Origin of the sequence: Nocardia sp. NPDC050710, from assembly GCF_040654375.1 — a bacterium.
Lineage (GTDB): Bacteria > Actinomycetota > Actinomycetes > Mycobacteriales > Mycobacteriaceae > Nocardia.
On sequence record NZ_JBFAHV010000002.1, the window covers coordinates 173,015 to 288,357 of the forward strand.

Annotated in this window: 85 protein-coding genes and 1 pseudogene (2 of these 86 running past the window's edge); 57 read left to right on the forward strand and 29 right to left on the reverse strand. The window is 67.7% G+C overall.

Annotated elements, in window-relative coordinates:
* The 13 genes from AB0H61_RS06580 to AB0H61_RS06640 form a co-directional block, all read left to right on the forward strand.
* On the forward strand, nt 1-19,986 hold the 3' portion of the coding sequence (locus tag AB0H61_RS06580; protein ID WP_357300164.1) for an alpha/beta hydrolase. Its footprint begins 5,124 nt before the window's first position; 19,986 of the gene's 25,110 nt are visible here — the last part of the coding sequence; the start codon falls outside the window, past its left edge; the stop codon is at nt 19,984-19,986.
* Nucleotides 19,983-20,453 carry a hypothetical protein gene (locus tag AB0H61_RS06585; RefSeq protein ID WP_357300167.1) on the forward strand — a complete coding sequence of 157 codons (471 nt, stop codon included), beginning with the start codon at nt 19,983-19,985 and terminating at the stop codon, nt 20,451-20,453. Before AB0H61_RS06580 ends, AB0H61_RS06585 begins: the two co-directional genes overlap by 4 nt.
* A 211-nt stretch (nt 20,454-20,664) precedes the next feature.
* Nucleotides 20,665-22,449 (forward strand): hypothetical protein, encoded by a 1,785-nt coding sequence (locus tag AB0H61_RS06590; RefSeq protein WP_357300169.1) that lies wholly within the window; start codon nt 20,665-20,667, stop codon nt 22,447-22,449.
* On the forward strand, nt 22,446-23,231 hold the full coding sequence (locus AB0H61_RS06595; protein ID WP_357300172.1) for an ESX secretion-associated protein EspG: 786 nt from the start codon (nt 22,446-22,448) through the stop codon (nt 23,229-23,231). Before AB0H61_RS06590 ends, AB0H61_RS06595 begins: the two co-directional genes overlap by 4 nt.
* Nucleotides 23,232-23,242: 11 nt before the next feature.
* The gene (locus tag AB0H61_RS06600; RefSeq protein ID WP_357300175.1) at nt 23,243-23,584 is read left to right on the forward strand and encodes a hypothetical protein; all 342 of its coding nucleotides are present in this window, start codon (nt 23,243-23,245) and stop codon (nt 23,582-23,584) included.
* A 31-nt stretch (nt 23,585-23,615) separates the two neighbouring features.
* A complete protein-coding gene (locus AB0H61_RS06605) occupies nt 23,616-23,915 on the forward strand; it encodes a YbaB/EbfC family nucleoid-associated protein (protein WP_357300177.1) in 300 nt (99 codons plus the stop codon).
* Nucleotides 23,916-24,030: 115 nt separating this feature from the next.
* A complete protein-coding gene (locus AB0H61_RS06610) occupies nt 24,031-24,348 on the forward strand; it encodes a type VII secretion target (RefSeq protein ID WP_357300179.1) in 318 nt (105 codons plus the stop codon).
* Nucleotides 24,345-25,607, forward strand: a complete 1,263-nt coding sequence (locus AB0H61_RS06615) for a hypothetical protein (protein ID WP_357300181.1) — start codon at nt 24,345-24,347, stop codon at nt 25,605-25,607. Before AB0H61_RS06610 ends, AB0H61_RS06615 begins: the two co-directional genes overlap by 4 nt.
* A 9-nt stretch (nt 25,608-25,616) precedes the next feature.
* Nucleotides 25,617-25,952 (forward strand): PE family protein, encoded by a 336-nt coding sequence (locus AB0H61_RS06620; protein ID WP_357300184.1) that lies wholly within the window; start codon nt 25,617-25,619, stop codon nt 25,950-25,952.
* 31 nt (nt 25,953-25,983) lie between these two features.
* Nucleotides 25,984-26,961: a PPE domain-containing protein gene (locus AB0H61_RS06625; protein WP_357300186.1), complete on the forward strand. Its 978-nt coding sequence runs from the start codon at nt 25,984-25,986 to the stop codon at nt 26,959-26,961.
* Nucleotides 26,958-27,776, forward strand: coding sequence for an ESX secretion-associated protein EspG (locus AB0H61_RS06630; protein ID WP_357300188.1), 819 nt, complete (start codon nt 26,958-26,960; stop codon nt 27,774-27,776). The genes AB0H61_RS06625 and AB0H61_RS06630 overlap by 4 nt, the downstream gene beginning before the upstream one ends.
* A gap of 90 nt (nt 27,777-27,866) precedes the next feature.
* Nucleotides 27,867-28,160, forward strand: coding sequence for a WXG100 family type VII secretion target (locus AB0H61_RS06635; protein ID WP_357300190.1), 294 nt, complete (start codon nt 27,867-27,869; stop codon nt 28,158-28,160).
* Between the two features lie 49 nt (nt 28,161-28,209).
* Entirely contained in the window at nt 28,210-28,512 is a 303-nt protein-coding gene (locus tag AB0H61_RS06640) for a type VII secretion protein EsxR (protein WP_357300193.1), read from the forward strand.
* An 87-nt stretch (nt 28,513-28,599) separates the two neighbouring features.
* Here the strand turns inward: AB0H61_RS06640 and eccE (AB0H61_RS06645) are convergent, their stop codons facing one another.
* Nucleotides 28,600-30,345 carry a type VII secretion protein EccE gene (gene eccE / locus AB0H61_RS06645; RefSeq protein WP_357300196.1) on the reverse strand — a complete coding sequence of 582 codons (1,746 nt, stop codon included), beginning with the start codon at nt 30,343-30,345 and terminating at the stop codon, nt 28,600-28,602.
* A gap of 270 nt (nt 30,346-30,615) precedes the next feature.
* On the opposite strand from eccE (AB0H61_RS06645), the gene eccB (AB0H61_RS06650) reads away from it, so the two are divergent.
* Complete coding sequence (gene eccB, locus AB0H61_RS06650) at nt 30,616-32,112, forward strand: type VII secretion protein EccB (protein ID WP_357300198.1); 1,497 nt, start codon at nt 30,616-30,618, stop codon at nt 32,110-32,112.
* Between the two features lie 67 nt (nt 32,113-32,179).
* On the opposite strand, the gene eccA is transcribed toward eccB (AB0H61_RS06650), so the two are convergent.
* Complete coding sequence (gene eccA / locus AB0H61_RS06655; protein ID WP_357300200.1) at nt 32,180-34,003, reverse strand: type VII secretion AAA-ATPase EccA; 1,824 nt, start codon at nt 34,001-34,003, stop codon at nt 32,180-32,182.
* A 308-nt stretch (nt 34,004-34,311) separates the two neighbouring features.
* Between eccA and eccD (AB0H61_RS06660) the strand changes: the two genes are divergently transcribed.
* From eccD (AB0H61_RS06660) to eccCa (AB0H61_RS06670), 3 genes are read left to right on the forward strand one after another with little or no spacing between them, the layout of a single operon-like run.
* Nucleotides 34,312-35,775 carry a type VII secretion integral membrane protein EccD gene (eccD, locus tag AB0H61_RS06660; protein WP_357300573.1) on the forward strand — a complete coding sequence of 488 codons (1,464 nt, stop codon included), beginning with the start codon at nt 34,312-34,314 and terminating at the stop codon, nt 35,773-35,775.
* A complete protein-coding gene (gene mycP, locus AB0H61_RS06665; protein WP_357300201.1) occupies nt 35,772-37,181 on the forward strand; it encodes a type VII secretion-associated serine protease mycosin in 1,410 nt (469 codons plus the stop codon). The genes eccD (AB0H61_RS06660) and mycP (AB0H61_RS06665) overlap by 4 nt, the downstream gene beginning before the upstream one ends.
* A 6-nt stretch (nt 37,182-37,187) precedes the next feature.
* A complete protein-coding gene (gene eccCa, locus AB0H61_RS06670) occupies nt 37,188-41,240 on the forward strand; it encodes a type VII secretion protein EccCa (RefSeq protein ID WP_357300202.1) in 4,053 nt (1,350 codons plus the stop codon).
* Between the two features lie 9 nt (nt 41,241-41,249).
* On the opposite strand, the gene AB0H61_RS06675 is transcribed toward eccCa (AB0H61_RS06670), so the two are convergent.
* A complete protein-coding gene (locus AB0H61_RS06675; protein WP_357300204.1) occupies nt 41,250-41,852 on the reverse strand; it encodes a GNAT family N-acetyltransferase in 603 nt (200 codons plus the stop codon).
* Between the two features lie 8 nt (nt 41,853-41,860).
* Nucleotides 41,861-42,670 (reverse strand): GntR family transcriptional regulator, encoded by an 810-nt coding sequence (locus AB0H61_RS06680; RefSeq protein ID WP_357300206.1) that lies wholly within the window; start codon nt 42,668-42,670, stop codon nt 41,861-41,863.
* Nucleotides 42,671-43,033: 363 nt separating this feature from the next.
* Between AB0H61_RS06680 and AB0H61_RS06685 the strand changes: the two genes are divergently transcribed.
* Both AB0H61_RS06685 and AB0H61_RS06690 read left to right on the forward strand, forming a co-directional pair.
* Entirely contained in the window at nt 43,034-43,345 is a 312-nt protein-coding gene (locus AB0H61_RS06685; RefSeq protein ID WP_357300208.1) for a DUF4254 domain-containing protein, read from the forward strand.
* 144 nt (nt 43,346-43,489) lie between these two features.
* Nucleotides 43,490-43,963 carry a hypothetical protein gene (locus AB0H61_RS06690; protein WP_357300210.1) on the forward strand — a complete coding sequence of 158 codons (474 nt, stop codon included), beginning with the start codon at nt 43,490-43,492 and terminating at the stop codon, nt 43,961-43,963.
* A gap of 122 nt (nt 43,964-44,085) precedes the next feature.
* Here AB0H61_RS06690 and AB0H61_RS06695 read toward each other — a convergent pair whose 3' ends face one another.
* Nucleotides 44,086-48,864 (reverse strand): AAA family ATPase, encoded by a 4,779-nt coding sequence (locus tag AB0H61_RS06695; protein ID WP_357300212.1) that lies wholly within the window; start codon nt 48,862-48,864, stop codon nt 44,086-44,088.
* Between the two features lie 397 nt (nt 48,865-49,261).
* Between AB0H61_RS06695 and infA the strand changes: the two genes are divergently transcribed.
* The 8 genes from infA (at nt 49,262) to truA (ending at nt 54,151) form a co-directional block, all read left to right on the forward strand.
* Complete coding sequence (gene infA / locus AB0H61_RS06700) at nt 49,262-49,483, forward strand: translation initiation factor IF-1 (protein WP_003418601.1); 222 nt, start codon at nt 49,262-49,264, stop codon at nt 49,481-49,483.
* 118 nt (nt 49,484-49,601) lie between these two features.
* Nucleotides 49,602-49,715 carry a 50S ribosomal protein L36 gene (rpmJ, locus tag AB0H61_RS06705; RefSeq protein WP_011207363.1) on the forward strand — a complete coding sequence of 38 codons (114 nt, stop codon included), beginning with the start codon at nt 49,602-49,604 and terminating at the stop codon, nt 49,713-49,715.
* A gap of 214 nt (nt 49,716-49,929) precedes the next feature.
* A complete protein-coding gene (gene rpsM, locus AB0H61_RS06710; RefSeq protein WP_357300214.1) occupies nt 49,930-50,301 on the forward strand; it encodes a 30S ribosomal protein S13 in 372 nt (123 codons plus the stop codon).
* Between the two features lie 9 nt (nt 50,302-50,310).
* Entirely contained in the window at nt 50,311-50,724 is a 414-nt protein-coding gene (gene rpsK, locus AB0H61_RS06715) for a 30S ribosomal protein S11 (protein WP_011207365.1), read from the forward strand.
* Between the two features lie 20 nt (nt 50,725-50,744).
* Nucleotides 50,745-51,350: a 30S ribosomal protein S4 gene (gene rpsD, locus AB0H61_RS06720; RefSeq protein WP_357300216.1), complete on the forward strand. Its 606-nt coding sequence runs from the start codon at nt 50,745-50,747 to the stop codon at nt 51,348-51,350.
* Nucleotides 51,351-51,458: 108 nt separating this feature from the next.
* Nucleotides 51,459-52,517, forward strand: coding sequence for a DNA-directed RNA polymerase subunit alpha (locus tag AB0H61_RS06725; RefSeq protein ID WP_357300218.1), 1,059 nt, complete (start codon nt 51,459-51,461; stop codon nt 52,515-52,517).
* Between the two features lie 49 nt (nt 52,518-52,566).
* On the forward strand, nt 52,567-53,094 hold the full coding sequence (rplQ, locus tag AB0H61_RS06730; protein WP_357300220.1) for a 50S ribosomal protein L17: 528 nt from the start codon (nt 52,567-52,569) through the stop codon (nt 53,092-53,094).
* Nucleotides 53,095-53,338: 244 nt separating this feature from the next.
* On the forward strand, nt 53,339-54,151 hold the full coding sequence (truA, locus tag AB0H61_RS06735) for a tRNA pseudouridine(38-40) synthase TruA (protein WP_357300575.1): 813 nt from the start codon (nt 53,339-53,341) through the stop codon (nt 54,149-54,151).
* A gap of 105 nt (nt 54,152-54,256) precedes the next feature.
* On the opposite strand, the gene AB0H61_RS06740 is transcribed toward truA, so the two are convergent.
* A complete protein-coding gene (locus AB0H61_RS06740; RefSeq protein WP_357300576.1) occupies nt 54,257-54,706 on the reverse strand; it encodes an Hsp20/alpha crystallin family protein in 450 nt (149 codons plus the stop codon).
* A gap of 175 nt (nt 54,707-54,881) precedes the next feature.
* On the opposite strand from AB0H61_RS06740, the gene AB0H61_RS06745 reads away from it, so the two are divergent.
* The 5 genes from AB0H61_RS06745 to AB0H61_RS06765 all read left to right on the forward strand — a co-directional run bounded on the left by AB0H61_RS06745 (nt 54,882) and on the right by AB0H61_RS06765 (nt 60,831).
* Nucleotides 54,882-55,715, forward strand: a complete 834-nt coding sequence (locus AB0H61_RS06745) for an LLM class F420-dependent oxidoreductase (protein WP_357300221.1) — start codon at nt 54,882-54,884, stop codon at nt 55,713-55,715.
* Nucleotides 55,716-55,956: 241 nt separating this feature from the next.
* The gene (locus AB0H61_RS06750; RefSeq protein WP_357300222.1) at nt 55,957-57,321 is read left to right on the forward strand and encodes an MFS transporter; all 1,365 of its coding nucleotides are present in this window, start codon (nt 55,957-55,959) and stop codon (nt 57,319-57,321) included.
* 46 nt (nt 57,322-57,367) lie between these two features.
* Nucleotides 57,368-58,027, forward strand: coding sequence for a response regulator transcription factor (locus AB0H61_RS06755; RefSeq protein ID WP_357300224.1), 660 nt, complete (start codon nt 57,368-57,370; stop codon nt 58,025-58,027).
* A gap of 31 nt (nt 58,028-58,058) precedes the next feature.
* A complete protein-coding gene (locus tag AB0H61_RS06760; protein WP_357300226.1) occupies nt 58,059-59,708 on the forward strand; it encodes a HAMP domain-containing sensor histidine kinase in 1,650 nt (549 codons plus the stop codon).
* Between the two features lie 238 nt (nt 59,709-59,946).
* Complete coding sequence (locus tag AB0H61_RS06765; protein WP_357300228.1) at nt 59,947-60,831, forward strand: TAXI family TRAP transporter solute-binding subunit; 885 nt, start codon at nt 59,947-59,949, stop codon at nt 60,829-60,831.
* Between the two features lie 140 nt (nt 60,832-60,971).
* Here AB0H61_RS06765 and AB0H61_RS06770 read toward each other — a convergent pair whose 3' ends face one another.
* On the reverse strand, nt 60,972-61,298 hold the full coding sequence (locus tag AB0H61_RS06770; protein WP_357300231.1) for a hypothetical protein: 327 nt from the start codon (nt 61,296-61,298) through the stop codon (nt 60,972-60,974).
* Nucleotides 61,299-61,812: 514 nt separating this feature from the next.
* Here AB0H61_RS06770 and AB0H61_RS06775 point away from each other — a divergent pair.
* On the forward strand, nt 61,813-62,751 hold the full coding sequence (locus AB0H61_RS06775) for a transcriptional regulator (protein ID WP_357300233.1): 939 nt from the start codon (nt 61,813-61,815) through the stop codon (nt 62,749-62,751).
* Between the two features lie 31 nt (nt 62,752-62,782).
* Here AB0H61_RS06775 and AB0H61_RS06780 read toward each other — a convergent pair whose 3' ends face one another.
* The gene (locus AB0H61_RS06780) at nt 62,783-63,706 is read right to left on the reverse strand and encodes a LysR substrate-binding domain-containing protein (protein ID WP_357300235.1); all 924 of its coding nucleotides are present in this window, start codon (nt 63,704-63,706) and stop codon (nt 62,783-62,785) included.
* A gap of 228 nt (nt 63,707-63,934) precedes the next feature.
* Between AB0H61_RS06780 and AB0H61_RS06785 the strand changes: the two genes are divergently transcribed.
* On the forward strand, nt 63,935-64,768 hold the full coding sequence (locus tag AB0H61_RS06785; RefSeq protein WP_357300237.1) for an NAD(P)H-binding protein: 834 nt from the start codon (nt 63,935-63,937) through the stop codon (nt 64,766-64,768).
* A complete protein-coding gene (locus AB0H61_RS06790) occupies nt 64,765-65,268 on the forward strand; it encodes an anthrone oxygenase family protein (protein ID WP_357300240.1) in 504 nt (167 codons plus the stop codon). Before AB0H61_RS06785 ends, AB0H61_RS06790 begins: the two co-directional genes overlap by 4 nt.
* 4 nt (nt 65,269-65,272) lie before the next feature.
* Here the strand turns inward: AB0H61_RS06790 and AB0H61_RS06795 are convergent, their stop codons facing one another.
* Nucleotides 65,273-65,611: a metal-sensitive transcriptional regulator gene (locus AB0H61_RS06795; protein ID WP_357300242.1), complete on the reverse strand. Its 339-nt coding sequence runs from the start codon at nt 65,609-65,611 to the stop codon at nt 65,273-65,275.
* Between the two features lie 412 nt (nt 65,612-66,023).
* Here AB0H61_RS06795 and AB0H61_RS06800 point away from each other — a divergent pair, with 412 nt between their 5' ends.
* Together AB0H61_RS06800 and AB0H61_RS06805 are read left to right on the forward strand one after the other, a co-directional pair.
* Entirely contained in the window at nt 66,024-66,833 is an 810-nt protein-coding gene (locus AB0H61_RS06800; RefSeq protein ID WP_357300244.1) for an S-methyl-5'-thioadenosine phosphorylase, read from the forward strand.
* Nucleotides 66,834-66,896: 63 nt separating this feature from the next.
* On the forward strand, nt 66,897-67,997 hold the full coding sequence (locus AB0H61_RS06805; protein ID WP_357300578.1) for an NAD-dependent epimerase/dehydratase family protein: 1,101 nt from the start codon (nt 66,897-66,899) through the stop codon (nt 67,995-67,997).
* Between the two features lie 16 nt (nt 67,998-68,013).
* Here the strand turns inward: AB0H61_RS06805 and AB0H61_RS06810 are convergent, their stop codons facing one another.
* Complete coding sequence (locus AB0H61_RS06810) at nt 68,014-69,018, reverse strand: GAF domain-containing protein (RefSeq protein WP_357300246.1); 1,005 nt, start codon at nt 69,016-69,018, stop codon at nt 68,014-68,016.
* Nucleotides 69,019-69,149: 131 nt separating this feature from the next.
* Nucleotides 69,150-69,983 carry an NAD(P)H-binding protein gene (locus tag AB0H61_RS06815; RefSeq protein WP_357300248.1) on the reverse strand — a complete coding sequence of 278 codons (834 nt, stop codon included), beginning with the start codon at nt 69,981-69,983 and terminating at the stop codon, nt 69,150-69,152.
* A 198-nt stretch (nt 69,984-70,181) separates the two neighbouring features.
* Between AB0H61_RS06815 and AB0H61_RS06820 the strand changes: the two genes are divergently transcribed.
* Complete coding sequence (locus AB0H61_RS06820; RefSeq protein ID WP_357300250.1) at nt 70,182-70,742, forward strand: NAD(P)H-dependent oxidoreductase; 561 nt, start codon at nt 70,182-70,184, stop codon at nt 70,740-70,742.
* A gap of 35 nt (nt 70,743-70,777) precedes the next feature.
* Here the strand turns inward: AB0H61_RS06820 and eccE (AB0H61_RS06825) are convergent, their stop codons facing one another.
* Nucleotides 70,778-72,421 (reverse strand): type VII secretion protein EccE, encoded by a 1,644-nt coding sequence (gene eccE / locus AB0H61_RS06825; RefSeq protein WP_357300580.1) that lies wholly within the window; start codon nt 72,419-72,421, stop codon nt 70,778-70,780.
* Between the two features lie 112 nt (nt 72,422-72,533).
* On the opposite strand from eccE (AB0H61_RS06825), the gene eccB (AB0H61_RS06830) reads away from it, so the two are divergent.
* A complete protein-coding gene (gene eccB / locus AB0H61_RS06830; protein ID WP_357300251.1) occupies nt 72,534-74,027 on the forward strand; it encodes a type VII secretion protein EccB in 1,494 nt (497 codons plus the stop codon).
* Between the two features lie 13 nt (nt 74,028-74,040).
* Here the strand turns inward: eccB (AB0H61_RS06830) and AB0H61_RS06835 are convergent, their stop codons facing one another.
* Complete coding sequence (locus AB0H61_RS06835; RefSeq protein WP_357300254.1) at nt 74,041-75,261, reverse strand: RNA-guided endonuclease TnpB family protein; 1,221 nt, start codon at nt 75,259-75,261, stop codon at nt 74,041-74,043.
* 11 nt (nt 75,262-75,272) lie between these two features.
* Here AB0H61_RS06835 and tnpA point away from each other — a divergent pair.
* A pseudogene (gene tnpA, locus AB0H61_RS06840) lies at nt 75,273-75,702 on the forward strand (IS200/IS605 family transposase).
* Nucleotides 75,703-75,742: 40 nt separating this feature from the next.
* Here tnpA and AB0H61_RS06845 read toward each other — a convergent pair.
* Entirely contained in the window at nt 75,743-76,507 is a 765-nt protein-coding gene (locus AB0H61_RS06845; RefSeq protein ID WP_357300257.1) for an ion channel, read from the reverse strand.
* Between the two features lie 124 nt (nt 76,508-76,631).
* Here AB0H61_RS06845 and AB0H61_RS06850 point away from each other — a divergent pair, with 124 nt between their 5' ends.
* Both AB0H61_RS06850 and AB0H61_RS06855 read left to right on the forward strand, forming a co-directional pair.
* Nucleotides 76,632-77,132 carry a hypothetical protein gene (locus tag AB0H61_RS06850; protein ID WP_357300260.1) on the forward strand — a complete coding sequence of 167 codons (501 nt, stop codon included), beginning with the start codon at nt 76,632-76,634 and terminating at the stop codon, nt 77,130-77,132.
* A 270-nt stretch (nt 77,133-77,402) separates the two neighbouring features.
* The gene (locus AB0H61_RS06855; protein ID WP_357300263.1) at nt 77,403-77,678 is read left to right on the forward strand and encodes a hypothetical protein; all 276 of its coding nucleotides are present in this window, start codon (nt 77,403-77,405) and stop codon (nt 77,676-77,678) included.
* Nucleotides 77,679-77,758: 80 nt separating this feature from the next.
* Here the strand turns inward: AB0H61_RS06855 and mycP (AB0H61_RS06860) are convergent, their stop codons facing one another.
* Entirely contained in the window at nt 77,759-79,165 is a 1,407-nt protein-coding gene (gene mycP, locus AB0H61_RS06860; protein WP_357300266.1) for a type VII secretion-associated serine protease mycosin, read from the reverse strand.
* The gene (gene eccD, locus AB0H61_RS06865) at nt 79,162-80,628 is read right to left on the reverse strand and encodes a type VII secretion integral membrane protein EccD (RefSeq protein WP_357300267.1); all 1,467 of its coding nucleotides are present in this window, start codon (nt 80,626-80,628) and stop codon (nt 79,162-79,164) included. The genes mycP (AB0H61_RS06860) and eccD (AB0H61_RS06865) overlap by 4 nt, the downstream gene beginning before the upstream one ends.
* Before the next feature lie 176 nt (nt 80,629-80,804).
* Here eccD (AB0H61_RS06865) and eccCa (AB0H61_RS06870) point away from each other — a divergent pair, with 176 nt between their 5' ends.
* Entirely contained in the window at nt 80,805-84,848 is a 4,044-nt protein-coding gene (eccCa, locus tag AB0H61_RS06870; protein WP_357300270.1) for a type VII secretion protein EccCa, read from the forward strand.
* On the forward strand, nt 84,848-86,296 hold the full coding sequence (locus AB0H61_RS06875; RefSeq protein ID WP_357300272.1) for a type VII secretion-associated protein: 1,449 nt from the start codon (nt 84,848-84,850) through the stop codon (nt 86,294-86,296). The genes eccCa (AB0H61_RS06870) and AB0H61_RS06875 overlap by 1 nt, the downstream gene beginning before the upstream one ends.
* A 116-nt stretch (nt 86,297-86,412) precedes the next feature.
* Here the strand turns inward: AB0H61_RS06875 and AB0H61_RS06880 are convergent, their stop codons facing one another.
* From AB0H61_RS06880 to AB0H61_RS06910, 7 genes are all read right to left on the reverse strand, one after another.
* Entirely contained in the window at nt 86,413-86,706 is a 294-nt protein-coding gene (locus tag AB0H61_RS06880) for a WXG100 family type VII secretion target (protein WP_357300274.1), read from the reverse strand.
* Between the two features lie 39 nt (nt 86,707-86,745).
* The gene (locus tag AB0H61_RS06885; protein ID WP_357300277.1) at nt 86,746-87,075 is read right to left on the reverse strand and encodes a WXG100 family type VII secretion target; all 330 of its coding nucleotides are present in this window, start codon (nt 87,073-87,075) and stop codon (nt 86,746-86,748) included.
* A gap of 397 nt (nt 87,076-87,472) precedes the next feature.
* A complete protein-coding gene (locus AB0H61_RS06890; RefSeq protein ID WP_357300279.1) occupies nt 87,473-89,095 on the reverse strand; it encodes a serine/threonine-protein kinase in 1,623 nt (540 codons plus the stop codon).
* Between the two features lie 119 nt (nt 89,096-89,214).
* Nucleotides 89,215-90,435: a hypothetical protein gene (locus AB0H61_RS06895; protein WP_357300282.1), complete on the reverse strand. Its 1,221-nt coding sequence runs from the start codon at nt 90,433-90,435 to the stop codon at nt 89,215-89,217.
* Nucleotides 90,436-90,439: 4 nt separating this feature from the next.
* Complete coding sequence (locus AB0H61_RS06900) at nt 90,440-91,651, reverse strand: hypothetical protein (RefSeq protein ID WP_357300285.1); 1,212 nt, start codon at nt 91,649-91,651, stop codon at nt 90,440-90,442.
* Between the two features lie 13 nt (nt 91,652-91,664).
* The gene (locus AB0H61_RS06905) at nt 91,665-92,876 is read right to left on the reverse strand and encodes a hypothetical protein (RefSeq protein WP_357300287.1); all 1,212 of its coding nucleotides are present in this window, start codon (nt 92,874-92,876) and stop codon (nt 91,665-91,667) included.
* A 90-nt stretch (nt 92,877-92,966) separates the two neighbouring features.
* Nucleotides 92,967-94,172, reverse strand: a complete 1,206-nt coding sequence (locus tag AB0H61_RS06910) for a hypothetical protein (RefSeq protein ID WP_357300290.1) — start codon at nt 94,170-94,172, stop codon at nt 92,967-92,969.
* Nucleotides 94,173-94,383: 211 nt separating this feature from the next.
* Here AB0H61_RS06910 and AB0H61_RS06915 point away from each other — a divergent pair, with 211 nt between their 5' ends.
* Nucleotides 94,384-95,694 (forward strand): FHA domain-containing protein, encoded by a 1,311-nt coding sequence (locus AB0H61_RS06915; protein ID WP_357300293.1) that lies wholly within the window; start codon nt 94,384-94,386, stop codon nt 95,692-95,694.
* A gap of 20 nt (nt 95,695-95,714) precedes the next feature.
* On the opposite strand, the gene AB0H61_RS06920 is transcribed toward AB0H61_RS06915, so the two are convergent.
* The gene (locus AB0H61_RS06920) at nt 95,715-97,154 is read right to left on the reverse strand and encodes a metallopeptidase (RefSeq protein WP_357300296.1); all 1,440 of its coding nucleotides are present in this window, start codon (nt 97,152-97,154) and stop codon (nt 95,715-95,717) included.
* A 107-nt stretch (nt 97,155-97,261) separates the two neighbouring features.
* On the opposite strand from AB0H61_RS06920, the gene AB0H61_RS06925 reads away from it, so the two are divergent.
* From AB0H61_RS06925 to glmM, 5 genes are all read left to right on the forward strand, one after another.
* Nucleotides 97,262-99,853, forward strand: coding sequence for an FHA domain-containing protein (locus AB0H61_RS06925; RefSeq protein ID WP_357300299.1), 2,592 nt, complete (start codon nt 97,262-97,264; stop codon nt 99,851-99,853).
* 73 nt (nt 99,854-99,926) lie between these two features.
* Nucleotides 99,927-101,588: a hypothetical protein gene (locus tag AB0H61_RS06930; protein ID WP_357300301.1), complete on the forward strand. Its 1,662-nt coding sequence runs from the start codon at nt 99,927-99,929 to the stop codon at nt 101,586-101,588.
* Nucleotides 101,589-101,733: 145 nt separating this feature from the next.
* Complete coding sequence (gene rplM / locus AB0H61_RS06935) at nt 101,734-102,177, forward strand: 50S ribosomal protein L13 (RefSeq protein ID WP_040686710.1); 444 nt, start codon at nt 101,734-101,736, stop codon at nt 102,175-102,177.
* The gene (gene rpsI, locus AB0H61_RS06940) at nt 102,174-102,689 is read left to right on the forward strand and encodes a 30S ribosomal protein S9 (RefSeq protein WP_357300304.1); all 516 of its coding nucleotides are present in this window, start codon (nt 102,174-102,176) and stop codon (nt 102,687-102,689) included. Before rplM ends, rpsI begins: the two co-directional genes overlap by 4 nt.
* Before the next feature lie 215 nt (nt 102,690-102,904).
* On the forward strand, nt 102,905-104,281 hold the full coding sequence (gene glmM, locus AB0H61_RS06945) for a phosphoglucosamine mutase (protein WP_357300306.1): 1,377 nt from the start codon (nt 102,905-102,907) through the stop codon (nt 104,279-104,281).
* Between the two features lie 757 nt (nt 104,282-105,038).
* Here the strand turns inward: glmM and AB0H61_RS06950 are convergent.
* Together AB0H61_RS06950 and AB0H61_RS06955 are read right to left on the reverse strand one after the other, a co-directional pair.
* Entirely contained in the window at nt 105,039-105,500 is a 462-nt protein-coding gene (locus tag AB0H61_RS06950; protein WP_357300308.1) for a hypothetical protein, read from the reverse strand.
* 124 nt (nt 105,501-105,624) lie between these two features.
* On the reverse strand, nt 105,625-107,265 hold the full coding sequence (locus AB0H61_RS06955) for an ABC-F family ATP-binding cassette domain-containing protein (RefSeq protein ID WP_357300310.1): 1,641 nt from the start codon (nt 107,263-107,265) through the stop codon (nt 105,625-105,627).
* Between the two features lie 211 nt (nt 107,266-107,476).
* Here AB0H61_RS06955 and AB0H61_RS06960 point away from each other — a divergent pair, with 211 nt between their 5' ends.
* Entirely contained in the window at nt 107,477-107,668 is a 192-nt protein-coding gene (locus AB0H61_RS06960) for a PspC domain-containing protein (protein WP_357300312.1), read from the forward strand.
* Nucleotides 107,669-107,708: 40 nt separating this feature from the next.
* Nucleotides 107,709-108,092, forward strand: a complete 384-nt coding sequence (locus AB0H61_RS06965; protein WP_357300314.1) for a DUF6802 family protein — start codon at nt 107,709-107,711, stop codon at nt 108,090-108,092.
* Between the two features lie 36 nt (nt 108,093-108,128).
* On the opposite strand, the gene AB0H61_RS06970 is transcribed toward AB0H61_RS06965, so the two are convergent.
* Together AB0H61_RS06970 and AB0H61_RS06975 are read right to left on the reverse strand one after the other, a co-directional pair.
* Nucleotides 108,129-108,923 carry an SDR family NAD(P)-dependent oxidoreductase gene (locus AB0H61_RS06970; RefSeq protein ID WP_357300316.1) on the reverse strand — a complete coding sequence of 265 codons (795 nt, stop codon included), beginning with the start codon at nt 108,921-108,923 and terminating at the stop codon, nt 108,129-108,131.
* A gap of 185 nt (nt 108,924-109,108) precedes the next feature.
* The gene (locus AB0H61_RS06975) at nt 109,109-110,032 is read right to left on the reverse strand and encodes a hypothetical protein (protein ID WP_357300318.1); all 924 of its coding nucleotides are present in this window, start codon (nt 110,030-110,032) and stop codon (nt 109,109-109,111) included.
* A 289-nt stretch (nt 110,033-110,321) separates the two neighbouring features.
* Between AB0H61_RS06975 and AB0H61_RS06980 the strand changes: the two genes are divergently transcribed.
* From AB0H61_RS06980 to AB0H61_RS06995, 4 genes are all read left to right on the forward strand, one after another.
* Entirely contained in the window at nt 110,322-110,657 is a 336-nt protein-coding gene (locus AB0H61_RS06980) for a hypothetical protein (protein ID WP_357300319.1), read from the forward strand.
* A 92-nt stretch (nt 110,658-110,749) separates the two neighbouring features.
* Nucleotides 110,750-112,246: a hypothetical protein gene (locus AB0H61_RS06985; protein ID WP_357300320.1), complete on the forward strand. Its 1,497-nt coding sequence runs from the start codon at nt 110,750-110,752 to the stop codon at nt 112,244-112,246.
* Nucleotides 112,247-112,273: 27 nt separating this feature from the next.
* A complete protein-coding gene (locus AB0H61_RS06990) occupies nt 112,274-112,660 on the forward strand; it encodes a hypothetical protein (protein ID WP_357300322.1) in 387 nt (128 codons plus the stop codon).
* Complete coding sequence (locus AB0H61_RS06995) at nt 112,660-113,502, forward strand: 2OG-Fe(II) oxygenase (protein WP_357300324.1); 843 nt, start codon at nt 112,660-112,662, stop codon at nt 113,500-113,502. Before AB0H61_RS06990 ends, AB0H61_RS06995 begins: the two co-directional genes overlap by 1 nt.
* A 6-nt stretch (nt 113,503-113,508) precedes the next feature.
* Here AB0H61_RS06995 and AB0H61_RS07000 read toward each other — a convergent pair whose 3' ends face one another.
* Nucleotides 113,509-114,366 carry a dienelactone hydrolase family protein gene (locus tag AB0H61_RS07000; protein WP_357300325.1) on the reverse strand — a complete coding sequence of 286 codons (858 nt, stop codon included), beginning with the start codon at nt 114,364-114,366 and terminating at the stop codon, nt 113,509-113,511.
* A gap of 36 nt (nt 114,367-114,402) precedes the next feature.
* On the opposite strand from AB0H61_RS07000, the gene glmS reads away from it, so the two are divergent.
* A protein-coding gene (glmS, locus tag AB0H61_RS07005) for a glutamine--fructose-6-phosphate transaminase (isomerizing) (RefSeq protein ID WP_357300327.1) crosses the window boundary here: on the forward strand, nt 114,403-115,343 show its 5' portion. 940 nt of this gene lie beyond the right edge of the window; 941 of the gene's 1,881 nt are visible here — the first part of the coding sequence; the start codon lies at nt 114,403-114,405; its stop codon lies beyond the right edge, outside the window.

Sequence of the window (115,343 nt, forward strand, 5' to 3'; positions counted from 1 at the left end):
GCCATGGCCCGCGATCTCCAGCACTACCGCGATCGGCCGATCCCTCCGGGCCGGGACCGGCCCGTATTTACTCCGGCGGAGCGGCATGAGCTGCGCAATATCATCGACGCCCGCGACCAGCTGGCCGCGCTACAGCGACGGGCCAACCCTGGCAACGGTTCACCCGTGCAGGTTCTCTCGTACAACCCTCGCAGCTTCGACGGCGCGGGCAGGCTGGTGGTCGCGCTCGGCGATGTCGATTCCGCGACCTCGGTGACCTGGCATGTCGGTGGCCGGGGCAGCACCATGGGCAGCCTGGAGACGCAAGCGCGGTTCGCGCGCAGTCAGTTCGAGCAGACCGCGCGGCTGACCGGCGACCGGAACCACGCCTCGGTGATCTGGCTCGGCTATGACGCACCGGCCACCCGCGCGGAGGCGCTGAGCCCGCTGGCCGCCCGCGACGGCGGCTATCTGCTGGCCAGGGATATCGCCGGGTTCAACGCGACCCGGGGGAGCACCGCACCCGCGAACCACGTGATCGGCCACGGCTACGGTGCGACGACCGTCGCGTACGCGGGCACGCAGGGCAGGCTGCGCGGGCAGGTGGCGAGCATCGTCCTGGTGGGCGCACCGGGCGCGGGCCCGATCGCCAGGGCCGCGCAATTCGGCATCGGCGCGAACAATGTGTATTCCGTTGCGGCGGAAGGTGACCGGGTGGCCAACCCGGGCAAGGTGCGGACCTTCCTGCAACGCACGCTCGGCATCAACCCGGCCGCCGAGGCCTTCGGCGCCCGCCGGGTGCTCGCGGAGTACCCGGATACCAGGGAATTCCGGCGTCTGCGCGGCGAGCAGGGCGGCTACCTGCGTCATACCGATCCGCACAGCCGCACGCCGACGACCTCCTTGGCGAATATCGCCCTCATCACGGCGGGTCGCGGTGCCGAGGTCGTCACCGCCGACCAGGCGACGACGCCGACGCGGCCCAGTGCCCAGGTGGTCACACCGGAGCATGTCGCCCAGGCTTTCGACGCGGTCCGCGCCGTCGACACCGGTGCCGATACCCCGATCCCGGTCGATGCCGGTCCGGTGCGTGGCACTCCCTCACCGTGGCACCCCGGACGCACGCTGCCCACCGACGCCCCGCTCACCGACACCGAACGGGCCGCCGCGCAGACGGCACTGCGTCGACTGCCGACGGCTGATCCCGGCCGGTCCGCGGATGCCGATCAGCGCCACGACACCGATGGCCCGGACAATCGGATCGAGCCTGCCGCGTCACCGGACTCGTCGGATCACTCGGCACAGGCCGACGACACCCGCCCGGTGCGTCCGGAACGCCTGCTGCATCCGGATGCCGCCGCCGATGTCACGACGGCGGCGCGGGAGCGGGCGTGGGCCAACGCCGAGTGGTGGCAGTCGCTGAGCGCCGAGGAGCGGCGGGCGGTGCTGCGGGTGCATCCGCATCAGCTGGGCAATGCCGACGGCATACCCGCGCATGTGCGCGACTACGCGAACCGGCTGTCGATCGCCCGCGACCTGGCGGATTTCGCCGCGCGCAGGCCCGATGACGCCGATATCGGTCAATGGCTGCGGGAGGGGCTGAGCGCCCCGGAGCGGCGGCGGCTGGAGAACCTGGTCTACACCCACCATGCGCTGATCCGGGTGGAGCAACAGGTGCGCCAGCTGCACCCGAATGTGACCCGGCCGCCGGTGCAGGTGATCTCTTACAGCGCGAGGGAATTCGGCGGTGACGGCCGCGCCGTGGTGGCCTTCGGCAATATCGATACGGCCGCCTCGGTGTCCTGGCAGATCCCCGGTGTCACCACCACTTTGCAGCATCTGCGGGCGCGGATGAACAACTCGCTCAACCTTTTCGAGGTCGCGTCCCGGATGAATCCCGGCCTCGAGCTGGCGTCGGTGGTGTGGATCGGCTACGACGCGCCCAGTGGCGCCACCATGGCGACCGACACCGTCTCGCAGCGGCCCGCGCAGGAGGGCGGTCGGCTGCTGGCGCGGGATGTGGCGGCGTTCAACGCGTCCCGGGCGCACTATGCCGCGGAGGGTGAATCCGCCCCGCGCAACCATCTGTTCGCGCACAGCTACGGATCCACCACCACGGGCTATGCGGGCGAGGGCGGCCGGCTCGCCGGTGAGGTCAGCACCATCACCCTGCTGGGCTCACCCGGCGCGGGCCCGCTCGCCCGGGCCGAGGATTTCGGCATCGGGGCCGGGAATGTCTATGTGGCGACGGGTTCGCGAGATCCGGTCACCTTCGTCGGTTCGAATACTCCCGGCGGAATCGGCCGCTTCGCCGGCCGCGGACAGGGGACCGATCCGTCCATCGCGGGCTTCGGCGCGCGGCGTATTCGCGCCGAATTCCCCGATATCCCACGCTTCGCCGACGGCCTGCGCAACCATCGCCAGTACTGGCAGTACACCGAGCGCGCTCATCGCACGCCGACCGAGGCGCTGGAGAACTTCGGTCTCATCGCGGCCGAGCGCGCCGATGAGGTCTCGCTCGCCGAACATCGCCCCGGCCTGGACAATCCGAACTGGCGTCAGCGCAATGTCGGCTCGTTGCCCAACGATCCCGAGGCCGCCCGCCCCGCCACCGTCGAGCACGGCTCCACCAAGTACCGCCGACCGGACGGTCCCGAAACCCCGCCTCCCGTACCGGCTCCCGATCGCGGTCCGAACGATCAGGGTCCGGATGCCGCCGCCCGCGATCCGCAGGCGGATCCGGACCTTGCCGCCGATCCGAATGCGGCGCTCGCCGACCGCGACTCCCGGACCGATGGACCGGATAGCGGTGACGCGTCGGACCGATCCGGAACCGCGGAAGGCGATTCGTCGGCAGCACGCGCCGCCGGGCGCGCTCGTGACGACCAGGACGCCGAATCCGATGCGGCCGAACCACGAACGGTCGCTCCGGCCGCTCGCCGGGCGAATGAGGCGCAGGCGCAACCGGAGGCACCGGCTCTGGACGAGCACGGTGCGGGCGGGCGCGGCCCGGATGACCCGGGCGGCCCGCGTCTGCCCGATCCCGGCGACTCCGACGACCACCTCTTCGCGCGTGACGGCCTACTGCCGGTGGACGAGCACCCGACCGACGCGGAACAGGATGCCGCGCGGGAGGCGCTGCGTAAGCGGGACCCGGCCGGACTGCCCGAACGCCTGCTGCACGGCGAGTACTCCGACGCCGACCTGACCGCCTCGGCGCGGGATCGGGCCGCCGCGAACGCCCACTGGTGGGATGCGCTGAGCGGCGCCGAACGGATGCTGGTGGTCCGTGCCCATCCGGCCGAGATCGGCAATGCCGCGGGCATTCCGGCGGTGGTGCGCGATTACGCCAACCGACTCGCCATGGCCCGCGACCTTTCCGCGCTGCGATCGACCCACTCCAGCGCGCTGACCAAGGCGCAACGCGTGCAACTGCGCAATCTGGAGACCACGGTCGCGGCGCTGACGGAGGCGGATCGGATGGCCCGCGCGGTCGACCCGACGCTGCCGCGGCCGCCGGTGCACATGCTCGCCTACGACGCGGTGGCCTTCGGCGGAAAGGGCCGGGCCGCACTGGCATTCGGCGATGTCGATCGGGCGGATTCGGTCTCCTGGCATGTGCCGGGCATCAAGACGAATCTGGGCAAGCTGGCCTGGAACGCCGAATTCGCGCGTAACCACTACGAGATGACGCTGCGCACCGATCCGTCCCAGCGGGTGGCCTCCATCGCCTGGCTCGGCTACAACGCACCGGCCGGATATCTCGGCGCGTTCCGTCTCGGACCCGCGCAGCAGGGCGGCGCCTGGCTGGCCAGGGATATCAGCGCCTTCAACGCGGGCAGGGAAGCGCGCGCCGGTGTCATCGGGTCGGGCCGTCCGAACAATCATGTGTTCGGGCACAGCTACGGGTCGACCACCACGAGTTACGCGGGCGGCCGGGCGCGGCTGGCGCCCGAGGTCGCCACCATCACCCTGGCCGCCTCCCCCGGGGCGGGTCCGATCGACAGCGCGCGCGACTTCGGCGTGGGCGACAACGTTTTCGTGGCGACCATGTCCGCGGACAAGGTCACCTGGGTCGGCGGCAACCGGACCGGCCGATGGTCGCGTTTCCTCGGCGTCGGCATCGACCCGGCGACCGAGGCGTTCGGGGCCCGGCGTGTGGTCGCGGAGTATCCGGACACCGAGTCGTTCGCGGATCCGCGCAGGCATCACACCCAGTACTACGACTACCGCGACGCCGACCGGACCCGGCCGACCGAGGCGTTGGCCAACTTCGCCAGGATCGCCGCCGGACTCGGCGATACCACCACGGTCGAACGGCACCGGCCCGGCGTCGACGATGCCAATGTCTTCCGGCGCGTATTCCGCGGTGTGCCCAAACAGGATCCGGCCACCACGGCCGGGATCGACGACGGTACCCACGGCCGTCGACCCGTCGACGGACCGGTGGTCCAGCCGACGGGACCCGAGGTGCAGGGTCACCGGGGTGGTCGCGGTCGCTGGGCCGAGAACACGCTGCCCGGTTTCGAAGCGGCGATGCGCCTCGGTGTCGACGTGATCGAACTGGACGTCGGCCTGACCGCCGACAATGTCGCGGTCGTACACCATGAGCAGCGCATCGATCCGAGGACGGTACGCGACACCGAGGCCGCCGATCCGGACGACGCGCACTACCCCTATGTGGGTAAGCCGATTCGGGAGCTCACCGCCGCGCAGGTCGCCACCCTGGACGCGGGGGTGGTGAATCCGGCCTTCGCCGACACCCAGGTCGCCGAATCCGGCACGCGGGTACCGACTTTGGCGGAGGTCGCGCGGCTCGCGGCCGACACCGGTTGGCCGGGCACCCTCGCCGTCGAGATCAAGACCGATCCGTCCTGGAGCGATGCCGAGGTCCGCGCGCTGGTGGCGGCCAGTATCGAGGAACTGAACCGGCACGGCGTCCCCTTCCGGGTACTGGCCTTCGATTGGCGGGCACTCACCCACGCCGCCGCGCTCGCCCCGAACGCGGAGCGGGTCGCGCTGGTCAGCGCCCGAACCGCGACCGCGGAGTGGATGGGCCACGATCCCGGCGTCTCGCGCCCGTCCCGGGCCAGGATGCTGTGGGCCCAGCTCACCGGCAACCCCCGCACCCCCGGCGGCGATATCCCGGCCGCCGCGCGGGCCGCGGGCGCCACCCGGCTCTCCCCGGAACGCAGCATGGTGACCGCGGAGTTCCTGGACCAGACCGGGGCCGCGGGCCTGCCGGTCGCGGTGTGGACGGTGAACAGCGAAGCCGATATGCACCGGCTCATCGAGCTGGGTGTGGACGCCATCGTCACCGACTTCCCGGATCGCCTGCGCGATGTGATGACCCATCGCGGACGCCAGGTCCCCGATGCCCTCGGCGGTCCGGATTCCGGTGGGCCGCGGCAGCCCTCGGAATCCGGTCCGGGAGACGACTCCGGCACCGGACCGGGTGCGCGACCACCGGGACCCGACGGTCGAGACCCCGGTCCGGCCGCGGCGCCCGACGCGGGCGACAGCCGTGACAACGGCGCGGTCGCGCACCGGGAACCCGGATCCGATCCGGCGGACCCCGACACCGAATCGGACCCGGTCCGCAGCGCCCTCGACAAGCGGGCACCGGACGCGACCCCCGATCGTCTGCTGCACGCCGACTACCCGGAGGCCGAATCCCTCGGCTCGGCGCGGGATCGCGCGGCCGCCAATGCCCGCTGGTGGGATGCGCTCACCGAGGTGGAGCGCTCCGCCATGCTGGAGGCGCACCCGCACCACCTCGGCAATGCCGACGGCCTGCCCGCGGCGGTCCGCGACGCGGCCAACCGGCGCGCGATCGGCGAGGATCTGGCCGCGTTGCGGGCAATGGACAGCACCGAGCTGACCAAGGACCAGCAACAGCGGCTGCGCAACCTGGAGACCACCGCACAGGCACTGGCCGACGCCGATCGCTATGCGGCGGAGGTGGATCCGGCGCTGCCGCGACCGCCGGTGCACGTACTCGCCTACGATGCGGGCGCTTTCGGCGGCAAGGGCCGCGCGGTGGTGGCCTTCGGTGACGCGGACCGGGCCGATTCGGTCTCCTGGCACGTGCCCGGTATCAAGACCAACCTCGGCAAACTCGGCTGGAACGCCGAATTCGCCCGCAACCACTACGAGGTGACGGCGCGGAAGAATCCGGACCTGCGGGTCGTCTCCATCGCCTGGCTCGGCTACAACGCACCGGCCGGATACGCGACGGCCTTCCGTACCGGCCCGGCCCGACAGGGGGGCGCCTGGCTGGCCAGGGATATCGCCGCCTTCAACGCGACCCGCGAAGTACACGCCGACCCCGGCGGCCCCGCCCGGCCGGTGAACCATGTGTTCGGGCACAGCTACGGCTCCACCACCACCAGCTACGCGGGCGGGGGCGCCCGCCTGGCCCCCGAGGTCGCCACCATCACCCTGGCCGCCTCACCCGGCGCGGGTCCCATCGACCACGCGAGCGACTTCGGTGTCGGCGACAATGTTTTCGTCGCCACCATGTCGACGGATAAGGTCACCTGGGTCGGAGGCAACCGCACCGGGCGCTGGTCGCGCTTCCTCGGCATCGGCGTCGACCCGTCCATCGAGGCCTTCGGCGGCCGCCGGATCACCGCGCAGTACCCGGATACCGCGAACTTCGCCGATCCGGCCCGCCACCACACCCAGTACTACGTCTACGTCGACGACCAGCGGACCAGGCCCACCGAGGCATTGGAGAATTTCGGGAGGATCGCCGCGGGGTTCGGCGATACCGTCACCCCGGAGCGGCATCGCCCGGGCGACGGCGACGTGGGTGTGCTGCGTCGCGTGGTGCGCGGCGTACCCAAGATCGACCCCGCCACCACCGCGGGCATCGATGACGGCACCCAGGGCCATCGCCCGGTGGACGGCCACGTCACCCAGCCGAGCGGACCCGAAGTGCAGGGCCACCGGGGTGGGCGTGGGCGCTGGGCGGAGAACACGCTGCCCGGTTTCGAGGCCGCGATGCGGCTCGGCGTCGATGTCATCGAACTCGATGTGGGTCTCACCGCGGACGACGTGCCGGTCGTCCATCACGAACAGCGCATCGACTCCGCCACGGTTCGCGACACCGGCCCGGTCGACCCGGACGACCCCCGGTATCCGTATGTGGGCAAGCCGATTCGCGAGCTGACCCACGCTCAGATCAACACCTTGGACGCGGGGGTGGTGAATCCGGCCTTCGCCGATACCCAGGTCGCCGAACCGGGTACCCGGGTGCCGACATTGGACGAGGTCGCCCGTCTCGCCGCCGAAATAAGTTGGCAGGGCACGCTCGCCGTCGAGATCAAGACTGATCCGTCCTGGAGCGACGAGGATGTGCGCCGCCTGGTGGCCACCAGCATCGAGACGGTGCAGCGTCACGGCGTGCCGATGCGGGTGCTCGCCTTCGATTGGCGCGCACTGACATACGCCGCCGAGCTGGCGCCGAACACCACGCGAGTCGCGTTGGTCAGTGCCCGCACCGCGACACCGGCCTGGATGGGTTCGGATGCGGGCGTCTCCCGTCCGGGCCGGGCCAGGATGCTGTGGGCGCAGCTGACCGGCAACCCACGCACCCCGGGCGGCGATATCGCGGCAGCCGCGCGTGCCGCGCACGCGACCATGCTGTCCCCGGAACGATCGATGGCCACCCGGGAGCTGATGGACCAGGCCGGAAGCGCCGGACTACCGGTCGCGGTGTGGACGGTGAACAGCGAGTCCGATATGCACCGGCTCATCGAGCTGGGTGTGGACGGCATCGTCTCCGACTTCCCCGACCGCGTCCGCGACGTGATGACCCACCGCGGACGCCAAGTGCCCGACCCCGCCGACGACACCGGTCCCGCCGCGCCGGAGGCCACCGGCCCCGGCGGGCACGGCCCCGGCACGCCGGGCGGGGACGCCCGTTCCGGCGCGGACGTGGGCTCGCCGCGACGGCAAACGCTGCCTTCTCTCGCCCGGATCAGCGCGGAGACTAGGGGTTTCGCGCGTAGCGCACTCGATCTGATCGAACCGGGGGCCGGTCCGGAGCGACTGCTGCACGGCGCCCCCGACGACCCGAACGCCGTCGCCGACGCCGAGCGGCGCGCCGCGGCGAACCGGGAGCTGTGGGAATCCATGAACGACGATCAGCGCGACGCGCTGATCCGGATGTTCCCGCATGTCATAGGCGCCGCCGATGGCATACCGGCGCACGCGCGGGACGAGGCCAACCGGCTGCTGCATCGCGCTGCCTGGCGGGCACTCGGTGAGCGGATCGATGCCGACCCGGGGCTGCGTAATCGTCTGGTGAACCAGCTGCTCGGCGGCAACGAGTACCGGCACCTGCGTCAGCTGCTCTTCACCGGCAATGCGGTGACCCTGGACGCGGAGAGTCCGCGGGTGGTCGATCTCGACACCAAGGAGATGCGAAAACTGTTGCGCCGCATGTCCGGCACCGATGTCGAGGCATTGCGCAACCTCACCACGATGACCGAACTGCTCGGCCGCGGTGATCGTGACGCCGCCGCGCTGGCCGGCGCGCCGCCGCTGCGGGTGCTCGCATTCGACGAGGGCGCCTTCCGCGGCGACGGCCGCATCATCCTCGCCTACGGTGATGTGGACACCGCCCGGCACACCTCCTGGCACGTCGGCGCGGTCGCGCCCACCGCGCGATCGCTGGACCAGGCTCTGGCGGGGGCACGCAACCACTACGAGATGACCGACCGTACCGCGGCGGATGCCCGGCCCGCGTCGATCATGTGGGTCGGTTACCCCCCGCCGAGCGCGTACGCGGCGTGGAACGACTTCTCCCACACCGACAATGCCCGGATCGGTGGCGACCTGCTGGCGCGCGATCTGGCCGCCTACAACGCCATGCGCGGGGATAGCCCGTGGAATCACGTATTCGGGTACGGATACGGCGCGGCCACCGTCGGATACGCCGGGGCGGGCGGGCGACTGCGCGGGCACGTCGCCGATGTGACGCTGGTCGGCGCGCCCGGCGCGGGCCCCATCACCGAGGCGAGCCAGTTCGGCCTGCGGCCCGGCCGGGTCTATGTGCTGTCGGCGTCATCGGACCGTCTGACCTGGTACGGCGCGGGCACCTCCGACCGCGGCGCACCGGGCCGACTCGGAATCGATCCGGCCACCGGTACTTTCGGCGCGGTGCGCGCCGCCGCGGAATTCCCGGGCGATCCGCGCTTCGCGAGCGCGCTCACCGAACGCACCCAGTACCGCTGGTTCGCCGACGCCGACCGGAACCCCACCGCCGCGTTGGACAGCCTCGCCCGCATCGGTGCCGGCCGCGGCGCCACCGTACGCACCGATGAGCACCGGCCGGGCACCGCCGAGACGGTCCGGTCCTTCGGGCGCTCGATCGCGGTACCGGTGGATCCGGCCGGAGCGCAGCACGCCGTGGTCATGCCCTCCGCCGAGCAGCAGGCGCTGGCCCGCTCCGGCCTGGACAAACTGGAATCCGGCGCAGGCCCGGAAGTGTTGCTGCACGGCACCTACGCCCACGACGCGATCGGACCGGCGGCGCGCGGTCAGGCCGAGCGGGTCGCCGAATGGTGGCACGACCGGCTGACGGACGCGGAACGCGCCGCCCTTCCCGCGGTGCATCCGTTCGAAATCGGCAATGCCGACGGCATTCCCGCGGCGGTCCGTGACCGGGCGAACCGGCTCCAGATCACCAGGGATATGGAGGCGTTCCTCGGGCGCAGGCCACTCAACGACGTGGGCGAGCTCTCCGATGCCGAAAAGCAACAACTGCGCAATCTGATCAACACCAGAAACGCTCTGGTCGAGGCGGATTCGCGGGCGGCGAGGCTGCACGGGCACCCGCCGGTGCATGTGCTGTCCTACGATCGCGCGGCGTTCGGCGGCTCCGGACGCGCGGTGGTCGCGGTCGGCGATGTCGACACCGCGGCGTCCGTATCGTGGATCGTGCCCGGTATCACCACCACCGTGGCGAAACTGCCGGGCAATCTGAACGCCGCGGCCAATATGTACGAGATGACGACCCGGATGAACCCGGATCGCAGCGCGGCTTCGGTGATCTGGATCGGCTACCGCGCGCCGAACGGTGGCACCATCGTCACCGAGACGGTCAGTACCAAACCCGCCGAAGAGGGCGGCCGCATGCTGCGCCGGGATATGGCGGCGTTCCGCGCGACCCGCGAGTTCCACGCCGGCCGTCCCACCAGCCCCACCAATCTCGCCGATGGTACGGCGACCCCCGCGAACTACCTGTTCGCACACAGCTACGGTTCGGTGGCCACCAGCTATGCGGCGGCCGACGGCTGGTTCGCCGGTCAGGTCGAATCGGTGATGCTGCTCGGTTCACCCGGCGCCGCCCGCATACTCGGCGCGGAGCACTACGGGGTGCCGGTCTACGTGGCTGCGGCCTCCGCGGACTTCGTGACCTGGACCGGCGCCGACATCCCCGGTCGGATGGGCCGATTCGTGGGCAAGGGACAGGGCATGGACCCCTCGGTCCGCGCATTCGGCGGGATCCGGGTCACCGCCGAATACCCGAGCACGAAGGCGCGGGTCGATCAGCACCGGGACTACTTCAAGTTCCTGGACGAGGCGCGCACCCAGGTGCCGGAGGGATTGCGCAATGCCGCGCTGCTCGCGGCGGGGCGGGCCGCCGATATGGAGACTGCGCGGACCCGTCCCGGTGTCGCGGACCCCAATTGGGTGCAGCGCAGGGTGTTCTCGCGGCCGAACGACCCCGAGGCATACCGGACCGCGGTGGTGTACGACAGCACCGATGTGCGGGGCGCCGCCGAGATCGCCGCCACCCGCGGGGACGCGGCCGCCGCCGAGAGCGCCGCGCAGTTCCAGCAGCAACCTCCGACCCGGGGTCGCCCGTCGCCGTTCCAGCGCCCGGATTGTGTGCCGGTCGCGCTGCGGGTGATTCAGCGGCTGCTGCCCGGCGCCCCGGTGCGGATCCCGGACGCGGAGGTCGGTCCCGGCGGCATGAACGCCGAGAGTGTGGATCAGGCCGCGGGCGGCCGAATGCGGATGTACGACTCGCCCGCGCGGATCGTCTCGCTATTGCAGCGGATGGGCGACGGCGCCACGATGCTGGTGATCGACGAGTACAACTCGACCTGGGGCCCGCACAATATCGGCGCGCACGCGTATGTGCTGACCAATGACAACGGCACCATCATGGTGCACGATCCCGCCCTCGGCGACCGGCCCGTGCCCTACCGCCGCGGCCTGTTGCGGACGAATGTGGTTGCCACTCACGGCATTCTGTACCACGCCGACGGCACCCCGGCGCACCACGTCGACGTGGCCGAACCCAGCCCGCATCGCCCGGAGGTCGGCATCGGTCAGCGCCCCGATCCGGAGGCGCTGCGCGAACTCTCCGACGCGGCGGACGCGTTCAGCGCGCAGCTGCGCGAATGGGGCCTGGATGTGGCCCTGATCGGCGCACTGGCCGCCAACGCCTACCGTGCCGACCCGCGCGGCACCGAGGATCTCGACTTCCTGGTCCGCGACCTGGGCGATGCGCATCAGCGGCTGGCCGAACTCGGCTACGAGATCCGCACGTTCACCAACTCGGACGGGGATATCTACGAGGTGCACGTGCGCGGGCGTCAGCCCTCGATCGATCTGCTCGTCGCCGAAATCCCGTTGCAGGAAACGGCATTGGATCGCGCGGTGGACGGCCGCATCTCGATCGAGGACATGATCGTCTTCAAGCTGCTGGCCGGGCGGCCCAAGGATCGCGACGATCTGATGTCGATCCTGGCGGCAGGCCACGATCTCGATATCGACTATCTGCGCGAACAAGCGGGGGAGCTGGAGCTCACCGACGAACTGACCGATGCGCTGCGTACGGCGGGATACCGGGATGCCGACGGCCCGACCCGGGACGAATCACCCTGGGCGGCAGCGGAATCGGAGGTCCGTGCAAAGGGTGATCCGGAGACTCGGCGGCAGCTGCCCAGCGGGCCGAGCGAACACCGGAATTCGGTGTACCTGGTCGAATTCGAGGATGGCACCCGGTATGTCTACCGGCCCGCGGCGGGTGCGTCCGGCGGCGGCATTCCGATTCCGGAATCCGGCCCGGCGATTCGGCAGGTGGCGTTCTACCGGCTCGATCAGCTACTCGGATTCGGTCTCGCACCGTTGTCGATGCTGTTCGAGGGCGGATCGCTGCAACAGTTCGTGCCCTCCGATGCCCGACTTCCGGTCGGCGAGTATTCGCGTATCGATCAGGACATGATGGCCGTGCTGGATTACATTGCGGCACACCGAGATCGGAACTCCTTCAACTATCTGACCGACGCCGTGACGGGGCGGGTTGCGCCGATCGACGACGAACACGGCTTCCCCGCCCCCGCCGCCGGTGACCGGGTGGGCATCCGCTCCAGCTTCGTGGTCGAGGCGATGGAGCGCGGCCGCGCGGGCGAACTGCTGGATGCCTCGGTGCTGGCCAGGGTCCGCGCCCTCGACCCGGCCGATCTGCGCGCCATGCTCACCGACCTCGGCATGGACGAGCCGTCGATCGACGGGGCCGTGCGCAGGCTGGTGGAGATCCAGACCGACGGCACCATCACCGGCCGCGAATGGCCCGGCAAGATCCAGGCCGCACCCGACAGCGGGGTCGCCCGCGATGCCCTCGACCTGTGGCGCAGTGGCGCAGATCCGGATCGCCTGGTGCCGACCGCTGACACCGATATCGAGGCCAGGACCACCGAGATCGCGCGCTGGTGGGACGGATTGAGCGACGGGCAGCGGGCGGCGGCATTGCACTGGTACCCCGACCAGCTCGGCGCGGCCCCCGGTATTCCCGCGACGGACCGCGACGCGGCGAACCGGAGGGTGCTCGACCGCGATCTCGATAACTTGCGCGGCCGCACTCTCGACCCCGCGGGCCAGCGCCGCCTGGCGACCCTGGAAGGCATCGAACGCCAACTGGCCCGCGCCGAGCAGCAGGCCGCCGCGCTCACCGGGCCCGACGGCGGCCCGGTGCCGGTGCACCTGCTCGCCCTCGACCCGACCGCATTCGGGGGCAACGGCCGGATCGCGGTGGCGCTGGGCAATATCGACACCGCGGACTCGATCGCCTGGCATGTGCCGGGCGCGGATACGACGGCGGCCGACCTCGACCGGTACGTGCGGGCGGCGGGTAACCAGCTCGCCGCGACCATGCACGCGGCGCCCGAACGCAGTGCCGCGGCGGTGATCTGGCTGGGTTACGAGGCGCCCGTGGGCGATCGGAGCACCGACCCCGACGCCGCGCGCACCGGCGGCGCCGCGCTGGCTCGCGATGTGCATGCCGTCGCCGCGGACCGGGCAGCACGTGGCAATCCGGCCGCGATCCACCTGATCGGGCACGGTCCCGGCGCCACCGTGGCCGGATTCGCCGCCGCCGACGGCAATGTCGGCGGCCACGCGGCCACCGTGACGCTCATCGACGCCCGGTCGGCGGGCCCCGTGCGCACCGCGGCGGATTACGGCATCGGCGACGGCAATGTCTTCGTGGTGCAGCCGCGCCGAGGTTTGGCCGCCGGATTGGGCCGCAGGCTCGGCGCGGTCTTCGGCCGCAGCGGCGTCGATCCCGCCGACACCGCCTTCAACGCGCGCACCACCCGCTACGACGCCGACCAGGTCCAGCAGCTGTACAGCACGGGCTTCGACCCACGCACCACCGCCGGACCCCTGCACGATCTGGGCTTGATCACCACCGGCCAGGGGGACCGGGTAGGCCTTGCCCGCGGCGGCGACGGCACCACCACCCACCGCGAACCCGACTCGTCCGGTGAATCCGGCGCGTCTCGTGAATCCGGCGCGTCTCGTGAATCCGGCGCGTCTCGTGAACCCGGTACGACTCGTGAGCCCGGCGCGTCCCGTGAATCCGGCGTGTCTCGTGAGCCCGGTACGTCTCGTGAATCCGATGCGTCTCGTGAGCCCGGTACGACTCGCGAGCCCGGCGCGTCTCGTGAGCCCGGTGCGACCCGCGAACCGGCCTTGCCGCGCACGGAAGCCGAAATACGTTCGGACGGAAAGCGTCCCGATATACCCAGCAATGAATCGACCCCGGACCACGGCGACCCGGGCCCGCATGCCGCCGCCGCGGACGTACCCGCCCTGGCCGCCAGGGTGGTGCCGCATACCGCGCTGAACGCCGCATTCGCGCATTACGGTGACAGCGGCGGCGGCTGGACCGGTGCCGACAGCACCTATTCGCGGCGGCTACCCGACGGCAGGCATCTGTGGATGTTCTCGGACACCTTCCTCGGGACCGTGCATCCGAACGGTGCGCGACCGGCGGACGGGCCGATGGTGAACAACACCTTCGTCATCGACGACGGCGGCGCCATGCATACCGTGCACGGCGGTACACCCGCGAACCCGCTCGCGGTGGTGCAGGCGGCCGACGGCGACTTCTATTGGCTCGGTGGCGGATACGTCAATGGCGACACGGTGGAGATCATGTTCGTCCGGTTCACCAGGACCGGGGACGGCATGTGGGACTTCACCTTCCGCGACAATATGCTCGGCCGGTTCGACGCCGCCGATATGCGCCCCATCGACCTCACCCCGATGCCGTCGGAGACCGGCGTCAACTGGTCGGCCTGGCTGGATTTCGACGGAACGCACACCTACGTCTACGGCATGGAGGAGGACGGGCCCGCCAAACATATGCATGTGGCCCGGGTCCGCGGCAGCGATCTGCGTGCTCCGTGGGAGTTCTTCGACGGCAGCGGCTGGTCCGCACACGAAACAGATTCCGCCCGCGTCCTGCCCGGTGTCGCCAACGAATACAGCGTCACCCGGTGGCACGGCAAATACCTGTTGATCACGCAGGACACCAGCGCCCCCTTCGGCACCGAAATCGTTGCCTACCTGTCGGATGCGCCCACCGGGCCCTTCACCGGCCGAACCGTCCTGTTCCGGACCCCGGAGACCGGCGCGAACGGTAGCTACGGTGACCCGAACGTCATCACCTACAACGCCCACGAACACCCGGAGCTGCGTCACGGCGACACCCTGGTGATCAGCTACAACGTCAACAGCCTCGACGTCGACGGCGTACTGGACGATGTCACCAAGTACCGCCCCCGGTTCCTCAGTGTGGAGCTCTCCGAACTCGGAAACGCCGAGCCACCGGCCGATCCCGTCGACCCGCGCGGCCCCGCCCCGGACATCGACGCCGGACCACTCGCGCGACTGCTGCCGGAGGCCGCGCTACATACCGCCGAGATCATCGGCGAGGATCCGAATGCCACGCTGCTGCCCGAGGAGCACGAGGCGCTGGTCACGCCGGACACCGTGGCCGGGCGCGTGCGGGAGATCATCCATGCGCGCACCGCGGCCCGCCGGGCGCTGGCGGATCTGGGGTACCCGGACACCCCGATCCTGCGCGGCCAGAAAGGCGAGCCGCTGTGGCCCGAGGGGGTCGTCGGCGCCATCACCCACAAGAAGGGCTACTACGCCGCGGTGGTGGCGGACGCGGAGTCGGTCCGCTCGATCGGCCTCGACGCCGAGGATCATCAGGAGCTGCCCAGCGCCGCGCTGAAGAAGGCGACGATCCCGGAGGAACGGGCGTGGCTGCAGGAGACCGGTCGGCGCGACGGCATCTTCTGGGATCGAGTCCTGTTCTCCGCCAAGGAAAGCGTCTACAAAGCCTGGTACCCGCTGACCGGCCGATACCTCGGCTTCCAGGACGCGCACCTGACCTTCGATATCGACGCGGGCACCTTCCACGTCCGCCTGCTGGTCGACGGCACCACCCACTCCGGTCCACCCCTGACCGAAATGACCGGACGCTTTCAGGTTCGCGACGGCTACATTCTCACCGCCGTGGTGATCCCCCACGAGAGCAACCCGGCGATGGCCGCACCCTCGAACACCGACACCGCTATCTCGCAACAGGATTCATTACCCGCGGGGACGCGGCCGGGAACGACACGCGCCGACGCCGAGCAGACGTCGGGGACGCGAGGGACAACCGATTCCGAGCGATCGGCTCGGGCCGCGGATTCGAGCGCGCCGCGCGCGGGCCTCGCCGCCGATGCGCAGCGCACGACCGCCCCGGAGCAGGTGACACAACCGGATCAGTCCGGGCGGGAGTCGAATACGGAGGCGAACGCACAGCAAGCACCCGAAGCCGCGTTGCCCGGGACCGGTCGCGATGCCGTCGCGGCGATCGGCGAGGGCGCGTCGACGGCCGTGTCGGATCGGTGCACCGACGGTGAGCCGGTCGATATGGCCAGCGGCGCGGTGCTCATGGAGGGCACCGATGTTCGGCTCTCGGGCGCGGTGCCGTTCGAGATGGGCCGCACGCATCTGTCCGCACTCGGACTCGGCAGGCATTTCGGTGCGGCGTGGCTATCGGTGTTCGACGAGCGGCTCGAAGTCGACGCCCGCGGCGTGGTGTTGGTGTGCGCGGACGGGGCGGTGCTCGAATACCCGCATCCGGCGGACAGTGGTCCCGAGGTATTCCCGCGATCCGGCCCCCGACGCCCTCTCTCGCTCGTCGGCGGTGACTACCGGGTGCGTGATCTGGAAGCGGGGGTGGTGCGCGAGTTCAACGCCCCCACCGCGGGTCTCGGCGGCGGCGCGTGGCAGACCTCAGGTAGCCGGGCGCACGCCGCCTTCGCGAATTCGAGGGCCGGGCAGGCGGTCTTCCCGCTGACGGCGCAGCGGCATCGCGGCGGGCATTGGGAGACTTTCGAGCGGGACGCCGACGGTCTGGTGACCGCGGTGCGTCGGTCCGGCGGCGCGGTGCTGCGGGTGCGGGCCGAGCCGGGCGGTGCGCGGGTTTCGGCACTCACCCTGGAGTCGGGCGGCGAGTCGATTCTGGTAGCGCGGTACGGATATTCGGTGTCGGGTGATCTGACCGAGGTCATCGATCACACCGGCGCCGCGCTGCGGTACGGCTACGACGAGCACCACAGGATGGTGTCGTGGACCGATCGCAACGGCGTCTCCTACCACCACCGCTATGACGCGGACGGGCGCTGTGTGGCCCAGATCGGCACCGGCGGTGTGTATGCCAACGCCTACGCCTACGGCGTTGATGCCGATGTGCCCGGCGGACGCTGGACGGTGCTCATCGAAACCGCGCGTACGCTCGATACTTCGCCCGAAGCCGAGCCGGATATCGAGGCGTCCCTGGATGCGCTCGGGTCGATGGATATCGTGCGTGCGGTACGGCAGCACGGTCCGGCAGCGGTCGCGGATCGCACACGGTGGCACGAGGACCCGGTCTTCGGCCGACTTCGCATCCTGGTGTTCCGTTCGGACGCGCGCGGCAATGTCTGGCAGATCGCCGATGCCACCGGCAGGGTGAGCACCTTCGAGCGGGACCACGCGCACCAGTTGGTGGGTCAGACCGATCCGACCGGAGCCTCCGTGCGCTACGAGCGGGACCGGTACGGTCTGGTCACGGCCGTCACCGGACCGGATGGTGCGACCACTCGGGTGCGGCGCAGCGATTGGGGCGAGCCTCTCGCGGAGTCGGGGCCGGGTGGGCGAACCCGGAGCTACGAGCGCGACGCCGTGGGCAACACCACCGCGGTGATCGGCCCCGACGGCGCGCGCACGGGTTACGAATACGCCTATCCGGCCAGCGGTCCGGTGCTACGCCGGGTCATCGACCCGACCGGCCTGATCACCGAGGTCGAATGCGACGCCGCGGGGCTGCCGGTGCGGGTGATCGCGCCGGGCGACCGGGTCTGGACCTATCGGCGCGACGCGTTCGGGCGCATCCACACCACCGTGGACCCGCTCGGTCGCGCCACCACCCACACCTGGACGCCGGACGGTAAGCCGCTGCGGCAGGTGAATCCGGACGGCACCGCGATCACGTGGACCTACGACCGCGAGGGCAATGAGCTGTCGCGTACCGACGAGGCCGGGCACACCAGCACCACCAGCTACACCGTGCTGGATTCGCCGCTGGAGGTGACGGCGGCCGATGGCGGCACACTGCGGCTCGGCTACGACACCCAGTTGCAGGTCACCTCGGTCACCAATCCGAGCGGCCTGGTCTGGCACTACGAATACGATCCCGCCGGTCGCCTGATCGCCGAAACCGATTACAACGGCGCCCGCACCACCTACGCCCATGACGCGGCAGGGCGGGTCCGGTCGACCACGAACGCCGTCGGCCAGACCACCGACTATGTCTTCGATGCGGCGGGCCGGATTGCCGAGGCGCGCTCCACGGACGGTGTCACGGTATTCCGATACGACGCGCACGGCGATCTCGTCGAAGCCGCGAACAGCGATGCGGTGGTGCGCATTACCCGCGATGCCGCGGGGCGTGTGCTGTCGGAGCGGATCAACGACGTGGTCGTCGCATCCGCCTACGACGCCGCGGGCCGGTCGACGATGCGGCTCGTGGACACCCGCGCTCTGCCCGGTGCGGGCCAGGGTTGGCGCACCGTCTTCGGCTACGACGACACCGGTCTGCTGGCCGATGCGAGCACCGACGACGGTGCGGGCCGCGCGGAGCGGATCCGATTCGACCACGATCCGACCGGCAACGAGATCGCCCGCCGGGTGGGCGCGGCGCAGCTGACCCGCCGCTACGACAGCCGGGACCGGATCATCGCCCAGCATGTCGCCAATCCCGGTGGCGTGATCGCGGGCCGCGTCTGGTCCTACCGTGCTGACGGCTATGCCACCGGCTTCGACGACATGCTGCGCGGCGCCCGGCGATTCGAGGTGGACGCGGTCGGCCGGGTCACCGCCGTCGCGGCGTGGACCGGTGAGGATCGACCCGCACTCGCCGAGCGCTACGCCTACGACCCCGCGGGCGTCCTGACCCAGGCGCGAACAGCGACGGATGTGCCCGGTGACGCGGGGACGTCCGGTCCCGGACCGTCGCCCGAGCCAGGACAACCCGGTGTGTTCACCACCTCCGGTACCCTGGTGACGACCGCTGGCCGCAGGCATTTCCGTTACGACGCCGCGGGCCGCTTGGTGCGTAGTGTCCGTACCCGTCTCTCGTACAAACCCGAGGTCTTCGAGTTCACGCATACCGCCGAGGGCCGGATCCGCACCGTCACCGCCCCCGACGGCACCACATGGCGCTACGGTTACGACCCCTTCGGCCGCCGCATCTCCAAGGTCCAGGCCGACCGCGCGGGCAACATCCTGACCAAGACCGTCTTCGGCTGGGCCGGTGACGATCTCGTCTACCAGCACAACGCCGTCCCCGGCGCGGCCACGAGCTGGTGCTGGACCCACCACCCGGACACGCACGAGCCGCTGACCCAGTATTCCCGTACCGTGGGAACCCCGCCCACCCCGGGATTCGCCGATCTGGCGGCGATCGATGCCGAATTCCACGTCATCGTCACCGATTTGGCGGGGGCACCGACGGAATTGGTCGACCCGGCCACCGGAACCGTGGCGGGCTCGGCTTCCGCCACGCTCTGGGGCCGCACCCATTGGCAGGGAACCGCGTCCACCGCACTGCGTTTCGCGGGCCAACTGTTCGACGCCGAGACCGGCCTGCACTACAACCGGCACCGCTACTACAACCCGGTCACCGCGACCTACACCGCCCCGGATCCGCTCGGCCTCGCCCCGAATCCGGCCAGCGCCACCGCCTATGTGCACAACCCGCACACGTGGGTGGATCCGCTCGGTCTGGCCGGTTGCGGCGGCGGCTGGTGGCGCAAGATCCGCACCCTCGGCCCGATCGGCGCGGCCCGCCAAGCCTATGTCGACGCCACCCGTACCATCACCGAGACCGGTCTGGCGCGCATCGAGCAGGGAGACGACGCCGAGGAGGTGGCGCGCTGGGCGATCGACGAACGCAACGCGCTCAAGGTGGCCACGCGAGCGAGGCTACCCAGGATCTTCAATATCTGGGCGGAGCGGCGAAACCTGAAGCACTACGGCGACCCGGTCGGCCCGACCTTCGACTTCCTGACGCAGAAAGGTAAGACCCCGGTGGACATCATCAAGGGCGCGGGCCGGACCAGCAAACGCGTCAACCAGTTGCTGGGGGTACGCCGATGACGGAGAACGAGATCTGGTTACTGCGCAGCGACCGGTTCGAGTGGGTGTTGTACTCGACCGCGACCGGCGCCATCGTGCGAACCCTGCGTCCCGAGGGCACCCGGCAGGCGGCGGGTCTGATCAAGAAGTGCCGAGGCAAGCTCGTCGCCTTCTATGTCAACGCGGACCGCACCGGCTACCTGCTGCAAAGCGGATCCACTGCAATCGAACTCGACGGCCGGGCGCGACTGCGCTACTGGAAGTCGCTGCGCAACTACCTCGCCCACCTCGAGATCGAACGCGACGGCACCCGCCTGCGCCTGGACGAATTCACCGTCGCCACCGCCGCCGACGACCCTTCAGACTACGTGAGCTCCAAGGATTTCCTCGGCACCGTTTACGCATTCCATACCGATCGGGACAAGTATCGGCACGGACTGACGGTGTGGTCGCAGGACGCCGATCCGACCCTCCCTTCGGGTCGATAGTGAATATCTATCGCAATGTCGGGGTAAATAAAGACGATTCATGTTGCGGACACCGAATGTTCAGTTGTTACATGGGATGATCACAGCCGGTGAGGTGAGTAGATGAGAGTCGGCGCAGCATCTGCGATCTCCATGGGGCAGGCCGGTCCGGATCGGACGGCAGTATCGGGCCGGCGCGGAGGCAGCGCTGGGCTAGTCAGGAGCAGGACTGATGGCTGAACCAAGAGATCCGTGGAAGGAACTACGGACCAACGCGGGTAACGGAACGTTCAAACTGGATCCCGGCGCTGCGACCAAGGCCGCGCAATACGTCGCCGACATGGCGGACGTCGTCGACATGGTGCTCAAGCAGTCGCCCGAGGCCGAGCAGATCCAATACCAGAAGTTCGGCGATCTCGATTCGGGCCTGCGGCTCAGCAGAGAATTCGCCAAGGTCGCCACGGATTTCCGTACCAAGACCTTGAAGGAGCACAAGGATGTGCTCACCAATCTCGGCGAGGCGTTCATCATCGCGGGCAATCTGCACAAGGATGTCGAGGGCGGCTCGAAGGCGCTGTTCGACAAGTACAAGGCGGATAGCAAGGCCGGCGAGGATATCGAACATGTGATGCAGACCCACAACGACCGCGACGGCTGGACCGATAACTCCGATTACGTCACCTACGACGCGAGCAAGAAGGAGTACAAGGGTCTGCCACCCGAGCTTCGTAAACTGCTGGAGGACAAGGGGAACCGTCCGGTCGACATCAAGGCCGAGCCCGCCGAGCGCTGGGATTTGGACCGCTACGCGCAGCTGTCGAATGCGCTTGTCGGCAAGTCGTACGAGATCGACGACGTCGCCACGGACTGGAAGCAGATGTCGGTGCAGCTGCAATCCGGATTCATCGCCTTGGACAACAAGGTTTCGCTGCTGGTCGACTCCGAGCAGTGGAAGGGCAAGGGCGGCGACGGTGCGAAGACGGCGGTCAAGGCGTACACCGAGAGCGGCCACAAGCTGGTCGGCGCCATGTCCCTGCTCAGCACCAACCTCAAGGATTCGGCCCAGTGGGTCAAGCAGCTGTATTTCGCGCTGCCCGACTACGGCGTCGCCGAGACCCCGGACGATCAGGAACACGCGCAGTTGGAGAAAGCCAAGACGGCCTACAACTCCTGGTACGTCGGCGGCGTGGCGGCATCCTCCGGGGCCATCCCGATTCTGCCGGAACCACTGAGCACCCTGAAGCCGGTGAGCGGGTCGGGAACCGGCCCCGGTGGCGGAACGGGAGGTTCCGGTTCCGGATCCAAGAGCGGGTCGGGCTCCAAATCCGGCACCGGCGCACCCCAATTCGGTGATGCGCTCGCGCAGCTGGAGAAACAGCGCAAGGCCGCCGAGGACGCCGCCGCGCAGCGTCAGCGCGAGATCGAGAAGCAACGCGAAGACGCCGCGCGCCAGGCCGCCGAAGACCGGGCCAGGGCCGAGCGGGAGAACCAGCAGCGCGCCGCCGATGCCGCCGCCAGGGAGCAGTCGGCCAAGGCGCAGGATGCCGCTCGCCAAGCCCAACAGGCGCTCGACAAGGCCATGCAGGACCCCAAGGCCGGTCTGCCGGGCCAAGATCCGAACTCGCCGCTTGCCACCACGCCCGCCTCGTTGTCCGCACTGGACAAGGCGAAGGAGGCGGCGATGAAGGCCGGTGGCAAGGGCGCGGGCGGTGGCAAGGGCGGTGGCGGTGCGGGCGGCGGATCCGGTGCGGGCATGCCCAAGGACGCGGCGACGGCGGCGGCCTCCAAACTGTTCCCGCGCGCATCCGCGGAGGGTGTCGCGATGGGACGCAGCGCGGGTATCGCGGCCGCGGCGGGCCAACCCGGCACGCCGGGCGGTATGGGCCCCGCGGGTGCGGGCGCCGGCCAGCAGGGCAACAAGGAACACAAGCGGGCCGACTATCTGGATTCGGTCGAACATCTGGAGGAGGCGCTCGGCGAAGCGCCCGTGGTCGCCAAACCAGTTGTGGAGAAATGAATCAGACCTGGGAATTCACCGACCTGGAGTTCGTCGTGCTCTGGGAGGGGCTGAAGCTGGGCGGGCTGCCGTTTCCGTTCTACTTCACCACCGATATCGATGACATCGACGTCTACGAGAGCAGGAAGATCGCGGCCAAGGAAGCGTTGCGGGCGCGCCTGGGCTGGTCCTTCGACGAGGTGCTCACCGCGCTCGCCGAGCCGGATCTGAAGGTGGTGGTGAACGGCCGTGACGGGCGGATCCCACGCAAGCCCGAGGGTTTGATCCGGCTGCTCGCCGTGCGTCGCGGCAATTCCGGCTACCTGCTGTCCTCGCTGCCGGGCAAGACCTATTGGAGCAGTGGCGGATTCACGGTCACCGAATGCGACCCGTTGCGGCTGGCCGATGTCGTCGTCGCGGCGCTGCCGGAGCGCGAATCGGGCAGGCGATCGGAAACAGTGCTGCCCAGCACGGAGGGTTCCGAGGACCTCGACTACGACTACGGCCAGTCCACGGTGCACGACTCGTTCGCCGATTCGTATGCGGAGCGGGCGGATTCGTTCCTGAAAGCGCCCGCGACCAGTCTGGGCACCATCGATATCGTGCAGGGTCGCTCGGTCTTCGGCCCGCGCGGGATCACCCAGCACCGGATCGGCTGGCGCGATCTGGAGGAGGACGGCCGCTATCTGATCGATGACCAGAACCCGCCGGTCGCATCGGGTATCGATAGGAAGCGACTGATCGCCGCGATCAATACGCGAGTGGTCGCGGTGGTGCGGGCGATCAAGGACGAACGGGTCTGAGAGGGGACGTCATGGACGACGAACAGCCGGGTCCGGTCGAGTGGACCGTGACCTCGCGCACCGGGGCGATCTCGGTGCGCACCACCGATCAGGGTCTGCCGCTCGGCATCTCGATCGAGGCGGCCGAGCTGCGACGTGATCCGCAGGCGCTGGCCGACGAGGTGCTGCGATTGTGCAAGAACGCGGCCAATCGGGCTGGGCTCGCGCAGCGCGCGGAGCTCGAGGCGCGCGGCGTCACCGAGGACATGCTGGCGCTGTGGGGCCTGCCGACACCCGAAGACGTTGCTCGCCAGGAGATTGCCGAGGAGCAGGATTACGAGACCGAACCGCAGAGCTGGTTGCGGTCGGTCTAGGGCGCGACGCCGGAAAGGGAGGGCCGATTCGATGTACGAGAGCATGGATGAGCTCGAGGCGGCCGTGCGCCGCAGGCTGTACCGGGTGCGCGATCTGGCCGAGGATATGGCCGCGGTCCGAGGGCGTGAAACGGCGCCCGACGGCAGCATCACAGCCGAGGTGGACGGTAATGGCGCGCTGCTGAATCTCGAGTTCTCGGAGGGCATTTCACGCATGTCGCCGGACGAGTTCGAGCGCACGCTGACCGCGACGGCGGCCTCCGCCGCGCGCAGCGCGTTCGCCCGGCGAGCGGCGTTGGTGACGGCGTTCAACGAAGAAGTCGCCGAGTAGACATCGGATGTTTACTGTATTAGTGCAAACTTTCTGAAAAGTTCCTACCGATCCTTGCAGATCGGTTGGTATGTTCGATGAGTTGGTCAATTGCATTACTGGATCGGGGTTTACGATGAGCGACCTGGTAGCAACACCTGATGCGATTCGGCGATACGGGGATGCCGCGGTAGCGATGGCGACGGGGGTTGCCACCGCCGGCGCGTTCGACCAGACCGCGACGATCGCCGCGACGGTACCCGTCTTCGGTCTGATCGGTCAGGATTTCCTCTTCGCCTTCGCGCACGCGCAGGGCAATCACGCATCGTCGGTGCTCGAGCTGGCCGCCGTGCACGCCGCCACCGCGATGACCGCCCACCAGGGCGCCGCCGCGTACGAGGCCTCGGAGCGGGCATCGATCGACGGGTTCGGTGCGGCGACCGCCGATCTATGATGGACCCCCAACTGGACCCCGCGGTCCTCGATATGCTGCGCGGTAGTGCGCTGGCGCCGCTGATCGACAGGCCCGTCAACGACATCCTGAAGGATATGGGCCTGCCGCAGCTGCCGGATCTGCCGGCGCTGCCTCCGCTGCCGGATATGCCACCGATGCCGGTGATCGATCTGGCCGCGTTGGCGCGTCCGCTGACCGATATGGCCAGCAGCTTCGGTACCGGTACCCTGGGCGCCGCCGCGGGTGGCGGACCCGATCCGACACAGGTGCTTTCGGGCATCACCTCGGCCCTGCAGAGCTCGGCGCAGATCGGTAGCACCGCATTGCAGACCGTGATGTCGATCTGGCAGGGCATGGCCTCGATGGCGGCGGCGGATAAGGCCGCCCAGGCACAGTCCGATGCCGCCGAACTCAGCACCCAGAGTGTCCAGGAGAAGGCCGTGCTGGTCGGCGGCGCGACCTCGGTCGCGACCGGGGCAGCCCTGCTCGCCGCGGTCATCGCCAAATTCATGGCGCAGGCGGCCGCGTCCGCGCCGTTCCTGTCCGCACCCGGTGGACAGGCGTTCCTGGCCGCGGCGACGGCGCAGGCGATCACCGAGGCGTTGGCGGTGGTCACCAAGACCCGCGTCGAGCTGACCGGACATTCGGCCAATATGACCCAGGCGGGTAAGAAGGTCGACATCACCGCAGCGCCGAAGGGCGTCGATTCGCTGCAACAGGTGATGCAGATGCTCACCCCGCTGATGACGGCGGCAACCACGATGTCGCAAACCGCGAGCCAGTTGGCGAGCGCGAACACCGCACTCGCCGCCAAGCCATTGGGCGAACCCGAGCACAAGGAATTCGACAGCGCCGCATCGGCGTCCACGAAGCCGGGTGGCGGCGGAACCGGCGGTGGTGGTGGCGTCGGCGGCGTCGGCGCCGCAGCGGCGCCGCTGGGCGCCTGGAACGGCGGCGCTCGCGGCGGTGGCCTCGGCCCGGTCTCCGGCGCCAATACCGGAACGTCCTCGGCGGCCACCGGATCCGATGCCGTACTGCGGGCGCCGGGGTCGAGCGGGCCGGGCATGATGCCGCTCGGCGCCGCGGGTGCGGCGGGCGCCGCGCGCGGTGCGGGTGACGCGGGTGATATGCCCACCTTCCTGGTCAACGCCGAACACGGTGACGATGTTGTGGGTGACATCGATGGGGTCTCGCTGCCGGTGGTCGGCGCGACCGAGAATGTGTCGGAACCACCGCCCGATAAGGAACTAACGCTCTAGGAGATCGTGATGGCTCGCGGTGGTGTGGACTTCGAAGGTGTGCAGTTCGATCCGAAGGCAGCGCGGGACGCGGCCCTGCGGCTCGACGGCTTGGCCGATCGGTTGGAGCAGGGGGTTCGGGACGGCGAGAACCCCTTGCAGGTAGCGCCCGCGGGCACCGACGAGGTGTCGCTGCGGGCGGCGCAGACGATGACCGATGTCGCGACCTCCTATCTGGCGGGCGCGGACTCGGGGATTCACGAGCTGCGCAAGCTGGCCGCGCAATTGCGCTCGCAGGTGGACCAATTCGGTCGGGCCGAGAGCGAGAGCGTGACCGATTTCGGCGGGGCGGGCGGCGCGTCCTGACGCCACCCGGGTATCACATGGAGAGTTGGGGATGATCGAACCACCACGGCCCGGATTCACCGACGTGGTGTGGGAAGCGCGCGAGCCGGATCGGCTTGCGCGTGACCTCACCACGGGTCCCGGCGCGATTCCGATGGCCGAGGCGGGCGCCGCATGGGCGAAGCTGGCCGCGGACTTCGGTACGGCCGCGGTGGAATACGAGCTGGTCATCGCCGCGATCCGCGGGGCATGGCAGTCCAGCACCAGCCGCGACGTGCTGGAGCGGATTACCGGGCTGCGCGACTGGCTGTCGGAGGCCGCGAGCGCGGCGACCGCGAACGCCGTGCGGGCCGAAACCCAAGCCGCCGCTTACGAACTGGCCCGGCTCACGATGCCGAATACCGCGGATATCGCCGCGATCCAGCAGGTCCAGCGGATGCTGGATTCGATCGGCGCCGCGCTGGGCGCACCGATCCGTGCCGTGGCGGCGCAGACCGACGCGGACGCCGACGTCGCCAAGGCCGCCGCCTCCCGGGTGATGCGCACCTACGAGGCCGCGACCGAGCCGCTGGCTATGCCGTGGGAGCATCAGCAGCCTCCTGTTCTGGCTTCGGAAGCCGCGCTGGATGCCGAGCGGGCCGGTGCCAACGTACCTGTCGGACAGACTCCCGTGCCGCCCATGGGATTCCCAGGCATGGGAATCCCGTCATTGGGTGGATTCGTCGCCGCGGCGAGGGAGAAGACGGCCTATCGGACGCCGGTGCTGGTTCAGTCCGAGACGCCGCAGACCGTGGAAACCGTGACACCGCATGCGGTTCCGACGACACATCCGGCCTCGATGCCGCTGGTGCCCGCGGCCATGGCGCCCGGCGCGGCGGCTGCCCAGGAAGAGGAGTACGAGTCGCGCGCGGGCGACGCCGGCGTCGACGTCCTCGGCCCGGAACTCGGCATCGTTTCCGCGCCCGCCGTGCTCGGCGCTCCGGAACCGCCCGCGGCCGCCGGGCCCGTCGCCGCGGGGGGTGCCGCATGACCGTGATGACGAACGACGGCCTGCTCGCGGTCGCCGACCGGCTCGGTGTGCAGACCCTGCCGCTGGTGCTCGCCGTGGGACCGCAGCAGGATTCGATGGCGACGTGGAAGGCGGCCCAGCAGCAGGCCGTGGCCGAGCTGCGCGGTGCGGGTGTACTCGACCCCGACGGTGAGGTGACCTCGGAACTGGCCGACGCGCTGTTCACATTGGCGCAGCCGGATCGTGAGCTGGTCGCCCGGATCTACGGCGGTGCGCCGGCGCCGATCCGGATCTGCCTGGCGCGCCGCGGCGAACAGCACGCGCTGGCGGTGCGGACCGGCGACTCCTTCGATATCACCAGGGTGTGGTCGGACGGCTCCGGCGCCGCACTGGTGCGGCCGGTACTGGCGGCGCTGGGTGGATGCGCACCGGCGGCGCGGGGCGGCTGCGCACCGGCCGATGTCGTCAACTTCAGCGCTCCGGCAACGGATTTGAGCGAGCGGTTGCAGTCCGCCGAAACCTCCGCCGACTATGCGGACGCGATATACGCCCTCGGCGTACTCGACCGGGACGCCACCGCCTACGGGCTGGCCTTCGCGTCCTGCCATGCCTACGCCGAGATCGTGGCCTATGCCCACGACGACGGCGTGACGACCCGGCCGCCCGGCGCGGTCGTGGTATACGACACCGGCCGCGGCCGCATCGTGGTCGCGCCGGGCATCGCGCCGGATCAGCAGGTCTGGTCCACGGTCACACCGGGCACCGAACACCGGATCGCGCAGGCGATTTCGGGATTGATCGAGGCGCTGCCCGGAGGAAGGTGGCTGCTGCATTAGACCCGAACGGCGTGCACTGGCTCGCCAATCTTGCGGCGGTGCCGTCCGGCATCGGTTCCGCATCCGATTCACGATACGAGAGGTTTGACGATGAGTGTTTATAGCGACGTATCCGGTGCCAATACCGCGAAGGGCGATATGGCCAACGCGGTCGATGGCATGCGCTGGACGCTGAAGCAGGTCAGCGACGAGGTCCAGGCGGCCCGTGGCTGGTCCGGTACGGCTCGGGTGGCGTTCAACGACGCCGCCGACGCATGGGGCGTCGAGACCAAGAAGCTGAATGATCTGCTGGACCGTATCACCGAGCAGGTCGGCAGCGGCACCCAGCAGTTCCAGCGCATGGACGGCGAGGGTGAAGACGAGTTCAAGTACATCCGCCTGTAATCAGCTGCGGCCTACAAACATCCAGTTTTTCTGAGTGAAGGGATCCACCATGAGTGGCGACATCATCGAATATGACTCCGGTCCGATTACCACCCTGTTCCACGACCTTCAGGGCTTCCGCAAGGCGCTCACCGAGCGCGCGCAGGAGATGAAGGACGCGGGCGCCAAGCTCGAGGCCGCGTGGCAGGGCACCGAGGCGTACAACAGCTTCCACACCATTCACCAGAAGTGGGACGGCGAGTTCGAGGACACCCTGGTCATCCTGGACCGCGTCGCGGCTGCGGTGGAGACCGCGCTGAACCGCGCGCTCGGCACCGACGGCAAGATCGGCGACGGCTTCGCCGATCTCTGATCGTCGCGGATGGGACGAAACGGCCGGCCGGAGCATCGCTCCGGCCGGCCGTTCGCGTGCTAACGGCCGAAACTCGCCGCAGGCGGATTACCTTGCGGCGGCGAGGGATTCGCCGATGTAACGCATCTCGTGGGGTGTGGTGACCATATTCACCGTGGTGGTCGCCGTCGAGGTGCGCACCGTGATCAGATTCGGCCGCGCCGGATCCTGCATCAGCACGACATCGGCGTCGAATCCGCTATCGGGCTCATGGGGAGTGCGGACATGCACGATGGTCGCGCCACCGGTGAGCGTGGTGGGCTCGATGCCGTCGAATACCACCAGGGTGGCGGCCGGGAACGGCGCACCGACCGGCGGCGCGGGCTGCGGCGGATGATGGCTCGCACCGGCAGAGCGCGGCGCCAGCCACAGTGAGTGCGGCGCATCGATATTGGCCACCATCGTATGCCAGGCCTCCGGCCGATCGGTGTGCACGATGGCCCGCGCGCCGAGCGCGATTGCCCGCAGGATCACCTGCTGGGCCAGGTCCAGTTTGCCGATCACCTCGAGGTGGCGGGTACCGTCGCCGATCAGCGGTACCGCGATACCCTGGCCGAGATTGTCGGCGCCGATCAGCTGACCGCAGCCCGCGGTGGGCACCGCGATTCCGGTGAGCGCGGCGAGCGGGCCGTGATAATCGCCGACGCCATCACGCACCGGGGTCTGCGCGGGCAGGCAGTCGAGCAGCGCACGGAACTGCTGTCCCGGCAATGCGCGCAGGCCGGGGACGGGCGGCTCCACCGGTTCGGCGTGGGTGTCGAACCGCACCAGGGCGCCGACGGTAATGGATTCGGGGGCGCCGCGGCGCCGCGGCGCGTTGCGGTCGGCGCCCGGCCGTAGCCGCACCGTGATGGTGGTGCTCAGGCTCGGCGTCGCCCAGATTTCGGCGAAACCCTGCGAACCGACCAGTTCCGGCCCGATTTCGTAGCTGGTGAGGTGAACATTGCCGTGCACCACCGATTTCGGGGTCTCGATGAACTCGTCCATCGGGACGCCACGGGTGAGTTGGCGCACCGCGGTGTTCATCTCGCTCGCCGTCAGCACCGAGATCGAGATGTCCTGGGCGGCCAGTCGATTGGCCACCCGGCGGGTGGCGATGATCGAGGTGCGCAACGCCCCGACGCTGCCGCCGCCGCGATTGTCCACCGCCTCGGCATTGGCCAGCGGGTTCAGTCGCAGCACCAGCCACACCGTGCGGTGCGCGATGGCGGGTAGCGGTCCGATGATGCTGTCGTAGAGCTGGGCCACCGCACCGTTACCCGCGGTGCGCGCACCGGTGCTGATGACATCGATGGCGGCCAGGTTGATATCGAATTGCCCCAGGCACTTCGCGATTTCGGTGAGCGGAAGGACCTGATCGGTGCTGAGCGAACCGCGGCGCAGCAGCGTCAGCGCGTCCGGCGGCGGGTCGATCCGCATCATGGTGATCAGCAGGTCGCCGTCCCAGCGCATGCCGTAGCTGCCGCCCTCGGGCAGCGGTACGTCGAAGGCGGCACCCTTGCCCGGCTCATCGGTGCCGGACCCGGTGTAGCCGAGCCCCGGCCGGGCCCGGCGCCAGCGGTAGGCCAGCGCCCTGGCGAACATGCCGACCGGGTTGCGCGGAAACCGGCGGCGCACCGGCATCGCACCCGCCGCCAGCAGCACCGCGCCGATCGTGATCGCCGCCCACGTCGGTGCGTCCAGCGCGAGTGCGATCCAGGCCGCCAGCGCGGCGCACAGAGCCAAGGGAATCATGAGATGCAATGGCATCTGACGGAACAGCCAGAATTCCGGATCACGCAGTGTGGAGTTCACCGGGTTTTCTTTTTCCGTTTCACGGGACTCGGTTTCCCGAGCGTTCACTGCCTCGTTCACGATAATCAGCCCTGATTCGAATACCTGCGCACCGGAGTTTGTCCGGCCGGGACCGTCCCGGCTAACCGTACCGTGCCGCGGGGATGCGGTCGCGTGGAGTTAACCAAGATCAGATTGACACCGAACACAGGGCGGATACTGTAATTTCGGCGGCTCCGGTAGGTGGCGCCGTGAATTGTTCGACGACGGGTGAGGATCGATGGAGGCCACGTGCCGGCTCAACTGACCACTCGGGCCCAGGTCAACGGATACCGATTCCTGTTGCGCAGGCTCGATCACGCGCTGGTGCGCCGCGATGTGCGGATGTTGCACGACCCGATGCGATCTCAGGTGCGCTCGATGATGGTCGGCGCGATTCTCGGGCTGCTGGTGGTGGCCGGTGCGGCGATCATGGCATTCCTGCGGCCGCAGGGTTCGATCGGCAACGCCCAGATCGTGATGGGCAAGGAATCCGGTGCGCTGTATGTGATTGTCGAGGACAAGCAGGCCGAGCAGAAGCTGCATCCGGTCCTCAACCTGGCCTCGGCCAGACTGATCACCGGCAGTAGCGAATCGCCGACCTCGGTGAAGGACAGCAAGCTCGCGCCGATGCCGCGCGGCTCGCTGCTCGGGATTCCGGGCGCGCCCGCGGCGCTGCCCGGATCCGCGCTGGGCGGCCGCTCGGAATGGTCGCTGTGCGACACGGTGGAACTGTCCATCACCGGGAGCGCGGCCTCGTCGACCGGGGTCGTGACCGCCGTGCTGGCCGCGAAACCGGAACTGAACCAGCGCATTCGACGCACCGGTGCGGACGAGTCGATCCTGGTGCGGCGCGCGGATAAGACCTACCTGATCTATGAGGGCAAGCGGGCCGAGATCGATCCGGGCAACTCGGTGATGTCACGGGTCATGAAGCTGAACGGGCAGCGGCCGCGCCCCGCGGGCACCGGACTTCTCGATGCCGCCACCGCGGTGCCGCCGCTGGCCGCACCCGAGATCCCCCAGGCCGGTCAACCCGGGCCGGGGCGGCTGTCGGAGGTGCCGGTCGGCGGCGTGGTCGCGGTCACGGGCGGCGGACGCGTCGATCGCACCGAGCTCTACGTGGTGCTGTCCGACGGGGTGCAGCGCATCAGCGACTTCACCGCCGAGGTGATCCGCACGGCGAATTCGCAAGGGATGCGCGAGATCAAGTCCGTGCCGCCCGACGCGCTCACCGGACTGCCCGTGGTTCGGCAACTGCCGGTGGACCATTTCCCGGCGACAGCCCCGAAAATCGTCACCGCCGAGGATGCCCCGGTCGCCTGCGTCGCGTGGTCGAAGCAGCAGACCGGACCCGGCGCGGTGGACGGTCCGACCGACCGCGCCGCGGTGAGCCTGCTGACGGGTACCCAGCTGCCGCTGCCGGATTCGGCGACTCCAGTGGAACTGGCCACCGCCGACGACACGGGCGACCGGGTGGACTCCGCCTACCTGCGCCCGGGCTCCGGTGAATTCGTACAGGTGACCGGCATGGAACCGGGCAGCCCGCGCCGCGGCAGCCTGTTCTATGTGGCGGATAACGGCATTCGCTACGGTGTGCCCGATATCGACACCGCGAAGATCCTCGGCCTCGGTGACTCGCCGCGGCTGGCGCCGTGGGCCATCGTCGGTCAGCTCGTTCCCGGTCCGACACTGTCGAGTAAGGAAGCACTGACCCAGCACGACATCCTGCCCACCGGCCGCAACTGATCCGAGAACGCTTGCGGGCCATCTACTTCCGTAATCGGAGGTAGGTGGCCCGCGGTGTCGCTTACGGTCAGGACACGCCGAGCGAGGAGAGTACGGTGGTGAGCGCGGCCTGCATATCGGGTGCCTCGACCCGCATCAGCACCGACTCGTCCACCGCGCTGAGATCCAGCGAATCATCATTGGCCAGGCGGAATTCGCGTTCTTCCTCCGCGGCCTCGATGACATTGCGGACGAAACGGCCATTGCCCGCCAGGTCGATACCACGCCGCGGCTGGCCGCTCTGATCGGTCTTCTCCGAGTTGTAGAGACCGTCGCAGGCGCGTTCCAGCAGGGCCAGCGCCTCCTCGGACAGATCGGAATCCCGTGACTTGGCGATCAATTGGCCGATCCGCCCCAGCTCGGACGGGGTGTAGGAGGGGAACTGCAGGCGCTTGGCGAACCGGGAGGCCAAACCGTCATTGGCGGCGAGCAACCGGTCGATCTCGCCGTCGTAGCCCGCGATGATCACCACCAGGCGGTCGCGGTCGTTCTCCATTCGGGCCAGCAGCGTATCCACCGCCTCGCGGCCGAACGCGTCACCGCCGGACAGGCCGGTCTGGATCAGCGTATACGCCTCGTCGATGAACAGCACGCCGTCCATCGCGGTATCGATCAGCTTGTCGGTCTTGATCGCGGTGCTGCCCAGATGCTGGCCGACCAGGTCCATGCGCTTGGCCTCGACCACCTTGTCGGTCTTGAGCAGCCCGACGCCGCAATAGATCTTGGCGACCACGCGCGCGATGGTGGTCTTACCGGTGCCGGGCGGACCGGTGAAGGCCAAGTGGTTGCCGCGCGACACATTGGCCATACCCTTCTCGGCCCGGATCTTGGCCAGCTGCGCGGTCGCCTGTAGCTTCGCGACCTGCGTCTTCACCGCGTCCAAGCCGATCTGCTTATCCAGTTCGGCGCGCGCCTCGGCCAGGATGGTCTTGGCCCGGTCCTCGTGTTCGGCGGCCTGCATCTGCTCGATCGACGGCGCCGAGGCGGGATCCCAACGGTCGGTGCGGGATTCGATGGATTCCTTGGTGGTGACCGTGATCCGGTAGGTCCTGTCGCGCATCGCCGCGGTATTCGCGGCGAAATCCGGTGCCTGCGAATAGACCTGCTCGAAGAGCTTCTGCGCCTCTTCCTCCTTGCCGGTCTCGCGCAGGCACAAGCCGCGGCAGAACATCGCGGTACTGCGCGCGGCCGGGATCGGCCCCGCCTCGGCGGCCTCCATCCGGCGGATGGCCTCGCCGAAAAGCCCCAGCTGGGCACAGGCGGAGCCGACCATCACGTGCGCGCCCGCCGCCAGGTACGGATCGTCCCATTCGGCGGAACCGGTCAGCACCGACATCACATCCGGCCAGCGCTGTGTCGAATAGTGCAGCACACCACGGATATAGGCGCTGATCCGATTGTCGATCTCGCGGTCCGGGTCCGAGATCATGGTGGCGCGGTGCGCGGCCAGCTCGTTCAGCACGCGCTCGGCCTCGTCGTATTGGCGATCGGTGATCAGCTGGGCCGCCTGCGCCAGCCAGATCTCGGTGTAGCTCGCCAGCGGGTAGTCGATGTACAGACCCGCCATGAAGCGTCCGGCGAGCACTCGCGGTGCGAGGCCGAGCCTGCGTTGCTCCCGAAACAGGCTGGTGGTGCTGGTCTTGTGCAGATTGTGCAACACCTCGGCGGTCACCTCGCCCGCGGCGGCCCGGCCGAGCCAGGCGTCGCACATGGTCGGATCCCATTCGGTGGCACGTTGGAACGCCAACTTCGCGTACTCGAGGTCGCGTGTGGATTCCTGGCCGTCGATGGTCAGGCCGAGTGACAGTACTCCGGCGTCGAAGGCGCGCTGTGCTTGGCGGTTGCCGGTCATTGCTGTCGGTCCCCGAAATCGTCGTTAGTGCTATTGCCTACGTTCATCTTCCAGCTAGCTTAGTTGTCCGGGCCGGACAAAGTTTGCCTTTAACCTCGCATTCGGGCGGACCCGGTCCGGCCACCGCGTAGCGATCGCATGGGCAAGGTCTGTCCGATACATTAGGTTTCGCTGCCGGTAGGTTGCAACGTGTGCGATGGTCCGTGCGAGCGGCTCCGTCGTTGGTTGGTTTCGACAGGTAGGTTGCTGAAGCAAGTGTTGGCATTGTTCCGGAAAGAACCGAGGTCGTTCAGCAATTGACCGAGTCGTTGAGCAGCGGCTCCCGAGCCGCTGAAGTCGATCTTTGCCGAGTCTCCGTCATTGGTGGAAATACCCAGCTCGATGTCGGACTCCCGGCCACAGTGCCGATCGCCACATTCATCGGAGATCTGGTCACCCTCATCGAATCCCGCAATCCCGATCCGGTGGAGAGCGAGGACGGCGCCGCACCGCTGCGGACCGAGCACTGGACACTGGCCCGGCTCGGCCGCGACGCGATAGCGCCCAGCCGCACCCTCACCGAGGCCGAGGTCTACGACGGCGAGTTGCTGGTGCTGCGGTCGGTGACCGCGAAGGAGTCGCCCGCGCTCTTCGACGATGTCATCGACGCGGTATCCCGGCTCACCGCAGATGATTTCCGCGGCTGGTCCGCGAACTCCGCGCGGTGGACCGGACTGATCGCCGCCACCGTCGCGACGGTGCTGGCGCTGCTACTGTTCGCGGCGGGACGCGCCAACGGCGACGGACTCTTCACGGCCTTCCTTGCCTCCGGCGCCGGTCTGCTGGCCGGTCTGGCGGCGGCGATCGCGGCACGCAAATACACCGACGAGCTGACCGCGGTCTGGTTGTCGCTGTGTTCGCTGCTGCTGTGCTTCGGCGGCGGCGCCCTGTTCGTGCCCGGTGACCTGGGCAGTCCGCAACTGCTGCTCGGCTTTTCGGTGCTGCTGGTGGCCGCCGTCGTGCTGTACCGGGCCACCGGGACCGGCGCGACGCTCTGCGCGTCCGCGGTGACCCTGGCAGTGTTCGGCGGTGGCGCCGCGGCGGTGCGGATGATCTGGGATCCGGCGCTGCTGAAGATCTCGGCCGGGCTGCTGGTCATCGGAATCACCCTGATCTCCGCGGTGCCGCGGCTGGCGGCCGTACTGGCCCGGCTGCCAGTGCCACCGGTGCCGACCGCGGGCGGTGCGATCGACCCCGCCGACCACGAACCGCGCCCGACCATCGAGGGCATCGGCGCGATCGGCGCCACCGCACTGCCCTCGGCCGCGGGTCTGGGCCAACGAGCCAAGGCGGCCAACCAGTATCAGACCGGAATGCTGTTCGGCTGCGCGGTGGCCGCGGTGCTCGGCGCGCTCGGCACCGCGGATCCCTTCGGCGCCCCGCGCTGGCAGGGACTCGCGCTGGCCGTGATCGGCGCGGTGATCCTGAGCCTGCGCGGGCGCGCCTTCGCCGACCTTGCGCAGGCGACCATCCTGATCTCCGGCGGCGCGCTCATCGTCATCGGTCTGCTCACCGGACTCGCGCTCGGCGATGCCGATCAGCTGGCGCTCTCCGGCGGCCTGCTGCTCGCCTGCGGCGTGGCGGTCGTCGCGTTCGGGGTGATCGGACCGCATATCGAGATCACGCCGGTAACCAGGCGGGCCGGTGAGATCTTCGAATACCTGCTGATCTGTTCGGTGATTCCGCTGGTGCTCTGGATCATGGGCGTGTACTCGATGGCCAGGAACCTATGACCCGTCGGGTCGCCGGAATCATCGGTGTCGCCGCGATTCTGGCGATCGCGATTGTCGGTGGGCCCGTCCCCGCGGGCGCGGTGCCGCCGCCCGGTGTCGACCCCGGTGCGCTCGGCGCGGCGCAGGCCCTCAGCGGCAGGCCCGCCCCGCTGGAGCCGACCGAACAGCGCATCATCTGCTCGGAGCCGTCCTACAACGGTGGTGCCCTGGTGGAGCCACCGTTGGCGCAGCGCGTGCTCGACCTCCCCGCGGCCTGGCAGTTCAGCCGCGGCGCCGGGCAGAAGGTGGCGATCATCGATACCGGGGTGAACCGGCATCCGCGGCTGCCGCTGCTGCAACCCGGCGGCGATTACGTCTCCGACACCGACGGCACCGTCGACTGCGACGGTCACGGGACCTTCGTCGCGGGCATCATCGCGGCCAGGCCCAGCGCGGACGACGCCTTCGCCGGGGTCGCCCCGGAGGCGGAGATCCTGACCATCCGCCAGGTGAGTCTGGCCTACGAGCCCAAGGACCGGCGGGCCAGCCAGCCCGATCCCGGCGCGATCGCCAGCTCGGGATACGGGAATGTGCTGACCATGGCCGCCGCCGTGGTGCGCGCCGTCGACCTCGGCGCCACCGTGATCAATATCTCCGAACAGGCCTGCGTCGCAGCGGGAGCCGAAACCGCCGACGGCGCGCTCGGCGCGGCCGTGAAGTACGCCTACGACCACAACGTCGTGGTGGTGGCCGCCGCAGGGAATGTCTCCAGCCAGGGGCCGTGCACCGCCCAGAACGAGCGGAGCGGCTGGAGCAATGTGTCGACCGTCGCGACCCCGGCCTGGTTCAACCCCTACGTCCTGGCCGTCGCCTCGATTGATCCGGACGGCTCCTCCTCGGCGCTGTCGCTGAATGGACCGTGGGTGAGCGTGGCCGCCTTCGGGCGCGAAATCGTCTCGCTGGACAGCAAACCCGGCGGCACCGGTCTGGTGAACCGGGTGCAGACCTCGGAGGGACCGCAGAGCATCGAGGGCACCAGCTTCGCCGCACCCTATGTGGCGGGGCTGGCCGCACTCATCCGGTCCCGCTATCCGGAACTGACGGCCGGGCAGGTGATGGACCGGATCACGCGCACCGCGCACGCACCCGGCATCGGGCGTGACGACCGGATCGGGCACGGCCTGATCGACCCGGTCGCCGCGCTCACCGCGCAGCTGCCGGATCAGCCGGTGTACGCGGGCGCGGACCGGCCGAGCGCCATCGATCCGCCGGTGCACCGGCCGGGCCCCGATCCGCTGCCACGGCGCGTGGCGGTCCTCGGTTCGATCACCTGTCTCGCGCTGCTCGGCATCGGTGCGGCGGTGGCGATTCCGTTCCGCAAGCCGCACCACGACGAGCTGCCCGACTTCGATTCGGAAGAGCTGTAGAGGAATATGGTCACCGAAGGTTTCGTACGCCGTCCCCGCATCGCCCCGCCGCGCGCACCGGGCGGCGAGGTGGCGTTGAACTCGCCGCCGGAGATCCAGCGGCCGCTGCCGGCGCCGCTGATCATGAAGCTGATGCCGCTGGTCATGGTGGTCGCGGTGGTCGGCATGATCGCGATGATGGCGATGATGGGGCGCAATCTATTGCAGAACCCCATGATGATGATGTTCCCGATGATGATGCTGATGTCGATGGTCGGCATGATGATGGGCTTCCGCGGCAATGGACCCAAGAGCGCGGGTGAGCTCAACGAGGAACGCAAGGACTACTTCCGGTACTTGGACCAGATGCGCAAGGATGTGCGCCGGACCGGAGCCAAGCAGCTGGACACCCTGATCTGGAGCCATCCGGATCCGATCGACCTGGCCTCGGTGGTCGGTACCAGGCGCATGTGGGAGAGACGCCCGGCCGACCCGGATTTCGGGCATGTGCGCGTCGGTGTCGGCAGCCACCGGCTCGCCACCAAACTGGCCAGACCGGAAACGGGTCCGCTGGAGGATCTGGAGCCGGTATCCACCGTGGCGCTGCGCCGGTTCGTGCGAACCCATTCGGTGGTGCACCAGCTGCCGACCGCGGTCTCGCTGCGCGCCTTTCCCGCCATCAATGTCGGGGGCGAACCGGACGAGGCCCGGATGCTGGTGCGCGCCATGCTGATGGAGCTCACCGCCTTCCACGGACCGGACCATGTCGCACTGGCAATCGTCTGCGCCGATCCCGACACCCCGGCCTGGTCGTGGGCGAAATGGTTACCGCACCTGCAACATCCGACCATCCGTGACGGCATGGGCAGCGCGCGCATGATGTACGGATCGCTCGCCGAACTGGAAACGGCGCTGCAATCCGAATTGCTCGAACGCGGCCGGTTCATGCGCAATCCGCAGCCGACCCAGGGGCGGTTACACCTGGTGGTCGTCATCGACGACGGATATGTCAACGGCACCGAGCGGCTCATCAGCGAGTCCGGGCTGGACTCGGTGACCGTCCTCGATCTCACGGCTCCCGAGAACGGACTGGCCGTGCGCCGCGGTCTGCAACTGGTGGTCGGCGGGGGAGAGGTCAGCGCGCGTAGTGCCGTCGGTACCGAAAAGTTCGCCGCCGCGGATGAAGTGAGCATCGCCGAGGCCGAATCGTTCGGCCGCAAGCTGGCTCGCTACCGGGTCGCGACCGCCGCGCAGATCGTCAGCCTCGGCGATGAGACCAGGGCCGATCCGGGTCTGATGCCGCTGCTGAAGATCCCCGACGCGGCACAGATCGAGCCGACCAAGGTCTGGCGTCCGCGCACCGCACGGGAACGTCTGCGGGTGCCGATCGGAGTCACCCCCGACGGCAATCCGGTGGAGATCGATATCAAGGAATCCGCCGAGAACGGTATGGGACCGCACGGATTGTGCATCGGCGCAACGGGTTCGGGTAAGTCCGAGTTCCTGCGCACGCTGGTCCTCTCGCTGGTGGTGACGCATTCGCCGGACGCGCTGAACCTGGTGCTGGTCGACTTCAAGGGCGGTGCGACCTTCCTCGGGTTGGAGTCACTGCCGCATGTCGCCGCGGTGATCACCAACCTCGAGGAAGAGCTCTCGATGGTGGACCGCATGAAGGACGCACTGGCAGGCGAGATGAACCGCCGTCAGGAACTGCTGCGTTCGGCCGGAAACTACGCCAACGTCACCGATTACGAGAAGGCACGCGCGGCGGGCGTCGCACTGGACCCGCTGCCCGCATTGTTCGTGGTGGTCGACGAATTCTCCGAACTGCTCTCGCAGAAGCCGGATTTCGCGGACCTGTTCGTCATGATCGGCCGACTCGGCCGCTCGCTGCATGTGCACCTGCTGCTCGCTTCGCAGCGCCTGGAGGAGAACAAGCTGCGCGGCCTGGACTCGCACCTGTCCTATCGGATCGGCCTGCGTACCTTCTCGGCCAATGAATCTCGCGCCGTGCTCGGTATTACCGATGCCTACCACCTACCGGGTATTCCCGGTTCGGGGTATCTGAAGAGTGACGCCGACGATCCGTTGCGGTTCAACGCTTCCTACGTGTCGGGTCCCTATGTCTCGCCGAGTGGCACCCGTCAGGTCGACGGGCAGGAAGTGGGCGGTCAGGCGCCGACCGTATTCACCGCCGCGCCCGTCGAGATGCCGGATCTCCCGGAACCGGCCGCCGCGGATCCACTGGCCGGGCTGCTGCCCGAACTGCCGCCGCCCCCGCCGACCGCGGAGGAGGGCATTCCGGAGACGCTGCTCGAGGTGGTCGTGAAACGCTTGACCGGGCACGGCCGTCCGGCGCACGAGGTGTGGTTGCCGCCGCTGGACGAGTCACCGACGGTGGATATGCTGCTGCCCGACCCGGATTGGCGCTCGCCGGTCAACCGGCACGGTCAGCTCTGGATGCCGATCGGCGTCATCGATAAGCCCTACGAACAGCGTCGTGACGTACTCACCATCCAATTGGCCGGTGCCGCGGGCAATATCGCCGTCGTCGGCGGCCCGCAGTCGGGCAAGTCGACCACACTGCGCACCATCGTCATGGCGGCCGCCGCCACCCACACCCCGGAACAGGTGCAGTTCTACTGCCTGGACTTCGGTGGCGGCAGCCTGGCCGGTCTGTCCGGACTACCGCATGTGGGCTCGGTGGCGGGCCGCCTCGACAGCGATCGGGTGCGGCGCACCGTCGCCGAACTCACCTCGCTGATGCGCCAGCGCGAGGAGCGATTCACCGAACTCGGCATCGAATCGATGGTGGAGTTCCGGCGTCGTAAGTTCTCGCAGCTGGAGGCCCGGCTCATCAACGGCACCGCGGCGCCCTCGGACGATCCGCTCGCCTCGGACCAATTCGGCGACGTCTTCCTCGTCATCGACGGCTGGGCCGCGCTGCGCGAGGAGTTCGACACACTGGAACCGCAGATCAATGCGATGGCGGCGCAGGGACTTTCGTACGGCATCCACCTGGTGCTGGCGGCGGCCCGCTGGGCCGAGATCCGGCCGGTGGTCAAGGACCAGATCGGCACCCGGCTCGAGCTGCGCCTCGGTGATCCATCGGACTCCGAAATGGGCAGGCGGACAGCCGCATTGGTGCCGATGGGGCGTCCAGGACGGGGTCTGACCCCACAGGAACTGCATATGCTCATCGCGCTGCCCCGACTGGATTCGGACTCCGATCCGGCCACCGTCTCCGAGGGCGTCGGCGCGGCCAAGGAGCAACTCGAGCAGATGTGGGGCACCCGCCGCGCGCCCGAGGTGCGGATGCTGCCGCTCCAGATCAGTCGCGAGGATGTGCTCGCCATCGCGGCGGAGCACGGTATCCAGCAGAGCGCCACCAAGGTGGTGCTCGGGCTCGGTGAGAACGAATTGGAGCCGTTCGTCATCGATTTCGCGTCCGAACCGCATTTCATGGCCTTCGCCGATGTCGAATGCGGCAAGACCACGCTGCTGCGCAATATCGTCATGGGGATCACCGAGAACTCCACTCCCGACCAGGCGAAGATCATCATGATCGACTACCGGCGCACCATGCTCGGCGTGGTCGAGGGAGACCAGCTCGCGGGATACTCCACCTCCTCGCAGACCTGCGGCGGCATGATCACCGAGATCGCCAGGTACATGTCCAAGCGCATCCCCGGTTCCGATATCACCCCGCAGCAGCTACGCGACCGCAGCTGGTGGAGCGGTCCGGAGATCTACATCGTCGTCGACGACTACGACATGGTGGCCACTACCGCGAATCCGCTACTGCCGCTGGTGGAATACCTGCCGCAGGCGCGCGATATCGGACTGCACCTGATCGTCACCCGTCGCACCGGCGGCGCCTCGCGCGCGCTGTACGACCACGTGGTCGGCGGTATGAAGAATATGTCGGTGGACGCGCTGCTGATGAGCGGTCCGCGCGACGAGGGCAAGCTCTTCGGTGACCTGCGCCCCTCCAAACTCCCGCCGGGGCGCGGCACTCTCATCTCGCGCAGCAAGGGCATGGAGATGGTGCAGATCGCGCATCTGCCACCGCTGCTGTAGCGGCCGTCGTCAGTTGGGGTGGGGCGCGGGACCGAGTATCGGCACACCGGGTTTCAGGGCGGAGGGCACCGGGAACGGCCGGTCCAGCGCCCAGCTGTCGGCCAGCCGTTCGAACAGCGCGCGGGAAGGCCCGCTGGCCGCCGGTCCCGCGATGCGCGCCAAGCGGAAACCGGCGCGCCGGTAGTAGTCGTGCAGTCCGGTATTGGTGGTCCAGGCATCGAGCCGGACCCAGGCCCGATCCTGCTGCTGGGCAAGCATTCCGGCGTGCGCGAGTAGCCGGTTGCCGATGCGCTGTCCGGCGAAGCGCAGGTCGACGATCATGAAGTGCGCGATCACCGCGTCGTCGAGTTCCCAGCCTGCCCACAGGCCGGGGTCGGCCCGGTCGTTAACGGTGATGGTGCCCGCGGGCTCGCCGTCCACCTCGGCGATCCAGGTCTCGCTCGCGTCCAGCGAGCGGCCCACCGTGCGGGCGAAGATCTCGATCGGCAGACCGCGTCCGGCGACCGTCCACTGATCCGAACCGCGGGCGGTCAGCCAGGCGGTGCGTTGCACGCGTAGTCGGCAGATCAATCCGAGGTCGCCGATGGTGGCCTGGCGGATCACGGTGGTCATCGCCGCGGTCATGGCAGCGAGATGCCGGGTCGGTAACTGGCGCCCAGGGTTTGCCGGATGAGCTCGGTGCCCTCGGCATCGCCGAGTTCGTAGGCCAGCCGGTTGCGGGTCGCGATGGAGCGGTGCCGGGTGGCCCTGGTGACCCGCTCGTGATTGGCGCCGATCCGGAGATGATCGAGCAGGATGGTGCCGGTGGCGACGCCGAGCACAATGGCCTCCTCCGCGCCGGCGGGTCGCGCGACAAGGGTGTCGCGGTGAGCGGTTTCGGCGTGTCCGCGGTCAGCTAGTCGCCGCGTGGTGCCCTCGGGTATGTCGTGGGGGGAGTCGATTCCGGTGGCCTCGGCCAGATCCCGCGGGTAGAAGCTGACCTCCCAGGACCACGGTTCGTTGTCCAGGTACTGCACCACGGTGCGGGCCAGCACCCACGAGTGCTCGGGCACGCCCAGCCAGCGCGCCACCTCCGGGGTGGCGGGCTCCATTCTCGCGCTGAACTCCTTGGCCGGTTCCCGGTGGGCCGCACGCGCGATTTCCTCGAAGATGTCGTGTGCGGACTGCGGCCGGTCGGGGCCGATGTGGTCGGTGACCACGGATTCCAGCACTTCCTGGTTTCGGACGATGGTGCCGCGGGAAGTAGCGGTGTAGACGAGATTTTCGGTGACAAGTACTTGAATGGCATTGCGGGCAGTCGTGATCGAGACCTGCATTTGATCGGCCAATTCGGTGTAACTGGGTAGCCGATCTCCTGGATTCCACTTGCCTGCGCGGATCTCCTCGCGGAGGAGGTCTGCGATCCGGTGATACGTCGGACCGTCCGCCATCTTGCTCCTCGGTTGGTCATGCAGGTAACGAAGTGTACTCTTCGTGACTCCCTACGGCCCGTTAACGCTTGACAGTTGCCTTCAGAGGTTTATTGTAATGAACGTCCTGATCCGGTGTTGTGCGGCGATGAACGGCGAGGCAACGTGGCAGGTTCGGATTCATCTACGGTCGTAATGGCTCTCCCCGGCACACAGCGGTGTGTCGATACGGCAGTGCAGTCCATGACTCCCGGACTACTGCCCACCTCTGACCTACTCGTCCGGGCGTGTCGCGGGCATCGGGTCGTCGGTGGTCCGCTGCTGTGGTTTGCCCGGGATCTTGCGGTTCTGCATGAAAGACGGCTGATCGGACGGGGTGGCTCGGTGAGCACCGATCCTACCGTGATGCTCGAAATTCAGCGGCGCCGCAGCGAATTGGTGATGGCGATCGACGACTGGGTGGCCCGCAGCGTGCCCCAGCATCGGCTGGGTGCGACCCTGCACACCGAGACCGTAGGTTCGGTCATCGACCGGCTCGCCGAATCCTCGGTCCGCGCGCACCACGCGTTGATGACCCTTGACGCGCACGACGAACTATTGCACAGCGCGTGGCACCACCTGGCCGAGCTGGCCGACGCATACGACGACCTGATTCGCGACATACTCGCGGGTCGGCGCCGCCTGCCGGAGTGGTGAACCGACCTTCCGCGACGAAATGCCGTTACCTGTAATGGTTTTTCCGCATCGGTTCCGCAGTGAATCGGCATCTTGCCATGTGGTGATGTGGTTCCGACACCGGATCGGTTGCCGTTCTGGGTCCGATCGCAGGAGTCGAATATCTTGTCCACCACATATTTCGATGCCCGTCGCCGTCAGTTCCGTTCCGGCGCTGCGGTTTGTGTCGCCCTCGCCGCAGTGGGTGTGATCTCGCTGATCGTGCCCGGCCCTCGGCGCGTCCGGCGACGTCACCACCACGGTGTCGGTCTCGGGCGCGCCGCCACCGGCTGCACGGTCCCGCTCGCGGCCACGGTGGCGGGCAGCTCGGCCCTCGGACTCGGCAGTCACATTCCGCCGGTGGAGTTCTGGGACAACGCGACGTTCCTCGGCAGCGTTACCCCGACGGTGCACAAGGCGACACCGACCACCGGCGTGTCGATGACCGCCGATATCGACTGGAAGCCAACGACAACCGGGAGTCACCCGGTGCGGGCCGAGTACGTCGGCGGCAATTACACGCCGGAATCGGAGGGTTCGGCCACGGTGAACGTCGGCACCGGACTCGATCTCGGGTCCGGCTGCCTGCCGATCGGATAGGTCGTCCGGTACCGGATCGTCGGCAGTGCGAATTGCCGTGGCAGTGCGAATTCCCGTGTCGCGCGGCGAAGTCGCGGGCCCCGGGTTCGGGGGCCACGACTTCGCCGACGACCAGCGTCGGGCTAAATGGGGTAGCGGCGGTGGTCGACGCCGAATTCATCGGCGACGGTCGCGGCCAACTCCACATAGGCGCGCTTGGCCTGCTTGCTGAGGCGGTGCAGGTCGATTTCGGCGCCCTCGGACAGATGCGAGTCGTAGGGGATGATGTGGACGGCGCGGCAGCGCGAGAGGAAGTACTCGCGCAACTGCTGGATGCCGACATTGGGGGACCCCTCGCGGGGCAGATTGATGACGACGACGGCGTTGCGGACGAGATGGTCGTGCCCGTGCAGGGACAACCAGTCCAGGGTGGCCGCGGCGCTGCGGGCGCCGTCGATGGCCGCCGAGGAGATCAGCACCAGCGAATGCGCCAGGTCGAGGACACCCGTCATGGCCGAATGCATCAGGCCGGTACCGCAGTCGGTCAGGATGATGTTGTAGAAGCGCTGCAGAATGCGCGCGACGGCCCGGTACTCCTCGTCGTTGAAGGCTTCCGACGCGGCCGGGTCACGCTCACTGGCAAGCACTTCCAGGCGGCTGGTGGCCTGGGACGTATGCCTGCGCACATCCGAGTAGCGTTCGATAGCCGGATCCAGCAGCAGGTCGCGCACGGTCGACCTGGTCTGGAGCGGCACCCGCTGGGAGAGCGTGCCGAAGTCCGGGTTGGCGTCCACCGCGATCACCCGGTCGCCACGGACGGAGGCGAAGATGGAGCCCAAACCCATGGTGGTCGTGGTCTTTCCGACGCCGCCCTTCAGCGAGAGCACCGCGATCCGATAATCGCCGCGGACCGGTTGCCGGATCCGCGCGACCAGTTCCTGCAGTCGGCGCTCCTCCGCGGACATGCCCGGATTGATCGCACCGCCCGACACGTGGTGAACGGCCTTGCGCCATCCGCTGCCCGGCGACTTCTTGGCTCGCCGCAACGGAACATCGTCGAGCGAGGGGTGCGGGTGTCCACCCTGCTGATACTGCGGCTGCGGCGTGCCCCACTGCCCGGCCGGACCCGCTGCGGGCTGCCCATATCCCGGGCCGCCCTGCTGCCCTTGCCCACCCGAATTCCACGGCGGCTCGGTCGCACCCTGCGGTCCGCCCTCCACACCCTGATTCCCCGGCTGCGCGAATCCAGCCGGATCCCGCCGCTCACCCGCACCGGGCTGATCACCGAGCGGTGCTCGTTGCGTTCCGGGCTGTTGTGCGAATACTCCCGGATCGCGTCGTTCGCCGGGTCCGGGTTGGTCGCCGATCGGGGCTTGCTGCGCCGCAGCGGGTTGCGCGAATACTCCAGGGTCGCGTCGTTCACCAGGCGCCAGGGAATCGCTGACAGGCGCTCGATGCGCACCCCCGGGCTGCGCGTACGCACCAGCATTCCAGCCCTGCTCGCCAGGCGCCCCCGGAACTCGGCCTTCGGCCGCCTGCGGTCCGTAGGCAGCGGCATTCCACCCCTGCGCGTCGGGGCCACCCGGTGCGGACTGCTGCTCGCCACCGCGCGGCCCGCCCTGCGCGCCCGAGCCGTACTCGGTCGCACCGGAACCCACACCACCCGACTGCGCGCCGGGCACCGGCCCATAACCCGCTGCCCCTTCGGGGCCGGTCGAGGTTGTGCCCTGCGGACCGTAAGCCGTTGCGTTCCAAGGCTGTTCGCTCGGTCCGTGCCCGGTCGTCGGTCCGCTCGGCCCATATCCAGTCGGGCCTGTTCCCGGTGCGCCGTCCGGCATCGGTCCATTGCCGGATGCGCCTGCTGTCCCTTCGGAGCCAGCGGGGGTCGTACCCTGTGGGCCGTAAGCCGTTGCGTTCCTAGGCTGTTCGCTCGGTCCGTGCCCGGTCGTCGGTCCGCTCGGCCCATATCCGGTCGACCCTGTTCCCGGCATCGGTCCGTCGCCGGACGGGCCCGCCGCGCCGGGCCTGTGCTCGGCCGCACCGTGTGGTCCGTAAGCCGTTGTATTCCAGGGCTGTTCGCCTGGCCCGTGCCCGGTTGCCGGTCCGTTGGGGCCGTATCCGGTTGGGTTCGTTCCCGGTTCGCCGACTGGCACCGGTCCGTATCCGGCTGTCCCGGGTGTACCCGGTCCGTACTCGGCCACCGGCTGTGGCGCATAAGGCGTTGCATTCCAAGGCTGTTCGCTCGACCCATGCCCGGGCATCGGCCCGTAGCCCGGGTCATTCGCGCCCGGCGCGGGTCCGTAACCGGTGGATCCGCCCGGTTGATCGCTGCCCGACATCGGCCCATACGTCGGCACAGTCGATGTGTCGCCGCCCCGGCCCGACCCGGGATGATCTGGATCGTCGGTGTGCCTGTCCGGAATCTCGTCCTCGTCGCCCTCCGACGACAGCCGATGCCGTCCGCCGGAGGCGGGGATCGGTCCGTACCCGGACCGCCCCGGTGCGTCGGAGATGGGTGCCGTGGCGTCGCGGTATCCCGTTGCGTCGGAGGCGTACTCGCCGGATGCCTGCGTCGCGGTATCGGGATTCTGCTCGAGGTCGGGTGCGATCGGCCCGTACTGAGGGCGGTCGGGTGCGACCGGAGCGCCGTAACCGGTGTTCGATGAATCTGGTTGGGTCCCGGACGATCCCACGGATGTGCTTGCTTCCGGGGCGGGTTCGCCGCTTGTCCCCGAGGTTGCGCCGTGGTCGGGCGGGATCGGCCCGTACTGGGATCGGCCGGATGCCAGAGCCTCGGCGGCGGAGTCCGCACCGTACAGTTCTGCGGGCGAGTCTGTGCCGGAACCGGATTCATCCGATGCTCCGGAGTGTGCGTCGCGGGGTCCGGCGGAAGTATGTCCGGGCGTGGCCGACACCGGATCCGCGCCGACGGTTCGAGCCGCGTCCTGGGCGCTTGTCGTGGATCCGGATGTGCTTGTACCGCTGGCAGATTCGTCACCCGACGGCCGATCGATGGCCGGTCGATCGTCGCCACTGCCGCCGGTCAGCCATGCGGGCGCACCGTTCGGGGCGTTTCCGAAGGTGGGTGCGCCGGTGCCGGGGGAGGACGACGTATAGGACGAGGGCTGCTCGCCGCCGGCCGAATCGCCGGGCGTCGATACTCGGGCAGCGGGATCGCCGGTCGACGGCGCCGTCGAGGATGCCGCATCGGGGTCACCGGGGCGGCCGTGATCGGCCGCCGGGGGAGCCAACCACGGTGGCGCGCTGTCGAATTCGCGTGCCGGGTGCTCGCCGCCCGCGGCCGATGAGGAGTCGGATCCGCCCGCCAGCCCACCGGCCCCGATCTGTGTCGACTGTTCACCGACGCCGGGTGGGAGCAGACGTTCGTCCGCGGGCGGCGCCTCCGTCTGGGGGCCGGGCACGGTCGGGCGTTCGCCGGTCGCCCCCGGCAGATCCGGGCGCGCGGGTGCGGGCGGCAGGCCGGAGTGCTCGCGGGATGCGTGATCGGCCGGGCCGGTGCCCTGCGATGTAGGTCGTTCGCCGGTCCCCGGCTGCCCGCCCTGGTCGGGTGGAAGGAGGCGTTCGCCCACGGAGGGCGTCCCGGGTTGTGCGCTTGGCGTAGCGGTGTGTCCGCCGATGCCGGGCTGGGCCGGGTGTCCGCCGGTGGTGGGTTGGCCGGGCTGGGCGGGGCGTTCACCAGCGGCCGGGATCCCCGGCGGCGGGCCGGGAAGATCTGGACGCGCGGGTGCGGGCGGCAGGCCGTTGTGCTCGCGGGATGCGTGATCGGCGGGGCCGGTGCCCTGCGATGTAGGTCGTTCGCCGGTGGTGGGTGCGCCGGGCTGCACGGGGCGTTCGCCGGTCACAGGTGCGCCGGGCTGGGCCGGGCGTTCGCCGGTGATGGGGGCGCGGCGCGGTGATTCCCCGCCGGGCGCGGTGGGTCGGCTCGGGTCGCCGGGGGCGAGGTGCGGTGTCGGGCGTTCACCCGTGGTGGGTGCGCCGGGCGGCGGGCCGGGTAGGGGTGGGCGTCCGTCCGGTCCCGGTGGCAGGCCATCGAATTCGCGCGCGCGGTCGGCACCGGGGTGCGTGGGAGGTACCGGGGGGAGGTCCGGGTGGGTGCGCTGGTAGCGCGTTGTCGCTTCGTTGGACGCCGGTGGGTTCGGATCGGCCGGACCGTGCGGTGCGGGTGGGGCCGTGGGCGCACCCGTGGTGCCGAGGGGCTGGAAGCCCGCCGAGGGGGTGCTCGGCTGCCGGGTGGGCAGGCCCGCCGGGGCGTCGCGGCGTTGCGGGCCGGACTGCCAGGAATTGTCGGGGTGCGAACCGTCCGGGTGCGGCTGCCGACCCAGGGGCTGGCCGCCGGGCGCATCCTGCTGCGGGGCGCGCCCACCGGCACGGCCCTGCGGGTCTTCGCGCCTGGCATCGGGGCGCTGCGCGTTCGGGCCACCGGGGTGCGACGCATCGGGCCAGGGATCGTGCGGCCTCGCCTCGGGCCCGCGCCCCTGCCACGGATCGTCGGTGCGGGGATCCGGTCTGCCCGGTCCCGGCTGCGACCAGGCATCGTCCGGGCGTGCCTCGATGCGACGTCCCTTGTCACGGGGTTCGCGCCTGGCATCGGGCGCATCCCGGCGCGCCTCGTCCGGCCGCGATTCGCGCGAACCGGCGCCCGACTGCTCCTCGGCGTGCTCGCCCCTATCGCGTCCACCGAACAGGCGACGCCTCTTGTCCTTGCGGCCCGGCGCCGAGTTCGGGTCCGGCCTGCCGCCCTCGGGCGCCGCCGACTTCCCGCCCTTGCGGCGCGGCGCCGGTGCGTCATCGATGATGTCGTCGTGTGGCAGATTCTGGACCGGAGCCTCGTAACCGCTGGTGACATCGCTCTCGGACAGCCACGGCGGCAGCATGGGCAGGCCGTCGTTATTACGACTCACGACCACACCTCGGTATTCGGGTCCGTCGGGTCAAAGGGCGCGGTGCGCGCGGCTCGCTCACTGCGCTGTCTCACGACGTCCCCCTAAGATCTGCTCGACCGGTTCATGGACCGAGGTCAGTTTACGTGACCGACCCCCGCCTACGATGGGTAGGGACCCGCCGGTGGTGGGTAGGGAATCGGGGCCGCAAGACCCCTGGAAAGTCCTGCTTCCCGTGGTGCATTTTTGCCGGATCCGGCGCCTCCCGGTAAGCTGGAGCGGCGGTGCAACTATGCGCCGACTGTTTGCATGCCACCGGTCGGGTGCCAACCCGCCGGAGTCCATACAAGCAGACACCGAACAATCAAACCAGGTTTGAGCGGCGGCGCCGACTCAATGAACCGGGATCGCGGAGGACATGGCGAAGAAGGACGGGGCCATCGAGGTCGAGGGTCGAGTTGTCGAGCCGCTGCCCAATGCGATGTTCCGGATCGAGCTCGAGAACGGGCACAAGGTTCTCGCGCACATCAGCGGAAAGATGCGGCAGCACTACATTCGCATCCTTCCCGAGGACCGGGTTGTCGTCGAGCTGTCGCCCTACGACCTGTCCCGCGGCCGGATCGTTTACCGCTACAAGTGATCGCGCCCCGCGCGTTTCACCCCGACGGGTCAGCCCGTCGCCACAGAGACTTCCCCAGTCGCCGACTGGGGAAAAACTGTGTTCACACCTGTGTGAACCACAACAAGATTGGACGGACGTGAAGGTTCAGCCGAGCGTCAAGAAGATCTGCGAGAAGTGCAAGGTGATCCGCCGTCACGGCCGGGTCATGGTGATCTGCGACAACCTGCGCCACAAGCAGCGTCAGGGCTGATCGGAGCCGGGTAACCCCGGTCGGTCACCAGCCAAGCACCGAACGCGGTTCGGATTGGCAACAAAGAAGAACTCCCAGCTCCAGCCGCACGCTGTGGAAATTCGGGTTCACCCCCGAGGCGTGCGAGCCAACCACCGGTACGGAGGCCGGTGCCCCACCAAGACGAGGGGACGGACAGGGAGCAGACCTCCGCAACAGTTAAGGAACTGCCACCATGGCACGTCTCATGGGTGTTGATCTCCCGCGCGAAAAGCGCATGGAGATCGCGCTGACCTACATTTTCGGCATCGGCCGTACCCGCTCCAAGGAGATCCTGGAGGCCACCGGCATCAGCCCGGACCTGCGTTCGAAGGACCTCAGCGACGAGCAGGTCACGCAGCTGCGTGACTACATCGAGGGCTCCGCTCTCAAGGTCGAGGGTGACCTGCGCCGCGAGGTGCAGGCCGACATTCGTCGCAAGATCGAGATCGGCTGCTACCAGGGTCTGCGCCACCGTCGTGGCCTGCCCGTGCGCGGCCAGCGGACCAAGACCAATGCGCGCACCCGCAAGGGCCCGAAGCGCACCGTCGCAGGCAAGAAGAAGTAGGGATAGCGCATGCCTCCGAAGAGCAGGGCCTCCGGCCCCAAGAAGACCCAGAAGTCGCGTCGCCGGGATAAGAAGAACGTCCCGCACGGCAACGCGCACATCAAGAGCACGTTCAACAACACGATCGTGTCGATCACCGACCCCAACGGCAACGTCATCTCCTGGGCGTCCTCGGGTCACGTCGGCTTCAAGGGTTCGCGTAAGTCGACCCCGTTCGCCGCGCAGCTCGCTGCCGAGAACGCCGCCCGCAAGGCGCAGGAGCACGGCGTCAAGAAGGTCGACGTGTTCGTCAAGGGCCCGGGTTCGGGCCGTGAGACCGCGATCCGTTCGCTGCAGGCCGCCGGCCTCGAGGTGGGCACGATCTCCGATGTCACCCCGCAGCCGCACAACGGCTGCCGTCCGCCCAAGCGGCGTCGCGTCTAGCGGGAAAGGAATAGCGAAAAATGGCTCGTTATACAGGCCCCATCACCCGCAAGTCGCGTCGTCTGCGCGTCGACCTCGTCGGCGGCGACCAGGCGTTCGAGCGTCGTCCCTACCCGCCCGGCCAGCACGGCCGCGCGCGGATCAAGGAGAGCGAGTACCTGCTCCAGCTGCAGGAGAAGCAGAAGGCTCGCTTCTCCTACGGCGTCATGGAGAAGCAGTTCCGCCGGTACTACGAAGAGGCCAACCGCCTCAAGGGCAAGACCGGTGACAACCTGCTGCGTCTGCTCGAGTGCCGTCTGGACAACGTCGTGTACCGCGCCGGTCTGGCGCGTACCCGTCGCCAGGCTCGCCAGCTGGTCAGCCACGGCCACTTCCTGGTGAACAACCGGGCCGTGAACGTTCCCAGCTTCCAGGTGACCCAGTACGACATCATCGATGTCAAGGAGAAGTCGCTGGGTTCGCTGCCGTTCCAGGTGGCGCGTGAGACCGTCGGCGACCGCCCGGTTCCGGGCTGGCTGCAGGTGATCCCGGGCCGTCTGCGGATTCTGGTGCACCAGGTTCCCGAGCGCGCCCAGATCGATGTGCCGCTGCAGGAACAGCTGATCGTCGAGTACTACTCGAAGTAATCAGCTTTCGCGCTGCTGGTGTGTGATCGCTCGCTGGTCGGGCGATCTCGCACAATCCCCATAACGTGGGCGTCAAATAGTGGGCGTCCGTAGAGGAGGAAGATCCCAATGCTGATTTCACAGCGCCCGACGCTGACCGAAGAGGTCGTCGCCGAGAACCGCTCGAAGTTCACCATCGAACCCCTCGAGCCGGGCTTTGGTTACACCCTCGGCAACTCACTGCGTCGTACCCTGCTGTCCTCGATTCCGGGGGCCGCGGTCACGAGCATCCGTATCGACGGCGTCCTGCACGAGTTCACCACCGTTCCCGGCGTGAAGGAAGATGTCACCGACATCATCCTGAACCTCAAGGGTCTGGTCGTGTCCTCGGAGGAGGACGAGCCGGTCACGATGTACGTGCGTAAGCAGGGGCCGGGCACCGTCACCGCCGGTGACATCGTGCCGCCCGCCGGTGTTGTCGTGCACAACCCGGATATGCACATCGCCACCCTGAACGACAAGGGCAAGCTGGAGATCGAGCTCGTCGTCGAGCGCGGTCGCGGTTACGTCCCGGCGGTGCAGAACAAGGCGTCCGGCGCGGAAATCGGCCGGATCCCGGTGGATTCGATCTACTCGCCGGTGCTCAAGGTGACCTACAAGGTCGAGGCCACCCGTGTCGAGCAGCGCACCGACTTCGACCGTCTCATCCTCGACGTGGAGACCAAGAACTCCATCAGCGCGCGGGACGCGCTCGCCTCGGCGGGCAAGACCCTGGTCGAACTCTTCGGCCTGGCTCGTGAGCTGAACATCGAAGCCGAGGGCATCGAGATCGGCCCCTCGCCGGCCGAGGCGGATCACATCGCCTCGTTCGGTCTGCCGATCGAGGATCTGGACCTCACCGTCCGGTCCTACAACTGCCTCAAGCGCGAGGGTGTGCACACGGTGGGCGAGCTCGTCGCCCGCACCGAGTCGGACCTGCTGGACATCCGTAACTTCGGCCAGAAGTCCATCGACGAGGTCAAGGTCAAGCTGCATGCGCTCGGCCTCTCGCTGAAGGACAGCCCGGCGTCGTTCGACCCGTCCTCCGTGGTGGGTTACGACGCGAGCACCGGAACGTGGAGCGACAGCGGCACGTTCAGTGACACCGACGGTGGCGAGCAGGACTACGCCGAGACCGAACAGCTCTAGGCCGTCGGGGTAGGCACCCCGGCCCGGCCTTACTCAAGGAGAACCAACAATGCCCAAGCCCAAGAAGGGTGCCCGCTTCGGCGGGTCGGCGTCGCACCAGAAGGCGATCTTCGCCAATCTGGCCACGGCGCTCTTCGAGCACGGTCGGATCACGACCACCGAGGCCAAGGCCAAGGCGCTGCGCCCCTACGCCGAGAAGCTTGTCACCAAGGCGAAGGGCGGCACCCTGGCCGACCGTCGCGAGGTGCTCAAGGTCATCCGCAACAAGGACGTGGTGCACGAGCTCTTCGCCTCGATCGGCCCCTCGTTCGAGGGCCGTGAAGGTGGCTACACCCGTATCACCAAGACGCTGCCCCGCAAGGGTGACAACGCGCCGATGGCGGTTATCGAGCTGGTCCGGGAGAAGACCGTGACCAACGAGGCCGATCGTGCTCGTCGCGTTGCCGCGTCGCAGAAGGCCGAGGCCGCTCCGGCCGCCGAGGTTGTCGAGGAGACCGCCGACGAGGTCGTCGCCGAGACCGCCGAAGCCGAGGCCCCGGCTGCCGACGAGGCCGCAGAGGACAAGAAGGACGCCTGACGCACCGCGTTGGAGTTCTCGAACGAGCCCGCCAACCCGCTCCCGGGTTGGCGGGCTCGTTCGTGTCGACCAGGAGATCGTTGTGAGCGTGGAGGATTCGGACACCATCCGTCAGCCGGGCGAAAGCCCAGCGCTGGATCCCGGCGTTCACCGGGATAACGGGACCGGTGACATCGGAGTGGATTCGGCTGAGCCGGAGCGGGATTCGGCATCGGCCGAGGTCGTCGCGCGTCCGACGATTCGGGTGCGGCTCGATATCTCGTACGACGGAACCGATTTCATCGGCTGGGCTCGTCAACCCGGACTACGTACCGTGCAAGGCGTACTCGAAGACTCGCTGAGCAAGGTGTACCGCGAGCCGATCCAGCTCACCGTCGCCGGGCGCACCGATGCGGGTGTGCACGCCGAGGGGCAGGTCGCGCACTTCGACCTCACCGCCGAATTCGACGGGCCCAAGCTGGTGCACCGGATGGCGCGATTCCTGCCGAAAGACGTGCGCATCAAGGATGCTCGGCCCGCGCCGCCGGAATTCGATGCCCGCTTCTCGGCAATCCGCCGCCACTACGCCTACCGGCTGACCACCGCACCCTACGGTGCGGAACCGCTGCTGGCGCGCAGTGTGGTCCCGTGTCGCAGCACCGTCGATCTCGATGCCATGCGCGAGGCATCTCGAAAACTGTTGGGCCTGCATAATTTCGCGGCCTTCTGCCGCCGCCGTGAGGGCGCGACCACCGTGCGCGAATTGCAGCGCTTCGACTGGCAGCGCGACGGTGATCTGCTCGTCGCCTATGTCAGTGCCGATGCGTTCTGCTGGTCCATGGTCCGCAGCCTGGTCGGTGCGGTGCTTGCGGTGGGGGAGGGGCGCCGGAGCCCGGAGTGGGTCGGCGACCTGCTACGCGAAACCGAGCGCTCGAGTTCGGTGACCGTCGCCCCCGCGCACGGCCTGAGCCTGATCGCCGTCGACTATCCCGATGACGCCGACCTCGCCGCGCGCAATATCCAGACGCGGGAAATGCGTTCGGTCCCCGGCGATGACGTGGGTTGTTGCGGCGGCTGACCGGTGATCGGGGCAATCGGAGATGGCCGCGGTCGCAGGAAGGCAGGTGGCTCCCGCACCGCGTGATCGCGACCGGGTGCGGCGCGGGAGCGTGATAGAGCTCGGCTAGCTCGACGATGAACCAGCCTCGATCGTCCTGGGCTGCTGCCCGGCTCCCGAGATCTCGATGCGGCGCGGCTTGGCCCGCTCGGCGATCGGAAGCGTCACCGACAGCACGCCGTTGTTGTATGTGGCGCTGATCTTGTCGGCATCGACATTGTCGCCCAGGCTCAGCTGGCGCATATACGTTCCGCTGAACCGCTCGGAGGCGATCCACTGAACGTTCTCGTCGCTCGGTGCGCTGCGCTGGGCGCGCAGAGTCAGGGTGCCGTTGTCCACGTTGACGTCCACCGAGCCGGGATCGACCCCTGGTAGATCGGCATTGAGGACGTAGTGGTCGCCCGCCTTGAACAGATCCATCGGCATGAATCGCGGTGCACGCGCGGTCCCCACGGTCTCGCCGAGCAGTTGGCGAGCCACGGTGTCGATGTCATGGAATGGATCGAACCGGAGCACAGCAATCACCTCCATTTCATGAACGATGACGCCCGCCACGGCGGCGGACGCCGGAGCTGTGCAGTACCCAAATTAGCACTCATGGCATGAGAGTGCTAACCGTACTTCGCGGGCCGGTGCGGTGCCGGGCGGGCGGCCGGAATACGAATGGGGTGGCGGTGGGTTCGTTCCGGACATGACATTCGACAGTCTCGGCAGATTCGGTGTGTGGCGCGGCCACCAGGGGTTCACCCCGGAGGAAGCGCGCGAGTTGGAGGAGCTTGGGTACGGCACGCTGTGGCTCGGCAGCTCACCGCCCGCCGACCTGACCGGGGTCGAATCCCTGCTCGCGGCAACGGAATCGATCACGGTGGCGACCAGCATCGTGAACATCTGGTCGGCTCCGGTGAAGGAGGTGGCGGCGTCGTTCCATCGGATCGACGAGCGCTTCCCCGGTCGGTTCCTGCTCGGCATCGGTGCGGGCCATCCGGAACTGAACGGCGCCGACTACCGCAAGCCCTACGACGCGCTCGTCGACTACCTCGATGAACTGGACGCGGCGGAGGTGCCGAAGGGACGCAGGGCGCTGGCGGCCCTGGGGCCGCGGGTCCTGAAGCTGGCCCGGGACCGGACCGCCGGGGCGCTGCCGTACCTGGTCACCCCGGCACACACCAGGGGTGCGCGCGACGTGCTCGGCGGCGCCTTACTGGCGCCCGAGCAGAAGGTGGTCGTGGACGACGATCCGGAGCGGGCACGCGCCGTGGGGCGTCCGGTGCTCGGCCTCTACCTGGGGCTGGAGAATTACGTCGCGAACCTGCGCCGTCTCGGCTACACCGATGACGATCTGGCACAGCCGGGCAGCGATCGGCTGGTCGACGCGCTGGCGGCGCACGGCACACCCGCCGCCGTCGCGGCCGCGGTGCTCTCGCATCTGGACGCGGGCGCCGACCATGTCGCGATCCAGGCACTGAACGCCGACTACCTGGCCGCGCTGCGCGCGCTGGCCGCGGAATTGCCGACAAAGAAGTGACCGGCCGCCGCGTGATGTGAAAGATGTTCCGGTTTCCGCGCCGCCCGAGGGTTATCGGGTGGCGCGGGCCGAGGACGCATCGCTCAGGGTAGCCACGCGGGTGCTGAAGCACCCCTGACCGGCCGGAGCGACAGTCCTAAGGAACTGTTAGGAAACCGGCCGCACGCTTCCGAACCGGCTGTGACTGCCGACACACTCGTCTCCAACGGGCGCAAAGACGCGTCGAAGAAGGAGATTTCGAGTGACTACTACACAGTCGAAGCCAGGGTCCGACGGCGAGCGCCGGGTGGTCGCGAACGTGTTGCGCGGTTCCATCGGCAACCTGGTCGAGTGGTACGACTGGTACGTCTACGCGGCGTTCAGCGTGTACTTCGCCAAGGCATTCTTCCCGGAGGGCGACGCGACCGCGCAGTTGCTGTCCACCGCCGCGGTTTTCGCGGTCGGCTTCCTGATGCGGCCGATCGGCGGCTGGGCGCTCGGACGCTACGCCGACCGATTCGGCCGCCGCGCCGCGCTGACCCTCTCGGTGACCGTGATGGCGGCGGGCTCGCTGCTGATCGCGCTGACACCGGGCTACTCGACCATCGGCATCGCCGCGCCGGTGCTCCTGCTGCTGGCCCGCCTGCTACAGGGACTCTCGGTCGGCGGCGAATACGCCACCAGCGCAACATATCTGTCCGAGGTGGCCTCGGCGGGCCGGCGTGGTTTCTACTCCAGCTTCCAGTACGTGACGCTGGTGGCCGGACAGCTGACCGCGCTCGGCGTGCAGATCGTGCTGCAACAGATCCTCACCTCGGCGCAGATGCACGCCTGGGGTTGGCGGATCCCATTCCTGATCGGCGCCTGCGGTGCGATCGTGGTCATGCTGCTGCGGCGCGGGATGGACGAATCGGAATCGTTCCGTGCCGCGGCCGCGGGCGAACAGGCCGAGAGCAAGCGCGGCTCGCTGCGGGTGCTGCTGCAGTACCCGCGGGAATGCCTGCTGGTGGTGGGTCTGACCATGGGCGGAACGGTGGCCTTCTACACCTACACCACCTATATGCAGAAGTTCATGATCAATACCTCCGGCATCTCCAAGGGCACGGTGGCCTGGATCAACTTCATCGCGCTGCTGGTCTTCGTGGTGTTGCAGCCACTGGCCGGTGGGCTCTCCGATCGGATCGGCCGCCGCAAGCTGCTCATCTTCTTCGGTGTCAGCGGCACCCTGCTGACCGTGCCGATCATGACGCTGCTCGCGCACACCGGCAATGCGTTCGCCGCCTTCGGGCTGATGATGCTGGCACTGGTCGTCATCACCGGCTACACCTCGATCAACGCGATCGTGAAGGCCGAGCTGTTCCCGACGAAGATCCGCGCGCTCGGCGTCGGGTTGCCCTACGCGCTGACCGTCGCCATCTTCGGCGGCACCGCGGAGATGATCGCGCTGGCGCTGAAGAAGGCGGGTCACGAGTCGCTGTACTTCTGGTATGTGGCGGGCTGTATCGCGATCTCGCTGGTCACCTACTACTTCATGCGCGAGACCTCGGCCGAGTCAACCATCGACGCCGATGCCGTCGAGGCGGGCACGGTGGAGCCGGATCGTGAGCCGGTCGCCGCGCGCTTCTGACCGCCCCGTACCCGCGCCGATCCACCCACCGTGGGAGGATCGGCGCGTGCGGCTTGCGGTGGTCGAGGACGACGACGGCGTGGGCGATGCGCTGGTCGAGGCGCTCAATGCCCGCGGCTACCGGGCCGAGCGCAAGCGCCGGGGGTCCGATCTCTTGCTGGACCATCGCGGGTACGACGCCGTCATCCTGGACCTCGGCCTGCCCGATGCGGACGGGCTGCATATTCTGCGTCAGCTGCGCGAGGTGAGCTCGGTGCCTGTGCTCATCCTGACCGCCCGCAGCGATGAACGCTCCATTGTGCGCGGACTGCGCGGCGGCGCCGACGACTATCTGGTGAAACCGCCACGCATCGCGGAATTGATGGCCCGCCTGGAGACGGTGCTGCGGCGGGCGGCGGTCTCGGCGCGGCCGACACCATCGGCGGTGGTCACCGGGGATGTGCGGGTGGATCTCGCGACACGCGTCGTCGAGGTCGGCGGCGAGCGAATCACCCTCACCCCCAAGGAGTTCGAGCTGGTCGAGGTCCTGGTGGAGCGTCCGGGAGCTGCGGTCAGCAGACAGCAGCTGATGGATCGGGTGTGGGGAGACGCGTTCGTCGCGGTGTCGCGCTCGTTGGACGTACACATGACGGCGCTACGCGCGAAGTTGAACCGGCCCGGACTGATCCACACCATCCGCGGTTATGGATACCGGTGGGGCGAGTGACGGGCGTGCCGATCGAGCGGAGGGGGCCGCGATGCGGCGTCGGCTGCTGATAGCGCTGACCGTGTTCGCGGCAATGGCGGTATTCGCGTTCGCGGTGCCGCTGTCGCTGACCTATGCGACCAGCCGGACGCAGGAACTGGTGCTGGGGCGCAATGGGGATGCCGATCGGTTCGCCACGCTCGCCGACGCGGCGGTCGCCGATGGGGACAGCCGGGCGCTGGCCGAGGAGATCGGCCGGTATCACGAGTTGTACGGGGAGAACGTCCTGGTGGTGGATGCGCGGGGCGCGACCACGGTGAACGCCGGTGTGCGCGTGGGTGATACGGATATCGCCGCCGCCGTGGCGGCCGCGCGCCGCAATCAGCGGCCGGATCCGGTGCAGCGGCTCACCCCGTGGAGCGCGCCGACCATGTTGGTGGCCCGGCCGGTCGGCACCGGGGTGCAGGTCAACGGCGCGGTGGTGATCGAGGCGTCGACCGCGCGTGCCCGCTCCGATATCGCCACGGCGTGGGCGGTGATCGCGGCGGGCGCCATCGTCGCCATGGTGGTCTTCACGCTGCTCGCGCTGACGTTGAGTCGCTGGGTGTTGCGGCCATTGGCCGCGCTCTCCGCCGCGGTGGCCGAATTGACCGCGACGCTGCCGAAACCGCGGGCCGCGGCGGCGCGTACCGCGCCCGCTTCCGGAGCACCTCGAAGGCGTTCCGAAGGTGAGCGCACAGGCCCCGGCTCGCTCGCCGACCACCCGGGCGGAGTATCTGCATCGCATTCCGAAGGTGCGCCGACCGGTCCAGTCGCTACTGCCGGCCAACCGGGCGGAGCACCAGCGCGTTCCGATGGTGCCGATTTGATCGCCGATGATTCCGGCGGAGCACCTGAAATGCGTTCGGAGGGTGTACGCACCGGGCCGGTCTCGATTGCCCGTCGCTACGGTGGACCGCCCGAGATGCGGGCCGTCGCGGAATCATTCGACGCCATGGCATTGGCCGTCGCCGATTCGGCCGACGCGCAACGCCAGCTCGTCGCCGACACCGCACACGCCATGCGTAACCCGCTGGCGGCATTGACCATTCGCCTCGACTCACTCGAACCCGCAATACCGGAAAGCGCCACGTCGACCTTCCGTGGTGCCAGCGCCGAGGTCGAGCGACTGACCGCGCTGCTCGACGGTCTACTAGCCCTGGCCGTGGCCGAAACACCCGCGGCCTTCGCCGCGGAGGACACCGAAAATCACTGCGACGCCGTGCAGGTGGTCGCCGACCGCGCCGACGCGTGGCACTCCGCCTACGAGGCCGCGGGCTTGGAACTGCGCACCGAACCCGCCGCCGACCACGCCGACACAGCCGTCTCCGCCGACGTGCTGGCGCAGATACTGGATGTGCCGCTGAGCAATTCCTGCCGCTACGCCGGGCTCGGCGCCCGAACCGTCATCACCGTGACCGCCGAACCCGACTGGATCACCATCACCATCCGCGACAATGGCGCGGGCGTCGCCCCCACCGAAATCGATCAGCTCACGACGCGATTCTTCCGTGGCGCCACCGCCGCCCCGGGCGGCTCCGGCCTCGGCCTACCCATCGCCGCCGCTCTCACCCAATCCCGCGGCGGCACTCTGCACATCGAATCCGTTTCCCCGCAGGGCCTTTCGGTCACCATGCGCTTTCCCGCAGCAGGCCGCTCATGATCCGCCATCGCTCACCGGCTGCATACAGGGGATCGATGGCGCGCACGGATTGGCGTGCCGCGCTCGTGTTGGCCGGGCTTCGGCCGTCCGGTCTCGATGCGAAGTCGGTGGCGTGTGCGCCGCGGAGTGCGATGCGGGCGTCCCCCTGGCCGGATCATGTGGTGCGGGCGGAAATGCGTGCGGCGTATCGATTTTGCGGCGTAGGGCGATGACGGGGCGGCGCGGGTTTCTGAGGCTGATGGTCGGTGGGGTGGCGGCCGCGGCGGTGGGGTGTGGCGCGGATCGGGGGATCGCGACGGTACGGTTGGCGTCGGGGGAGGTCGGCGGGCTTTATCACGCGTTCGCGCGGTTGTTGGCGGAGGTGGCGGCGCGAGCGGGGACGGTGCGGATCGAGCCGGTCGCGACCTCGGGGTCGCAGGCGAATCTGGCCATGCTTGCCAATGGTGAGGTGGATGCCGCACTGGCGCTGGCGGATTCGGTGCCCGGGGCGGCCGGTACCTACCTGGCGCTCGGTCGGGTGTACGAAAACTATCTGCAGCTGGCGGTGCGGACCGACAGCTCGATCCGCCGGGTGGCGGATCTACGTGGCGCCCGCGTGAATCTGGGCGCCACGGGTTCCGGTGCGGCGCTGACCGGGGAGCGGATCCTGCGCGCGGCCGGGCTGGATCCGGCGGTGGACGTGACGATCGAACATCGCCCACTGCGGGAGGCGGTGGCGGCATTGGATTCCGGCGCCGTCGACGCCCTGTTGTGGGCAGGCGGGGTGCCGACCGCGGCGCTCGAGGTGCCGTTGAAGATGCGGCTCATCGACCTCGGCGAACTGGCCCGGCCACTGCGCGAACACTTCGGGCAGGTATACGACCGCGTCGAGATCCCCACCGACGCCTACCCCGACACCGCCGCCGTACACACCATCGGCATAGCGAACCTCCTCCTCGCCACCGCCGCACTCCCCGATGCTGCGGCCGCCGCGATCGTCGACCTGCTGGTCACCCGCGTGGACGCACTGGTCCCCGCCGAAGCCGCAGGCACCCAATTCCTCGACACCCGTTCGCTCATCGGCACCGGCACCGTCCCGCTCCACTCCGGCGCGGCCGATATCTACCGGAGCAAACACGGCTGAGCGGTCGCGGTTCTCGCACCGGTCCGGCCGTTCCCGCGGCACAGTCGAATCAGAGCTCGGCGAAAATGGTTGATCGCTGGCGGTCTCCGGGCATCGCCCGGACTTCCGGCGCGATCTCGTGCCTTCGCCCACGCTCGATCTCAGACATCACAGCGATGCCCTGCGGAGGTCGACGAAGGGTCTGTCCCATCCAACAAGGCAGCCCAGTAGTCCGCGCGGACGGCGTCCCACAGATCGACGTGACCGGCGAACGCATCACGCACCTCCCACAAGTTCGGCAGACTGTCCAGGACCACGAGGCCCGGTAGCGCCGACGGAAATGCCATCCCGCTCGGCCACCGGTAGGCCATCGATGCGTCCGCCCGGTTCTGGAAGTTGAGCACCTGGCAATCGCGGTGCCTCAGACGCCAGGTAGCGATCTTCCGTCCATCCGGTGATTCGCTGGCGCGCAACCGATCTCGCTGCATTACACCACCTCGTCGTTCGTGCGCCCGATGCCGGAGGACTCGACACCCCGGCATCGGGACGATTCAGGGGGCGCGGTCCGATCGGCCCACTCCTGGACGGCCAGCCCGGCACCGGGTACCGACTACAACCATGTCGCCGGTACCTCGTGCGTTGCAGTGGCAACAGCCGTGGCATCGCGCATGACTTCGTTCTCACGCAGCGGAAACTGCCGGGTAGTGGCATGGGGGGTGGCATCCGTGCCGGGCGAGGGCCATATTGCTTTCCTCCCCGCTGCGGGCGGGGAATGATCGAAGTATGAGCAGCGGGACCGGCGATCTTATCCGCCACCTTCGCTTGGCTAAGGGTTGGTCGCAGGGACGGTTGGCCGATGAATTGTGCAAGGCATCCGGTGCCAACATCAGTCGTGAGTACATTTCCCGCCGCTGGGAGTCCAATCTGACGGAACCCTCGGGCTTTTGGATGCGTCACCTCGCGGCGGTGCTGGATTGTCCAACCGAGTTGTTGGAGGCAAATGTGAACAGGCGCGAATTCTTGAGCCACCTAGCCGCCACGACCATCGCACCTGTAGTCGCGTCCGACCTGCTCACACAAGGTTTCTCCGCTCGTCTGCGGCCTTCGGCACCGGGTATCGAGGAATGGGAAGGCCGACTCGTCAGGTACGGCCACGACTACATGAGCGCCGGAGCCGCCGAGATCCAACGGCGGTTGGCGGCCGACATGATTGTGTTGCAACAACAACTGGACACACCACGGATGTGGGCCATAGCTGCGCGGCTGATGACGTTGTACGCCAAGACCTTTCCAGGTAGCGACGGCCGCAAGGCGATCAACTGGTATTCGATGGCCGCCGAAGCGGCCGATCGATCGGAAGACACAGATATCCGGGTATGGGTCCGTGGACGCGCCGCGATTGCGCTGGGTTACGAAGGTGCGGCCCTGCCGGCGCACCAGTTCGCCGACCAGGCCTTGGCTATCAATGATCGCCCGAGTTCGGGGCGGCTCAACGCCCTGTGGGGCAAGGCTCATGCCGCCGCGCTCCAGGGTGACAAAGCACATGCACGCGGGCTGATCGACACCGGCCGAAGGGAATTCGACCGCTCCGGGTCCGACGATCAAGCCAGCGACTACGCGGTCCCTTGGTGGCGGGTGAACGTCTTTCTTTCATTGCTGGCCGCGCGTCTCGGCGACGAACGGGTTGCCGTGGCAGCGCAGGAGGCCGCGAGGGCGGACCTCCCGGAGTCGCTGCCACGGTTCCGCACGCACCTGGCCATGCACCAGGGGCTGATGCTGGTTCGCGACGGCGATCGGGCCGAGGGTGTGAAGTTGGCGCGAGCGGCGCTGGACGCGCTACCACCCGAAAAACATTCGCTGACTCTCCGAATGCTCATGGATGAGATCGTGGGCCCCGCAACGGCCTCCGCCCGAAGGAAAGGCCGCACCATCAACGACTAGAAACCGTTGACCTCCGCCACTACTGCGTCCATCAGCCACTGATCGTCTCTACTTCCGATGTACGGCAATGGCTTTGGCTCACCGCCAGGGCCGCTTCGTGAAAGGCCTTGATGCGGCCTGTTTCCCGGGAGGTGCGCCAGGTAAGTCGGCCTTGTAGCGGTGGGCCGTCTTCGATGGGCAGGTAGGTGATGCCGGGATAGCCGCGGAAGCAGGAGCCTTCGTCTCCGACGATGAAACCGCCCTTGCCCGCGCCGACCAAACTGATCGCCTCCTGGAAGGTGTCGGCGGGCTCGCCGTGCCGGATCGGGCGGCCACTCGGGGTGAACTGCGGAATGCGGTCGTCCAGCACGATCGCGGGCAGTTCGGTGGGCGCGCCGATCAGCGTGATGTCGGCCAGATCCTCTTGCGTCAGTGCGGTGCGCCGGGCGAGCGGGTGGGTGAGCGGGAGGACGAGCATGCGCGGCAGGGCCCGCAATACCGGTCCGACGGTCAGATCCGGATCCGCGACGGGATAACACACCAGCGCCACGTCGACCAGGTCGTTGCGCAGGGCGGCCACGCTCTCGAAGAGCGGCAGCTCCCGGATCCGCACCTCCGTGCCCGGGTGCTTGCGGCCGAAGGTCTCGGCGGCCTCCATCACGAATTGGCCCGCGCCCGCGCCCGTGAACCCGACCTCGAGGACGCCCGGTATGCCCCGGCCCGCGGAGGTGGCGCGCTCGATCGCCTGCCGAATCAGGTCGTATGCGGGCCGGAGTTCGTCGGCGAATTGCGCACCGACGGGAGTCAAACTCACTCTGCGGCTGGTTCGTTCGAACAGCGGGGCGCCGATGCGCCGTTCCAGGGCCTGGATGGTCTGGCTGACCCGGCCCGTCGACACCCGCAAACGCTCGGCCGCGCGCCCGAAGTGCAATTCGTCGGCCAGCGTCAGGACGGCTTCGATCTCATACCGTTCCATTGCTGCTCCGTCTCGATCAGTTCGCCTCGTACCTCGAGGTTCTCGTATCTACCGCCGCGGCCCCGGATTTGTTCCTGGCCGGGCCGAACTCGCGAACGTTGAGCGAATCTAAACGGTCGTTGCCGAAGACGCCATTGTTCCGCGGCGTCGCACTGCCGATCCTCTAGCTAGTGCCCGGTTCAGCCGCCGGGCACGCGCAGTTGTCTTCCGACAGATAAGGATTTGTTGATGAGTGAGACTCCGGAGCACGTGCTCGTCCTCGGCGCGACCGGCAAGACCGGGGCCCGCGTGGCCCGGCGATTGCGGGAACGCGGCCTACGGGTGCGGGCCGGATCACGGGCGGCCGAGGTGCCTTTCGACTGGGACGACGCACCGACCTGGGCGCCCGCGGTGGCCGGAATCACCGCCGTGTACATCGCCTTCCAGCCTGATCTGGCGGTGCCGGGTGCGCCGGAGGCGGTGCGCGCCTTCGGTGAGGTGGCGGTCGCGGCCGGGGTGCGGCGGCTGGTGTTGCTGTCGGGTCGCGGCGAGGAGGAGGCGCGGGCCGCCGAGCAGGCGCTGTTCGAGTTGGACGCCGACGTGACGGTGGTGCGGTCCAGTTTCTTCGCGCAGAACTTCAGCGAGGGCAACTTCCTGGAGCCGGTGCGGGCCGGGCAATTGGTGCTGCCGGTGGGCGCGGTGCCCGAGCCGTTCATCGACGTGGACGATGTGGCGGAGGTCGCGGTGGTGGCGCTGACCGAGGACGGGCACGCGGGTCAGGTCTATGAGGTGACCGGTCCGCGGTTGCTCACCTTCGCGGAGGCGGTCGCCGAAATGGCCGCGGCCGCCGGTCGTTCCATCGATTACGTGCAGGTGTCACCCGAGGACTACGCCGCCGCGCTGACCGACGAGGGTGTGCCCGCCGAGTTCGTGGACTTCCTCATCTACCTGTTCACCACCGTGCTCGACGGCCGCAACGCGCAGGTGAGCGACGGCGTCGAGCGCGCACTCGGCCGTCCCGCGCGGGACTTCGCGGAGTACGCGAAAACTGCTGCTGCCACGGGTATTTGGGACGCGCCGTGAGAGCGGCTCGCTCGGTCTCGCTGATCATCGCGGCGGTCACGGCCGGACTGACCGCGGGGCTGTTCGCCGGATTCGCCTACGCGGTGATGCCGGGCCTGCGCCGGAGCGGTGATCGCACCTACGTCGAGGTCATGCAGAACATCAACGCCGTCATCCTCAACCCGGTATTCCTGACCATCTTCACGGGCGGGCTGGCGGCGGCATTCGCCGCTGTCGTCACGAACTGGAAGACCGGCGATCCGCGGGTGCGGTATTGGGCCATCGCCGGCTTCGCCTGCTACCTGGTGATGTTCCTGATCACCAGTGGCGCCAACGTCCCGCTCAACGACCAACTTGCCGCCGCGGGCGATCCGGCCGCCCTGGCGGATCCGGCCGTGGTGCGCGACGACTTCGAGGACCCCTGGGTCGGCTGGAACATCGCCCGCGCGCTGGCCAACACCGCGGCGCTGGCCTGCTTCGCCCTGGCCCTGCTGCGGAGCGGACGAACCGCCGTCCGCTAGCGAATCAGGAGCGGACCAGGCGGGCGATGGCGTCGGTGGCCTCTTTGATCTTGGCGTTGGCCTCGGGGCCACCGACGACCGCCGCGTCGACCACACAGTGGCTGATGTGGTCCTCCAGCAGACCCATCGCGACCGCCTGTAGCGCCTTGGTCATCGCGGAGACCTGGGTGAGGATGTCGATGCAGTACTTTTCCTCCTCGACCATCCGCTGGAGGCCGCGCGCCTGTCCCTCGATACGGCGCAGACGCTTGAGGTAGTCGTCCTTGGCGGTGATGTAGCCGTGGGCGGCGTGGTCGTCGTGGCAGGACTGGTCCTGGGTGGTGCTCGTTCCGGGGGATGTCACCGAATCTCTCCTCACTGCCTGCCGGGGTATCGGACCTACTGTTCAATACCCCCCTAGGGTACAATTATTCCATTGTGTTGTCAGGTCTGTGCCGGGCTCGCCGTGACACCGTTCGGTCACGCCAGCCATCGTTCGGCGCCCCGCCGGGCTGCGACGATGCCGCCGATCACCACCACACCGCCCGGCAGTTGAATCGGGGCCGTCGATTCGCCGAGCGGCAACATGACAATGCCACCGGGAACGGCGCGCCGCTCGACGGGATCGGCGACACCGTCCGGTTCCCGCCGATTCGCCGGTCAGCCGAACCGCAAGGCAGGTCCGGCCGAGGGATTATCCGTGACCCGGGTCACTCGACGGCGCGCGTCGAGGGCCCGTCGCGTGAGCCGAACGGGCGGACGGGAGAATCTAGCGCATGAGTTCGCTTCCCCGTCCCGCGCTCGCCGTCATCGGCGGCAGCGGCTTCTACGACTTCTTCGACAACGACGCGACCGATGTCGAGGTCGACACCCCGTACGGCAAGCCGAGCGCGCCGATCGCGATCGGCGAGGTCGAGGGGCGGGCGGTGGCGTTCCTGCCGCGGCACGGCAGGCAACATGAGTACGCGCCGCATACGCTGCCGTACTTGGCCAATATGTGGGCGCTGCGGTCGCTCGGGGTGCGCCGGATCTTCGCGCCGTGCGCGGTCGGCAGCCTGCGCGCGGACTGGGGGCCGGGCACCGTAGGTGTGCCGGATCAGCTGGTCGATCGCACCTCGGGGCGTCCGCAGACCTACTTCGACGGTGGCGGCGTGCATGTGTCCTTCGCCGACCCGTACTGCGATGAACTCCGTTCCGCCGCGATCAAATCCGAAATCGACGAGCTGCCGTTGAAGGCGGGCGGCACGATGGTTGTGGTGCAGGGCCCGCGCTTCTCCACCCGCGCCGAGAGCCGCTGGTTCGCCGGGCAGGGCTGGGACCTGGTGAATATGACCGGTCACCCGGAGGCCGTACTCGCCCGCGAACTCGAAATGTGCTACGCCGCAGTCGCTTTGGTGACCGACCTGGATGCGGGCCTGGAAGAGGGCGCCGGTGTGCACGCGGTCGACGTCTTCGCCGAATTCAAGCGCAACCTGGGACCGTTCAAGGAGTTGATCCGCCGCTCGGTCTCCGCGGTGACCGGGACCGACACCTGCGATCGTTGCCGTGTCCATACCGGGGTGTCGCTGCCGTTCGAACTACCGTGAACTAGGGAGTTCCCCGAGCCGTGCGGGAACTCGGGCGCGGCGCGAACGCGGGGTATGGATGTCATGAAGGTGCTGGTGACCGGCGGGGCCGGTTTCATCGGATCGCATATGCGGCGGGCGTTGATCGGGGCGGGCCACGAGGTGGTCGCGATCGACCTGCTGCACCCCGCTGTGCACGGAGTGGATGCGCAAGCGCCGGAAGGCGTTTCGCGGATCGATGTACGGGATACGGTCGCGCTGCAGCCGCTGTTGCGCGGGGTCGAGGTGGTCTGCCATCTCGCCGCGGTGACCGGGGTCAGCGCCCCCCAGCGCGCCGAACCCGGCTCGGGTCCGGCGGCGCGATCGGGCTCACGCCCGGGGATGGGCCCGCGCCTCGAGCCCGGACTGAGCGCGGCGGAGTTCGCGGCGCATAACGATCTCGGTACCGCGGTCCTGCTCGCGGCCATGGGTCAGGCCGGGATCCGGCGTCTGGTGCTGGGGTCCTCGATCACCGTGTACGGCGAGGGTCGCTACCGGATGGTGCACGGTGGGCCGTTCTTCCCCGGACTGCGGCTGCGCGCCGACCTGGATCGCGGCATGTTCGACCATCGGGCGCCGCGCACCGGTGAGGTGCTCACCTGGGAGCCGGTCGGGGAGGAAACGCCCCTGCGGCCCCGCGGTTTCTACGCGGCGAGCAAGGTGGCGCAGGAAAACTATGCCTTCGCCTGGGGTCTGGCCACCGGCGCCGTCGTGACCGCATTGCGATACCACCAGGTGTACGGCCCGGGCGCACACTTCGGCCTGCCCGCCCTTTTCCGGGATGCCCTCGCCGCGGGCCTCGCACCGCGGGTTTTCGAGGACGGTGGTCAGATGCGGGATTTCGTGCACGTGGACGATGTCGTCGCCGCCACCGTCGCCGCCGTGGAGCGCGCGCTGCCCGGTTTCGTCCCCCTGAACATCGCCTCCGGCCATCCGGTCAGTCTGTGGCAGGTCGCCTCGATCATGTCCAGAGCCCGCGGCGGACCAGCGCCGATCGTGACCGGCCAATACCTCCTGGCCGATGTCCGTCACTTCGTCGCCGACCCCGAACGCGCCAAACGCGCCCTCGATTTCACCGCGGCCATCACCCCGGCCCAGGGTCTCGCCGAATTCGCCGCGCCCTCCACCGAACCCGCCGCCACCTGACCGAAGCCGCGTGCGGCTAGGCATTCGATTCGTGGGATGCGGGGTCGCGGAGGACGGTCAGCTGGACGAGGGCGAACTCGGGGATCTGTGCGCCGGGGGTGCCGCCGGGGAGCGGGGAGATCTCCACGTCGGCGGTCATCCAGGCGCCGGATTCGGTGGCGAAGCGAACCGCGGGGAGGGCGTGTGCGCCCGCACCGTCCCGAATCGCGGTGCGGGCATCGAGGATTCGGGCGCGGTCGGCCGGGTGGGGCAGGGTGCGCTCGTCGATACCGCCGGACCACAAGAGGCCGGGGACGGGTTCGCTGACCCAGCGGATCAGGCGGACCTGCGCGATATCGACGATGGCGAGATAGAGGTCGGGTGTAGTGCGGCGCAGTAGGTCGATAGTGCTGGCCTCGAAGGTTTTTCGTTGCGGCGGCACACTGTCGGTGACATCCACGGCCACTCCCCGCCAGTCGGCGCGGTCGGCGTCGGCGTTGCGCGCGACGAGCAGCAGCGAGCGCAGGCCCGCGGCCGTGCGCACGGTGGCGGTGCCCAGCCAGCGGGAACCCGGTTCGGAGCGGGCCATCAGGGCGATGAATTCCAGTGCCCCGTCGAAACGTTCGATGGATTCGAAGGGTTCGGCGCCGAACCAGCGGGTGCGGAATCGCTCGAAATCCGGGCCGAGTGCCCGCGGGAGCGTCTCCAACAGCCGGTCCCGTGTGTCGACACGGAACGGCGCCACCCCCGGTTCGGGCGCGGCCACCCCACCGACCCATAACTTCACCGCGTGCACCCGCCCGTCCGGCCCCGTCACCGGCACCGCCCGTGCGCTCTGCTCCGACCACGCATGCCGGGACCTGGGCAGCGTGCGGTCCACGACCGCCCCGCAAGCGTGCGCCGACTCGACGATGGGCCGCAGCCGCGCGGGAATCGCCCTGTCGAACGACTTCCACGACTTCGGCGTGGTCCCGGCCCACACCAGCGACCAGGTCCCGACCGGCCCGAGTGTTTCGACCAGCGCCCAGCGCCCGATATTCACCTGCACCCCATCCCGAGCTCGAAGTACCGCACCATTGATAGCCGGTGCATATGGTGCCCGATCCGAAGGTGAGCAGGCGACGAAGCCGCGCCTATCACAGCGCGGCACCGCGCATTCGGTTACCCGCTGGATCAGTGCGCAAACGCGGCGGCGTGGGTGCGGGCCCACCGTTCGAAGGTATGCGGGTCGCGGCCGGTCACCTCGCGCACGGTGGGGTAGACCTGCGATTCGTCCAGCTTGCCGTCGATGAAGAAGCTGACGAACGCGTCGACATACGGTTGCGGCATCGTGGCCTCGAGCTCCGCCCTGGTCTCGGCATCGGTGAGTTCCTCGGCGACCAGTGGCCGCCCGAGCACCTCGGCGAGTACGGCGACCTGTTCGGCCGGGCGCAGCGCCCGTGGCCCGGTCAGGTCGAGGATGCGGCCGTCGAGCCCGCCCTCGGTCAGCGCGACGGCGGCCACCGTCGCGATATCGGCCGGATCGATCGCCGCCACCGCGACACCGGGGAACTGCACCCGGACCCGGTCGCCCGCCGCCAGCTGCGGCAGCCAGCGCAGCGCATTGGACATGAACGACCGCGGCCGCAGAAACGTCCACGCCATACCGGATTCCCGCACCGCGCGCTCGGACAGCGTCATATACCGCGACACCGCGTTATCCAAATCCTCCAGTGCCGCCGACCCGCTGGAGAGCAGCGCGATCCGTTGCACCCCGGCCTTTTTCGCAAGCGCCAGTGTCTCGGCCATATCCGCGTAGCCGGGCATCAGGAATATGCCGTCCACACCGTCGAGCGCATCGACGAGACTCTCAGGCTTGTTCAGATCGCCGGTCACGGCCTCGACCCCCGCGGGCAGTGCCGCGCGCGCCGGATCGCGCACCAGCGCCCGCACCCGCTGCCCCGACTCACTCAGCTCGGCAACAAGCTCTGTACCGATATTCCCGGTCGACCCGGTTACCAGAATCATCCCGTTCTCCTTATCCGCGACACCCGAACTCGTCTGATGGCCAAGGTGATTCGGCGTGACGCACACGCCCTGGTGTCAGCGGCCGCCCGGCGCTCGGCGGAAACGCGGCCCACCCGGCACCGCGACCGACAACCCGCCCGCCACTGTAGGCCGCCTGGGATCTCGATGTCGGCTGCCATATCGGACTAGGCTCGCGCCGTGGACACCCCCCTGCGGCTCGAGGTCATCATCGCCAGCGTGCGCCCGGAGCGATTCGCCCCGGTGGTCGCCGATTGGTTCCTGCGTACCGTCCGGGCGGATCCCGAATTCGATACCGGCGTCATCGATCTCATCGATACCCCGCTGCCGCTGAACCTCACCGACACCCCGGTGGTCGCGGCCTATCGGGCGCGGTTGGCGGCCGCCGATGCGTTCGTGGTGATCACCTCGGAGTACAACCACGGGTACCCGGCCTCGTTGAAGACGGCCATCGACAGCGCGAAGCGGGAATGGCGCGCCAAGCCCATCGGATTCGTCGCCTACGGGGGGCTGTCCGGTGGTCTGCGCGCGGTCGAACAACTCCGGCAGGTGGTCGCCGAGGTCCACATGGTCTCGGTCCGCGAAACCGTCAGCTTCCACCAGGCCAAGCGCGCATTCGATGCCGCGGGCGAAACACAGGACGGTGCTGCCATCGACGCCGCGGGCCGCATGCTCCGCCAACTCGCCTGGTGGGCTCGTACTCTGCGAACCGCACGGACCACCGATCCCTATCCCGGCTGATATCGCCACCGGCGGCGGCGCGGGGGGAGTTGGACTTACTGCGGCTGCATGACGCGACGTCCGCGCGGATGTCCGATGTAGGTGGCCTCGCGCGGAATCGAGACCAGCGTGAGGTCGACCTGGGCGCTGCCCGTGCGCAGCACCACATGGTTGCCGATCGCGCCGGGCTGGTGGATCGACAGATCCGGCCGGGTCGCGGGCCAGCCCATGGGATCGCCGGTCACATAGATGGTGGTGACACCGGCGTGTGGCGCGGGCGCCAGCACCCCGTCCACCACGGTCGCGGTGAAACCCGCGTCGGATTGGTGGGTTTCGACCGCGATGGTCAGCCGCTCCGGGTTCCCGATGGTCTGCACCAGGTTCTCCCAGGCATGCGCCCGGTCGGTCCGGATCAGGATCCGCTCGCCCACCGCGAGCGCCCGGAACACCAGCTGCTGGGCGAGATACAGCTCGCCCGCGACGTAGACGGTGGAGATACCGGTGCCGACGATGCGGACCGCCACACCCTGGTTCTCCTCGTCCGAGCCGATCAACTGGCCGCACCCCGAGGACGGCAGATGCAGCGCGCCGATCACGTCGATCGGGTACTCGGTCATCGGCACCGTCTCGTCGACACCGGGCACCGCGAGCGGCAGGTGGGCGAGCAATCCGTCCCGATGCCGTCCGGCCATCGAAACCATGCCCTTGAGGCTGCCGCGCTCCGGTAGTTCTCGGGCGGTGAGTCGCCAGGCCGCGCCGATGCTGACCGATTCGGCAGAGCTTCCGGGACGCAGCCGCACCGCGACCGTGGTGCCGCGCGACGGCGCCACCCACAGTTGAGCCAGCAGATCCGAACCGAGTTGTTTGGGGTCGACCGCGCTACCGATATTGACCGCATTGCCGATCTCGGCATAGCGCCAGCGCTGGGTCAGGGTGCGCGGGTCGAAACCCGAGGTGATCTGCAGGACCGCTTTGCGGATCTCCGGCGCGGTCAGGATGCGCGCACTGCAGTCGGCATCTTCGAGCGCCCGCATAACCCGTTGTGTCGCAATGGTTACCGCGCGCGAGGCGCCCTCGCTGCCGCCGCCGCGCCGGGCCGCGGCCTCGGGGCAGGCGATGGCGTCGAAGCTGATGGCCAGCCACACCGCGCGGTGGGCGGTGGCGGGCAGCGGGCCGAGCAGCGATTCGTAGATCTTGCCCGCGGGAGTGCCCGCACGGCTGCGGTGTCCGTGGCTGATGATGTCGATGCCGCTGAGCAGAATGTCGTGCTGGCTGAGGCATTTCGCGAGTTCGGGCAGCGGCAGCAGGTGGGAGGCGTGCACGGTGCTGCTGGAGATCCGGGTCAGTCCGCCGCGCGGGGGCAGCACCTCGACCACGGTGACGACCCGGCTGCCGTCCCAGTACAGACCGAGCGAACGATCGTCGGGGCCGCGGAAGTCGATGGTGTCGCCGATTTCGTAGTCGCGGTGAGTGAGATAACGCCACCACGTGCCGATCCAGTCCAGCATGGTCCGCTTCGCGATGGGGATCAGCGGCAGCAGCGCGGCGAACACCGCGATGGCGAGCGACGGCCATTCTCCGAGCCCGGCGATCAGCGCGAACAGTCCGGCGAAAAGCCCAATCACCTGCCCTACCAGCAGATTTTGCAGTGAGATGCGACCAAAGAGTGGGCGCGGCCCCGCTCCGGTGGCTTCGGCCATCATCGTCCCCCAAGTACCCGATATCGACCGCTTCCTACCGGCCGAGCTGAACAAGAGTCCTCGGGAACTGTACTGTGTTCCGCGAACGCGAGCACTGTCCGGGGGAGAGAAAATGCCTTCAAAACCCACTACACGCTGGCAAGTCAGCGGCTACCGTTTTCTGGTCCGCCGTATGGAGCATGCCCTGGTGCGCCGGGACGTACGCATGCTGCACGACCCCATGCGTTCGCAGTCCCGCGCCTACGCGGCCGGGCTGGTGCTGGCCTGCGTCGTGCTGGCAGGCTGTGGCATTCTCGCGCTCCTGCGCCCGCAAGACAAGATCGGTCAGAACAAGCTGCTGATCGGCAAGGAGTCCGGCGGCGTCTACGTGGTGATCGACGACGTGGTACACCCCGCGCTGAACCTCGCCTCGGCCCGGCTGGCCTCGGGGGAGTCCGGTAAGGCCGTGATAGTCAAGGAATCCGAGCTCGGGAAGAAGCCGCGCGGTCAGCTCATCGGCATCCCCGGAGCCCCCGCCGCACTGCGCTACGACAAGGATGGCAACGGCCGGGCCTGGACCGTCTGCGATGTGCTGAAGGTCGACGGCAGTAAGGATCTGACCACCTCGGTGCTGGCCGGGAATCCGCAGCTGGGCGAGAAGGCCTCGGTGCTCGGCAGTGACCAGGCGCTGCTCGTCAAGGCCAAGGACACCGTCTACCTGGTCTACGACAAGAAGCGGGCGCGCGTCGATATGACCAACCGCGCCGTCACCGATGCGCTCGGCATCACCGGCGCCACCCCGCGTCCGGTCGGCGAGGGCATGCTCAACACGATTCCCGAGGTACCGGCGATCGAGCCGCCGAAGATCGTCAATCCGGGTGGTTCGGTGAGCTATCAGGTCAACAACCATCGAATCGCCGACGTGGTCCAGGTGCCCTCGGAACCGGACAAGTACTACGTGGTGCTCCAGGACGGTCTGCAGGAGATCTCCCGGCTCACCGGCGACATCATCCGCAACGCGGCGAATCGCACGCCCTCGGAGAACACCCGCATCGGCGAGGCGGACCGCACCTACGCCCCGGTCTCGCAGGCGCTGAAGGTCGCCGACTACCCGGAGCGCGCGCCCTCGATCGTCGAGATCAAGGACAAGCCGATCAGTTGCCTGTCGTGGAAGCCGATTCCGGCCGCCGCGGATAACAAGGACGGCGGCCGGGCCGCCGAGCTGTCCGTGATCGCCGGTGTGGCACTGCCGATTCCGGACAATGCCAAGCTGGTGCCGCTGGCGCAGGCCGACGGTTCGGGCCCCAACGCGGACTCGGCGTACATCCCGCCGGGCACCGGCGCCTTCGTGCAGACCACCGGCATCGAACCGGACAGCCGCCGCAAGGACAGCATGTTCTACATCGCCGACACCGGTGTCCGGTACGGCATCAAGAACGCCGATGCGCAGAAGGCGCTCGGGCTGGATAGCGAGTCCGGGGTCGAACCGGAGCCCGCGCCGTGGCCGATCGTCGGCCTGCTGGCCTCCGGCCCCACGCTGGGCAGGGAAGAGGCCATGGTCGCCCACGACGGCGTCGCACCGGACCCGTCGCCCGCGAAGCAGACGGTGGGTAACAGCTCGAATTGACATCCTCTCCCGCTTAAAGGCCGGAGATTCCTACCAGCGCCGTGCGGCGCTCTCGGTGGGTTCCTGCTTCGCCACGCTGCGCCGGAACAGGTTCCGGTCTTACCTGCGCTCCACAAGCGTTTCGTCTCTCCGCCTGCCCGGCGGCGAGAATGTTCAGTGCTGCGTTCACATCCCGGTCGTGGATAGCGCCACACCGGCACGTCCACGAACGGACCGACAAAGATTTCTGCCCGTCGAGCGCCCCGCACCGCGAGCACAGTTGCGACGAGGGGAAGAACCGGTCGACCTTGGCGAAGTACCGCCCGTACCGGACGGCTTTCTCCTGCAACATCCGGGTGAACATCGACCATCCGGCATCGTGCACCGACTTCGCCAGGCGGGTCCGCCCAAGCCCCTTCACACACAGGTCCTCGACATACACCGCTTGGTTTTCGCGGATGATCGCCGTGGAATGTTTGTGCGCGAAATCGCGGCGCATGTCGGCCACCTCGGCGTGCGCCCGAGCCACCTTGATCCGGGCCTTGCCCCGATTGTTCGATCCCTTCTGTTTGCGCGACAGGCTCCGCTGGGCCTTGCGGAGTTTACGTTCGGCGCGCCGCAGGAACCTCGGCGATGCGATAGTCTTCCCGTCACTGCAAACCGCAAACGTCACCAGCCCCAGGTCGATACCGACCTCCGTAACACGTTCGGGCAGTGCCTCGTTGGTGACCTCGACCACGAACGACGCAAAGTACCTTCCCGCACTGTCCTTGATCACCGTCACGCTCGACGGTTCGGACGGAAGTTCCCGCGACCACGAGACCCTCACCTCGCCGATCTTCGGCAACCGCAGCCTGCCGCCATCGGTGACCGCGAAGCGGGCATTGCGAGTGAACCTGATGGACTGTCGACTATCCCGGCGTGACCGAAACCGGGGCAGACCGAGCGTGGCACCCTTGCGTTTCCCGGAGACTGACCGAAAGAAGTTGCGGTAGGCGGTATTCAAGTCAGCCAGGGCCTGCTGCAACACGACGCTGGATACCTCACCCAGCCACGCCCGCTCCGGTGTTTGCTTCGCCGCCGTCAACGCCTGCGACAACTCCGCATCGGTCACATACGGCAGTCCGGCCCGGCGTGCACCTTCCCGTGCGGCGAGCGCGTCGTTGTACACCACCCGTGCGCACCCGAACGCCCGCGCCAACAAGACCTGTTGGCCCGGTGTCGGGTAGATACGGAACCGATATCGCAGGTGCACTCCCAGATCGTATCGGTGGCCTATGGCAGCGCAGCGACATTCGCACTGGTAAACACTGCATTTTCGTACTTCACGCACGCTTGGTTTTCCGTGACGAAGTACCGGCATCGAGTGTTCACCGCCCGGCACCTGGAACGAACGGAGGAGACCATGCGAGCCGTGCGCGCGGACTTCGATTGCGAGCTCATCGCGTTCAACGGCAAGTCCGACCATGTGCATCTTCCCGTGAACTTCCCGCCGAAGGACGCGCTGTCGAAACTGGTGAACTCACTCGAGGGTATGTGGCACTACTGGCGTGTTCAACGGTTGTGGTCAGGGTCGTACTTCGCCGGATCGGTCGGTGGTGCCCCGATTTCGGTGCTGCGGCAGTACATCGAACGGCAGCAGTCCGGTCCAGGGCACGCCCGGGCCTCCCGTGCGGGGCCTTCACCACCACCCTAAGAGCGGCGCACTGGCCCACGAGCAGTAGCCGGGCCGGGCGTTAATCGCCCGGCATACCAACGGATTTCGTTTCCGCCTCGCGCAGTGCGGCGACCTCGGCGCGCAGCGCGCGGATCTCGGAGATCAGTACGCCGATCTCCCTGTCGGTGTTCTCGACATTGGCCTCGACAGACTTCAGCTGATCCATGACCCAGCTGGTCGTGGTGCCGATCGCGAAACTGATCAGGCCGATGCCGAAGGTCATCAGGATCAGCGAGATCAACCGGCCTTGGGTCGTCACCGGATACACGTCGCCGTAGCCGACGGTGGTCACCGAGACCATCGACCACCACAGCGCGTCACCGAAATTGTGGACCTTGCTATCGGCGGCACCGTATTCGGCATCGAAGAAGGCCAGGCTGCACAGCACCAGCACCAGCACCGAACTTGCCCCGACGACGACCGACAGCCGGGCCCGGGTCGCGGTATTGCGATTCAGCGTGCCGAGTACCAGCATCGCGGCCCGCAGCAGTCGCAGCGGACGAAACGGTGGCAGCACCACGATCAGCAGGTCCACCGGATGGGTGCGCACGAACCGCCACCGATTCCCGGACAACCACAGCCGGGTCGCGAAATCCACCGCGAACAACACCCAGATCAATACGTCGATCCTGGTGAGCCAGGCATCGAGCCGTGGCGATGCACCGGTATCGAGCACATGCCAGGCGTAGACGCCGAGGAAGAGTACGGCCAGCACCAACATCGGGATGCTGGTCGCTCGCTCCCAGGACTGCCTGCGAGTGAGTATCGGATGTGTTTCGGCCATCGGACTACCTGTGTCGATCGGGTGCGGCAAAGGGAATACCGCCGGTTCGGTCGTCGACGCTACAGGTGTGCAGCGAGCAGGATCCTCACGCCAGCAAATCGAAGAAATGACCGGAGGGTTGTCCGTGGACGACGACGAACACCAAGTGTGGGAGTTCGCGGTGGGACTCGGGCTCCCCGATGCGACCGGGCCCGGCTCCCTTGACGGCGACGGGATTCACCCGATTGCGCTGGCGCTCGAAGAGAGTGCCCATCGGATCCGCGGAGTGAACCGTATCCCGTGCTACACCGCGTTCGGGCCGGTCGCCGCGTTCGATGAGTTCGCTCAGCGCGCTTGGGGGGACGCGTACGACCCGGCGCGCGTCCCAGTCGAATGCCGTCTCGCCGTCTATGTGACCGATGACGAGCTGGACGAACTGGTGCTGGCGGTCGCCGAGGACCTCGGCATCGACGAGGACGGATACTCGACGGCAGTGGACCGGAAGATCACCCTCGGCTTGCGGGCCATTTCGCTGGAATCTCCAGAGAACAGCTTCTACCAGCACCTCGTAGATCAGTATCGGGATGTCGCGATGCGGAGAAGCCTCGGGTTGGCAGTTGACACTTCCAACCCGAGGCGCTCGTAACGCGCGGACTCAGGATCCGCCGGTCGGGTCGTCGACGCTACAGGTCCGCTGCCACGGACAATATCGGTGTTCGAATCAGGCCGGAAAATCGCGAACTCATGGAACCGATCTTGGTCGGCGGACGTCCAACCATATTGACGGGTCGAGTTTGGGCGCCGACGGAATTCGACGGCGAATCCTGCTGCAGCGCAAGGAGATTCTTGCCGCCCCGAGGCGAGACTCGTCTGGGATGGCATCAGCCGTCCAGATGATCAACAGGAGGAGCGGAACATGAACAGGATCTACCGGGCCGTCGCATCGCTCGCGGTGGTGGCTACGGCAGGTGTGGGACTGGGAGCAGCCGGGGTCGTGGCCGCCGGAGCGGCGAACGCATTGACGAAGAGTGAGTGCAACGTCGAGGCGGCACAGAAGCAGCGCAACTTCGATGCTCGCCAGGACCCGACGGCAACCCATGCCACGTATCCGCAGTACTACTGCTATGTCAGCCACCGCGATCGACAGGGCAACGAGGTTTACGTGGTCGGCGTGCGGTACGTCAACAGCTAGGGCTGCTGCCCTGCGGATAGCGTGAAAGGGTTCCGGTGCGAGTCACCGGAACCCTTCGTGTTGTCTGGACCCAGCTGCTATCACATATCGTCGTCGGAGACGCCGAAGCGGCGACGGATCGGGAAAGAGGCGAGGTATCCGAGGATCAGCGCGCCCGCGATGACACTCGTGCCGATCAGCGCGACATCGCGGGCCCGGTTGTCCGGCGGCGGCGGTGCGACGGGCACCGCGAGCTGCTGGCTCTTGGACGGGGTCGGGGTCTTGGGTGGCAGCGGCCCGGTCACCTCCTCGGTCAGCGCCGCGATCGGATCGACCGCGCCGTAACCGATGTACTTGTTCCACCCTTCGGCCGGGGCGTGCGCGGTGGCCTGGATGCGTTTCATCACCTCGCGCGCACTCAGCTCGGGGAAGCGCGCACGAACCAGCGCGACCACCCCGGACACGATCGGGGTGGCAAAGCTGGTGCCGCTGATTGCGCCCTGCTCACCACGCTGATTGACGGCGCCGACCGCGGTGCCGTCGCTACGCGGATTGAGCGAGACCATATTCTCGCCCGGTGCGGCCACACTCAGCCACGGTCCCGCAACCGTGAACTTCGACGGTGCGCCGTTGGAATCGATCGAACCGACCGACAGGACGTACTCGTCCCATCGTGCGGGCACAACATTGACCGTGACGTTGCTCCATGGGTCGGCGGTCGGATCCAGCGGATCGATTACTTGGTTCTCGGTTTTGCAGGCGTCCTCGGCGTTGCCCGCGGCGACCACGACGACAACATCGCGGTCGACGGCGTATTGCAGTGCCGCTCCGATAGCACCGTCGACGTTCTTATCCGGTCCGCACCAGACCTCGGAAATGTTGATGACGGTGGCGCCCTTGTCCACCGCGCGGACGATCGCGGACGCCATGGTGCCGAGATTGCCGTAGCTGTCCGGAAATTCGTCGGGCGACTTCTCCTGGGATCGACCTTCCTTCTGATACATCTTGCTGGTCTGGCGAATCGTCATGATTTGTGCCTCCGGCGCGACCCCGGCAAACCCCTGGCCGTCCTCCTGGGAGGCGGCGATCAACCCCGCGACGAAGGTTCCGTGCCCATCGCAGTCCTCGGTGCCATCGCCCACGTTGGCCACGAAATCACCCTCGGCCCGCAGACCTGGCAGGCGCGGATGGCGCGCCACCCCGGTGTCGATTACCGCGACGACCTGGCCTGCACCCTTGGAGAACTTCCAGGCCCGTTCCAGGTCGAGGGAGCGTTGGGCGGTCGGGATGGTGGGCCCGTCGCCGCCCGTCACAATGTCCGCGCAGTTGGAATTCGGTGGCCGCTCGGTCTTTTGGGGCGGCGCCGCCGGATCACCTGCCGGGCGCAGCGCCGGATTCACCGCGGGCGGGCGATCGGCATGTGCGACACCGTGACCCGAGCCCAGCCCGAACGACGAGCTCAGCCCGAGTGTCACCGCGACCGCGGCGACGCGCAGTCCCGCTTTCACAGCCCGCGGACGAGTGAGTAGAGCGAGGCCACCCAGAACACCAGCGGCAGCACGGCGGCGACGAAGGCGTATTCGAGCAGTTCGACGCCGCGCCGCATCGGCGGCGTGGCCGACTGGTTCGGAATGATGATGCCGAGGATCAGCGCCGCGACCAGGATCAACATGGCCGCGCCGAAGACGGCCAGCGGCATCTCCATTTCGAAACCGGCTCCCACCAACATGATCAGCACGATCGACGCGCCGCCCGAGATCAGCACGACCGCCTGCTCGGCGCCCGCATAGGTGCGGCTGCGGAACATCAGCACCGCCGCGCAGACCAGCGCGAGCGCGATGCCCTGCCAGTAAGGGTCTTTCGACTCCGGGTCGGTGGCACAGAGTGCGCCCGCCACGGTGACCAGCGTGGTGGCCGACACCAGACCGGCCAGGTACATGCGGGCCCGTTCCGACTTCACCCGCAGTGCGTCCATGGTGGGCAGCGCGCGGTGATCGTCGGGATCGTCCTCGGTCGGGTCGATCGGGGTGCCGGGGGAGGGCACCGGCGGCAGCGGCAATTTGGCCAGCAGCATGGACATTCGTGGCGAGAGCGACAGCCCGGCCAGGCCGAGCGCCGCCGCGACCGCGCCGATGGCCTTCAGCGGCTGGTCGGTGAGCAGCCCGACCAACGCCGCCGGGACGGCGTAGACCGCGAGGGTGGCCACGCCGATGAACAGCGCGAGCCCGACGCCGGTGACGCGCCAGGCGAGAATCGCCGTCGCGCCGAGCAGCGCGGCGCCGAGCAGAATGTGCGCCCAGCCGTAATCATCGGGGACGTAGAGCATTCCGGCGCTGAAGGCCGGGGGTAGCGCGCACCCGCCGAGTACCAGCGCCGTGGCGGTATCGCCGTACATCCTGCTCAGCACCATGCCCGCGACCACGAGCAGGATCGCCACGCCGAGCGCGATGGAGCCGCTCACCCACACCGGCAACGAACCGGGCGAGAGCAGCAGCCCGAGGCAGCCGACGATCATTGTGACAGCGGCCAGCACCGAACCGGTGATCCGCGCGATCTTCGGGGTCCAGCTGCGGTAGTGGTCGGCGTCGGCGATCGCGACGTTGTACATGATGTCGTCGAACAGCGGCGTCGGCGCGATATGCGAGGCGCTCTCCAACATGAGCAACTCGCCGTCACGCACGCCGTGCTCACCGAGGCTGAGCGAATTGGAGAACGGGGGGTGGCCGATTCGGGCCAGCACCCATTCGGCGGGTTCGAAACGCTCACCCTCGTTGTCGAAATCATTGGTGCGGCTGTGCTGGGCGACCATATCGACGACACTCGGGATCACCAGCGCGACCGGCACGTCGACCGGGATCGCCATATCCACCTGGGTGTGCTTCGCCAGAATGGTGACCCGGGCCAGATCCGGCGCGCGAACGATCCCGCGAGAGGAGTCTTCGTCGATGTGGTCAAGGCGCGCGTGCGTCAAGCTTCCCCCAACTCGGTCTTCTACCTCGTATTTCCGCTGACGCGCGCCGTGGGCGGCGAGGTTGCGAACCCTGGCGTCCGGACAGCAGAATGCTGGTCGAACTGTACGACATGTCGGCTGTGCGCTCTACACTGAGGCCGAAAGTTGCAGCATGCAAAAGGGGGATTTCTCGTCCGATGAGTACCGTCCGGTTCCAACGCCGTGCCCGTCGGGAGATGCCCCGCACCCCCGGCGGCGAGGTCACACTACAGCCGCCGCCCGAAATCCCCAGGGTGACACCGGGCAATCTGCTCATGAAGCTGATGCCGCTCGTGATGGTGATCGGCATGCTCGGCATGATGGCGCTGATGTTCACCCAGGGTGGCGGTATCGCGTCGAACCCGATGAGCATGATGTTCCCGGTCATGATGCTGTTCTCCATGATCGGCATGTTCGCGGGCCAGGGTGGGGGTAAGGGCGCGAAAGCGGCCGAGGCGAACGAGGATCGCAAGGATTACCTGCGCTATCTGGACCAGGTACGTAAGGATGTCGACGAGACCGCCGCGCAGCAGCGCGCGTCCGTCGAGTGGAGCCACCCCGAACCCGCCCTGATCTGGATGCTGGCCGGGACCAGCCGGATGTGGGAGCGGCGCGCGGGTGATAAGGACTTCTGCCACGCGCGCATCGGCATCGGCGGTCAGCGCCTGGCCACCAGGTTGGTCGCCCCCGAAACCGGTCCGGTCGAAGAGTTGGAGCCGATCGCGGCGGTCTCGCTGCGCCGCTTCGTGCGAGCCCACTCCACGGTGCCCGACCTGCCGACCGCGATCGCGGTCAAGGGCTTCGCGACCATCGCACTGGACGGCGACCGCGGCGAAGCGCGCGATATGACTCGCGCAATGCTGTTGCAGCTATGCATGTTCCAGGCGCCCGACCAGGTGCTGGTGGTCGTCGTCGCGGGCCCGGATACGGCACGCGAATGGGAGTGGACGAAGTGGCTCCCGCACACCCAGCACCCCGATGCCCAGGACGGTATCGGCACCCAGCGCATGTTCTACGGCTCGATCCGGGAGGCGATGGCGGGCCTGCATCCGTTGCTGGCCAACCGCGTTCGCTACTCGCGTAACCAGCCGGCCAACGCCAACCTGGTGCATATCGTCATCGTCGTCGACGGCGGTCTGCTGGAGGCCGAGGACGATCAGCTGCGTGAATCCGGGTTCGAGGGCGTCACCATTATCGACCTGTGCGGCTACGCGCCGCGGCTGGCGGTATCGCGCGGCATCAAGATGGTGATCGAGAACGGCGAATGCGTCGGCCGCGGCGCCACCGGCAATCAGGAGCGTTTCGCGCTGATCGACCGGATCAGCAGCCAGCAGGCTCAGCAGGTGGCACGACGGCTCGCGCCGTACCGCGCGGCCACCCAGCGCAGCAGCGACGTCGAGACCGAGGACACCGAGGTGATCTCGACCTGGGCGCAGTTGATGAACCTGGGCGATATCGGCACGTTCAACCCGGAGCACGCCTGGCGGCCACGTTACGGCCGGGAGCGGCTGCGGGTGGCGTTCGGCGTCGGCGCCGACGGACTGCCGGTGGAACTCGATATCAAGGAAGCCGCCGAGAGCGGTATGGGTCCGCACGGTTTGTGCATCGGCGCAACCGGTTCCGGTAAGTCGGAGTTCCTGCGCACCCTGGTACTCAGCCTGTTGGCCACACATTCACCCGATCAGCTGAACCTGGTTCTCGTCGACTTCAAGGGTGGCGCGACATTCCTCGGCTTGGACGGGGTGCCGCATGTGGCGGCCGTCATCACCAACCTGGAAGAGGAAGCCGACCTCGTCGACCGTATGCGCGACGCCCTGGCCGGTGAAATGAACCGGCGCCAGGAAGTTCTGCGTCAGGCGGGTAACTTCGCCAATGTCTCCGAGTACGAGAAGGCACGCGCCGCGGGCGCCGATCTGGACCCGCTGCCCGCGTTGTTCGTGGTGCTCGACGAATTCTCCGAACTGCTCACCCAGCACCCGGATTTCGCCGAACTGTTCGTAATGATCGGTCGACTGGGTCGCTCGCTGCACGTACACCTGCTGCTCGCCTCACAGCGCCTGGAAGAGGGCAAGCTGAAAGGTCTGGAGAGCCACCTCTCCTATCGCATCGGTCTGAAGACCTTCTCCGCCAACGAATCCCGTCAGGTGCTCGGTGTGCCCGACGCCTACAACCTGCCCGGCGTCCCCGGTGGTGGTTACCTGAAGTCGGATTCCGGCGAGATCCAGCGCTTCCAGGCTTCCTACGTATCCGGCCCCTACGTCGGTGGCGGTTCGCAGCGCGAGGTCACCAGCGCGGGTATCGCGGGCGGCGAGATCGATGTGAAGGCACGGCCTTTCACCGCGCACCACGTGGATTTCCGGGCCGCCGACCGGATTCCGCTGCCCGCGGAGCCCACACACGAGCCGGAGGAACATCACTCCGAGGACGGCGATCAGATCTCCAACCTGAACATGCTCGTCTCCCGCATCCACGGGTACGGCCGTCCGGCGCACGAGATCTGGCTGCCGCCGCTGGATGATGCGCCGACCATGGATCAGCTCATTCCGCGCTCGATCCTCACCGGCGAATACTCGCCGTTGGCGACGCTGCGCGCCCCGATCGGCATCGTCGACCGTCCGTACGACCAGCGGCGCGATCCGCTGGTGGTCGACCTGTCCGGTTCCCGCGGCAATGTCGCGGTGGTCGGCGGTCCGCAGTCCGGCAAGTCGACCGCGCTGCGCACCCTGATCATGGCGATGTCCATGACCCACACCGCCGAACAGGTGCAGTTCTACTGCCTCGACTTCGGTGGTGGCACGCTCGCCAGTCTGGAGGGTCTGCCGCATGTCGGTTCGGTGGCCAGCCGGCTGGATGAGGACAAGGTGCGGCGCACCGTCGCCGAGATGGCCACTATCGTGCGCCAGCGCGAGGCCCGCTTCCGGGCGCTCGGCATCGAGTCGATGACCGAGTTCCGGCGACTGCGTTCGGTCGACCCGTCCAGCAGCCCGGCCGCCGCCGGTGCGCACGAGGACCCGTTCGGCGACGTGTTCCTGGTGATCGACGGCTTCGCCTCGATTCGTGAGGATTTCGACGCGCTCGAGCAGCCGATCATGAACCTTGCGGTGACCGGCCTTTCGTACGGCGTGCACGTGGTGATCGCGCTGAACCGCTGGGCCGCCGCGCGCCCCGCACTGAAGGACCAGATCGGCACCCGCATCGAGCTGCGCCTGGGTGACCCGATGGACTCCGACCTGGGCCGCAAATTCGCCGCGCTGGTGCCGCAGGGCCGCCCCGGCCGCGGTATGACGCCGGAGTGCCTGCACATGCTGACCGGCCTGCCGCGCATCGATGGCAGCGCCGATCCGGCCACCCTGGGCCAGGCCGTCGTCGACGCGGTGTCGACCATCGCCCGCCTTACCCCGGGCCGGGCGGCGCCCGCAGCCCGTATGCTGCCCGAGGTGCTGCCGCGCGAACAGCTGCTTTCGCTCGCCGGGAACTGGCCTTCGCAGCTCGATCAGAACCTGAAGTCCATGCGAATTCCGATCGGTATCAACGAATCCGAGCTCGCTCCGGTCTACATCGACTTCAACGAGAGCCCGCACTTCATCATCATCGGCGATACCGAGTCCGGTAAGACGACGCTGCTGCGCTCACTCATCGAGGGCATCGCGGCCTCGAACTCGCCGAATCAGGCGCGCTTCATCATGGGCGACTACCGGCGCAGCATGCTCGGTCTGGTGCCCGACGGATACCTCGCGGGCTACGGTTCGACGGCGCCACAGTTCACCCAGAACATGGCCGACCTGGCCGCCTATGTCAGCCAGCGCACGCCGGGTCCCGATGTGACACCGCAGCAGCTGCGCGACCGCTCCTGGTGGAGCGGCCCGGAGCTCTACGTCATCATCGACGACTACGACCTGGTCGCCACCTCCATGGGCAACCCCACTTCGGTACTGGTGGAACACCTTCCGCACGCCCGAGACCTCGGCTTCCACCTGATCATCGCGCGGCGCTCCGGCGGCGCGGCCAGGGCCATGTACGAGGCCACCATGGCGCGCATGAAGGACCTCGGCTCGGCTGGCCTGATCATGAGCTGCAATAAGGACGAAGGTGTGCTGATGGGTACGGTGCGCCCGAGCCCGCAGCCGCCCGGCCGCGGTACCTACATCACACGTAACGCCCAGGAACTGATCCAGCTGGGCTGGATGCCGGCGGCCGAGTGATGTCCACCATCGAACTGGTCCTGACGGATACGCGCGTCTGGGCCGTTGGCCCGGCCACCCACTGGGACGTACCACCCTCGGTCGTATTGGGCAGCAATGGAAATCTGGTGGTCGGCGAGTCGTTGACGCCGCCGACCCAGGTCAGTTCCGCGGTCCAGTTCGTTCCGGCGGAGCGGATCGCGCTGCTGCCGCGGGTACCCGCGGTCGGCGAGGCGATGACGGCCGTGGTCGGCACCGTCCTGGAGAACCTCGGTGTCGTGGTGCCCGCCGAACGCGTCACCGTCGTCTGCCCGACCGAATGGGGCGGGCGCAGGCGGTCCGTGGTCGACGCCGCGGTTCGGCGCTTCGCCGACGATGTGGTCTTCGAGGATATGGCGATTCGGGCCGTGACCGCCGACGCGGACGCGGCCCGCGGTCGACGCACGGTGGTTCTGGAGTTCGGTCCGATCACTACCACCGCCACCTCGGTGGTCCCCGGCCCCCAGGGCCTGTACCTCGAATCCTGCGAATTCGAACCGGATCTCGCGGGCGCGGAGCTCGGTGTGGACCTGCGAGCGGCCGAGACCCTGTCTGCGGTGCTGGGCAGGCTGTTGGATGGTCGGCCCGCCGATATTGTTCAGGTAATGGGTGTTTCCGATCCCGCCAAGCTGGACCTGATCCGTTCGACCGTGCGGCAGATCTGCGGTCCCGAGGCCGAGCTGCGTTCGATCTCGGGGGTGGATCTGGTGCGCGGGGCGCAGCCGGAACCCGAGATCCGGCCCGTGGCCGCGCCCGCGCTGCCGTCGAACGAATGGATGCAGCCGCTGCGCGAGCGCGCGGCCGCGCACCAGGCCCCCGAACGGCGCAAGATGATGTACATCCTCGGCGCTGTGGCCGCGGTCGTGGTGGTGGCCGCCGCGGCCGTCGGCGCGGTGGTCGCCCTGGGGGGTTCCGACGAAAAACCCGTCGCCGCGCCCACAACCACCTCGGCCCCCGTGGCCGCCACCGCGCCGCCCACGACCCCGGCCGCCCCGCCCGGCAGTCCTCCCGGTCCGCCGCCGGAAACCTTCGGGCGCATCCGTTTTCAGGTCCCCGACGGCTGGAAGACGATGCCCGCGACGGCGACCTCCCGCATCGATCTGGTCCCGGTGGATGGCAGCAAGCAACGGATTACGGTCATTCAGACCCCGGTAGCTCCGAACGCCGGATACGAGCAGATCGCACAGACTCTCGAAGCGCAGATGAAGCAGAAGCCGTCGATCAGCGATTTGAAGCGCGACGTAGTCTTCGGCGGCCGGTCCACACTGGCCTATACCGAACGGGCCGAGGGCGGTTCCACGGTCAACTGGCACGTGCTGGTAGAGCACGGCACCCAGGTGAGCATCGGCTGCCAATACCTTGGCAATGGATGGGATGCGATCGCGACGACGTGTGAGAAGTTCGCCGCCGCGGTGCATATCACGCCCTGACCGTGACGGCAGATTTCGAACTGCCGCCCGTCATCGGCGCATCACTGCCGACCGCCCCATGAAACGCATTGTGCCCCCGGCGAATTCGCCGGGGGCACGATGGTTCCGAGTCGAACTCAGAAGAGGCCCGCCAGCGCGGAGTCGGTGCTCTGCAGCTCCGAGTTGCCCGAGCTCACCAGCGTGGCAGCGCCGTTCAGCGTGGTGTTCAGCTGCGTGACGTGGTTCTGCCACTGCCGCTGCATCTCGGCGAACGCCTCGTTCGCGTCACCTTCCCACTGCTCGGCGACGAACTGCTCCACGTTCTTGTGGAAGCGCTCCAGCTCGTCCCGAATACCTTCGGCGCGACGGATGATGTCCTTGGCACCCTGTTCGACACCCGCGAAATTCGCGGAGATAGGCTTGCCGCTCATATTTCAGGCTCCTTTGTGCTGTGTGAATTCTGGAAGGATTTAGACGGCCGGGAGGTCGAGGCTGGAGACCTGCGCCTGCACCTTCTGCGCGAAGTCGGTGTCCTGGTCCTCGTAGGAGGATCCGGCCTTGATCAGCTTCTCGGAGGTCTCCATGAGCTTGTCGTTGAGCTTGTCCGCCTGGACGTAGTAGCGCTCCATGAAGGCGTTGAACGCGTCGCGCGCCATACCCTGCCAGTTGGCGCCGTTGGTGACGTTGTCCTCGTCGGTCTTCAGCTGACGGATGGCGAGCATCAGGTTGTTGTGCTGCTCCTGGAACTCCTTGGCCTTCTGGCCGATGAGAGCGTTATCCGCCTTCAATTGCCCTGCCATTGCGGCTCCTCTTCCTGTTCGTGGTCAACATCGGGAGTGCCCAGCTGACCTGTTCATATGGTTGGACGCGTCTTCGGTGCGATCGGTTCCATCCAGTTCGAAAAAATCTGGTGGTGGGTAGTCACGTATCGCCACCTGCGCGTTGTCGACCAGCTACACCGAGGACAGGGGTCTGGATGAGATCCCCCCGGATATCTCGACTATCTCGACCGCGGTGCTTGTCGCATCGGTCGGCGCCAGCGCTCGTTCCCCTCCTTCCCCCTGCTCGCTACCACCTGAACTGGCGAGTGGGCTGGCTGCGCATCACCCTACCGAATGGGCTGCCGGAGCGCTACCAGCGCGACACGCGCTCAGCGGCCGCAAATCGGGCCCGGCGGGCGGACCGAGCCGTGCGGAACTACTTCTTCGGCACGATCTTGGCGATGACGGGAACCATCTTGTCCGCGAGGGTGTTCTGCGATTGTTCGGTCCACACCTGGAACGCCTGCACCGTGGCCAGATCATCGATCACCACGTACTTGCCCGAGCCGTTCAACAGCAAACCCGGCAGGCCGCCCAGCCCGCCGTTGGCGGCTTGACTGTCGGTGCGCAGAATAATGACGACATCGGTATCGGCCTTCGCGGAGATGGCATTGACCGAGAGCGGTCGTGGCGATTTCTCGTCGCCGACGCCCTTGTATTCGGTGCTGTACCGGAATCCGATGTCTTGCAGGAATTGTGCCTGCGAGCTGGGATTCAGAACGACCGACAGCGTCGAATTGCCGTAATTGAAGGCGGTGACCGTCTTTCCGCTGAACTGCGGATTGGCGCTGCGGACCTGCGCGAGCAGATCCCCGCCGCCGGTACCGGTTTCGCCGGAATCCCGGTTCACCAGGAAGTAGGTGCCCGCCGCCACGGCCACCGCGACGACGAGCGCGATAATGCTGGGCACCAGCAGTTTTCGGCCTCGTGACGGTCCGCCCGACTGGCCGTTGCGTGCCGTCGCCACCAGGCTCTGGTCGGTGGGTTCGACGTACTGGGGGTAGGCGGCGAAGGCGACCCGCGGCTCGGTCGGGTGCGGAAGGATCGTGGCACGCGGATCGGTGTTCGGCGGGGGGAGAACGCCGCGCGGGTCCGTCGGCGGCGCCGCGTACGGGATCCGCGGATCCGTGACGGGCGCTCGATAGTGCTGGGCCGCACCGTAGAGCGCCGCCTCGGCGGCCTGCACGAATTCGCGGCAGGTGCCGTACCGATCGGCCGGATCCTTGGCCATCACCTTGGTGATCACCGCGTCGAGCGCCGCGGGCAGGCCGGGGCGCACCGCGCTGAGGGTGGGCGGCGGCTCGTGCATATGGCCCATCATGACCACGGCGGGCAGCGTCGACGGATACGGATTCTGCCCGGTCAGCAGCTTGAAGAAGGCGCAGCCGAGGCTGTAGATATCGGCTCGCGGATCCAGGCTGGTACCGACCAGTTGCTCGGGCGGCGCATAGGCCACAGTGGCCATGAAATTGCCGGTACCCGTGAGGTCCTGGCCGTCCTCTGCGGACTTCGCGACGCCGAAGTCGGTCAGCAGCACCCGCTCTTCGTCATCCCCGTCGACGGCCGAGAGCAGGAAGTTGGCCGGCTTCACATCCCGGTGCAGCAGACCGCGCCGGTGCGCGTAGTCGAGTCCCTTACCGACCTCGGCGATGATGCGCAGCGCCCGCTGCGGGGTCATCACCTTCGGGCCCTTCTTCGCCTCCTCCGAGGCGTCCGTCCCGTCGATGTATTGCATGGCGATCCACAGTTGATCGTTCTCCTCGCCGCGGTTGTAGACCGCGACGATATTCGGATGATCCAGTCCGGCAGCGAGATTCGCCTCCCGTTCGAATCGGGCGCGGAATTCGGGATCGGTGGAGAGTTCGGAACTGAGAACCTTCAGCGCGTCGCGGCGCGGCAGAATCGGATTCTGGGCGAGATAGACCGTGCCCATCCCACCGCTGCCGAGAACGCTGAGCACGCGATAGCCGCCCACGATTGCTCCGGGCCGCAACGCCATTCGGTCCTCCTCAACGATGTGGAATGCCCGGTCCCTCGAGCCTTCCGGTGAAATCTAGCAAGCCCATGCGGTGTATTCGACCGGCGACAACCCGGCCCGGCAGCCGAAGACACCCCTCATCAATGGCCTGCGACCAAGAGTTTGTACTGCGCCGCGGTGCGCTGGTGCACGTCTTGCACATTGCGGCCGTGGACTTGGGCGACGTGCCGGTCGATGCTGAACCAGCACACCGGGTGGTACTGATAGGCCGAGGACACACCGGGCTTGACCTCGAAGCATTGCGCGGACGGGAAATTCGGTGGGCTGTCGGTCTTCTTGTAGGTCTCCTTGTCGGCGACCTGCTCCTGCATCGCCGCGGTCAGCCGGGTCGTACTCGAACTGTCGCGGGTGCGATAGATGATGACCTTTTCACCGACGACGAGATAGTCCATGCCCGCATCCTCGTATGCCGCGCGTGCGATGTCGGGATGGGATTCCGAATGCACTGTCGACCGCAGCGGGTAGACGCCCCACGGATTCGCGCCGTTGACCGGCAGGTGCTCCTTGGCGAAGGTCGGTACGCGGCTCAGCAACCCGTCCACGTCGAGGGGCTGCGCGGCGATCTTGTCCAGCGGCGTCGGCGTGTAGTTCTTCAGCATGTCGATCTGCTTGTCGAATGCCCGTTTGGTGAGCTCGGCCAGCGGCACCGGATCGAACGGGACGCTGAGCGGGTCTTCGATCCGCAGGTGCAGCAGCATATCGCCATGGGCCAGCCACGAATTCATGGTGGCGGAGCGGTAGTCGATCTTGTCGCGGACCCTGCTGATCGCCCCCGGGTAATCGGGGAGCCGGTAGTCGGTGCCGGTGGTCCGGTCGCCGAGGATCCGCGACGCCGCGCTCGCCGTATCCACATTCGTGAATCGGACGGCATACAGTTCCGCCGATCGGCCGATCGACATATCCTCGCGCCGCTGCCCGAAGGTGTACCAGCCCGCCACAACGCCGGGCACGATCGCATTGAATTCCTTCGTATCGATCCCCGTCGCGATGTAGAAGTCGGGGGGAACGGCCGGCGTGACCATGCGGCTGGAGGCGGAGCGGGAGTTGTAGATGAACCGATTATCGATATCCATCAGGAGCGGCATCGCGGCGCCGATCGCGATGGATTCGCGGATCGCGCCGGAATCGACCGTCCTGGCCTTTTCGATATCGATCGGTGTGGTCGGGTAATTGCCCGAATCCAGTGCGCTGATGTCGATATCGGCGTGCACGGACGACGGATCGTCGTTGCCGCCGCAGGCTCCGACCGCCAGCGCGGCGGCGAGGACGAGGGCGGACAAGCGGTGAGTTCGTCGCATCATCGGCTCACTCGCTCTTCGCCAGGATCGAGTACTGTGCCGCGGTCCGTTCCTGCAACGCACGATCCACCCGTGCGAGTTGGGGCGCAGAGGCGATGACGATCGCGACGTAGCGTTGGTAGACGACCGCGCAGAAGCTGGTGAAGCTCCGGTTCGGATCCAGGATATCGAGCCGGACGCACGTGGCATCGATCAAACCCGGGGGTGGATCGAGGGTTTCGTCGTTCTTCGTGAGCCGGGTCAGCGCCGTCTGCAACCGGACGGCCGCGGCCAGATCACGGGTCCGATAGACGGTGCTCGCGCGATTGCCGACCAGGTCCACACCGCCCTCCTCGAGGACCTTGCGCACCTCGATCGGGTTGCGCAGATAGTGCAGGATGCCCGCGGCCTGGAAGGTGCCGAAGTCGTCCTCGAAGAAGCCGAAGAAAGGGTCGTTGGACTCCTTGGACTTCGGCGCGGTGCGGCGCATGATGCCGTCGGGATCGATGGGCAGATCGAGCAGATCGTCCAGTGGTGTCGGCTGCTGTTTATCGAGCTGGGCGATCTGGAGGTCGAGCGTCTTCTTCACCATGCCCGCGAGCTGGTCCCGATTCGGTTGCGGCAGGGACGCATTGGAGACGATCACATATGGCCCGTGCGGCTGGAACGAGAGGATCGACTGCTCGTCGGACGAGGTGGCGCGGGCCTGGGGGTATCCGTCGATCGGAATCGGATATCGCTGCTGTGCCTCCCCGGTGATGCGATCGAATTCGTCGGCGGCGCTCGCGGCGACCGCCTCGGTCGGGAAGCGCAGGATCGAGACGATCAATTTCTTGGTGGCGCGCAGACTTCCATTCGTCCGTCCGGCATAGGCGCCCGCGAGGATGTCGTACTTCTCGGCGATCGGTTTGTACGTCCTCGGAAACGCGCCGTCCGCGGTCATGCTGTACGGATCCGCGATCAATCTGACATTGCCGAGGTCGGTGAGATCGGAGTCCACATCGAAGGGGTGCACGAGATAGTTCAGCAGGTGTCGCGATTCGATCATGCGGACGTTCCTCGCGCCGTCGCTGAGCCGGAGCTTGAAGGGCGTCGGCTCGGTGACATTGCCGCCCGTTTTGAGCACCGCCAGATCGACCGGAGCCAGGCCGGGCTGCGGGCTTCCGTTGATCGAGTTGGCGCATCCGGCGCCGACCACCAGTGTGACGGCGAGTGCGGCGACCATACGGAGTCGTTTCATCGCTCGATCGTCCTCAATTGCTGGTGAGCAGGGCGTACTGCGCGGATATCTTCTGGTGCAGATTCTGCAGCTGTCGGCCGTTGGCCTGCACGGTATAGCGGTCCACTTGGAAGACGCACAGGTAGTAGGCGGGGGTCTCGGTGTCGCCGGATTTCACCACTTTCGCGAAACATTCGACGTTCCGGTCGATTCCGGCGGGGGCATCCACGATCTTTTCGTCCGCGTCGAGATGGGTCGAGGGCTGCCATTCGTGCCACAATTTCGCCGCGCCCCCGGCGGTCCGGCTGCGGAATACGACGGCATCGCCGAACGACACCGCGTCGACATCGGCGCGTTCGAGTTCCGGGAGTGAATCAGGGTTCGCGTCCAGCAGTGAGATCGAGCCGCGGCCGGTGTAGAAGCCGTCGGGTTCGGCACGTAACGGGGATTCCGGATCGCTGGGCAGGGTGCGCCCGAGGACACCGAGCGGATCGAGCGGGATGCGGGAGAGATCGGCCGACGGCGTCGGCTGGAACTTGTCGAGTAGCGGGAGCTGCACATCCAGTGCGCGCTCGACGTGGCCGACCAGTGCGGGTAGGTCGGGTTCGGCGGTATCGTCCACCACCTTGATGAAGACGATGTACCGGTCCTTGACCGTCCACGAGCCGATGGAGGAGTAGCCGGGCCGCCAATGCGACGCCGTATTCGGGTGTTTGGTGATCGCGACCGGCTGGTTCTCCCGGTTGTAGGTGAAGTCGTCGTGCTCCAGCGCCGGTCCCACCTGCGCCGCGGTCTGCGCGTTCGGGAACATCAGCACCGCGATATTCAAGGTGCGCCGGGGGTCGCTGTCCGCGCCGCCGGTCGACCAGGAATTGGCCCACCCGGCGACCAGATCCTTGGCCACATCATCGAAGGTGTCGTTGATGACCAGGTTGCCCAGGGATTTCCGGTTGAGCACCACGTGCGAGCGCAAGAACCACGCGTCCTCGACGTAGGCGGGATCGGCCTCGTACGGCAGGATCACGAAGTCGGCCAGCCGCTGTGCCTCACGCGCCCGAGCCTGCTTGTCGTTCTTGGCATTACCGATCTGGCGCGGCTTGGTCTGGTAGTTGCCGACATCGAGCTGCGCCACATCGGATTGGATTCGCGCGGGCGTACCGGAGATCTCCGATCCGCACGCCGCGGCGCCGGTGGTCAGCAGCGCGGCGGCCAGCAGGGCGCAGGTGGCTCGAACCACTGATCGCACGGCGAGATCCACGTCCCTCCCCCTTCTTGCCGAGCTAACTGCTCCGGGATGCTACCCGGTGGCAAACGGGGTGTGCCACTTCAGCGTTCGTTAGAGGCTATTGGCGAGCAGCGCGTACTGCGCGGCCACCTTCTGCCGCACATCTGGTTCCTTGTCACTGGTCACCACGCCGACATACCGCTTGTACGGCACATAGCAGCGGTACTTGTACTCCCGCTCCGGGTCGCCCTTGCTGTTGAGCTGCAGGCACTTCGCGCCGGGGACGTCATTCGGGGCGGTGATCGGATCGAACTGATCGCCGACCGTATCGATGAGGCCGTCGACCAGTTTCCTGGCCGCGTCGAAGTCGCGGACGCGGGTGACCGAGCTGGCGTCGACGATCGCGATCTTCTCGGCGCCGGTATCGGTCAACAGCTTCTGGGTGACGCTTTCGTCGTCGGCGGAGTGGATTCCGTGGTTGGGGCCGTACACGGCGAAGGAATCGGCGTCGGGGGAGTGGCCCTTGCGGTCCGCGACGGCGACGCGCGCCAGCAGGCCGTCGGGATCGACCTTCAGACTGTCGATCTGGTTCACCGGGGTCGCACGGAAACCGTCCAAGGCGGGAATCTGCGCGGCCAGGGTGCGGTCGACCCAGTTGAGCAGGTCGGTGCTATCCGCGCGGGGGCGCTGGATGAACAGCGAGATGACGAACTCGTGGTACGCGTAGAACGCGCCGACATTCGCCACGCCCGGCCGCCAGTGCACGTACGCGTCCGGATATTTGGTGGAGGGCAGCTTGCGGTTCTCGGGGGAGACGCCGAGATCGGCGTCCTCGAGTTCGCGCGCGGCCAGCTTGGCGGCGGCCTCGTCCGGGAAGCGCAGCAGCACATCGGTGATCGCGGTGGCATCCGCCGGTGGCCGGGTCTGACCGGCCGGATCGGGTTTGTCCGCACCGCTGGCGGCGAAGCCGGTGACGAACTTGCGGTTGTCCAGTACCGGTTTGGAGACGTTGGCGAGGAAGTCCAGCGCCTCGGTGGCGTCGGCGAGGACGGTGCTACCGCGTCCGAATTTCAATGTCGAATCGATCTGAATGGTCGGCACCACGGCGTCGGCCATCCGCATACCTTCGAGGAGCGCGCCCTTACCGGAGGCATCCTGGTCGTACTTGTGCGCGTCGACCGGATAGGTGCCGACCTCCAGCTTCCGGACGTCCAACTCTCCGGGAACGGCGGTCCCGCTGATACCGCCGCACGCGGTCAGTACCCCGGTCACCAGCACGCAGGTCGCGGCAAACGCGATGCGCGAAGTCCGAACCATGACAGGCCCCTCGTTTCCTCCCGTGTGTGCATTCGAAGTTACCGGACGGACACCGGGGAGAGCGACAGATAGCGCCCGGATCGCATCGTGACCGGGCGTGCCGTCGTGCCGTGACGGATCTCGACCAACACATACTTCGCCCACGAGTGCGCACTACCCTGTTGGGTATGGCGACGATCCTGGACACGACCCCCGGTGGAGGCCGATACCGTTGAAGGATCGGCAGGTCGAGGTCGTCGTCGGTAATCATGCCGTTGCCCGGGTCGCGGGCGCGGTGGTGTTGGTCGCGCATCGTGGGCCCGCGCAGCCGACCGCGGAATCGCCCGCCGTCATCGCCCTCGAATCGTTGGCCGAACTGGTGCGCGACGCCGCCGAACAACAGCCGGACGCGCCCGGCGCGCTGGTGGCTCGTCACGCGACGCGCTGGTTGATGAAACATGCCGAGCAGATCAGTCCGGGGGTGCCGATCGATTTCGGCATCCTGTCCGCGGCCGAGCACGGCGGGGTGGCGATCTTCCTGCATGGCGCGGTGACCGCGGTGCTGGCGGGGGCCGATCGCATCGAGCGGTACCGCGGCAGTGACGCTGCCTTCACCGTCGATCGGGTCGCCTCCGCGCCGGGGCGCGCGGTAGCGCTGTTCATCGACGACGCCGAGGGGCGGGTTCCCGAACTGCCCGCCGATCGTGGGATCGGCTGGCTTGTCGAGGGCATCGCCCAGGCGAGCGGTGCGATCGTATGGTCCGACGGCGGCCGGGCCCGGACGCCGGAGCGCGCCCCGTCCCGCGAGGCCGCGCCGCAGCGCGCCCAGCACCCGCTGCCTACCGCGCGCATCGATCCGGAACCGCGCCTCGAACCGCGGCCGGAGCCGATACCGACCCCGCATGTCACCGCGACCGAGGCCCCGACCTCGATGCTGGATTCCGGTGCGGAACCACCGGATCCGCACCAGGCCCTGACCCAGGTCGGCGGCACCAATCCGGCGCCGCGACCGGATCCCGATCTGCAACGCCGTCTGGAGGCGACCGCGAAGGCGACCGCTCTCACCGTCAAGGTGCTGGGGTTCAAGTGCGCGCGAGCCCATCCCAGCGATCCGCGATCCGCGTTCTGCACCGTCTGCGGGATGCCGGTCGATCAGACACAGGCGGTCATCGAGGTAGTGCGCCCGCCCCTCGGCATGCTGATCCTCGATGACGGCATGACCTACATGCTGGCCGCGGACGCGGTGCTCGGTCGCGATCCCGAGCATTCGGAGGCGGCGCAGCGCGGGCTGATTCCGTTGAAGATCGACGACTCCTCCGGTGGCATGTCGCGGGCGCACGCCGAGATCCACATGGTGAATTGGGATGTGACCGTGGTGGATCGAGGTTCCACCAACGGCACCCGCACCCGTCTGCCCGGCTACCGCGACTGGGTCCGGCTCACCCCGAACCAGCCGATGATCCTGGTGCAGGGCACCGAGGTGATGATCGGCAACCGTGTGCTGCGCTTCGAGCCCGCGGCCCCACCGCCTTTCGGCGGCTGAGGCCGTCTCGGTCTACGCGCCTACGAGTACCGCGACATGCAGGTGTTCTCACCCTGGAGGACACCGGCGCGGAATGCGTCGACGCGGGAGAATCCGCTCGGCACGGTCTTGCCCCTGGCGTCGCTGGCGGCCAGGCCGTCGGTGAGCAGACCGGAGACGGCCTCGTCCAGGTCGCCGGCGGCGAGGCTGATATCACCCTGGGCGCGTGAGCGATTGGGGTCGGCCAGCTTGCCGGTGACCACCCCGGCCAGGCAGGCCGCCCGCAGCCCGGTCTTCGCGCCGACCAGCGACTGACCGTGGCTCTGTTGCACCGCCAGCGTGTATCGGGAGATGAATACGACGTAGCCGTTGTAATCCCCGGTGACCTTGAGCGGCAGCGGATTGTCGTCGTCGCTGGTGGGGGTGCCGCGCTTGGCGAGTTCGGGAATGTCGGTGGCGATGATGTTCTTGGCGGGGCAGTACGAGACCGGTTCGGTGGTCACGCCGTCGCGACAGTCGATCTTCGCGCCCGAGTAGTCGTAGGTGGGGCTGTTCTTGACCGGGAGGATCGCGGCGAGCGCCTTGCTGAGCTCGATCAGAGACGCCTTGTCGATCTCGTACTCGCCGGACTGACCCTGGAACGACTGCGGCAGATTGCCGCGGCGCTGATTGATCTCATCGATGTCGATGCCCTTGCAGCCCTTGGGGCCATCGGTGAAACCGATCTGCACGGCGGTGACGCGTTCGAAGGCCGAGCCGTGCACGCTCTCCGGATCGTCGGGGTCGGAGTCCCGGATGGCGACGGTGGCGGCCAGCACCGAGTTCAGGCCATCGGAGGTGTTGATAGTGAAATGCTTCGACTTACCTTCGGCCACATGGCGGATGAACGCGCCCGCGAAGCAGTCGGCCTGTTGTTCCTTGACGATCACCGGATCCTTGGTCCCGACGATCTTGGCCATGTTCTGGATGGCGTGGCCGTACTCGTGGGCCAGCACCATGACCACGGCCATCTTGCCGAAGGTCTCTTCCATGGTGGGCAGCAGCACTTCCCGGTCCCAGCCGATGGAGTTGTCGAGCCGGCAGTAGGCGGCGTTCACCAGGTGGTAGGTGGTCTCTTTACAGAACTCCTTGGCCTCGCTGCGCGGCGCTTTGGCACTCCATGACAGCAGGCGATCGACCGGCGTGAATTCACCCTCGAAGTAGGTAGCGAATTCCCCGCGCCAATAGGTTTGGATGTCCTCGACGGCATTGAGTGCCAGCTTGTCGGTGGCGCCACCGTCGCCGTTGGTGGCGGTCAGGGTGCTGTCCGGAACGTTCTGCCGTGGGCCGCTCGGCCCGCTGGTGGTGGGCAGGCCCGCCACCTTGAACGGATCGGCGTAGACCGAAACAGCATGGCCTTCCACCGTGCGCGTGCAGCCCGCTATCAGAGCTGTCGCGCACAGCAATACCGTAATGACTGCGGTCGCTTGGAGTTTCGGCAAGTCTCCCCCTAAGTCGGCCGGTACATTGTTCACATCGGTTGCCGGATCGGACAAAAGGCGCGTCGGGGGCACCGCCGATGTCCGGGTGATGGCATAGTATCCGCAACATGTCTTCACCGGGGGCGCAGACCATCACCGTGCGCCATGATGGAACCGAACGGGTCTTCGATTCGAGTCAGAAGATCACCATGGGGCGCGCGCCCGAGGTCACCTTATTCGTGGACAGCCCGCTGGTATCGCGGGTGCACGCAATTATCGCCTGGCAGGGGAGCGGCTGGGTACTGACCGATAATGGCAGCACCAACGGTGTCTTCGTGGATGCGCGGCGGCTGACCCAGCCGGTGTCGATCGACCGTCCGACCCAGGTTCGGCTGGGCGACGCGATCAGCGGTCCGCTGCTGCACCTGCTGCCGTCGGCGCCGCAGGTCCGGCCGGCGCGCACCCCGATGGCGCCGCCCATCTCGCAACCGCAGCACCAGGTGCCGCAACGGCCGAGCTATCAGCATCCGAACCGTCCGGCACCCGGGCAGCCGCAGCGCCCGGCGCCACAGTGGCCGATGCCTCCGTCGACACCCCAGCCGGCGCCGCAGCAGCAGCCGCCCCAGCCGGCGCCGCAGCAGTCCGCGCAGCAGCAGCCGCCCCAGTCCGCGCCGCAGCAGCCGAACTTCAGTATGACCACCAAGGCCGACACCTCGATGTTGCCGCCGCTGCGCGCCCGGGCCTCGACCTCGGCGATCGCACGTGCCGACCGGCTGCCGCCGGGCGGCCTCGCCATCGGCCGCACCACCGACAATCAGATCGTCGTCAACGATCCGCTGGCCTCGCGTAAACACGCCCGACTGGTCGCCGCCACAGAGGGGCTGACCATCGAGGACCTCGGGTCGGCCAACGGCACCTTCGTCAACGGCACCCGCCAGCAGCGCACGGTGCTGCGCGAGCGCGACATCGTCACCATCGGCAATGTCGACTTCGTGGTGCAGCAGGGCACCCTGGTGCACCGGCAGAAGCCGGTCGCCGAGCAGGGCCTGCACGTGCACGGGGTCGGATTCACCGTCGAGGGCAATAAGCAGCTGCTGGTCGATGTCAACATGCAGGCCGGACGCGGCACGCTGACCGCGCTCATCGGACCTTCCGGCGCGGGCAAGTCGACCCTGTCCAAGCTCATCGCGGGCTCCACCCAGCCCTCCGGCGGCGTGGTCACCTTCGAGGGCCGCAACCTGCACGCCGAATACGAGGCGCTGCGCTCCCGCATCGGCATGGTGCCGCAGGACGACGTGCTCCACCGTCAGCTCACCGTCAGGCAGGCCCTGGGCTACGCCGCCGAGCTGCGACTGCCGCCGGATAACAGCAAGGCCGATCGCCAGAAGGTGATCGACGGCGTGCTGAAAGAACTCTCACTCACCGAGCACGCCGACACCCGGGTCGACCGGCTGTCCGGCGGACAGCGCAAGCGCGCCTCGGTGGCGCTGGAGCTGCTCACCGGTCCGTCGCTGCTGATCCTGGACGAACCCACCTCGGGGCTGGACCCGGCGCTGGACCGTCAGGTGATGGTGATGCTGCGTGAGCTGGCCGACGCGGGCCGCGTCGTCATCGTGGTGACCCACTCGGTCGCCTGCCTGGATATGTGTGATCAGGTGCTGCTGCTGGCGCCCGGCGGCAAGACCGCGTTCTGCGGCCACCCGGCCGGGGTCGGTGGCGCGATGGGTACCAGCGACTGGGCCGAGATCTTCGCCAATGTGGCGGCCAACCCGGACCAGGCGTTCGCGGCCTATCGGTCCCGGCAGGCGTTCACGCCACCGCCGCCACCGCCGCCACCCGCACGGCCGGGGACCTCGGGCAGTCCGCCGCATGCCAGCGGATTCAAACAGTTCTCGACGCTGGCCCGGCGGCAGGTCCGGCTGATCTTCGCCGATCGTGGGTATCTGGCATTCCTGTTGGTGCTGCCGTTCATCCTGGGTGCGCTATCGCTGGTGGTGCCGGGCAAGAACGGCTTCACGGCGGGCGGATTGAAACAGGACCCGGTCAGCGGCAATATCGTCCCGTCCGGCGGCACCGAGTCCCAGCAGCTGCTGGTGGTACTCATCCTGGGCGCCTGCTTCATGGGCGCCACCCTGACCGTGCGTGACCTGGTCGGCGAGCGCACCATCTTCTACCGCGAGCGCGCGGTCGGACTGCTGCCCTCGGCCTATCTGATGGCGAAGATCGCGGTGTTCAGCATCACGGCCTTCCTCCAGGCGGCGGTGCTCGTCGCGATCACGCTGGTGGGGAAGAAGGCGCCGGGGGCCGGATCGGTGATCTCCTCCGGCAGCGCCGAACTGTACGTCGATATCGCGTTGACCGCCGTCTGCTGTGTGGTGTTCGGTCTGCTGATGTCGAGCCTGGCGAAATCGAATGAGCAGGTCATGCCCATGCTCGTGGTGATGATCATGGTTCAGTTGGTGATGGCGGGCGGCCTGATCCCGGTCACCGACCGGCCCGGTCTGGAGCAGATTTCCTGGCTGTTCCCCTCGCGCTGGGGTTATGCGGCCGGTGCGTCGACGGTGAACATCAAGGAAATCTTCGTCAACGCGCAACCGGATGGGCTGTGGGATCACGAGCCGAAAGTCTGGGCACTCGACGTGTCCGTGCTACTGGTGATCACCGTGATCCTGGCCCTCATCACCTGGCGCAAGTTGCGACTGAAGAAGTCCGCGGCGTGAGTGGATTCGGGCGGTCCGGGAGCCCGGGGATGACCGGGATCGCGAGCGTGTCGGTCACGCACCAGGCACACTTATGCCTGTGACGGTGCGAGTAGGGGCGGTACATCTCGGGTGGGATGTGGTGTCCGTGGCCGCGGGCGGTGGCAGTACGCCGATACGCCCGGTGCAGGTGGAAGGAACGTATACGCCGCCGGCGTATTTGCTGGCCGATTCGTCGGGCCGGCTGCACACGGCGGGTGTGGAACGGCAACGACCGGATCTGGGGATGGCGATCGCCGACGTGCGCGACATCCTCGGGCACCCGCAGATCGTGATCGCGGGGGCCACTTGGCCCGCGGAGCTGGTGTTCCGTGCCCGCATGTACAACCCGCTGGCGTCCATCGGGCAATATCTGCGCGGTAAGCCCGACGTGGTGGCGCTGCCATTTCCGGACGGCTGGCCGGACGAGAAGGTCGAGGTCTACGCCGAGTTGGTGGAGCAGCTCGACGTGGTGGTTGAGCCGCTGCCGGAGAGCGTGGCACTGTCGGGTTATGTGCGGGCGCTCGGCCTGGTGCGCTCCCCCGACGACCGCAATCCGCGCGGCATCGGCGCGACCGGCGTGTACTCCGATGGCCGCACCATGCTCGTGGTCGCGGTGCACGGGGACGACGAACAGCCGACCGAATCGGTGGACGTCCCGGTGACCACCGAGGCCATGCGCGATGCGCGTTCCGCGGATAACGTGGTGATCGAGGTGATGGCCGCGGCCCGTTCGATCGGCGCGGACACCTCGACCGTGCTGCTCTGCGGCAATGTCTGCTTCAACGATGCGCTGCGGTTCGCCTTCCAGAACCATCTCGGACACCGGCTCCAGGTCGCCGATCATCCGATGCACGCGCTGGTACTGGGGGCAACGCATCTGCTGGTGACCGACACCGATGCGGGTGAGCCCGAATCCGCGGGCAGGTACGCGGAACCGGCGCCATCGCCGATGAACCGGGATCAACCCGGTACCGCGCCGAGTCCGGCGCCGTATCCGGATGCGGCCCGGGGACCGGCGGAATCCGCGCCGCGGCAGGCCGCGCCGCACCGGCCGGAACCGCCCGCCACGCCGGTGGTCACCTACGGACCCGGATATCCGACGGTGCCCAAGGAGCCCGCGCCGAGCGAGGAGCCGACCACCCGGGTCACCCGGGAGGAACTGTCCCGCGGGCTGCCGCCGAACCTCGCCGAGCTCGGCAGTCGTTTCACTCGGCCGCCGGGTCACCCCGATGACCAGCAGGCCACCGCGATGGGCCGCTCGCCCGGTCCGGCCGGTCCGCCGTCGGGCCCGATCCCGGGCGCTCCGGTCGGTCCTCGTTCGCCCTATCCGCCGCCGAGCCATCAGGAGCGACCGGATCACTGGCACGACCAGTCCTCCTCGGCCGAGGAGGACGACGAGGGCCACCCGCGCAAGGGCAAGCGGTGGAACAAGATCAAGGACAACCTGTTCGGCGCGCACACGGTGATCGGTGCGGTGGCGCTGGCCGTGGTCGCGATGCCCTCCGGTGCGGATCGGATCGAGCTGGCAGGTTCCGGCGAGCCCATCGCCTGTGCGCTGACCCCGCATACCGACCCCGAGCGGGAGCCGGGCATCGCCTCGGCCCGCGGCCGGATGGCGGACGCGGAATGCGCGCAGCCCGGCGTCGACACCCTGCGCTACGTCGTGCCGGGTCCGCCCGGCACGATCGACCCGGGTCCGCCGGTCGAGATCTGAGACGGATTCTTCGGCGGCGATACCCTCCTGGTATCGTGGCTCGTTGGCGTGCGGCACCACCGAGGCCCGGGTCTCCACCGGCCGCCGGGATCACCTCGATCGCACGCCACAGGCTGGCAACACCGACGACAGACAGGGAAGCACTGTGCCTACGTACAGCCCCAAGGCGGGTGACGTGACCCGTAAGTGGTACGTCATCGACGCCACTGACGTAGTGCTCGGCCGTCTCGCCGTCCAGGCAGCGAATCTGCTGCGTGGCAAGACGAAGCCGACCTACGCTCCGAACTTCGATGGTGGCGATTTCGTCATCATCATCAACGCCGACAAGGTTGCCATCTCCGGCAACAAGAAGGCGGACAAGCTGATCCACCACCACTCCGGCCACCCGGGCGGCCTCAAGTCGCGCACCGTCGGTCAGGTGTTGGAGTCGCGCCCCGACCGGCTGGTGGAGAAGGCCGTCAAGGGCATGATCCCGAAGAACAAGCTCGGCAACGCGATCGCGGGCAAGCTGAAGGTCTACGCGGGCCCGACGCATCCGCACGCCGCCCAGCAGCCCATTCCGTTCGAGATCAAGCAGGTGGCCCAGTGACCGCTCCCGAGGAATACACCGAAGAGGCCGTCGAGGAGACCTTCGACGCCGAAGGCACCGCCGAGGTCGTCGAGGAAGAGTACGGCTACGACCCCGAGCCCGCCGCCTACGCCCCGGTCGTCATCGACCGTCCGGTGCAGACCGTCGGCCGCCGCAAGGAGGCCGTCGTCCGCGTTCGGCTGCTCCCCGGCTCCGGCAACTTCGTGCTCAACGGCCGCACCATCGAGGATTACTTCCCGAACAAGGTGCACCAGCAGCTGGTCAAGTCCCCGCTGGTGACCGTCGAGCGCACCGAGTCCTTCGACATCCACGCCCGCCTGGTCGGCGGCGGCCCGTCGGGTCAGGCAGGCGCCCTGCGTCTGGCCATCGCCCGCGCGCTGATCGAGGTCACCCCGGATGACCGCCCCGCCCTGAAGCGGGCCGGCTTCCTGACCCGTGACCCGCGTGCCACCGAGCGTAAGAAGTACGGTCTGAAGAAGGCGCGTAAGGCGCCTCAGTACTCGAAGCGCTGATTTTGGCATCGCCGACATCCGCCATCCGGCACCCTGGAGGTGTCGGGGGCGGTATGGTCGGCGGCAGCTGTACGAGAGCAGGCTCCCAGCTCCGCTGGTTGCCTGCTCTCGTGCTGTATTGAACTTGCGGCATTCGCGGTGCCCTGCGTAATTGCGCGGGTTGCCGCCTCCGGGCCCGGCGCGCACGCCGCGGATCTACCGATGAGGGGCGAGGTATGGGACGTTTGTTCGGCACCGACGGTGTCCGTGGACTTGCCAATGAGTCACTGAGTCCGGAACTGGCGCTGCGGGTTTCGGGTGCGGCGGCACAGATTCTCAGCAGAGGAAAGGAGCGGGCGCTCGCCGTCGTCGGCCGCGATCCGCGGGCCTCCGGTGAGATGCTCGAGGCCGCCGTGATCGCGGGCCTGACCGCGGCCGGGGTGGATGTGCTTTCGGTCGGCGTGCTGCCGACGCCCGCCGTCGCCTACCTCACCGGACTCTACGACGCGTGCCTCGGCGTGATGATCTCCGCCTCGCACAACCCCATGCCGGATAACGGCATCAAGATTTTCGCCGCGGGCGGACATAAGCTCGACGACGCGATCGAGGACAAGATCGAGGCGCTGATCGCCGAGGGCGCCCCGCTGCGGCCGACCGGCGCGAACATCGGCCGGGTACTCAACGCCTCGGGGGCGCGCGACCACGGGCTGGTCATTCCCGATCAATACAGCGTCGAGGGCACGCACGAGCGGTATGTGGAACACCTGGTCGAGGCGACCGGGCAGGACCTGACCGGGCTGACCGTGGTCGTCGATTGCGCTCATGGCGCCGCCGCCGAGGTGGGGCCCGCCGCGTTCCGCGAGGCGGGTGCGACGGTGATTGCCATCAATGCCGAACCGGACGGGCTCAATATCAACGACGGCTGCGGATCGACGCATCTGGATCAGATCCAGCGCGCGGTGCGCGAACACGACGCCGACCTCGGACTGGCGCTCGACGGGGATGCCGACCGCTGCCTCGCGGTGGATGCCGATGGCGCGATCGTCGACGGGGACGCCATCATGGCCATCCTCGCCATCGCCATGAAGGAGGCGGGCGAGCTCGCCGAGAACACGCTGATCGCCACGGTCATGAGCAATCTCGGATTGCATATCGCCATGCGCGAGGCCGGAATCACCCTGCGCACCACCGCCGTCGGCGACCGCTATGTGCTGGAGGAATTGCGCCGCGGCGGCTACACGCTGGGCGGTGAGCAGTCCGGGCATACCGTAATGCCGAAGTTCGGCACCACCGGCGATGGCATCCTCACCGGACTGAAGTTGATGGCCCGGATGGCCGCGACGAAGCGCGGGCTGGCCGAATTGGCGAATGTACTGCGAACGGTGCCGCAGGTGCTGGTCAATGTGCCGGTCAGCGATAAGGCCCTGGTCGCCGCGGCGCCGGAGGTGCGCGAGGCGGTGCTCGAGGCCGAACGGATTCTCGGGGAGACCGGTCGAGTGCTGTTGCGGCCCAGCGGAACCGAGCAACTGGTGCGGGTGATGGTGGAGGCCACCGATCCGGTGCAGGCGCGGCAGCTGGCCGATGATCTCGCGAAGCGGGTCGCATCGGTGTAATCGAGCGCCGGTCATCGGAGCGATCCGGGGCACTCGAGAAGCTCCTCGAATCCGACGAAGTCGATCGCTGATCCACAGGCTCATAGTTATCCACAGACTTCTTGTTCGCCCAGGTCGGCGGCGGGGCCTGTGCCGCGCGCCGGACGATGCTTGCCACATGCGACCAGGACTGGAACAGGCACGAGATAAGCAATTCGGTGTATTCGCCGGATGGCAGGTGTTGTGCGAGTACACCCGCGGTGAAATGCGCATGCTGGTGGATCGCGGGGAATGGGTGCGGGTCTTCCGCGGTGTGTACCGCGAGCGCGGCACCCCGCCCGTCCCGGAATTGCGCGTGGAGGCGGCCCGGCTATCGCTCGGGCTGACCTCGGTAACCGCCGCGTACGACACCGCCGCCGAATTGCACGGATTCTCGGTCCACGACGGACGAATCACCCATGTGATCGGTGCCAGGGCCTCGCGGGCCGGACAGTTGCTGGTGCATCGCGATCGCGTCGATGCCGCGGAGCTCGAATTGATCCGGGGCACGCTGACGACGAGCGGTGTCCGAACCGCGGTCGATGTGGCGCGAACCGCGAGCCGCGCGGTAGCGCTCGCGACCCTGGAAGCGGCTATCCACCGGGGGATTTCACCCGCGCGGCTGATGCTGGAGGTACAGCGGCACGGTGGGCGACGCGGTCACGGACAGGCCACCGAGTTGATCGGGCTGTTCAGGTCGGGCGGTGGGTATATCGCCGGGCCGGATCGGGAAGGCAGGTCAGAACTGGGCGTGCACGAAGCCGGTGAACAGGACAAGGAAGCCGCCGACCTCGCCGATGATGAGCCCCAGCATGGCAAAGCGAGTCGAGGCATCAATATCACCGTGGAACTGGTTGATGGTGTCGCGTCGCCATCCGTGCCAGGCGTAGGTGGCGATGGCGGCGCTGAAGAACGCCAGAATCACCAGGTCCGCAACCAGATTCACCGCGGTGGGCCAGCCGCTGAGCTCGGTGAAGACCGCCAGCAGGATGCCCGCGAAGGAGTACATCAGCGCGGCCCGGTGGGCGATATCGACGTAGATGTGCGCGGCGCCGTCCGGGGAGGTGCGTATGCCGTGGTATTTCCAGGTGCCGAGTAGTAGCGCCGCCAGGAAGAGTGCGCCGGTGATCAGCAAGGTGATCCGGGTGTCGATACCGAGATCGACCCGGATCATCTCGAAGGTCGGCTGCTCGGTACTCATCGCTCTCCTGACTGGCAGGCGCACCGGCCTTCCCCGGTGCCTCGGCGGGGTCGCGCTGCGCTGCAAGCACTATAGGTGGTCCGTCCGGTCGGTTCGTACCGCCGAAGCGTCCGTCCCGGGTGCGCTAATCCTCGAAGAGGCGCCCGTTATCCATCCGCCAGCGGCGGGTGGAGCTGACCGAGTCGAGCATGCGCCGGTCATGGGTGACCAGAAGCAAGGTGCCGGTGAAGGATTCGACCGCCTCCTCCAATTGTTCGATGGCAGGCAGATCCAGGTGGTTCGTCGGTTCGTCCAGCACGAGCAGATTCACCCCGCGCGCCTGCAACAGCGCGAGCGCGGCCCGGGTGCGCTCGCCGGGGGAGAGGGTTTCGCAGGCGCGGGTGACATGTGGTCCGCGCAGCCCGAATTTCGCCAGCAGGGTGCGTACCTCAGCATCCGGCCACTCCGGCATCTCGGCGCCGAAGGTTTCCGCCAGCGGCGTGCCGCCGCGGAACAAGCCGCGAGCCTGATCGACCTCCCCGATCTCGACACCCGAACCGAGCGCGGACGCGCCGGTATCCGGCCGGATCTTGCCGAGCAGCAGTGCCAGCAGCGTGGACTTGCCCGAACCGTTCGCGCCGGTGAGCACGATCCGATCGGCCCAGTCCACCTGGGTCGTAATGGGTCCCAAGGTGAACTCGCCACGGGTGACGGTCGCGTTCGACAGCGTGGCGACCACCGAACCGCTGCGCGGCGCCGCGGCGATCGACATCCGCAGCTCCCACTCCTTGCGCGGCTCCTCCACGACGTCGAGGCGCTCGATGCGGCGCTGGGTCTGGCGGGCCTTGGCGGCCTGCTTCTCGGTGGACTCGGCGCGCATCTTGCGTCCGGCCTTATCCGAGTCGGTCTTCGATTTGCGGCGGGCGTTGCGCACACCGTGTTCCAGCCAGTTGCGCTGCATCTGAGCACGGGCCTCCAGGCCCGCCTTGGTATCGGCGTATTCGTCGTAGGCCTCACGGGCATGCCGTCGAGCGATCTCGCGCTCCGCCAGATACGACTCGTAGCTGCCGTCGTAGATATCGACCCGCTGCTGCGCCAGATCGAGCTCTACGATCCGATTGACGGTGCGCGCCAGGAACTCCCGATCGTGGCTGATCACCATCAGCGGCACCCGCACGCCGGTGACGAACTGCTCCAGCCGGGCGAGCCCGTCCAGATCCAGGTCGTTGGTCGGCTCGTCCAGCAGCAGAATGTCGAAGCGGGACAACAGCACCGACGCCAGCCCGGCCCGCGCCGCCTGCCCGCCGGACAGTCCGGTCATCGGGGTGTCGAGGCCGTTGACGAGCGAGTCGGTGAGACCGAGGTCGGCCGCCACCTCCTCGGCACGCGGCTCCAGATCCGCGCCGCCGAGCGCCAGCCAGCGTTCCAACGCGGGCGTGTAGTCGTCTTCGCCGCCGTCGGCCAGCCCTTCCGCCGCCGCATCCATGGTGTGTTGCGCCGCGGTGACTCCGGTCCGGCGGCCGAGGAATTCGAGCACCGTCTCGCCGGGGATGCGCTCCGGTTCCTGTGCCAGGTAACCCACCGTCGCATCGGGCGGGCTCAACGTGATGCTGCCGGTGGGCGCGCTACGGTCGGCCAGCATCCGCAGCAGTGTCGACTTGCCCGCCCCGTTCACCCCGACCAGGCCGATCACATCGCCCGGCGCCAGGGTCAGCTCGAGGTCGTCGAACAGGGTGCGTTCGCCGTGTCCCGCGGACAGCCCGCGCGCATACAGAGTGGTGCTCACCTGGAGAAGTCTGCCGTGTACGGGCGAGGACGTTCGCACCCGGTCGGCTCCGGCGAGCGGCTCGGCTCGATAACGCCGTCGTATTCAGGGTTTCACCCTGAGCCCGGACCCCACGGAAATCAGGGTCGGGATCGGTCATCGGACCGATGTGCCACACCGCTTTCTCGAGCAGAGTTGATGGCATACCGAACGACACCGAGAGGGAACTCCGATGACCGCACCCGCCCGCCGCCTCACCCGCTCCACCACCGACAGCTGGATCGCCGGCGTCTGCGGAGGCATCGCCGAATACTTCGGCTGGAACGCCAATGTCGTCCGCCTGCTGTTCGTGCTCTCCTGCCTGCTCCCCGGCCCCCAGTTCATCCTCTACCTGGTGCTGTGGCTGATCATCCCGAAAAAGTGATCACCCCAACGCGATAAGAGGCTGCGCCCGGGACTCGTGGATGACAGGATGGGGTGATCCCAGCACGTTCGTGGGAGTCGCCGTACCACCACACGAGTCCCGTCGAGGAGGAGCCATTATCACCTCGGGCGAATTCCCAGGCCTGGATCTACCCCACGTCGACGCGTCCTCCTCTCTGGACGGCCTGGGCGCCGTGGAACTGAATCATCCCACCCAGGACATCAATGGCGACGGCATCCTCGACAGCGTCACCACCACCGGCGAAGAAGCCACCCAGGTCTGGACCGATTACGACCACGACGGCCTCGCCGACCACGTCACCGTGGTGGAAAAAGACGGCGACTACGCCGCCTGGGAGTTCCACCACAATCCCGACGGAACCTCCGGCTGGGTCCGCACGGACCAGGGGAAGCTCGGCAAATAGAACTGAGTCGTCCCGGCGAAACGGCGGGACGACGTCTCAGTTCGGCGGGGGTGTGGTGGCCAGCTCCGGCGTGGGCGTCGTGGCCAGCGGGGGATCCGCGTCGATCGCGTACACACCGCCGGTCATGCGGCCGCGGTCCAGCTCCAGGATCGACAGCAGCACCTTCTCGATAGGCACGATCGCGGGAAAACTGTTGGGCGCGATCGCATTCGCCCGTACCCCGAATTCCTTGAACTCGACCGCCATATGTCGCGTCAGATGATTCAGCGCCGCCTTGGACGAGCCGTACAGCGCCTGCCCACCCGGATAGACCCCGGTGCCCGCCAGGCTGGAAACGTTGACGATATTGCGATTGCGCGCCCGGTTCTGATCGCGATCATGCAGCCAGCTCTTTTGGGCCAGGCGCGTCGCCAACCGCAGCGGCACACCGACATTCGTCCGGAAGTGGTTGTCGAAGTCGTCGAGTGCGGCATCACCGTCGACGACGCCGTGCCCATGCCACGTCATGTGTGCGGCATTGTTGATCAGCAGATCCACCGTGCCGAACCGTGCGAGCGCCAGATCGATGACCCGCTCCACCTCGCCCTTCTCGTTCAGGTCGGCGCGAATCAGGTAGACCTGTGACCTGTTCTCCGGCAGTTCGGCTTGCGGGTCGAACGGGTCGATAAACCATTCGTACTGGGTGGGCACCCCGGGCGTGCGCTCGCGATGTACGGCGACAATGTCGTACTCCGTGTAGAGCGCCTGGCAAAAGGCATTGCCGAGCAGCCCTCCGGCCCCCGTGATCAGGGCAACCCTCCGGTCACCGAGCGGCCGTCCACCATTCGACAATTCCGTCTCCTCCCCGACGTGCAGCAGGTCGATCCTAGGGTGTGACCGCTGCGGATTCGACTCGGGCCGTACTACACTCGCGTCAACGGTCCCCGCACTCCCGCTCCTTCGAGGGCAGCCCCGGCCGCAGGCTGCGATGATCCGCGCACTCCCGTGCGGATCATCGGAACCTGCGGACCACTTCACTACGAGCGCTGAGCCAATACGGCGAGCAACGCCGCACGCAGCCGATCGGGATCCGACTTCAGCAGTTCCGTCACGGGGCTGTAGACCCGCAACTCCCCGGCCTCCAGCATCCGGTCCCTGGTCTCGTCGTCAGGAATCCACGACCTGAAGTAAGCTCGCGCCTCGCTCCAATCGCCACTCTCGATCCCCGCGTGTACCAGGTCACGCGACCGCAGCATGAACTTCAGCTCGATGGGCAGTCCCGGGTCGTCCCACCAGAAATTGGAGAACGCACCATGGTTGCTGAACTTCGCCACCCAGCTCTCGAACGACGGATTCGGATAGTGCAGGATCACGGGCCCCACGGCCATGTGATGCTCACCCACGTAGTCGTGGAATTCGTGAACTCCCGCCCGCACCCCGGGTGACACCCGCACAGCGCTCTTCCCATTGCCATACGCCATGAAGTCGGTCCGGCCATTGAGTCGGAACAGAGTGCATTCGGCAAAGCAATTCTCCGGCTCGTGATCCACCGGCACCGCTTCTTGATTCGCGAAAGTGACCTGACCCACGTGCTGTTGCGCCCGCCAGGCGCCATTGCTCTCGTCGTAGAGGAGCTCGTCGGTGTCCACAGCCGCGACCCAGGCGTAGTCGTTCTGGAGCGCATAAGAGACTGCGGCTCGAGTATTGGCCATTATTCGTTTCATCACGGCAGATGGCGTGTTGTCACTCCGGTCGCCCGCACCGGCCAGCAACATGACCCGCCTGTCCGCCACCAGCGATTCGAACAGCGAGCGTTTACCGGGATCGTCCAGGTAAATCATGATCAGATCGGCTTGCCGGAGATGAAAGTCGATCCAAAACCGATAGCCCGGACCAGGATCCAGCACAGTCGAACAAATGAGGAAGCGGTTGCGCTCCGAGGGCGCGTGGTTCACCGACACGCGCCGATCGTAGCCAGACGCACGCGAATCGGGCACCGTGATGATCGAGAAGTGGGCGCGCTAGACCCCGCGTGGCCTGCCCTGTCCGGCAGCTGTGGACCACTCCCGCGCGATTGAACCTTCTGGCCCCGCCCAGTAGATTTCGGGCATACGCCTCGAGCCGGACGGCCCAGGATCCGATGGAACCGATTGCCGCCCACGTGCGTCGAAGGAAGTAGGGCAGCACTCGGCGCGAGCAAGGGACTCGCGATCGGGGGAGTGGACGAAGTAGGGATGGAGGGGTTGCGCTATGGCCAGCAGCACGCTGGGCGTCAAGACTGGTGAGCTTGATGCGTTAGGCAACGAGATCATGATCTCGGCCGCCGTTGTGACGAACAGCGCTAAGCGGGTCTCGGACAACATGTTCGGCAATGGTTCGAACAGCCACGGCCCGGAGGCCGGGCGGAATTACGTTACCGAGGGCAAACAGATCTACGCCGGGCTCGAGAATGTCCTCAAGTGGTTGAAGGCATGGGGTGATGCCGCGAATGCCATTGGTGACGGTATCGGTGCGTCCAGTGTCGCCTATTCCAACACCGATGCCGAGGCTGCCAAGAACACAGCCGCGCAAACCCAAAAAGTTTAGCCGGTTGCGATGACGATTGATTCTGGGAGGCCTGCCGCATGGTCGAGTTAGGTTCTGCGCCAACCAATCTCGGTGGCGCAAACGTGGACTCCATGCTCGATGACGGGGCCACGGGTCTGCAATATTTTACGCAGCTCTATCAGCGCTATAACCGGGCATTCGGCGCCAATATCGAGATCAATACGATCTATCAGCGGTACGACGAGCAGCGCGGGATGGATCTGGAAAAGCTGGCGAATACCGCCACTGCAATGCGCGCCACGCTGGGGGAGGCAGATGCGCAGTTGACCGCCCAAAAAGCTGCCAAGGACAAGCTGCCGACTATTTGGACCGGTGATGCGGCGACCGCGGCGTCGACGATGTTCGTGCAGCAGCTGGCCATGGCGCAGGAGGATCGCGACAAGGCCGTCACGGCGCTGTTGGCGATCGAATCAGCGATACCTAAGTTGCGAAGTGCGGTGGAAAGCAAGAAGACTCACGTCAAAGACTTGGTGAAGTCTTCCGAGGTAAAAGTCGACGACAAAACGCCGGATGATATCGACGACATTATCGAGACGGCACAGGGAAAGGAGGGGAATTGGACGAAGTTCGGGAAGGCAGTTGCGCTCGGTGTGACCTTTGGTGCCAGCGGCCTTTATGACACATGGAACAAGTATAGCTGCGAAGACTGGCTGAATAACACCTTCAAAAAAGAGTTCGACGAAAAACTGACGAACTTCTATGACAAATGCACCTCGACTGATACCGCGGTCAAGCAGGCGTACCCCGCACTGACCTCTGCCATGCAGGCGCTGGATGGCAATCCTTATCCGCGACCAGCCGGAACGATTACCTCCACGCCCAGTACTGCGCCGGCGCCGAGTTCGCAGACACCGTCACCGACGGGAGGCCCGGGTCCAGGCCCGAGTAGTTCGCCTTCTCCGAGTACGACACCCACACCGAGTTATACGCCGACACCCAGCACGACTCCGACACCGAGCACCGGTACGCCGTCGTCCACCGATACCGCACTGAGTGGTTTGGCATCCGGGCTTGCCTCGGCGCTGACCACGGCGGCAACCACCCTCGCCACGGCCGCGACCACCGGGTTGTCCTCCCTGACCACTGCCATCACCGCAGGCATCGAGGACCTGACGGACGACGACAAGGACAACGACGGCAAGAAGGATAGCGAGGAGAAGGATGGTGAGGAGAAGAAGGATGGTGCGAAGCAGGAGAGTAAGTCCACCGAATTCGACCTCGCCGGTAAGCATTACAAGCTCGAGGTCGGTGCGGACGGCCAGCCGAAGCTGGTCGAGACCGACAAAGACGGCAAGACTCACGAGTACAGCGTGAAGCTGGATGCGAACGGCACTCCGATCATCTCCGGCGTGGAGAAGTCCGGCGAGGAGAAGAAGGAAGAGAACAAGTCCGAGGACAAAACCCAGCAACCGGCGGCGGGCACGCCGACCACTGCCGTGCCGGGAACGGGCGCCAAGAAGGGGGAACAGGACGGCGAACACACCCCGAAAGATCTTCCGGTCACCGGTGAGCAGCAGCAGGAGCCCGTCCCAACCGGTGCTGAACTGGCCGAGGCAGGCCCACTGTGACGCAACTTATCGACGGAGGAGCCTGACATGGCCGACCCAGTCAGAGAGATCGAATTGATCTTCGAGGAGCACGATCGTCAGGCAAGACTGCTCAGCGAGGAATTCATGGAAATCGAGCGTCGGTGCGCTGAACGTGAGCGTGATTTCCAGGAGCGGACAAACGCCTCGTATCAGCAGCTGCTCGAGGATCACGCCGAAGAGATCGCGAAGGCCGAAGCCGAAGCCGAGGAGAAGGAACGAGGCGAGATGGAGGCTCGCGCCGAGCAGGAACGCCTCATGGCCGAAGCCCGCGAACAGCGCGAAGCCGTCGCCCGCTCCGTCGCCGCCCGCAAGTCGAAGGATGTTGTCTACCCCGTCGATGATGACGACGATCCCGAAGCCGAGTACTACCGCCGCAAGAGCTGGCTCGTCTAATGAAGTTGGATAGTGACTGGCGAAACTGGCTGGCAGAGAACGTCGATCGTGGCTGCACTGCGGAGACGATTGTCCGTTCCATGGTTGGTGCCGGTTTCACCGAAGATGCTGCCAGCGAGGCCGTAAAACGCGCGCTGGCGGGCGAGACCGCACGACCTGTGGTGCGAGAAGCGAACTCCACCTACACCTACGACGATTGCCCTGTTCCCGAGGGGAATCTCATCCACGCGTATGACCGCGACATCAAAGTCGTGATGCGTGTTCGAGAACCGCAGGTGATTCTCTTTGCCGACGTGCTGTCGGACGAAGAGTGCGACCAGATGATCGAGCGTTCGCGGTCCGAACTCGCGCGATCGACGACCGTCAATGGCGAAACGGGCGCTGACGAGGTCATCGCCAACCGCACCAGCGAAGGTACGGAATTCCGACGCTGCCAGGACGAACTGATCGAACGCCTCGACCGCAGACTGTCGGCTTTGATGAACTGGCCGTTGGAGAATGGGGAAGGCTTGCAGATTCTGCGCTACGGCGTCGGTGGCGAGTTCAAGCCACACTTCGACTTCTTCCCCCCGAAAGATCCTGGCAGTTGGCGGCATGTCACAGCCCCTGGCCAACGGGTAGCGACGTTGATCGTCTACCTCAATGAGGTCGAAGGCGGCGGTGCGACCGCCTTCCCGGCGGCTGGTCTCTCGGTTGCTCCGAAGAAGGGCGGGGCCCTCTATTTCCGCTACTGCAATAGCGCTGGGCAGCTCGACCCCCTCACGCAGCATTGCGGGGCGCCGGTGACGGCCGGCGAGAAGTGGATCATGACGAAATGGATGCGCCAGCGTCGTTTCGGCTGAGTCCCGCTACTTCCGCAGGAGCGAGGCGACGGTGCCGATGGAGAGTTTGGGCTTTTCCTCTTCGCGGGGGGCTTCGGGGTCGATCACCTGGGTGTGGGGGATGACGGCTTCGGGGTCGGCGAAGGGTTTGTAGGTCTTGTCGTCGAGGAGGGTGTGGCGCAGGTAGCCGGTGAGGAGGGCGCGGGTGGTGCGGGCGGTTTTGGCTTCGTGCCTGCCCGCGCCGAGGGCGCCGAGGGCGCGGCGGCCTTCGACGATGCCGTTGTGGGAGGCGCCATCGAGTGCGCGCAGGATGGTACGGCCGCCCCAGGCGCTGGCGAGGGGGATGGCGTTGGAGCTGACCGCGTCGATATCGGAGGTTCCGGCCAGGATCAGGGCGGGCGTGTCGATATCGGAGGCCAGGTTCTCGGCGGAGGGCGCGGTCGGGGCCGGGTAGAGGGCGGCCACGGCGGCGACTTTGCGCTGGCTGGCGGCGATGACGGCGGCGCCCGCGCCCATGGCGTGTCCGACCAGCGCGAGGCGGTCGGGGTGCACGCTGATATCTCCGTCGCCGAGCCGGACCCCGGTGCAGATGTCCAGGGTGGTGAGCAGATCGGTGGCCAGGCCGAGATGTGACGGAATCGGCCCGCGCTCGGTATCGGGGGCCGCGGCCACGAAACCCCACGACGCCAGATGCTCGAGCAGCTCCCGGTAGTTGCCGACGCCGGTCAGCCACCCGTGGCCGAAGGCGACGGCGGGCAGGTTCAGCCCCGATTCGGGCGTATAGACGACCCCCGGCTGGCCCGCGATAGCCAGATTCCCGCGCAGAACCCGGTGCGGGCCACGGCTGGTCAGGGTGCTCAGAAGCGATTTCACAGACGCCGACACGACGTGAACGTTATCCGATAAGTACTCTGGGGAGCCATGTGCGGAATCGTTGGCTACGTCGGGTACCGGGACGCGCTCGGCGTTGTTGTTGACGCGTTGCGCCGCATGGAATACCGCGGGTACGACTCCGCGGGTGTCGCGATCCTCGACGGTTCGGGTGCGTTGGCGGTGGAACGCAAGGCGGGGCGGCTGGCCAATTTGGAGGCTGAACTCGACGAACCGGGCGCCGCTCGTTTCGTCGGCAGCACCGGAATGGGCCACACCCGCTGGGCCACACACGGCGCGCCGACCGACCGCAACGCGCATCCTCACCGTGATGTCACCGAGAAGGTGGCGGTGGTGCACAACGGCATCATCGAGAACTTCGCCCCGCTCCGCAAGGAACTGGAGCAGGCCGGGGTCGAGCTGCGCAGCGATACCGACACCGAGGTCGCGGTGCACCTGGTCGCGCGCGCTTACGCCGCCGGACCGACCGCGGGCGATTTCGTCGCGAGCGCGCTGGCCGTGCTGCGTCGGCTGGAGGGCGCGTTCACCCTCGTGTTCACCCACGCCGACCATCCGGACATGATCGTCGCGGCTCGTCGCTCCACACCGCTGGTGGTCGGCGTCGGTCAGGGCGAGATGTTCATCGCCTCCGATGTCACCGCGTTCATCGAGCACACCCGTGAGGCTGTCGAGCTGGGACAGGATCAGGCGGTGGTGATCACCGCGGACAGCTACCACGTCACCGACTTCGACGGCAACGATGTGGATGGGAAGACCCGCCCGTTCACCATCGACTGGGATCTGGCCGCCGCCGAGAAGGGCGGCCACGACTACTTCATGCTCAAAGAGATCGAGGAGCAGCCCGCGGGTGTCGCGGATACCTTGATCGGGCATTTCACCCACGACGAGGCCGGCGGCCGGATCGTGCTGGACGAGCAGCGCCTCGCCGATCAGGAGCTGCGCGAATTCGACAAGGTGTTCGTCGTCGCGTG

What these genes read in the sequence shown, in the direction of transcription:
- AB0H61_RS06585 (WP_357300167.1), top strand. Translation starts at nt 19,983, where the DNA reads ATGACGGAGAACGAGATCTGGTTACTGCGCAGCGACCGGTTCGAGTGG.
- AB0H61_RS06590 (WP_357300169.1), top strand. Translation starts at nt 20,665, where the DNA reads ATGGCTGAACCAAGAGATCCGTGGAAGGAACTACGGACCAACGCGGGT.
- AB0H61_RS06595 (WP_357300172.1), top strand. Translation starts at nt 22,446, where the DNA reads ATGAATCAGACCTGGGAATTCACCGACCTGGAGTTCGTCGTGCTCTGG.
- AB0H61_RS06600 (WP_357300175.1), top strand. Translation starts at nt 23,243, where the DNA reads ATGGACGACGAACAGCCGGGTCCGGTCGAGTGGACCGTGACCTCGCGC.
- AB0H61_RS06605 (WP_357300177.1), top strand. Translation starts at nt 23,616, where the DNA reads ATGTACGAGAGCATGGATGAGCTCGAGGCGGCCGTGCGCCGCAGGCTG.
- AB0H61_RS06610 (WP_357300179.1), top strand. Translation starts at nt 24,031, where the DNA reads ATGAGCGACCTGGTAGCAACACCTGATGCGATTCGGCGATACGGGGAT.
- AB0H61_RS06615 (WP_357300181.1), top strand. Translation starts at nt 24,345, where the DNA reads ATGATGGACCCCCAACTGGACCCCGCGGTCCTCGATATGCTGCGCGGT.
- AB0H61_RS06620 (WP_357300184.1), top strand. Translation starts at nt 25,617, where the DNA reads ATGGCTCGCGGTGGTGTGGACTTCGAAGGTGTGCAGTTCGATCCGAAG.
- AB0H61_RS06625 (WP_357300186.1), top strand. Translation starts at nt 25,984, where the DNA reads ATGATCGAACCACCACGGCCCGGATTCACCGACGTGGTGTGGGAAGCG.
- AB0H61_RS06630 (WP_357300188.1), top strand. Translation starts at nt 26,958, where the DNA reads ATGACCGTGATGACGAACGACGGCCTGCTCGCGGTCGCCGACCGGCTC.
- AB0H61_RS06635 (WP_357300190.1), top strand. Translation starts at nt 27,867, where the DNA reads ATGAGTGTTTATAGCGACGTATCCGGTGCCAATACCGCGAAGGGCGAT.
- AB0H61_RS06640 (WP_357300193.1), top strand. Translation starts at nt 28,210, where the DNA reads ATGAGTGGCGACATCATCGAATATGACTCCGGTCCGATTACCACCCTG.
- eccA (WP_357300200.1), bottom strand. Translation starts at nt 34,003, where the DNA reads ATGACCGGCAACCGCCAAGCACAGCGCGCCTTCGACGCCGGAGTACTG.
- mycP (WP_357300201.1), top strand. Translation starts at nt 35,772, where the DNA reads ATGACCCGTCGGGTCGCCGGAATCATCGGTGTCGCCGCGATTCTGGCG.
- eccCa (WP_357300202.1), top strand. Translation starts at nt 37,188, where the DNA reads ATGGTCACCGAAGGTTTCGTACGCCGTCCCCGCATCGCCCCGCCGCGC.
- AB0H61_RS06675 (WP_357300204.1), bottom strand. Translation starts at nt 41,852, where the DNA reads ATGACCACCGTGATCCGCCAGGCCACCATCGGCGACCTCGGATTGATC.
- AB0H61_RS06680 (WP_357300206.1), bottom strand. Translation starts at nt 42,670, where the DNA reads ATGGCGGACGGTCCGACGTATCACCGGATCGCAGACCTCCTCCGCGAG.
- infA (WP_003418601.1), top strand. Translation starts at nt 49,262, where the DNA reads ATGGCGAAGAAGGACGGGGCCATCGAGGTCGAGGGTCGAGTTGTCGAG.
- rpsM (WP_357300214.1), top strand. Translation starts at nt 49,930, where the DNA reads ATGGCACGTCTCATGGGTGTTGATCTCCCGCGCGAAAAGCGCATGGAG.
- rpsK (WP_011207365.1), top strand. Translation starts at nt 50,311, where the DNA reads ATGCCTCCGAAGAGCAGGGCCTCCGGCCCCAAGAAGACCCAGAAGTCG.
- rpsD (WP_357300216.1), top strand. Translation starts at nt 50,745, where the DNA reads ATGGCTCGTTATACAGGCCCCATCACCCGCAAGTCGCGTCGTCTGCGC.
- AB0H61_RS06725 (WP_357300218.1), top strand. Translation starts at nt 51,459, where the DNA reads ATGCTGATTTCACAGCGCCCGACGCTGACCGAAGAGGTCGTCGCCGAG.
- rplQ (WP_357300220.1), top strand. Translation starts at nt 52,567, where the DNA reads ATGCCCAAGCCCAAGAAGGGTGCCCGCTTCGGCGGGTCGGCGTCGCAC.
- AB0H61_RS06745 (WP_357300221.1), top strand. Translation starts at nt 54,882, where the DNA reads ATGACATTCGACAGTCTCGGCAGATTCGGTGTGTGGCGCGGCCACCAG.
- AB0H61_RS06760 (WP_357300226.1), top strand. Translation starts at nt 58,059, where the DNA reads ATGCGGCGTCGGCTGCTGATAGCGCTGACCGTGTTCGCGGCAATGGCG.
- AB0H61_RS06765 (WP_357300228.1), top strand. Translation starts at nt 59,947, where the DNA reads ATGGTCGGTGGGGTGGCGGCCGCGGCGGTGGGGTGTGGCGCGGATCGG.
- AB0H61_RS06770 (WP_357300231.1), bottom strand. Translation starts at nt 61,298, where the DNA reads ATGCAGCGAGATCGGTTGCGCGCCAGCGAATCACCGGATGGACGGAAG.
- AB0H61_RS06780 (WP_357300235.1), bottom strand. Translation starts at nt 63,706, where the DNA reads ATGGAACGGTATGAGATCGAAGCCGTCCTGACGCTGGCCGACGAATTG.
- AB0H61_RS06785 (WP_357300237.1), top strand. Translation starts at nt 63,935, where the DNA reads ATGAGTGAGACTCCGGAGCACGTGCTCGTCCTCGGCGCGACCGGCAAG.
- AB0H61_RS06800 (WP_357300244.1), top strand. Translation starts at nt 66,024, where the DNA reads ATGAGTTCGCTTCCCCGTCCCGCGCTCGCCGTCATCGGCGGCAGCGGC.
- AB0H61_RS06805 (WP_357300578.1), top strand. Translation starts at nt 66,897, where the DNA reads ATGAAGGTGCTGGTGACCGGCGGGGCCGGTTTCATCGGATCGCATATG.
- AB0H61_RS06815 (WP_357300248.1), bottom strand. Translation starts at nt 69,983, where the DNA reads ATGATTCTGGTAACCGGGTCGACCGGGAATATCGGTACAGAGCTTGTT.
- eccE (WP_357300580.1), bottom strand. Translation starts at nt 72,421, where the DNA reads ATGGCCGAAGCCACCGGAGCGGGGCCGCGCCCACTCTTTGGTCGCATC.
- eccB (WP_357300251.1), top strand. Translation starts at nt 72,534, where the DNA reads ATGCCTTCAAAACCCACTACACGCTGGCAAGTCAGCGGCTACCGTTTT.
- AB0H61_RS06845 (WP_357300257.1), bottom strand. Translation starts at nt 76,507, where the DNA reads ATGGCCGAAACACATCCGATACTCACTCGCAGGCAGTCCTGGGAGCGA.
- AB0H61_RS06855 (WP_357300263.1), top strand. Translation starts at nt 77,403, where the DNA reads ATGAACAGGATCTACCGGGCCGTCGCATCGCTCGCGGTGGTGGCTACG.
- eccCa (WP_357300270.1), top strand. Translation starts at nt 80,805, where the DNA reads ATGAGTACCGTCCGGTTCCAACGCCGTGCCCGTCGGGAGATGCCCCGC.
- AB0H61_RS06875 (WP_357300272.1), top strand. Translation starts at nt 84,848, where the DNA reads ATGTCCACCATCGAACTGGTCCTGACGGATACGCGCGTCTGGGCCGTT.
- AB0H61_RS06880 (WP_357300274.1), bottom strand. Translation starts at nt 86,706, where the DNA reads ATGAGCGGCAAGCCTATCTCCGCGAATTTCGCGGGTGTCGAACAGGGT.
- AB0H61_RS06885 (WP_357300277.1), bottom strand. Translation starts at nt 87,075, where the DNA reads ATGGCAGGGCAATTGAAGGCGGATAACGCTCTCATCGGCCAGAAGGCC.
- AB0H61_RS06890 (WP_357300279.1), bottom strand. Translation starts at nt 89,095, where the DNA reads ATGGCGTTGCGGCCCGGAGCAATCGTGGGCGGCTATCGCGTGCTCAGC.
- AB0H61_RS06895 (WP_357300282.1), bottom strand. Translation starts at nt 90,435, where the DNA reads ATGATGCGACGAACTCACCGCTTGTCCGCCCTCGTCCTCGCCGCCGCG.
- AB0H61_RS06900 (WP_357300285.1), bottom strand. Translation starts at nt 91,651, where the DNA reads ATGAAACGACTCCGTATGGTCGCCGCACTCGCCGTCACACTGGTGGTC.
- AB0H61_RS06910 (WP_357300290.1), bottom strand. Translation starts at nt 94,172, where the DNA reads ATGGTTCGGACTTCGCGCATCGCGTTTGCCGCGACCTGCGTGCTGGTG.
- AB0H61_RS06925 (WP_357300299.1), top strand. Translation starts at nt 97,262, where the DNA reads ATGTCTTCACCGGGGGCGCAGACCATCACCGTGCGCCATGATGGAACC.
- AB0H61_RS06930 (WP_357300301.1), top strand. Translation starts at nt 99,927, where the DNA reads ATGCCTGTGACGGTGCGAGTAGGGGCGGTACATCTCGGGTGGGATGTG.
- glmM (WP_357300306.1), top strand. Translation starts at nt 102,905, where the DNA reads ATGGGACGTTTGTTCGGCACCGACGGTGTCCGTGGACTTGCCAATGAG.
- AB0H61_RS06950 (WP_357300308.1), bottom strand. Translation starts at nt 105,500, where the DNA reads ATGAGTACCGAGCAGCCGACCTTCGAGATGATCCGGGTCGATCTCGGT.
- AB0H61_RS06960 (WP_357300312.1), top strand. Translation starts at nt 107,477, where the DNA reads ATGACCGCACCCGCCCGCCGCCTCACCCGCTCCACCACCGACAGCTGG.
- AB0H61_RS06965 (WP_357300314.1), top strand. Translation starts at nt 107,709, where the DNA reads ATGACAGGATGGGGTGATCCCAGCACGTTCGTGGGAGTCGCCGTACCA.
- AB0H61_RS06980 (WP_357300319.1), top strand. Translation starts at nt 110,322, where the DNA reads ATGGCCAGCAGCACGCTGGGCGTCAAGACTGGTGAGCTTGATGCGTTA.
- AB0H61_RS06985 (WP_357300320.1), top strand. Translation starts at nt 110,750, where the DNA reads ATGCTCGATGACGGGGCCACGGGTCTGCAATATTTTACGCAGCTCTAT.
- AB0H61_RS06990 (WP_357300322.1), top strand. Translation starts at nt 112,274, where the DNA reads ATGGCCGACCCAGTCAGAGAGATCGAATTGATCTTCGAGGAGCACGAT.
- AB0H61_RS06995 (WP_357300324.1), top strand. Translation starts at nt 112,660, where the DNA reads ATGAAGTTGGATAGTGACTGGCGAAACTGGCTGGCAGAGAACGTCGAT.